The following is a 113,332-nucleotide window of genomic DNA, read 5'->3' as shown; positions in this document are numbered from 1 at the left end:
CGTGAATGAAGCGGCGGCCCTGGGTGTAGACGTCGACGGAACCGGTGTGGCGGTTGGCCCAGCGGTTGCCGATGCCGAATACCAGGTCGGATTCCAGCATGGTGGCGTTGCCGTAACGGTGCGAGGTCTGCAGACCGCACATGCCAGCCATCAGCGGGTGGTCGTCAGGGATGGTGCCCCAGCCCATCAGGGTCGGGATGACCGGAACGCCGGTCAGCTCTGCGAACTCAACCAGCTTGGCGGAAGCGTCGGCGTTGATGACGCCGCCACCGGAGACGATCAGCGGACGGTCGGCGTCGTTCAGCATGGCCAGGGCCTTTTCGGCCTGGACGCGGCTGGCGGACGGCTTCTGTACCGGCAGCGGCTGGTAGGCGTCGATGTCGAATTCGATCTCGGCCATTTGCACGTCGAACGGCAGGTCGATCAGCACGGGGCCCGGACGGCCGCTGCGCATTTCATAGAAAGCCTTCTGGAAGGCATAGGGCACCTGGCCCGGTTCCAGAACGGTAGTGGCCCACTTGGTGACCGGCTTGACGATGCTGGTGATATCCACGGCCTGGAAGTCTTCCTTGTGCAGGCGTGCACGCGGAGCCTGGCCGGTGATGCAGAGGATCGGGATGGAGTCGGCGGAAGCCGAGTACAGGCCGGTGACCATGTCGGTGCCGGCGGGGCCGGAGGTGCCGATGCAGACGCCGATGTTGCCCGGATTGGTGCGGGTGTAACCCTCGGCCATGTGCGAGGCGCCTTCGACGTGACGGGCCAGTACATGGTCAATGCCGCCGATCTTGTTCAGGGCCGCGTACAGCGGGTTGATGGCGGCGCCGGGGATGCCGAACGCGGTGTCGATGCCTTCGCGGCGCATCACCAGGACGGCAGCCTCGATTGCTCTCATTTTGGCCATGTTTTGTGCCTCTTTCTTGTGAAAATTGTATACAAGCTACGTGGCTGGATTCTATTCATCGTCTGACTGAAGGGTCAAGGCCATTTGTGAGGCTAAAGGTCGCAGGGTGTCGACTCTTTTAAAACGCCCGTTTCATGGGGCTCTCCAGCGATAGTCAGAACGCTGACGGCAATACTGTATACAAAAAATAATCTGATTGTATCTATATGTTGATTTTTTTGTGTTCGGTGGGATAGTGAGCTACAGCTTTCGGATGCGTCGCAGGACGGGCTGGAAAATGCCCGCGTGGACCCAGGAGTACGCCAGCCCTGGCCCGGACGACGCCGCACAAGGTTCAACCACTCATGAGGAACGCTTGAAAATGACCACTCTGACCCTGGAAACCGCTGTGAGCATTTCCAACCACGCCCTGGCCGTTGGTCGGGAGCTGCGCACGGCGCCGCTGACCATCGCCGTGCTGGATGCCGGCGGACACCTGATCGCCCTGCAGCGCCAGGACGGCGCCAGCATGCTTCGTCCGCAGATCGCCATCGGCAAAGCCTGGGGCGCGGTGGCACTGGGCAAGGGCTCGCGCCTGATCGCGGCAGATGCGCAACAGCGCCCGGCTTTCATCGGTGCGGTAAACAACCTGGCCGACGGCAACCTGGTACCGGCGCCGGGCGGTGTGCTCATTCGCGATGCGCAGGGTGCGGTGATCGGCGCCATCGGCATCAGCGGCGATACCTCGGATATCGACGAGCAGTGCGCAGTCAGCGCGGTGGAAGCTGCCGGCCTGAAGGCGGACGCCGGCGCGGCCTGACCGTTGATGTGGGCTGCTGCGCAGCCCTCAGCGAGTGAATTCGCCCCCGCAGGGTTTGTGCCAGCCGGCACTGGTCCTGCGGGGGCGAAATTTTTGGGCGTGATATGGCGACTGTGGCTGGAAGGGGTTGCGCTTCTGTAGGGATGAATTCATTCGCCAAGCAGCCCGAAGGGCTGCCAAGGGCGCGGTGACGGAAGCGCTAGGGTGCGAGATTTCAGGCGCTCTGCGCCGAAACCTTTTCTTCCACTTCGCAGCCCTTGATCACCAGGCGGATGATGGTTTCCGCGGCGGCGTCATAGTCGGCGTCGCTGAGGCTGGACTTGCCGGTGACGGTGGAGATCTGCCAGTCGAAGTCAGCGTAGGTCTGGGTGGCGGCCCAGATGCTGAACAGCAGGTGATGGGGGTCGACCCGGGCCATCAGGCCCTGGTCGATCCAGCCCTGGATGCACTCGATGTTGTGCTTGGCCTGCAGGTTGAGGTGCTCGGTCTGTTCCCGGGAGAGGTGTGGGGCGCCGTGCATGATCTCGCTGGCGAACACCTTGGAGGCATGGGGCAGGTCACGGGATATACGGATCTTCGAGCGGATATAGGCGGTGAGCACCTCAAAGGGGTGGCCGGCCTGGTTGAAGGGCGCGGACGCCTGCAACAGGGGCTCGACGATGCTCTCGAGGACCTCGCGGTAGAGGTTCTCTTTCGACTTGAAGTAGTAGTAGACGTTGGGCTTGGGCAGGCCGGCCTTGGCCGCGATGTCGCTCGTCTTGGTGGCGGCGAACCCTTTTTCGGCGAATTCCTCGCTGGCCGCGCGCAGGATGAGGTCTCTGTTGCGCTCGCGAATGCTACTCACATCGGCTCCTTGTCTGGCTCGCCCGGGCGCCAGGAAGGCCGGCCGGCGAGAGGTCGGGCATGTTATCACCCGCTTTGCAGGGCTCTCAAGCGAGCCACTGGATGAATTTCCTGTATACAAAAAGTTTTGATTCTGTTTCCATTCGGCATCCGTCCATGTCATCGGAGTCCTGTCCGGTGCGTGTTGCGGCAGACGTCACCCATGCAAGACAACCACTTGCTCGATCCCTTCGGGCGTCGAATTTCCTACCTGCGCCTCTCGGTCACTGACCGCTGCGACTTCCGTTGCACCTACTGCATGAGCGAAGACATGGTCTTCGCACCCCGGGCGCAGATCCTCAGCCTCGAAGAACTCTACGCAGTCGCTGATGCCTTCATCGGCCTCGGCGTGAAGCGCATCCGCATCACCGGCGGCGAGCCGTTGGTGCGCAAGGGGCTGAGCTCGCTGCTGATGCGCCTGGGCGCCCGTCAGGAACTGGAAGACCTGGCCATCACCAGCAACGGTTCCCAGCTCGGTCACATGGCCGCCGACCTGCGCAAGGCCGGGGTCACCCGCCTGAACATCAGCCTCGATTCCCTGCAGCGCGAGCGTTTCGCCGCCTTCACCCGTCGCGATCGTCTCGACCAGGTGCTGGCCGGCATCGACGCCGCGCGCGCCGCCGGCTTTCGCCGGATCAAGCTGAACACTGTGGTACAGAAGGGCCGCAATGATGACGAAGTACAGGACCTCGTCGCCTTCGCGGTGGAGCGTGGGCTGGATATCAGCTTCATCGAGGAAATGCCCCTCGGCAGCGTCTCCAGCCACGAGCGCAAGGTCACCCTCTGTACCTCGGAAGAGGTGCGCGAGCGAGTGGAGCAGCGCTTCCAGCTATTGCCCAGCAGCTACCGCACCGGCGGGCCGTCGCGCTACTACCAGGTGGTCGGCAGCGAGACCCAGGTCGGCTTCATCTCGCCCCATAGCCGCAACTTCTGCGGCGACTGCAACCGGGTGCGCGTCACCGCCGAAGGCAAGCTGGTGCTCTGCCTCGGCCATGAAGGCGCGCTGGACCTCAAGGCGCTGATCCGTCGTCACCCCGGCGATGGCGAGCGGCTGCGCGTGGCGTTGATCGATGCGCTCAGGCTCAAGCCCGAGCGGCACCATTTCGAAGCGGATTCCCAGGTCCAGGTTGTTCGCTTCATGAGCATGACCGGCGGCTGATCGAGCTCCTTGGATTAGCCCTGGCTGCGTTACGTCATCTCGCCGTAGGAGGCCTGCTGTCTTCGATGACGTGCCTTGCCATGGCGTCCCCAAGGACCCCGATTCCTTTCTGAATATTGAAGACAAGATCGCTTTCGAGGCGAAGGAGAACACGCATGGGCAAGACGCTACTGGTAAAGAACGCCGACCTGTTGGTCACCATGGACGGCCAGCGCCGGGAGATCCGGCAGGGCGGGATGTTCATCGAGGACAACCGCATCGTGCAGGTCGGACCGAGCAGCGAGCTGCCGCAGAGTGCCGACGAAGTGCTGGACATGAAGGGCAAGATCGTCATTCCCGGCCTGGTCAACACCCACCACCACATGTACCAGAGCCTTACCCGCGTCGTGCCGGCGGCCCAGGACGGCGAGCTGTTCAACTGGCTCACCAACCTGTACCCGATCTGGGCGCGCCTGACCCCGGAGATGATCGGCGTTTCCACCCAGACCGCGATGGCGGAACTGATCCTTTCCGGCTGCACCACCTCCAGCGACCACCTCTACATCTACCCCAACGGCTGCAAGCTGGATGACAGCATCCACGCTGCCGGCGAAATCGGCATGCGCTTCCACGCCGCGCGCGGCAGCATGAGCGTCGGCCGCAGCCAGGGCGGCCTGCCGCCGGATTCGGTGGTGGAGAAGGAAGCCGACATCCTCAAGGAATCCCAGCGCCTGATCGAGGATTACCACGACGCCTCCCACGGTTCGATGCTGCGTGTGGTGGTGGCGCCGTGCTCGCCGTTCTCGGTGAGCCGCGACCTGATGCGCGAAGCCGCGGTACTGGCTCGTCAGTACGGGGTTTCCCTGCACACCCACCTGGCCGAGAACGTCAACGACATCGCCTACAGCCGCGAGAAGTTCGGCATGACTCCGGCCGAATACGCCGAAGACCTGGGCTGGGTCGGCCACGACGTCTGGCACGCCCACTGCGTGCAGCTGGACGAACACGGCATCGAACTGTTCGCCCGTACCGGCACCGGCGTTGCCCATTGCCCCTGCTCGAACATGCGCCTGGCATCCGGCATCGCCCCGGTTCGCCGCATGCGCGATGCCGGCGTGCCAGTGGGGCTGGGTGTGGACGGTTCGGCCTCCAACGACGGCGCCAGCATGATCGGCGAGGTGCGCCAGGCGCTGCTGCTGCAGCGTGTGGGCTTCGGTCCGGATGCCATGACCGCCCGCGAGGCCCTGGAAATCGCCACCCTGGGCGGTGCCAAGGTTCTCAATCGCGACGACATCGGCGCCCTGGCACCGGGCATGGTTGCGGACTTCGTGGCCTTCGACCTCAATCACGTCGCCTATGCCGGTGCCCTGCATGACCCGCTGGCGGCGCTGGTGTTCTGCACCCCGACCCACGTTTCCACCAGCGTGATCAACGGCAAGGTGGTGGTGCGTGACGGCCATCTGGTCACCGTGGACCTGCCGCGTGTACTGGAGCGCCACAACCAGCTGGCGCACCAATTGGTGTCTGGCGAGTAGTTCGCCACCGGGAGCGGGGTGATCCCGCTCCTGTCTTTCCCGCCCAAGAAGAACAAGGAGGAGGTCATGAAACCTCGGGTTTTCGGCTGGCTGGCTGCCGGCCTTCTGTCCGCCAATGGTGCCCTGGCGCAGACCTATGTGATCGGTGTGGAGAAGCAGGCCTTCCAGCCGCACTACTGGGTCAGCGACCAGGGGGAATACCAGGGCTTCGCCCGCGATCTGCTGGACCTGTTCGCCCGCGACGCCGGCCTGGATATGCATTACCAGACGTTGCCGGTCAATCAGCTCACCCAGCACTTGCTCAACGGCAGCATCGATTTCAAATACCCGGACAATCCCAACTGGGCGGGTGACCTGAAGGGCGGCAAGGACATCACCTACAGCCTGCCGGTGGTGGAATACGTAGATGGGGTGCTGGTAGCGCCCAAGCGGCAGGGGCAGGGCGTCGACAGCCTGGCCAGGCTGGCAGTGGTGGACGGCTGGACGCCCTGGAGCTACCAGGAGCGCATCGACGCTGGTCAGACCGAGGTGGTGCACAGCGGCGATCTCGGCCAGATGATCAAGCAGGCGATGAAGCAGCAGGCCGACGGCGCTTACTACAACGTGGTGGTCGCCACTTACTACCTCGACAACATCCGTGCCCGCCCCGGTGCGCTGGTGTTCGATCCGAAGCTCCCGCACACCCGCGGCACATTCAATCTCTCCAGCCTCAAGCACCCCGAGTTGATCAAACGCTTCGACCGCTTCCTTGCGGATCACCGCCAGGAGGTGGAAGCGCTCAAGGCGCGCTACCAGGTCGAGGCCAACCTGGACTCCGAATACCTCGGAATGGAGCAGTGGAAGGTCGACTTCCTCAAGCGCCAGAAGGAGAAGGCCAAGCCCTGACTTGCATCGTCTGCGCTCCCGTTCCAGAGCCATTCAGCGGGAATCAGTTGGGACCCCATTCGGCGGTTTGTACACAATCCTGAAATAAATTGTTGTTTGTGATGTTCGCAGCGTGTATATAATCCAGAAAAACCTGACTCAAAGATCAGCTTTTTCTGATGAGTAACTACATGGGGTGTTCATCGCCACCCTGTAAGCCCACGACCGACAAAAACAATAGGCAGGCTTTACCCATGAGTTCATCCGACACCTTCGGGGTTCGCTCCGAACTCCGTCACGGCCGGCAAGGCCGTCAACGGCCGAGGCACCGCCTCATCGCCGTTCACCAGTCCCTATCCACGCGCATGTCCGGTATCGCTACTGCGACGCTGCCCGCAGCAGGTCGGTCGGGAAGTTCCGGCCAGCCGCTGAGCGATACACGTGCCGAAGAACTCGTCTTCCTGGCCTCGGTGAACGAGGTTCAGCAGTACCCCCTGGATGCAGCCGAACAGCGCAATGCTGAAGACAGCCCGTCCGGTATCGCCCGCCACTGCAGCCTCGGCCTCACCGGCTGACGCCTGGCGCGCGCAACTCCCTCCGATCCCGAACCCGCCTGCAGCCTGCCCTGATCAAGGGCGGGTCTCGGGCGGGTGCGGGGCGGAAAAACTGAAACCCACTACCACTACAACAAGGGAAAAACCATGAATGCCAAGTATCTGCCGCACTGCCTCGCCCTCACGACCGGATTGCTCGGAGGCGGCCAGGCCATCGCCGGTGACCTGCTGTTCTGGCAGAACAACAGCCTGACCTACCTCTACGGCCAGGACTTCAAGGTCAATCCGGAGATCCAGCAGACCGTGACCTTCGAGCACGCGGATGGCTGGAAGTACGGCGATAACTTCTTCTTCCTGGACAAGATCTTCTACAACGGCGACAAGGACGCGCAGGTCGGTGACAACACCTACTACGGCGAATTCCAGCCGCGTCTGTCCTTCGGCAAGATCTTCGACCAGAAGATCCAGTTCGGCCCGGTGACCGACGTGCTGTTGGCCATGACCTACGAGTTCGGTGAAGGCGACGTCGAGTCCTACCTGATCGGCCCGGGCTTCGACCTGGCCGTTCCCGGCTTCGACTACTTCCAGGTCAACTTCTACAACCGCCAGACCGACGGTAGCCGTCCGGGCGACGACGTCTGGCAGATCACTCCGGTGTGGAGTTACACCATTCCGGTGGGCAACTCCGACATCCTGATCGATGGCTTCATGGACTGGGTCGTGGACAACGACGAGAACGACCGCGGCACCTACCACGCCAACCTGCACTTCAACCCGCAGGTGAAGTACGACCTGGGCAAGGCCATGGGTTGGGGCGAGAAGCAGCTCTACGTCGGTTTCGAGTACGACTACTGGAAGGACAAGTACGGTATCGACAGCGAGAGCTTCCTGGGCGACGAGATCCTCGATGGCACCGACCAGAACACCGCCAGCCTGCTGGTCAAGGTGCACTTCTGATCCATCGGGAAAAAGGACCGGGGGAAGGCGCACCACGCCTTCCCCCGGTTGAAAGGGGAGGAGAGCCATCCATGGCACCAGCCGATCGCTGCGGTGTGGAAGTGAATTCATTCGCGATGCGGGCTTGCGGATTTCCCGGTGTACCAGACCGGGCGCCGCTGCACGGCCACTCGCGAATCAATTCGCCCTCACGGCGACTGGCCTCCCTCCGGGTCGCAAAGGGGATTGAACGCCTTTCGGCGGGACTCGGTTCAGAAGGTGAATTCCAGGTTCACCGTCGGCGTCGAGGTGCGGCTGCCACGGCCGCCGTCGACGCCGAACTTGTTGTGCCAGTACTCGTAGCCGACGCCCAGCCAGAGGTTCGGCTTGCGCTTGGCGCCGGGCAGCGTGGCGACCATCAAGGAAGTCCGCATCAGGGTTTCCGGCGCGGTGTCCTTGTCGAAGTAGTCCTCGCCCTTTTCCCCCACGTAGTTGACGAAACCCTGGAACTTGGCGTCGCGATCGCCCAGCTGGAAGGGCTTCAGCCAGGTCAGGTTGACCATGTAGGTCGCGTCGAAGGTGTGGTCCGGGTGCTTGGCGCTGGGGATGCCCGAGTGGTTCTTCTCGCGGTAGTACATCAGGCTCAGGTCGAGCACGGCGGCCCCGTTGAACTTGAGGGTCGGGCCGAAAACCACGGCGCGCTTCTTGGCCGAGGCCAGGTTGTTGTTACGGTTGGCGTCGAAGCCCAGGGTGAAGGCGTAGTCCTTGATCAGGCCGGTGCCCAGGGGCTGGTCGAATACCCGCGAGGCGTAAAGCTGGTGCCGGTAGACCGCGTAGACCTCGCTACCGCCGTGATCGGTGCCCTTGCGTGGGTCGCGGCTGTCGGAGAGGAATACGTCCAGGTTGAAGAAGTTGCTGCCGTACCGGTAACCGTCGGCGTGGGTGAAGCTGTAAATCCGCTTGGAGAACTTGTCCGGATTGTTCGGGTTGGTGAACTGTTGGCCGTAACGGAAGCCGACGCTGTTGCTCGTCCACTCGAAGAACCTGCCGTCTTCAGCAGCGAAGCTGGTCGGGGTGGTGGCGACCAGGACGGCGCCAAGCGCCAGGGCGGGATAGCGAAGCATTCAATGACTCCTTCTTGTTGTTGTACTGCCGAAATCGTGGGTGAACGCCTCCTGAACGGCCTTGCGCAGATGCGGGCCGGTACCAGGAAAGTGCTTAAAAGAGCCCACCGGGTAGACGGGCTGTGGAGTTCCAGCCGCGCCTCATGGGCACGGCTGGATGGGAGCACATAGGGTTAGTGGGCGGTGCAGTGCCGGCTGCGTTCCTTCTCGCCCAGGATGTTGAACAGCAGGTTCAGGGTGAGGGCGCTGACAGTGGCCATGGCGATGCCGCTATGGGTGATCGGCTCCATCCAGTGGGGCAGCTGGGCGAAGAGCTCGGGGCGCACCACCGGCGCCATGCCCATTCCCATGCTGACGGCTACCAGCAACTGATTACGACGGTCGCTGATATCCGCTTCGTGAAGGATCTTGATGCCGGTGGCGGCCACCATGCCGAACATCGCCAGACCCGCACCACCGAGCACCGCCGGCGGAATCGACGCGACCAGGAAAGCGGCTTTGGGCAGCAGGCTCAGGCCGATCAGGAAGGCACCTGCGGCGACCGTCACATAGCGGCTGCGTACACCGGTCATCTGCACCAGGCCGATGTTCTGGGCGAAGGACGAATGGGTGAAGGTGTTGAAGAAACCCGCCAGGAAGGAGGCGCCGGCATCGCACATCAAGCCGCGGCGCAGCGCGTTGGGACAGACCTCGCGGCCGGTGATCTTGCCCAGGGCCAGGAACATGCCGGTGGACTCGACGAAGATGATCACCACCACCAGGCACATCGACAGCACCGAGGCCAGCTCGAACTTCGGCATGCCGAAGTGCAGAGGCTCCACCATCTGGAACCAGGGGGTCTCGTCCAGGCCATTGAGGTCGACCATCCCGCAGGCGCCGGCCAGGGCGTAACCCAGGGCCATGCCAATCAGTACCGAGACGTTCACCCAGAAACCCTTGAGGAAGCGGTTCACCAGCAGGATGGTGCCCAGTACCAGGGCGGCGATGGACAGGTATTCCAGGCCACCGAAGTGGCTGGCCTGGTTACCGCCGCCGGCCCAGTTGACCGCAACCGGGAAGAGGGTGAGACCGATGGAGGTGATTACCGTGCCGGTCACCAACGGCGGGAAGAAGCGCACGATGCGCGACATGAAGGGGGCGATCAGCAGGCCGAAGAAACCGGCGGCGATGGTGGCGCCGAAGATGCCCTGGATACCGACGCCGGGCATTCCGGCCATCACCACCATGCTGCCCACGGCGGCGAAGCTCGCGCCCATCATCACCGGCATGCGGATGCCCACCGGACCGATGCCGATGGATTGGACGATGGTGGCGATGCCGGCGACCAGCAGGTCGGCGTTGATCAGGAAGGCGATTTCTTCACGGGACAGACCGGCGGCCTGGCCGACGATCAGGGGTACGGCAACGGCGCCACCGTACATCAGCAGGACATGCTGGAAACCGACAAGCAGCAATTGCATCAGGGGCAGGCGCTGGTCAGCGGGCGAAAGGGCGATTTCTCGCTCTGTCGTTGGGGTCATGCAACACCTCGGGCGCTTTTGTTCTTGTAAGTCGCTTGGCAATGCCGCACCTCGTGGGTGCGGCTTGCCGGGTATTCATGTTGCTGGCCGGGTGGGGGCTCCCGGCGGGGGACTGCGGGTACTGCTGGAAGAAAAAGAAGCCCGCCTGGGGGCAGGCTTCAAAGCAGGCGGTGCTTGGGGCCACCGCCTGCCGTGGTCGTTGGGGGAGCCGATGTTGCAGGTCCCCCTGATGCTCAGTTGGTCTTGGCGCCCTGGGCGATCCAGCGGCCGATCAGGTCACGCTCTTCCTGGGTCATCTGAGTGATGTTGCCCAGCGGCATGATCTGGCTGGCGACTGCCTGGGCCTGGATCTTCGGTGCGAGCATCTGGATCTGCTGCGGGGTGTCGAGCATCACGCCGCCCGGAGCCGAAGTGAACATCGGGCTGGTGGGCTTGGCGGAATGGCAGACAGCGCAGCGCTCCTGGATCACGCTGTGGACCTTGCCGAAGTCAGTGCCGGTGGCGCTGGCCTGCGCCGGGGCGGCGGACTCAGCCGGTGCGGCAGCCTGGGGCTGGCTCTCGCCGGCCGGGGTGGCGGCGCTGCTGGCGGCGGGAGCGGCTTGCTCCTGGTGGGCGGGTTCCACGGCTACGCTCGGTTCGGCGGACTTGTAGTTCGGCGCGGTGACGAACGCCAGGCAGATCATGCCCAGGGCGCCGGCCGGCAGGGTCCAGGCGAACTTGTTGCTGTCGTGACGGGTGTTGAAGTAGTGGCGCACCAGTACCGCGAGTACCGCAATCCCGGCCAGGATCAGCCAGTTGTACTGGCTGCCGTAGGTGCTCGGGAAGTGGTTGCTGATCATGATGAACAGCACCGGCAGGGTGAAGTAGTTGTTGTGGCGCGAACGCAGCAGGCCCTTGGCCGGCAGGACCGGGTCCGGGGTGCGGTTTTCTTCGATGGCTTTAACCAGCGCGCGCTGAGCCGGCATGATGATGCGGAACACGTTGCCGACCATGATGGTGCCGATCAGGGCGCCGACATGGATGTAGGAACCACGACCGCTGAACACATGGGTGAAGCCCCAGGCAGCACCGACGATCAGTACGAACAGCACCAGGCCGAGCAGTGCGGGGGTCTTGCCCAGTGGCGAGTCGCAGAGGAAGTCATAGATGAACCAGCCTGCGACCAGCGAGCCGATGCCGATGGCGACAGCGGCAGCCGGAGCGATGTCCACGCCGGGCGCGATCAGGTACAGGGTCGGGTTCAGGTAGAACACCACGGTCAGCAGGGCGACGCCCGACAACCAGGTGAAATAGGCTTCCCATTTGAACCAGTGCAGGTTGTCCGGCATTTTCGGCGGGGCGAGCTTGTATTTCTCCAGGTGGTAGATACCGCCACCGTGGATGGCCCAGAGGTCACCCGACAGCCCGTCGCGCGGGTTGGCGCGATTGAGGTTGTTCTCCAGCCAGACGAAATAGAAGGATGCGCCGATCCAGGCGATACCGGTGATCATGTGAATCCAGCGAATGCTCAGGTTCAGCCATTCGGTCAGATGTGCTTCCACAGTTGTTACCTCTTTCCCGCCGACCGGCACGCCGATCGTTGGGCTTCTCTTATTAGTGGTGGGGGTCGAGGAGCAGTTGCTCGTCCTCAGTGAAGTAATGCTCGTCGCAGTTGTTGCCAGAACCACTGCGATCAACCACCAGGAAGTCATCCCGCTTTTCGATCGTCAGCACCGGGTGGTGCCAGACGCCGCGATGGTAATTAACGCCCTGCCTGCCATTGGATAGGAAGGCACGGACCAGGCCCGGTACAGGTACATCGCCAATTGGCGCGACCACGACCAGAAAGGAGTTGCCGAGCAGCGGAATGAAAGCCTGGCTGCCCTGCGGATGTCGTTCCAGCATGCGGATGCGCAATGGCATCTCGAGGGATTCGGCGCTGAAGATGCTGATGATCGCCTTGTCGTCGGGCTGGGCGGTCTCGACCGTGGCCAGCTTGTGATAACGGCGGGTGGAGCCGTTGTTGATCATGAAGTACTCGCTGCCGTCGGTTTCGATCACATCTCCGAAGGGGGCGAAGGCTTCTTTGGTCAGGGGCTCGATCTTCAGGGTTCGCATGGCTGTTCTACTTGTTCGTTGCTGGTTCCCATCCCACAAGCGGGGAGGGGGCTGGTGGGGAGAGTGGTATTTCCATCCTCCCCCCTGGCTCTCCGATTCGCTGGAGAGCCGATGGGCGGGCCTTGGCCCGCCCGGTCTCGAATAGGGGCGGTGCGGCTGCGGCTTACATCTGCTGCAGACGGAACAGCGCGATCTTGTTGATCTCGGCCAGCGCCCTGGAGAACTCGGCTTCGGGGGAGTTGTGGATCCGCTCCTCGAAGGCCGCCAGGATCTGGTGCCGGTTGCTGCCTTTCACCGCCATGATGAAAGGAAACCCGAACTTGGCCTTGTAGGCGTCGTTCAGCTCGGTGAAGCGTGCGAACTCTTCAGCCGTGCATTCGTGGATACCGGCACCGGCCTGTTCGCTGGTGCTGGCTTCGGTCAGCTCGCCACGGACGGCTGCCTTGCCGGCCAGGTCCGGGTGAGCGTTGATCAGTGCCAGCTGGGCTTCATGGCTGGCACTGAGCAGCAGGTCGGCCATGCGCTGGTGCAGGCCGTCGATTTCGTCGACGCGGTCGTCCTGGCCCAGGTCGAAGGCCTTCTCGGCAACCCAGGGCGAATGCTCGTAGATGTCGGCGAACGCTTCGACGAAGGCTTCGCGGGACAGGGTGGACGGAGTCAGGGTCTGGAAGCGGCTCATTTGGCTTGCTCTTTGAACGGGTGGGTGGCGTGCCAGTGGCGGGCAATGTCGGCGCGGCGGGCGAACCAGACTTTCTCATGGCCCTTCACGTACTCGATGAAGCGCGCCAGGGAGGCGAGGCGAGCCGGACGACCCAGCAGGCGGCAGTGCATGCCGATGGACAGCATCTTCGGCGCGCCGGCGCTGCCCTCCGCGTAGAGCACGTCGAAGGCGTCCTTGAGGTACTCGAAGAAGTCGTCGCCCTTGTTGAAGCCCTGCACCTGGGTGAAACGCATGTCGTTGGTGTCCAGGGTATAGGGGATGACCAGGTGCGGCTTCTCGGCGGTGCTGGCCGGGTCCCAGTAGGGCAGGTCGTCGTCGTAGGTGTCGGAGTCATAGAGGAAGCCGCCTTCCTCCATCACCAGGCGACGGGTGTTCGGACCGGTACGGCCGGTGTACCAGCCCACCGGGCGCTCGCCGGTCAGTTCGGTGAGGATGCGGATGGCTTCGAGCATGTGCTCGCGCTCCTGGGCCTCGTCCATGTACTGGTAGTCGATCCAGCGGTAGCCGTGGCTGCAGATCTCGTGGCCAGCTTCGACCATGGCGCGGATCACGTCGGGGTGCCGCTGGGCGGCCATGGCGACGGCGAAGATGGTCAGGGGGATGTCGTGCTGCTTGAACAGGTTCAGCAGGCGCCAGACACCTGCGCGGCTGCCGTACTCGTAGAGGGATTCCATGCTCATGTTGCGCACGCCCTGCAGCGGCTGGGCGGCCACCATCTCGGACAGGAAGGCTTCGGATTCCTTGTCGCCGTGGAGCACGTTGCGCTCGCCGCCTTCCTCGTAGTTGAGGACAAAGGACAGGGCGATGCGGGACTCACCCGGCCAGTGCGGGTGGGGAGGATTGTTGCCGTAACCGATCAGGTCGCGTGGGTACTCGGCGCTCACTGCAGTCTTCCTTCTTGTCTGTTGGGCGATCAGCGACAGCCTGGAGAGTGGTGCGCGACCGGGGATGGGGTGATTGTATACAAACTGTCGCTCGTTTTGTAAATCAAATCTTTGTCGAAATCGTTATTCCGCGTTCGGTCGACGGACCTGCCCATCTGGTCAGGTCTGCGCGGCAGAAGGCCCGAGGGCTGGACAATGTGCGCAGATCAGGATGGAGCCAGTTGTCGCAAAGGCTCAGCAGGATAGGATGTTGAGATTGTGTACAATTTTTTGTGTTTATGTCTTACATTCCGTCGGGCACATGTTATTCTGCGCTCCGTACCGGGGCTTCGACCCCACCCACACACCGATATGAACAAGCAGAGGAGGTGTGGCGTTCCTGCCTTGGCCACCCATTGGCCCGGTAGACGCCCAGCGAGCAATGGGACGTTTGACCACGCATGTACTGGATGCCGCCCACGGCTGCCCTGGCCGTGACATCAAGATCGAGCTCTATCGCGTAGAAGGCGCGGGCCTGGAGCTGGTCGCCACCGCCACCACCAACGACGACGGCCGCTGCGATGCGCCCGTGCTGCAAGGTGCCGACTACCAGAGCGGCGTCTACCAGATCCACTTCCACGCCGGCGACTACTACCGCGCCCGTGGCGTGAAGCTCGCCGAACCCGCTTTCCTCGATGTGGTCGTGCTGCGCTTCGGCATCTCCGCCGAGCAGGATCACTACCACGTGCCGCTGCTGATCTCCCCCTACAGCTATTCCACTTATCGCGGCAGCTAGTACCGAATACTCGTTACCCTCGACTCACTGGAGTCTTTTACGGCCCGTCCACACTGCGGGCCTTTTTTTCGCCCGCAGAAAAGTGCCTGTCCGAAAAAAGAAGCCCGGCGCAAGGCCGGGCTGAAACGCATCACGGGGAGATGCGCAAGGGAGTTCGGAAATCGACAACACAAAGTCTGTACGCCAGCCCAAGGGGCTGCGCTGATGCGTGGGTCGATGTCGGGTTAGGGAGGAGTCTAGGCGGCATTCGCAATTTCGCTGGCCGACGGTCGGAAATCGTTTCGGTCTGTCGCTGTCGGGCAACGGGGCGGATCTGCGCCGAAGGGTGGCTCAAGCGCAGGGGCCAGGAGAGGGGCGGGTAGCCTTTGCCATGACCATTGACCCGTGCCCATGTCTTCCGGCTGGACAGGTTCGCACCGATTGTGGGAATGGTCCCCCGCGCCTTACCGGGTCTCCGGTGTGCACGGCTCACCCTGTCGGCTCGATTTCATCCTGCTAGTGAGTGCATCCCAATCGTCGCGGGAAGAGCCAGGACCACAGCTGCAAATGAAAAGGCCCTGGCGCGAAGCGGCAGGGCCCGGTGTAGCGCGACCTGCGATTACAGGAAGATGAACTTGGCCACGAAGATGGCGCAGAGGGCGTACAGGCTCACCGAGACATCCTTGTACTTGCCGGTGAAGGCCTTCATGGCGACGTAGGTCACGAAGCCCAGGGCGATACCGTCGGCGACCGAGAAGGTCAGCGGCATCATGATGACAGTGACGATGGCCGGGATGGTTTCGGTGTGTTCCTTCCAGTCGATGTGGGCCATGCCACCCATCATCAGCATCGCAACGTAGATCAGCGCGCCGGCAGTGGCGTAGGCAGGGATCATGCCGGCCAGCGGGGCGAAGAACATCGCGGCGATGAACAGGATGCCCACGGTCACCGCGGTCAGGCCGGTGCGGCCGCCAGCGGCAACGCCCGCAGCACTTTCCACGTAGCTGGTGACCGGCGGTACGCCGAGCACGCCACCGAACACGCTGGAGGCGCTGTCCGCTTTCATGGCCCTGGACAGGTTCTCGATACGGCCGTCTTCCTGGACCAGGTTGGCGCGCTGGGCTACGCCCATCAGGGTGCCGGCGGTGTCGAACATGTGCACGAAGAGGAAGGCGAGGATCACGCTCACCATGGTCACGTTGAACGCGCCGGTGATGTCCATGGCCATGAAGGTCGGCGCCAGGCTCGGGGGCATGGAGAACACGCCGCCGAATTTGACGATGCCCAGGCCAACACCGATCAGGGTAACGGTGAGGATGCTGATCAGGATGCCACCGAAGATGCGGCGGTATTCCAGTACCGCGATCATCAGGAAGCAGATGGCGGCCAGCAGCGGGCCGGGGGAGGTCAGGTCACCGATGTGCACCAGGGTGGCCGGATGGGCAACCACGATGCCGGCGGTCTTCAGGCCGATCAGCCCGAGGAACAGGCCGACACCCGCGCCCATGGCGAAGCGCAGACTGCTCGGGATGCTGTTGAGCAACCACTCACGGATGCGCGAGAAGGTCAGGATCATGAACAGCACGCCGGAGAGGAACACCGCGCCGAGCGCGATCTGCCAGCTGTAGCCCATGGTGTTGACCACGGTGTAGGTGAAGAAGGCGTTCAGGCCCATGCCCGGGGCGAGGCCCACCGGCCAGTTGGCGTAGAGGCCCATGAGCAGGCAGCCGAAGGCTGCGGCAAGGCAGGTGGCAACGAAGGCCGCGCCATGATCGATCCCGGCATCGGCCATGATGTTGGGGTTGACGAAAATGATGTAGGCCATGGTGATGAAGGTGGTGAGGCCTGCAGCCAGTTCAGTCTTCACGGTGGTGCCGTGCAGGCTGAGCTTGAAGAGACGTTCAAGCAGTCCCTTGGCGGGCGGCGTAGCGACGTACGTTCCTTGTTCTTGTTGTTTGATGCTTTCCACAGCGTGGTACTCCTCATCTCTTTTGTTTTGTTCACCCAGAGCCGGGAGCTGGCTCCGGACTGACTGAGGCGGATGGCGTGAGTGGTGCACTTGCCTGAATACTTGACTGCAGGGTCAGGAAGTCACGGCGCGATTATGCCTTTGTATACAAAAAAAACAAATAATGTTTTCAATGTTCGAAAAAACGAACCAATCAGTAAAAGCTGACTGAAAGGTTAGGTTTTGCTGCGACAATTTGCAGCCTAACGAATTAATCAAACCGTTAAAAAACAATGAGTTATGGAATTTTATCAACAGAGGGGCAGCGTGGGGGACGGGGAGCGAAAGCACGAAATGGCAGTGCGCCAGCCGCGCTTATGACAAAAAAATGTAGGGAAATGCGCAGGTTTGTCGCTTCAACCCTCATTGAAAAAAGGTGTGGCTGGAACCTGCTGGAAAACCTGTGCAACCGGTCAGGAATGGGGTTGGAGCTGCTGCGAAACTGTTCAAGGGGGGATGATTGTGTACAATATCACTCGATTTTTCCCTGATTTCCCTCGCTGACCCACCCGCTCAGCCCGGCGAAAAGGGGCAAAAAGGGCCCTGGATACCGCCGACCCCCTTTACGCGAGCACCCATGAACGAACAGTTGCAGCCACTCAAGAAGCAGCCGCGCACCGCCAAAAGCACCCGCAGCGGCACTCAGGACGACGTCGTCTACGCGCACATTTTCGATGCGATTCTCGAGCAGCGCCTCGCTCCCGGTACCAAGCTGAGCGAAGAGGCCCTGGGTGAGATTTTCGGCGTCAGCCGCACCATCATCCGCCGCGCCCTGTCGCGCCTTGCCCATGAAGGCGTGGTGCTGTTGCGACCCAATCGTGGCGCCGTGGTGGCCAGCCCGAGTGTCGAGGAAGCCCGGCAGATCTTCTATGCGCGCCGGCTGGTGGAACGCGCCATCACGGAACTTGCGGTCGAGCACGCCACCGCCGAGCAGTTGCAGGAACTGCGGCAGATGGTTCTTGAAGAGCAGGCCTGCTTCTCCCGTGGCGACCGTGGCGCTGGAATCCGCCTTTCCGGGGAGTTCCACCTGAAGCTGGCCGAGGCGGCAAAGAACGCCCCGCTGGTGAGCTTCCAGCGCAGCCTGGTGTCGCAGACGTCCCTCATCATTGCCCAATACGAGAGCGGCAGCCGCTCCCACTGTTCTTTCGATGAGCACAATCGCCTGATCGATGCCATCGAGTCCCGCGATGCCGAGCGCGCGGTGATGCTGATGATGCATCACATGGATCACATCGACGACAAGCTGAACCTGGACGAAGGCGGCGCCTCGGACGACCTGCACGCGGTGTTCTCGCACTTGCTGCAGACCAAGAAGAAGCCCGGCCGCGCAACGCCGCGCAGCGCCTGATTCTGACCCAGGTGGAAAGCCCCGCGAACGCGGGGCTTTTTGCTTGAACGGCTTGAGCACGGCCGGAACGCGGGACGGGGCGGGCGGCGTTCCGCGAGCTTGCGATACCCATCAAGTGGTTTCTGCATGGGCATCGCTCCGCTCAACCCATCCTATGGGCAACCTGGTGCCAAGGCGGTACTTACCCGTGGGAGCGAATTCATTGGTGAAAAACAGACAAGCCCCGCCGAAGCGGGGCTTGTTTTTTTGCAAGTTCGATCAGCCGCGCTTGTGAACGCTGCGGCCGGCGGCAAAGGTTTCCTTCACGGTGCGGTCGTCACCGAGGATGGTCAGGGCGAACAGGCGCTCCGGAAGGCTCTTGGCCTGTTGCATGCGGTAGTCCAGCAGTGGGGTGGCCTTGTAGTCGAGGACTACGAAGTCCGCATCCTTGCCGGCCTGGAAGTTGCCGATCTTGTCGTCCAGGTAGAGTGCGCGGGCGCCGCCCAGGGTTGCCAGGTACAGGGATTTGAACGGGTCGAGTTTCTTGCCCTGCAGCTGCATCACCTTGTACGCCTCGTTCAGCGACTGCAGTTGCGAGAAGCTGGTGCCAGCGCCCACGTCGGTGCCCAGGCCCACACGCACGCCGTGTTCTTCCAGCTTCTGCAGGTCGAACAGGCCGCTGCCCAGGAACAGGTTGGAGGTGGGGCAGAAGGCCACGGCCGAACCGGTTTCCGCCAGGCGCTTGCACTCGTCGTCGCACAGGTGCACGCCGTGGGCGAATACCGAGCGCTGGCCGATCAGTTTGTAATGGTCATAGACGTCCAGGTAGCCCTTGCGCTCCGGGAACAGCTCTTTCACCCATTCGATTTCCTTGCGGTTTTCGGACAGGTGGGTGTGCATGTACAGGCCCGGGTATTCGGCATACAGCTTGCCTGCCAGCTCCAGTTGCTCCGGGGTGCTGGTTGGGGCGAAGCGCGGCGTCACCGCATAGTGCAGGCGGCCCTTGCCGTGCCAGCGCTCGATCAGCTCCTTGCTGTCCGCGTAGCCGGATTCGGCGGTGTCGGTCAGGTAGTCCGGTGCGTTGCGGTCCATCAGTACCTTGCCGGCGATCATCCGCAGGTCGAGTGCCTGGGCGGCTTCGAAGAAGGCGTCCACCGACTCCTTGTGCACGGTGCCGAACACCAGGGCGGTGGTGGTGCCGTTGCGCAGCAGTTCCTTGATGAAGATGCCCGCGACGTCGGCGGCGTGGGCCTTGTCGGCGAACTGCTTCTCGGTGGGGAAGGTGTAGGTGTTCAGCCAGTCCAGCAGCTGCTCGCCGTAGGAGGCGATCATGCCGGTCTGCGGGAAGTGGATATGGGTGTCGATGAAACCGGGGGTGATCAGGGCATCGCGATACTCATGCACCTCGACGCCGGCATCCAGGCCCGGCAGCAGGGACTTGGCTTCGCCCAGGGCCTTGATGCGACCGTCCTCCACCACCAGCAGGCCGTCCTCGAAATACTGATAGGACTGCTCGACGCCTACCTGGGCGGGGTCGGCGATGCTGTGCAGGATGGCGGAGCGGTAAGCGGTTACGTGGCTGGTCATGTCAGTCTCGTTCGTTGGCGTTGCGATTCTTGCGTCCCGCGAGGGGAGGGGCCGGAGTGGGGAGCTCCCTGTCACGCGGCTCTCCCCACCCGGCACTTACGCGTCACCTTCCCTTTGGGGAAGGAATAATTCAGGCCTGTTCGCGGCGCGAGGAAGGAATCAGCTTGGCGACGGTCTCGCCCTTCTTCACTTCCTGGCCGAAGTTGGCGTTGTAGGTGGCGACCACTTCACCAGCGATGGAAATGGCGATCTCCACCGGCAGCTTGCCCTTGACCTCCTGGATGCCCATCGGGCAGCGCATGCGTTGCACGGTTTCGCTTGCGAAGCCGCGTTCGCGCAGACGGTGCTCGAACTTGACACGCTTGGTTTTCGAGCCGATCAGGCCGAAGTAGGCGAAATCGTTGCGCTTGAGGATCTCGGCGGTGAGCTCCAGGTCCAGCTGGTGGTTGTGGGTCATGACGATGAAGTAGCTGCCCTTGGGCATATCCGCGATTTCGTCGATCACTTCCTCGTTGACCACCTTGTCCACGCCGGACGGAATCTGCTCGGGGAATTCGTTTTCCCGCGAGTCGATCCAGCGCACCTTGCATGGCAGGCTGGCGAGCAGCGGAACCAGGGCACGACCGACGTGTCCGGCGCCGAACACGGCGATATGCGCCTGAGGCTGGCCCATGGGTTCGAACAGCACTACGGTCGCGCCGCCGCAGCACTGGCCGAGGCTGGCGCCCAGGCTGAAGCGTTCCAGGCGGGTGTCCTGGCTGCGACTTTCGAGCATCTGGCGAGCGATCTCCATCGCCTTGAACTCGAGATGACCGCCACCGATGGTCTCGAAGATGCGCTCGGCGGTGACGACCATCTTCGAACCGGCATTGCGCGGCGTGGAGCCACGCTCTTCGATGATGGTCACCAGCACGCAGGGTTCGCCGCGTTGCTGCAGGTCGGCGAGGGCGCTGATCCAGCTCATTTGCTCAATCTCCAGCTACGCAGTGGCCTGGTGGTGCGCGACAGCCGCCAGTCGTCCTTGGGACGGACCGGGGCCGGCAGCGTTTCCAGCAGCACGGCGTCATTGTCCGGCTGCGTCGTCTTCGTTCTATCGGTGGATGTTGTCATTGTTTTGCACCGTTTTATCCATGTAGGAGCCAGCTTGCTGGCGAATCGCGTGTCGTTGGAGGCAACGCTTTCGCCAGCAAGCGGGCTCCTACGGGTTACGCAGGCTCGGTCTCCGCTTGGGTGGAGGCCGGGGCCGGCTGTTGGAGCTTGCGCATCTGCTCGACGCCCCAGAGCACGCGTTCGGGGGTGGCCGGCGCGTCGATCTGCGGCTGCGCCTTGTAGTCGCCCAGGCTTGCCACAGCATCCTTGATGGCGCACCAGGCGGCGATGCCGAGCATGAAGGGCGGCTCGCCCACGGCCTTGGAGTGGAACACCGTCTGCTCGGGGTTCTTGCGGTTCTCAACCAGTTTCACCCGCAGGTCGATGGGCATGTCGGCGATGGCCGGGATCTTGTAGCTGGCCGGACCGTTGGTCATCAGCTTGCCCTTGGCGTTCCACACCAGTTCCTCGGTGGTCAGCCAGCCCATGCCCTGGACGAAGGCGCCCTCGACCTGGCCGATGTCGATGGCCGGGTTCAGGGATGCGCCCACGTCATGCAGGATGTCGGTGCGCAGCATCTTGTACTCGCCGGTCAGGGTGTCGACCAGCACTTCGCAGCAGGCGATGCCGTAGGCGAAGTAGTAGAAGGGGCGGCCGGCGGCCTTGTCGCGGTCGTAGAAGATCTTCGGCGTGCGATAGAAGCCGGTGCTGGAGAGCGAGATCTGGTTGAAGTAGGCGAGCTGGATCATTTCCTCGAAGGAGAGGAAGTGATCGCGCACGCGTACCTGGTCGTTCTTGAACTGCACGTCCTCGGTGGTCACCTTGAAGTGATTGGCGAGGAACTCCACCAGCCGGCCCTTGATGGTTTCGGCGGCGTTCTGCGCAGCCTTGCCGTTCAGGTCGGTACCGCTGGAGGCGGCGGTCGGCGAAGTGTTGGGCACCTTGTCGGTGTTGGTGGCGGTGATCTGGATGCGCGAAATGTCCACCTGGAAGACTTCGGCCACCACCTGGGCGACCTTGGTGTTCAGGCCCTGGCCCATCTCGGTGCCGCCGTGGTTCAGGTGGATGCTGCCGTCGGTATAGATGTGCACCAGCGCGCCGGCCTGGTTGAGGAAGGTGGCGGTGAAGCTGATGCCGAATTTCACCGGCGTCATCGCCAGGCCCTTCTTCAACACTGGGCTTTTTGCGTTGAACTCGCGGATTTCCTCACGGCGCTTGGCGTATTCGGCGCTTTCCTCCAGTTCCGCGGTCATCTCGGCGAGCATGTTGTGCTCGACGGTCTGGTAGTAGTGGGTGACGTTGCGCTCGTCCTTGCCGTAGTAGTTCAGTTTGCGGACATCCAGCGGGTCCTTGCCCAGGTGGCGCGCGATGGCATCCATGATCTCTTCGATCGCGACCATCCCCTGCGGGCCGCCGAAACCGCGGTAGGCAGTGTTCGAGGCGGTGTTGGTCTTGCAGCGGTGACCATTGATGGTGGCGTTTTCGAGGAAGTAGGCGTTGTCCGAGTGGAACATCGCGCGGTCGACGATGGAGCCGGACAGGTCGGGCGAGTAGCCGCAGTTGCCCGCCAGTTCCAGTTCGATGCCGGTGAGCAGGCCGTTCTCGTCGAAGCCCACGTCGTACTCGACATAGAAGGGGTGGCGCTTGCCGGTGACGGTCATGTCTTCCATGCGCGGCAGGCGCATCTTGGTCGGGCGACGGGTCAGGTGCGCGATCACCGCGCACAGGCAGGCCGGGCCGGCCGCCTGGGTTTCCTTGCCGCCGAAGCCGCCACCCATGCGGCGCATGTCGATGACGATCTTGTTCATCGGCACGCCCAGCACCTCGGCCACCAGCTTCTGCACTTCGGTGGCGTTCTGGGTGGAGGTGTAGACGATCATGCCGCCGTCTTCGGTGGGCATGACGGAGGAGATCTGGGTCTCCAGGTAGAAGTGCTCCTGGCCGCCGATATGCAGGGTGCCCTGGATGCGGTGCTTCGAATTGGCCAGTGCGGTGCTGGAATCACCACGCTTGTGCTGGTGGCTGTCCAGTACGAAGTGCTTCTTGCGCAGCGCTTCCACCACGTCCAGCACGGGCTCCAGGTCCTCGTACTCGACGATGGCGGCCATGGCGGCCTTGCGAGCGGTCTCCAGGCTGTCGGCACCCACGGCCAGGACCACCTGGCCGACGTACTCGACCTTGCCGTCGGCCAGCAGCGGGTCGCCGGCGACCACCGGGCCGATGTCCAGCTGGCCGGGCACGTCCTTGGCGGTAATGGCGATGGCCACGCCCGGGAACTGGTAGCAGGGCGTGGTATCGATGCGGGTGATGCGCGCATGGGCGCGGTCGCTCATGCGGGCATAGACGTGCAGCTGGTTGGGGAACTCCAGGCGGTCGTCGACGTACACGGCTTCGCCGGTCACGTGCTTGGGCGCGCTCTCGTGCTTGACGCTCTTGCCGACGCCGGTGGTGATGTCGGCACGAAACAGTTCCGCCAGTTCTTCCTGGGTTTTGTGATGGTGTTTGTTAGACATACGCGGTCACCCGGGTTTCGACTTCTGGGGATTGCAACTCGAGGAAGAACTTGCGCAGCAGGTTCTGGGCGGTCAGCAGGCGATATTCCTTGCTGGCGCGGAAGTCCGAGAGCGGGGTGAAGTCCCTGGCCAGCGCCTCGCAGGCGCGCTCGACGGTGCCCGGATACCAGGCGGAGCCGATCAGGGCCTGTTCGCAGGCGCTGGCGCGCTTGGGAATGCCGGCCATGCCGCCGAAAGCGACACGGGCCTTGCGCACCTGGCCATTCTCGATCACCAGGTTGAACGCGGCGCAGACGGCGGAGATGTCGTCATCCAGGCGCTTGGATACCTTGTAGGCACGGAAAGTCTGGTTATTGCGCGCGCGCGGTACACGCACCTTCTCGATGAACTCGGACTCCTGGCGGGCAGTGACCTTGTAATCGAGGAAGTATTCGTCCAGCGGCAGGATGCGGGTCTGGTTGCCCTTGCGCAGGACGATCTCGGCGCCGAGCGCGATCAACAGCGGCGGGGCGTCGCCGATGGGAGAGGCGTTGCCGATGTTGCCGCCCAGGGTGCCCTGGTTGCGGATCTGCAGGGAGGCGAAGCGGTGCAGCAGTTCGCCGAAGTCCGGGTATTCCTGGGACAGGGTCTCGTAGCAGTCGGACAACGGAGTGGCGGCGCCGATTTCGATGTAGTCGCCGTTCTGCTCGATGCGCTTCATGGCGTCGATGTGGCCGACATAGATCATCACCGGCAGTTCACGGTGGAACTGGGTGACTTCCAGGGCCAGGTCGGTGCCGCCGGCCAGCAGGCGGGCCTGCGGGTTGGACACGTAGAAGTCGGCCAGGTCGGCGATGGTCAGCGGAACCAGGCAGCGCTTGTCGCCGCTGTTCAGCTCGGCGGTCTCGCGCGGGGCGATGGCTTTCAGTTGGGCAACGGTCTGGGCTTCGGCGATGTCGAACTGGTCCGGCTGCTTCTGGCAGCAGGCCTGCTCGGCGGCGTCGATGATCGGGCGGTAGCCGGTGCAGCGGCACAGGTTGCCGGCCAGGGCTTCCATGGTCTGGGCCTTGTCATAGCCGTTGCTGTTCTTCTGCAGGGCGAACAGCGACATGACGAAGCCGGGGGTGCAGAAGCCGCACTGGGAACCGTGGCAGTCCACCATGGCCTGTTGCACGGAATGCAGCTGGCCCTGGTGCTTGAGGTCTTCGACTGTGATCAGTTGCTTGCCATGCAGCGACGATACGAAGGTCAGGCAGGAGTTGAGGGTGCGGTAGCGGATGCGGTCCCCGTCCAGCTCGCCGACAACCACGGTGCAGGCACCGCAATCGCCGGAGGCACAGCCTTCTTTGGTACCGGGTTTGCCGACATGCTCACGCAGGTAGTTGAGCACCGTGACGTTGGGATCGAGGGCTTGCTCGGTGCGCAGCTCCCGATTGAGTAAAAACTGGATCAAGGACGACCTCCAGGCACTTTATTGTTTTTACGAGGGCTCGTATGGCGGCAAATTTAGTGGGGTCTGACCTGTGGGTCAATAAATATTTGACTCAAAAGTCAGGAAATATTCATGCCTTTCGGTTATTAGCCGCCGCAAGCGCTCTGTCTCAAGGTTCAGGCGGGATTCGCGCCTCCTGTCCTAATTGTAGAAAAGGCAGGGGAGGGTGCCTGTCCTCGAGCGCTTCCATTCGCGTAGCCGCCCGTTGCCTTGTGCTAGAATCCGCCCCCTGCCCGCGTCCTGCGGCAGAGTCGGAAATTTCCCCCTTTTGCTCTTGCGCCCACTGCCTGTACCCGTAGTACTGTCAGCGCCGGAGCTTTGGCGTGGGAAAGCTCCCGCGTAGCGCACAATGTTCCCCAGTTCGAAGGAAAACCATGACGTTCAAGGCACCGGACAGCCTCTCCGAGCAGATTGCCCAGCACCTCGCCGAGCGCATCATTCGCGGCGAGTTGAAAGAGCGTGAGCGCATCCAGGAACAGAAAGTCACCCAGGCCATGAATGTCAGCCGGGGCTCGGTGCGCGAAGCGCTGCTGATCCTCGAACGACGCCATCTGATCACCATCCTGCCGCGTCGCGGCGCCCAGGTGTCCGAGCTGACGCAGCAGCATGTGCGCAGCCTCTACACCCTGGTGATGGAGCTTTACATCCTGCTCGGCTACGCCGTTGCCGAGCACTGGCGCAGCGAGGAAGACCTCCTGCCCTTCCGTGCCATCCAGCAGCGTCTGGCCGAAGCGCGCGAGCGGGAAGACATCCTGGCGTTCGTCGAAGCCAGTTTCGCCATCATGCAGACGGCCTATCCCTTCGCCGACAACCCCTACCTGCAGCAGACCCTGGACAACCTGCAGCCGGCCATCGCCCGTACCTATTACATCGCCCTGGAACGCCGCCGGGGCCAGATGGGCCAGTTCGGCGAAGTATTCGACGACCTGCTGCAGGCGGTGATCGCCCGCGACCAGTCGAGGATCCGCGAAGTGCTGCTGGGCTACGGCAAGCAGAACTGCGACCTGGTGCTCGCGGCGCTGGCCGAGCGTTGAACGGAGCGCATCGATGCGGCTGAAGTGCATCAAGCTGGCCGGCTTCAAGTCCTTCGTGGACCCGACGACCGTCAGCTTCCCCAGCAACATGGCGGCCGTGGTCGGCCCTAATGGTTGCGGCAAGTCGAACATCATCGACGCCGTTCGCTGGGTAATGGGCGAGAGTTCGGCAAAGAACCTCCGCGGCGAGTCGATGACCGACGTCATCTTCAACGGTTCCAATACCCGCAAGCCGGTCGCCCAGGCCAGCATCGAGCTGATCTTCGACAACTCCGATAACACCCTGGTGGGCGAGTACGCCGCGTTCGCCGAGATTTCCATTCGCCGCCGTGTCAGCCGCGACGGCCAGAACACCTATTTCCTCAACGGCACCAAGTGCCGGCGTCGTGACATCACCGACATCTTCCTCGGCACAGGCCTGGGCCCGCGCAGCTACTCGATCATCGAGCAGGGGATGATCTCCAAGCTGATCGAGGCCAAGCCGGAGGACCTGCGCAACTTCATCGAGGAAGCCGCCGGCATCTCCAAGTACAAGGAGCGCCGCCGCGAGACCGAGAGCCGCATCCGCCGCACCCAGGAGAACCTGGCGCGCCTGACCGACCTGCGCGAGGAACTGGAGCGCCAGCTGGAACGCCTGCACCGCCAGGCGCAGTCGGCCGAGAAATACCAGGAATACAAGGCCGAAGAGCGCCAGCTCAAGGCACAGCTCGCCGCCCTGAAGTGGCGCGCGCTGAACGACCAGGTCGGCCAGCGCGAGTCGGTGATCGGCAACCAGGAAGTCAGTTTCGAAGCCCTGGTGGCCGAGCAGCGCAACGCCGACGCCAGCATCGAACGCCTGCGCGACGGGCACCACGAACTGTCCGAGCGCTTCAACCAGGTGCAGGGCCGCTTCTACTCCGTGGGCGGCGATATCGCCCGCGTGGAGCAGAGCATCCAGCACGGCCAGCAGCGCCTGCGCCAGTTGCAGGACGACCTGCGCGAGGCCGAACGCGCCCGCCAGGAAACCGAATCCCACCTGGGCCACGACCGCACCCTGCTCGCCACCCTGAGCGAGGAGCTGGAGATGCTTGGCCCCGAGCAGGAAATGAGCGCCGCCGCCGCCGAAGAGGCCGCAGCCCAGCTGGAGGAAGCGGAAACCGGCATGCACGCCTGGCAGGAGCAGTGGGATGGCTTCAACCAGCGCAGCGCCGAGCCGCGCCGCCAGGCCGAAGTGCAGCAGGCACGCATCCAGCAGCTGGAGCAGAGCCTGGAGCGCCTGCAGGAGCGCCAGCGTCGCCTCAACGACGAGAGCGTCCAGCTGGCAGCGGACCCGGAAGATGCCGCGATCCAGGAAATGCTCGAAGAACTGGCCGTCGGCGACATGCGCCTGGAAGAACTCCAGGCTGCCGAACAGGGCCTGGTGGAGCGTCTGGACCAGTTGCGCGAAGAGCTGCAGCAGGCCAACCAGGCCCAGCAACAGGCTCAGGGCGAACTGCAACGGCTGAACGGCCGTATCGCATCGCTGGAGGCGTTGCAGCAGGCTGCGCTGAACCCCGGCAAGGGCGCCGCCGAATGGCTGCGGGAGCACAAGCTGGCTGATCGCCCCCGCCTGGCTGAGGGCCTGCGCGTGGAGCAGGGCTGGGAGCTGGCGGTGGAAACCGTGCTCGGCGCTGATCTGCAGGCCGTGTTGCTGGACGAATTCAACGGCCTCGACCTGTCCGGTTTCAGCCAGGGCGAACTGCGCCTGGCCAGTGCCGGCAAAGGCGGGGCGCGGGTGCCGGGCAGCCTGCTGGACAAGGTAGAGGCGCCGGTGGACCTGGCGCCCTGGCTGGCCAAGGTCCAGCCCGTGGAAAGCCTGGACCAGGCCCTGGCCCGCCGTGGCAGCCTGGGTGAGGGCGAAAGCCTTATAAGCCGGGATGGCTACTGGGTAGGACGCAATTTCCTGCGGGTGCGTCGCGCCAGCGAGGCGGAGAGCGGTTTGCTGGCCCGTGGCCAGGAACTGGAACGCCTGCATGCCGAGCGCGAAGAGCGCGAAGCCGCCCTGGAACAATTGGAAGAACGCCTGCAACGGCTGCGGGACGACCAGCGTCAGCAGGAAGAATCCCGTGAGCAGCAGCGCCGCCTGTTGCAGGAAGAATCCCGCGCCCTGGGCGAGCTCAAGGCCCGCCTGTCCGCCCAGCAGGCAAAAGTGGAACAGTTGGCCCTGCGCCGTCGCCGCCTGGAGGAAGAACTACGCGAGCTGGACGAGCAGCGCGCCCTGGAGCACGAGCAGTTGGGCGAGGCCCGTTTGACCCTGCAGGACGCCCTGGACGCCATGGCCAGCGATACCGAGCAACGCGAAAAGCTGCTCGCCGAGCGTGACAGCCTGCGCGAGCGCCTCGACCGGATTCGCCAGGAAGCCCGCCAGCACAAGGACCATGCCCACCAGTTGGCGGTGCGGGTCGGCTCCCTGACGGCGCAGCACGATTCCACCCGCCAGGCCCTGGAGCGTCTGACCCTGCAGTTCGAGCGCCTGAACGAGCGCCGCGAGCAGCTCAGCCTGAACCTGGAGGAGGGCGCAGCTCCGCTGGAAGAGTTGCGCCTGAAGCTGGAAGAACTGCTGGAGAAGCGCCTTGGCGTGGAGGAAGAGCTCAAGCAGGCGCGGCTGGCCCTGGAAGACGCCGACCGCGAGCTGCGGGATGCCGAAAAACGCCGGACCCAGGCCGAGCAGCAGGCGCAGCTGCTGCGTGGCCAGCTGGAACAGCAGCGCCTGGAATGGCAGGCCCTGACGGTCCGCCGCAAGACCCTGCAGGACCAGCTTCACGAGGATGGCTACGACCTGCATGGCGTACTTGCCACGCTTCCCTCCGAGGCCAGCGAAAGCGCCTGGGACGAGGAGCTCGAACGCCTTGCCGCGCGCATCCAGCGCCTCGGCCCGATCAACCTTGCGGCCATCGACGAATACCAGCAGCAATCCGAGCGCAAGCGCTACCTGGATGCGCAGAACGACGACCTGGTGGAAGCCCTGGAGACGCTGGAAAACGTCATCCGCAAGATCGACAAGGAAACCCGCAATCGCTTCAAGGAAACCTTCGACCAGATCAACGCCGGTCTCCAGGCGCTGTTCCCGAAGGTCTTCGGCGGCGGCCATGCCTACCTGGAGCTGACCGGCGAAGATTTGCTGGACACCGGCGTGGCCATCATGGCGCGGCCGCCGGGCAAGAAGAACAGCACCATTCACCTGCTGTCCGGTGGCGAGAAGGCGCTGACCGCGCTGGCCCTGGTATTCGCCATCTTCCAGCTCAATCCGGCGCCGTTCTGCATGCTGGACGAGGTGGATGCGCCGCTGGACGACGCAAACGTCGGTCGTTATGCGCGGCTGGTGAAGGAAATGTCCGAGAAAGTGCAGTTCATCTATATCACCCACAACAAGATCGCCATGGAAATGGCCGACCAACTGATGGGGGTGACCATGCACGAGCCTGGCTGCTCGCGTCTGGTGGCGGTGGATGTGGAGGAGGCGATGTCGATGGTCGAGGCCTAGTGGTCGGCCGCTTGTGAACCCTGGAAAGCTCCGGGGATCAAATTCGCGTTGGCTTTGGAGTAAGCCTCTATCAGAGGTTTCTCTGCTGGGCTTGTCGTGCTAGCTTTATGCCCAATTTTGTCGCACGTGGAAAACGCCATTCAGAACATGGAGTTGGGCGCCACGTTTCAGGGGACGGGATGTCCTTTCTTCACCATTGTCTGTTTGTATTTTTTCACTAGGGGACACAGGACTACATGGATATCGGTCTGCGCGAGTGGCTGATTGTCATTGGCATCATCGTAATCGCCGGCATTCTGTTCGATGGCTGGCGCCGCATGAGTGGCGGCAAGGGGAAACTCAAGTTCAAGCTGGATCGCAGCTTCTCCAACGTCCCGGACGACGATGAAGATCCGAATCTGCTTGGTCCGTCACGGGTCAAGGAGCGCTCTCACCAGGAGCCGTCACTGGACGAGGAAGACCTGCCATCGCTCAGCGCTCGCGAAGCCGGCAAACGCCGCGGCGAGCCGCAGCAGGGCGACCTGAACCTCGACGAGCCGGTGCCGACCCTGCTCAACCCGGTCGACGAAGGCAAGAAGAACGGCAAGGTCCATCCGCAGGTGCAGGCCCAGGAAGTTCCGGTCGAGGAAGTTCTGGTCATCAACGTCGTCGCCCGCGATGAAGACGGTTTCAAGGGCCCGGCCCTGCTGCAGAACATCCTGGAAAGCGGCCTGCGCTTCGGCGCCATGGACATCTTCCATCGCCACGAAAGCATGGCCGGCAATGGCGAAGTGCTGTTCTCCATGGCCAACGGCGTCAAGCCCGGCACCTTCGACCTGGACGATATCGACCATTTCAGCACCCGCGCCGTGAGTTTCTTCCTCGGCCTGCCGGGCCCGCGCCATCCGAAGCAGGCCTTCGATGTGATGGTCGCCGCCGCCCGCAAGCTGTCCCAGGAACTCAACGGTGAGCTGAAGGATGATCAGCGCAGTGTGATGACTGCCCAGACCATCGAGCATTACCGCCAGCGCATCGTCGAATTCGAGCGCAAGCACATGACCCAGAAGCGCTGATCCGGCGCCCAGTCAGCGAAAGAGCAGCTCCGGCTGCTCTTTTTGTTTCAAGAGAACGAGCCTGAACCATGACCGATGCCCAAACCGCCGCCGAACGCATTCTCGCGCTGCGCGCCGAGCTGGATGCGCACAACTATCGCTACTACGTGCTGGACGAGCCCGTCGTGCCCGATGCCGAGTACGACCGCCTGTTCCGCGAGCTTCAGGCCCTGGAGGCCGAACACCCCGAGCTGGTGACCCCGGAATCGCCGACCCAGCGGGTCAGCGGTGCGGCCCTGGCGGCGTTCGGCGAAGTGCGCCACGAAGTCCCCATGCTCAGCCTGGGCAACGCCTTTGAAGAGCAGGACCTGCGGGACTTCGATCGCCGTGTGCGCGAGGGGCTGGGCGATCTGCTGCCCGGTGGCGACCTGTTCGGCAATGGTCCGGAAGTGGAATACACCTGCGAACCCAAGCTGGACGGCCTCGCGGTGAGCCTGCTGTACGAGAACGGCGTGCTGGTGAGAGGGGCCACCCGTGGCGATGGGACCACTGGCGAAGACATCAGCAGCAACGTACGCACCATTCGCAACGTGCCGCTGAAGCTGCAGGGCGAAGGCTGGCCGGCCGTGCTGGAAGTGCGCGGCGAGGTGTTCATGTCCAAGGCGGGCTTCGACGCTCTCAACGCCCGCAATCTGGAACTGGGCGCCAAGACCTTCGCCAACCCGCGCAACGCCGCGGCCGGCAGCCTGCGCCAGCTGGATGCGAAGATCACTGCCAGCCGCCCGCTGGAGTTCTGCACCTACGGTTTCGGCCGTGTGGAAGGCGAGCTGCCGGACAACCAATTCGCCATCCTCCAGGCGCTCAAGGGCTGGGGCCTGCCTATCAGCCGGGAACTGAAGCTGGTCAAGGGGGCGCAGGGTTGCCTGGACTACTACCGCGAAATCGGCGAGCGCCGCGATGGCCTCGCCTACGAGATCGATGGTGTGGTCTACAAACTCAACAACCTGGCCTGGCAGCGCGAACTGGGCTTCCGCGCCCGTGAACCGCGCTGGGCCCTAGCCCACAAGTTCCCGGCACGGGAAGAACTCACCGAGCTGCTGGACGTGGAATTCCAGGTGGGCCGGACCGGCGCGGTAACCCCGGTCGCCCGCCTGAAGCCCGTCCAGGTCGCGGGTGTCACGGTATCCAACGCCACCCTGCACAACATGGACGAGGTGGCGCGCCTGGACCTGCGGGTCGGCGACACCGTGGTCATCCGCCGTGCTGGCGACGTGATCCCGCAAGTGATGCAGGTGGTGCTGGAGCGTCGTCCGGCCGATGCGCGTCCGGTGCACATTCCCGAGCAATGCCCGGTCTGCGGTTCGGCCGTGGAGCGCACCCAGCTGATCAAGCGCGGCAAGGGCAAGGAAACCACCACCGAAGGGGCCATCTATCGCTGTGTCGGGCGCCTGGCCTGCGGCGCCCAGTTGAAGCAAGCGATCATCCACTTCGCTTCCCGTCGCGCAATGGATATCGACGGCCTGGGCGACAAGATCGTCGAGCAACTGGTGGACACCGGCCTGGTGGCCTCGCCGGCTGATCTCTTCACCCTCAAGTACGAGCAGGTGGTGGAACTGGAAGGCTTCGCTGACCTGTCTACTCGCAACCTGCTGGGCGCCATCGCGGACAGCCGCAAGCCGGCGCTGGCGCGTTTCATCTACGCCCTGGGCATTCCCGACGTGGGCGAGGAAACCGCCAAGCTCCTGGCGCGCGCCCTGGGCTCGCTGGCGCGCATCCAGCAGGCCCTGCCGGACGTGCTCACCTACCTGCCGGACGTGGGTCTGGAAGTCGCCCACGAGATCCATGCCTTCTTCGCCGATGGGCACAACCAGAAGGTGATCGCCGACCTTCTTTCGCGCGGCGTCGAGTTGCAGGAGGAGAGTGGCCTGAGCCCCGAGTTCGCGGCTTGCGCGACCTTCGCCGGCTTCATCGACAAGCTCAATGTTTCCGGCATTGCCGCCACAGGCGCGAAGAACCTGGCAGAACGGGCCGGCAACCTGGACGGCCTGATCGCCCTCAGCCGCGACTGGCTGGACCTCAGTGCAATGAAGGGGCTGAACGAGAAGGCCAAGCAGGCCCTGCGCGAGTTCTTCGCCGTCGAAGAGAACGTCCTGCGAGCCCGGGCCATCGAAACCCAGCTACGCGAGTTCGGCATGCACTGGGACAGCGAGAAGAAGGCCGTGGAGGGCCTGCCGCTGGCCGGACAGACCTGGGTACTCACCGGTACCCTGGAAGTCATGAGCCGGGAAGTGGCCAAGGAGAAGCTGGAAGCCCTCGGCGCCAAGGTGGCGGGTTCGGTGTCGGCGCGCACGCACTGTGTGGTGGCTGGACCGGGTGCGGGTTCAAAGCTGGCCAAGGCCAACGAGCTGGGAGTGCGGGTACTCGACGAGGAGCAGTTCCTCGCCGAACTGGCACGACTGGGCTGAGGCCTAGGCGCCGATGACCAGCACCGCTTCGTCGGTTTCGACTGTGGATGGAATCGGCGCCGTTTCCGCGCGACAGCCCTGGCGATACTCGCTGGGGCTGCAGCCGACCAGCTGCTTGAAGGCGCGGGCGAAGTAGGACGGGTCCTTGAAGCCGGCCTCGTAGCCGATACTGGTCACCGGCATCTGGCTGTTCTCCAGCAACTGCTTGGCGAAGTCCATACGCTTGCCAAGGATGTATTCCATGAAGCCGACCCCGTTCACCTCCTTGAACAGGCGGCTGAAGCGGAAGGGGGTCATGCCGCACTGCTGGGCCAGTTCCTTCTGGTCCACGCTGTCGCGGAAATGCTGCTCGATGTAGGGCATCACTTTGCTGAGCGCCTTGTGCTTCTGGTGGCCGGTGGTCAGGCGGATGCTGTCAGGCAGCGGCGGGTTGCGCTCCAGCAGCGGCTTGCGGCCCAGGCTGGTGACGGCGCGGCGCACTTCACGGAGCCGTTGCAGGCTCTCCAGGTAGCGACTTTGCTCCGCGGCATCCAGGGGGAGCACCACGAACTCCCAGACCCGTGCGCGCATTGCCCAGATCGCCAGTTCCTCGGAGTGCTGGACGGTGAACATGCTGATGGGGATGGACGGGTAGCTGCGCTTGATATCCAGCAGCAGGTTGAGTCCGCCTACATCGGGGCGGTCGAAATGGATGCAGATCATGTCAATCTGGCGCAGGTTCTCCCTTCCCGGCGCGTTCCGGCCGCTGGCCAGCCGGCATTCGCACTGCCCCCGAAATTGCTCCATGAGCATGCCCGTCGACCTGTCACGAGTCAGGTCGAGCCAGAGCAGTACGGGTTCTACGGCGGAGTTCGACTGCATGTTCTAACCCTGCGCCAAATTATTGTGGTTACCCGAGGTGCAGTATTGTCAGTGTGCCATTACGCCAAAGAACCAATCCCTATAAGTCCTGGAAAACTCCAACAACTCCGTTCTATCCAAAAGTGGGTGCCCCATTTTTCGCGGCTTCCAAGCCGACCCTACCGTTCGTCACCCGACCAGTCACCCCTCTGTAAGCCGCGCCCTTGCTGGGCTTGAGCGATTTGCCGATTGCTCATCGACAGCGCGCAAGAAAGTCCTAGGTATCCGCAAAAAACTCCTAACTCCCCACTTTTGGGGGTGGCTAGGGTGGACTCAGGCGGGGCGAAGAGCGTCGCCGGACCTGCAGATACAACCTGAGTGAGGTGGGCGAAATGACTTTCCAATCGATCAAGGCTTCGGTGACGAAATTCGCGAAGGATGAGGATGGCCTGACCATCGTCGAGTACGCCGTAGCGGGCGGCCTGATTACCGCTGCAGTGGTCACTGCCTTCACCCTGCTGGGTGGCGAGGTGAACACCAGAATCCGGAACATTTGCGCTGCCATCAAAGGCGCGGCCTGCTAAGCGATCCCATTCGACGACTGCAGCAAGGTCCTGGCCATCCTCGATAAACGCCTGGCCCCCTTCAGTACGCTCGGGGTGGGCTAAGGCGAGGCGATCATGGCCACCGGACCTGAGGCCTTAACCTGAGTGAGGTGAGTGAAATGACATTCCTATCGATCAAGACCTCGGTGATGAAGTTTGTGAAGGACGAGGATGGCCTGACCATCGTCGAGTATGCGGTCGCCGGTGGCCTGATCACCGCTGCAGTTGTCACCGCCTTCACGTTGCTGGGGGGGGAGGTGGATACCAAGATCCGGGCGATCTGCCAGGCCATCAAAGGCGGCGCCTGCTAGTACCCTCTTCTTCCTTGGAGCGATGCAGTCATGGCCATAGAGCAGATGCATAACGCTGTCTTACTGCTGGGGCTGCTGGGCTTTGCGGTGGTGAGTGACCTGCGAAGCCACCGCATCCCCAACCTGCTGATTCTCCTCGGTCTCGGCCTGGGCCTGGCCGGCCAGGTGTACTCGACGGGCCTCAGCGGCCTGGGCGACGGGATTCTGGGCATGCTGGTCGGCTTCGCCATTTTTCTGCCCATGTATGCACTGGGTGGCATGGCGGCAGGTGACGTGAAGCTGATGGCCATGACCGGGGCCTTTCTCTCGGCCCATGACGCGACCTGGGCCGCCCTGTACAGCTTGATCGCAGGCGGTTGCTGCGGCGTCCTGCTGGTTCTGGTACGGGGCCAGCTTCCACTGACCCTGTCGCGTTACTTGTTGATGCTCAGGGCCCATGCCTATGTAGCCCCGGTGGCAGGGGAGGTGGCTGGCAAGCCCTTTCCCTTCTCGATCGCGATTCTCCTGGGAACCCTGGCCAGCAGCCTGTGGTTCACCTTGACCGCATAGGCGAGGACGTCTGCCATGTACGCCGTCACCGACAATGGAAGCTACCCCAGCGAGCGTGAGGCGGTGCAGCGTCTGGCGCCCTTGCCACGCAATGTTCGCGAAACCGGTCTGGCGGAGAATTTCCTGGGCGACCTGGTCTGCAAGCACCTGCACGATGCCGGCGTGCTGGACCTGCCGAAGCTGGTGGAACGTCTGGCGCTGACCGGAGCTGTGCTGGAGGAGATCCTCAGTTTCCTGCGCAAGGATGGCCGCATCGAAGTCCTTGGCCAAACCGGTGGCCAGGCCTTGCGCTACGGGCTCACCGAGCGCGGCCGCAGCGCCGCCCGCGATGCCCTGGCACGCAGCGGCTACATTGGTGCCGCGCCCTTCCCGGTCAGCACCTACCGCTCGCTGCTCAAGCTGCAGACCATCCATCACGGTCGCATCACCGCGCGTGAAATGCGCAGCGCATTCCAGGGCGTGGTGCTGGCCGACGCCATGCTCGACCAGCTCGGCGTAGCGATGAACTCCGGCCGCGCCATCATGATCTACGGCCCGGCCGGTACCGGTAAGACCTATATCAGCAGCCGCCTGATTCGGCTGTTCGACGAAGCCATCTGGGTGCCCTACGCCATCGCCATCAACGAGGCGGTGGTGGAAATCTACGACCCCCAGGTGCATCACCTCCTGGAAGACAACGCGCAACCCAACAAGCTGCTGCTGGACGAAGGCATCGACCGCCGGCTGGTCTGCTGCAAACGGCCGATCCTGATCACCGGCGGCGAGCTGAGCATGGAGCAGTTGGACATCCGCTACGACGCTTTCAGCCGGCTGTATCAGGCGCCGCTGCAACTGAAGGCGAGCAACGGCCTGTTCATCATCGACGACATGGGCCGCCAGCGCATGGCTCCGGCCGAGCTGCTGAACCGCTGGATCGTGCCCATGGAAGAGAAACGTGACTTCCTCAATCTGGGCGGTGGGCGCCATTGCGAGCTGCCCTTCGACCTGATCCTGGTGTTCTCCACCAACCTCAATCCGCTGGAGTTGGCCGACGAAGCCTTTCTCCGGCGCATTGGCTACAAGCTGCACTTCAACTACCTGCAGCCCCAGGAGTTCGAGCGCATCTGGCGCCAGGAGACCGAGCGGCTGGGTATTCCCTTCGATCCTGTCCTGCTGCGCTACGTGCTCCAGGGACTCTACGAGCTCCAGGGGATGCCGCTGGTGCCCTGCCACCCGCGGGACCTGTTGGGCATGGCGCTGGACCGCCAGCGTTACCTCGACGGCTCGGGCCCGCTGTCACCGCAGGACCTGGAATGGGCCTGGCACAACTACTTCGTCCAGCTCGATTTCCTTGGCTGAGGAGAAACCGACATGAGCGCACGAACCCTCACTCTGGTTGCCCTGTCCCTGCTGCTGGGGCTGGGTGCCGCCTGGATGGCCAACAACTGGTTGAGCGCCAAGCTCAACGCAAGCCCCGATGACAACCTGCAGGCGGTGGTTGTGGCCACGGTGGAAATCCCCTTTGGGCAGATGATCGAGGCCCAGCAGGTGACCGTGGTGCGCATGCCCAAGGGCACGGTGCCGGACGATGCCTTCAACGCTCCCGAAGCGGTCGTGGGCAAGATCGCCACCTTCCCCATGCTGCGCGGCGACATCCTGCGCAGTGCGCGGGTGGCCGAACACCTGGGCGGCAGTACCCTGGCGTCGCTGATCGAGTCCGACAAGCGCGCGATATCGGTGCGGGTCGATGATGTGGTGGGCGTAGGCGGCTTCCTGCTGCCGGGCAACCGGGTCGACGTACTGGCGACCCGGCAAGTGAATGGCAGCAACGACAGCGAGTCCAAGACCATCCTTCAGGACCTGCGTGTGCTGGCCGTGGACCAGACCGCCAGCACCGACAAGACCCAACCTGTGGTGGTGCGCGCGGTGACCCTGGAAATGACGCCCAAGGAGGCCGAGGTGCTGGTCAAGGCCATGAGCGAAGGGCGCCTGCAGCTTGCCCTGCGCAACCCCCTGGATGATCGCAAGAAGACCGAGGCCGTAGCTGCGACCAAACCTGCGCCGGCGGCACCGGCGGTATCGGTGACACCCCGTCCCGTGGTGCGCCGGATGGAAGGTCCCAGCGGCGTGATCATCATCCGTGGCACTGAAGTGAAAGTGGCGAAGGCGCAGTTCTAGCCGGGCCCAGCAGGCCGGTGCAGTAGCGGCCAGTCAGAGGAGGAGAGGGTTATGCAAGGCATTCGCAAACTAGGGGCCCTGGCAGTGATGCTGCTGGCCTGGACGGTACAGCCGGCTCCCGTGCCTGCGGCGCAGCCTTCGGGGGCGGTGGTAGGGATGTCCGCGCAAAACAAGGGCCACATCCAGGTTCCCATTTACAAGGCGCGCGTCCTGACTACCCGCGTTGCGGTCAAACGCATCTCGGTGGGCAACCCGGAGATCGCCGACATCCTCATGACCACGCCCAACCAGCTCTACCTGCTGGGGCGCTCCCTGGGCAGCACCAACGTGCTGTTGTGGGACAACAGCAATCGCCTGATCGACAGCCTCGAACTGGATGTGGTGCACGATCTCGGCGGTCTCAAGGAAAAGCTGCACCAGCTGATGCCCAACGAGCGCATCGAGGTATTCAGCGCCCAGGGCTCGCTGGTGTTGCGCGGCCAGGTCAGCAACGCCTCGGTGATGGACACGGCGGTGAAGGTAGCCAAGTCCTACTCCGCCCAGACCTCCAGCATCGTGCAGGGGGAAGGCGAGCAGGCGAAGCAGTCCCCGGCCCAGTCGCTGGAGGTGATCAACCTGCTCACCGTCGGCGGAACCCAGCAGGTGATGCTGGAGGTCAAGGTGGCCGAGATGCAACGCAACCTGCTCAAGAGCCTGGACGTCCGCTTCAACGCCTTGAGCCGGAACGGCAACTGGACCACGGGAGGGTTCAACAATGGCCAGCGGCTGGGCTTTGACACCGATGGCCTGGTCAACCCGACTGCCCTGCTGGGCAATGGCAAGGGCTTCTTCGGCCAGTTCCTGTCGGATGACTTCCTCTTCAACGTCGTCCTCGAAGCCGCCAAGGACAATGGGTCCGCCAAGGTGCTGGCCGAGCCCACCCTGACCACGCTGAGCGGGCAGCAGGCCGAGTTCATCTCCGGCGGTGAATTCCCGATCCCGATCACCGAGGACGAGGGCATCACCATCGAGTTCAAGGAGTTCGGCGTCGGGGTGAAATTCCTTCCGGTGGTCCTGGATGAGGGACGCATCAACCTGAACCTCAATGTCTCGGTGAGCGAGATTTCCAACGCCAACTCCCTGGTGCTGGATACCGGCCTGGACAGCGTGCTGGGTGACGGCGTCGCCCAGGTCATCCCTTCGCTGACCAAGCGCAGCGCGCAGTCCACCGTGGAACTCGGCAATGGCCAGACCATCGCCATCGCCGGCCTGATCAGCGAGAACACCCGCGACTTCGTCAGCCGCTTCCCGGGCCTGGGTGATGTTCCGGTACTCGGTCACCTGTTCCGCAGCCAGCAGTTCATCAACGGCGAAACCGAGCTGGTGATCTTGGTCACGCCGCACCTGGCCAAGCCGGTGGATGCCAGGACGGTGCGCCTGCCTACCGAGAAGTTCGTCGAGCCCAGCGACCAGGACTTCTATCTGCTGGGCAAGACCAAAGGGCGCGAGGCCGGCCGGCCGGTGCCCGTCAGCCTCGGCGTCAGCGAAGGCCGTTTCGGCCATGACCTCAAGTAGCCGGAGACCCTGCACATGAAAACGATCATTCCCTTCTGCCTGCTAGCGATCTGCGGTGGTTGCGTCATGGGCTACGAGGAAGGTCGCGTCGGCACCCTCGGCTACAGCGTCTACCAGACCAGCTACCAGCAGATCGCCGACAAGCAGCGCGCTGCCAACCCAGGTACCGGGGTGTCACCCGCCGGCATGGACGGTGCCCTGACCGAACAGGTCATGGACGGCTATCGCGGCACCAAGGGCAATGCCTCGCAGGTCGGCCAGCCCATCCAGATCAACATTGGTAACGAGTGAGGCCGGCAGCCATGAACCCGAGAATCCCCGGAAGACCATGCGCCATGCCCCGGCGCCAACGGGGTTCGGTCATGGCATTGTTGGCGGTCGCAATGCTCGCCCTGGTGGCCATGGCCGCCCTGGCGCTGGACGGCGGCCACCTGCTGGTGAACAAGACCCGGCTGCAGAACGCGGTGGACGCTGCGGCCCTCAGTGGCGCGAAGACGCTCAGCCAGGTCCAGGGTTCAGCGGAGGCGGCGCGGCTGGCGCGGGAAGCGGCCATGGACACCTTCACACGCAACGCCAACGCTACCGGCAATGGCGAACTGGCGGCGGCACTGGCCGCCGATTCGGGCTTCGTCGTGATCACCCAGTCGGCCAGCGTCTACGGTCCCTTTTCGGTTGCCGGACCGGTGGGTAGCAGCCCGCGCTATGTACGTGTGTCGGTGCCGGATTACCCTCTGACGGGAATCCTCTGGGGTGTGTTGAGCCTCTTTGGCGGTGGTGCCGTGGACAAGGCCGTGGCCGCCATCGCCACTGCCGGGCCGAGCCCCACCAGTCCTTGCGACCTCGCTCCTGTGATGGTCTGCGGCGATACCGGAGCCGGCCAGCATGATCCGGCCAACGGCCTCTACTGGGGTTTCCGTCTTGGCGACCTGGAAGTGCTGAAGACGGCCAAGAACGACACCTCGGGGATCGGTCCGGGCAATTTCCAGTTGCTGGATTTCGGCTCGGGGGGTAGCACAGTACGCGAGCAACTGGCGGGCGGCGGGACCCTGTGTCCGGAAATCGGCAACAACGTCGCCACCAAGCCCGGCAATACCGTGGGTCCATCGGTCCAGGGTCTTAATACCCGCTTTGGCGAGTACCAGGGTGGGGGGCTTTCCGAGGCTGACTATCCACCCGACCTGGTGGTGGACTACAACAAGCTCGGCAATGGCAAGGGTGCCCTCGAGCCCAACCTGGACACTGGGGTAGTGAGCTACCTCGGCGGCGGTGGTGGGGTGGTGAGCACTGACGCGCGCGGAAACCTTAGCACCGCAGATGGCACTGCACTGTTCGATTACAACGACTGGAAGAGCCGCACCGCGACCTGCGTCGACAATCCTTCGGCCGCCGGTTGCCGCACCAACGGTGTGTTCGAGCGGCGCATGCTGAAGATCGTTATCGGCAGATGCAGTGGTACGGATGGCGGCACCGCTTCGGTTCCCGTACTGGGTTTCGGCTGCTTCTTCGTGCTGCAGCCCATGGACCAGCAGGGTGGCGCCGCCTGGTTGCTCGGCCAGTTCATTCAGGAGTGCGAGGGCGACGACCTGCCAGGGCCCAATCCATCCACCGAATCCGGGCCGCAGATCATCCAGCTCTACAAGACCTATATCGACGACAGCCGCACACCGAGCAGCGACTCATAGGAGGCGCCATGCGACGTATTCCATGCAAAGGCAGGCGCGGGCAGCGGGGGTTGGCCATGGTGGAGTTTGCCCTGGCCCTGCCGTTGCTGGTGCTGTTGCTGCTGGCCGTGAGCGAGATCGGACGCATGCTGCTGCAGTTCAACAGCCTGCTGCAGGCCAACCGCGACGCGGTGCGCTACGTCGCCGGCAAGGCGTTCGATCGCACGCAGGGGCGGGTCGAGGTCGGCGCCACACTGAGAACCGAAACCCAGAACCTGGCGGTCTACGGCTCGCCCGTGGTGCGTCTGGGCATGCAACCCCTGGTACCCGGATTGAGCACGGCCAATGTGCAGGTTTCCACCGTGGCTGGTACCACGGACCATGTGCAGGTGAGCATCAGCTACACCTTTCAGCCCCTGTTCGGCAGCGGCCTGCCGGCCCTGGTCGGCAGCTCGATGCGGCTGGACTTCCCGTTGGTGGCCACCACCGTGATGAGGGCGCTGTGATGAAAGCCAGACGGATGCGCGGTACCTATACGGTGGAGTTCGCCATCACCGGGCTCGTGCTCTTCGTGGTGCTGTTCGGCATGTTGGAGATGGGGCGGCTGTTCTTCACCATCAACGCCCTGAACGAGACGGTGCGTCGTGGTGCGCGCCTGGCCGCGGTATGCGATATCAGCGACCCGGTGGTCCTGCGTCGGGCCATCTTCAACGCGGCTACCGACAGTGGCGCCAGCAGCCTGATCAACCAGCTCGATACGGCCGACCTGAGCCTGGTGTACCTGGACGAGGGCGGCGCGACAGTCGCCAGTCCCGGCGATACCGCCAGTGCCACCGGTTTCCGCGCCATTCGCTACGTCGAACTGCGCCTGCAGAACTTCACTTTCAACTTCCTGATCCCCGGCTTCGGCGGCAGCTTCACGCTCCCGGTGTTCAGGTCGACCATGCCGCGCGAAAGCCTTGGCCGCCATGCCGAGGTCGGCGTCGCTCCGGGGATCACGCCATGCTGAAAACCAGAGAAACCGTACCCGTCCAGGCCGCTGGAACTTCCGGCCAGCGCTTGCTCATCAGCAGCCGCGACGCCGCGGCGCTGCGCCACCTGCAGGGCTACTGCCAGCGTCTTTCCGGGCTGGTGGTCAGTACCCGGCTGGTCACCAATGGTCATACCGATCCTCTCTACGGCCTGGAGCAGAAACCCGATCTGCTGTTGCTGCGGGTCAGCCACCTGTGGCGTGAGGAGCTGGCGGCGCTGCTGCAGCGCCCCGTTCACGAGCGTCCGCCGTTGCTGATCTGCGGCCCGCTGGAGGAGCGCGAGGGCATTCGTCTGGCGATGCAGGCCGGCGCCCGTGACTTCCTTCCCGAGCCGGTCACCGAAGAAGATTTGCGGGCAGCACTGAGCCGTCTGGTGCAGGAGTCCAGCGCGGGCGCCGCCGGCGGCGGCCAGGTGGTGGCGGTGATCAATGCCAAGGGTGGCTCCGGCGCCACCCTGCTGGCCTGCAACCTGGCGCACCAGCTCAGCAGTCGAGGCGCCGGCACGTTGCTGCTGGACCTGGATCTGCAATTCGGCAGTGCCGCCCACTACCTGGACATACATCCCGGCCACAGCCATCTGGACGTGCTGCAGCAGGTAGAGGAGCTGGATGGCATGGCACTGCGTGGTTTCTCCAGCCATTTCAGCCCGACCTTGCATGTGCTTGGCGGTCGCTCCGATGAACTCTGCCTGACCCAGGACGTGCGTCTGGAGCAACTGGAGACGCTGTTGCGTCTTTCTCGCAGCACCTATGACTGGGTGGTGGTCGACCTGCCACGGCAGATCGACCACCTCACCGGCGTCACCCTCGAACAGGCCGATCGCGTGGTGATCGTAGTGCAGCAGAGCCTCAGCCACCTCAAGGATGCCACCCGCCTGGTACGCATCCTGCGAGACGACCTGGGCGTCCAGGGGAATCGCCTGCAGGTGGTGGTCAACCGCTACAACAAGGCTTCGCCGGTGACCCTCAAGGACATCGCCGAGGCCTTGCGCTGTTCGGATGTACAGAAGCTGCCCAACGACTACGCGGTGGTCAGCGAAAGCCAGAACACCGGGGTACCGTTGGCCCAGCATTCACCACGGGCGCCGGTGACCCTGGCATTGCGGGCGTTGACTGAAGATCTGGTGGGCGCGGAGAGCGCCAGCCAGGGCTTGCTGAAACGCACCTTCGGCCGATTTTTCAGGGGGTAGACCATGCTCAGCGAATTCCGCAATCGGCTGCGCCAACCCGCAGCGAGGAAGTCCGGTGCCGACCAGCCACAAGAGGCGGCGCAGGGCGAGGAGTCGACCAGCCTCATGGCATGGGAGATCTGCGCGCCGGACCAGCCCTACGAGACCCGCACCCACCTGAGCACAGTGGAGGCGGAGTGGCGCGAGCGCACTTACCAGCAGTTGCTCAAGGTCATGGACCTGTCCCTGCTGGATGCCCTGGAGCCGGCCGAAGCTGCGCGGCAGATCCGCGAGATCTGTCTGCGTCTGCTGGATGAGCACCAGGCTCCGGTGAGTTCCGGCTGCCGCCAGCTGATCATCAAACAGATCCAGGACGAGGTTCTCGGTCTGGGGCCGTTGGAGCCGCTGCTGGCCGACCACAGCGTCTCCGACATCCTGGTCAACGGCCATGCCTCGGTATACGTCGAACGCCACGGCAAGTTGCAGCGCACCGATGTGTGCTTTCGCGATGACCAGCACCTGCTGAACATCATCGACCGCATCGTGTCCAGCCTGGGCCGGCGCATCGACGAATCGTCGCCCCTGGTGGATGCGCGCCTCAAGGACGGTTCGCGGGTGAATGCGATCATTCCGCCGCTGGCGATCGATGGCCCCAGCCTGTCGATTCGCCGCTTCGCCGTGGACCTGCTGAGCACCGAGAGCCTGGTCCAGATGGGTACCCTGACCCCGGCGATTGCTCTGGTGCTCAAGGCGATAGTCCGGGGCCGCCTGAACGTGCTGGTCTCCGGTGGTACCGGCACCGGCAAGACCACCATGCTCAACGTGCTCTCCAGCTTCATTCCGCACAACGAGCGCATCGTCACCATCGAGGATTCGGCCGAGCTGCAACTGCAGCAACCCCATGTGGTGCGACTGGAAACCCGGCCGGCGAACATCGAGGGGCGCGGTGAGGTCAACCAGCGCGAACTGGTGCGCAACAGCCTGCGCATGCGCCCGGACCGGATCGTCATCGGTGAAGTCCGTGGTGCCGAGGCGCTGGACATGCTGACGGCGATGAATACCGGCCACGACGGTTCGCTCACCACCATCCATGCCAACACGGCTCGTGACGCCCTTGGTCGAATAGAGAACATGGTGTCCATGACCGGCGCCACCTTCCCGATCAAGGCCCTGCGCCAGCAGATCGCCTCGGCCATCGACGTCGTCATCCAGCTCGAGCGCCAGGAGGATGGCAAGCGCCGGCTGGTCAGCGTGCAGGAGATCAACGGCATGGAGGGCGAGATCATCACCATGACCGAGATCTTCGGCTTCGATCGTCGGGGCCTCGGCGAGCATGGCGAGGTCCTCGGCGACTTCCGGCCCAGCGGCATGGTCCCGCACTTCCGCGATGTGCTGGCCAAGCGTGGCATCGAGCTGCCGCTGAACCTGTTCCGTCCCGACTGGATGGAGGGTTAGGTCATGGACAAGATTCCTGCCGAGTTCATCCTGGCGTTCCTCGGGATGGTCTTCGTCGCGGTCTTTCTTCTCAGCCAGGGCCTTGTGGTGCCGGTGTTCGGCGAGGCCGGCAAGGTTCGTCGACGTATCCGTGCGCGCCTGGATGTGCTCGAGCACGCCAGCAACCTGCCGAACATGCAGACGGTGTTGCGGCAGAAGTACCTCAAGCGCCTATCGCCCCTGGAGGTCAGGCTGGAACAACTGCCGCTGATGGAGCGTCTGGCGCAGACCATCGAGCAGGCTGGCCATGTCTACCTGGCCTACCGGGTGGCGTTGCTGTGTCTGATCCTCGCAACGGTGACCGGCGGTGGCGCCTGGCTGCTGTTCAAGATCTGGTGGGCTGCACTGATCCTGGGCGGCGTTGTGTTCTGCCTACCGCTGATGAAAGTCGCCCGGGACCGCAACGCCCGTTTCGCCGCTTTCGAGGAGGGCCTGCCTGACGCACTGGACGCAATGTGCCGCGCGCTGCGTGCCGGCCACCCTTTCAACGAGACCCTGCGCCTGGTGGCGGAGGAGCACACCGGGCCGGTGGCTGTCGAATTCGGCCTGACGTTCGCCGACATCAACTACGGCAACGATGTGCGCCGGGCCATGCTCGGCTTGCTGGAGCGCATGCCGAGCATGACGGTGATGATGCTGGTGACGTCGGTGCTGATCCAGCGGGAGTCCGGGGGCAACCTGACCGAGGTTCTGGAGCGCTTGAGCCGCCTGATTCGCGGACGCTTCCGCTTCCAGCGCAAGGTCAGGACGCTGTCGGCGGAGGGGCGCGTTTCGGCCTGGGTGTTGGTGTCGGTGCCCTTCGCCCTGTGCGCGGGAATCATGTTTACCACCCCGCAGTACATGCCTGTGCTGATCAACGAGCCGCTGGGGCAGAAGATGGTCATGGCCGCCTTTGCGGCCATGATCCTGGGCATTTTCTGGATCCGCCGGATCATCCGGATCCAGGTCTGATGACACAGCCGAAGGGGAGGCACATTCCATGGACTACCTGCTCGGATTGATCAGTGGTGTGGTGGGCAACCCGGAGCTGGCGCGCCTGGTGTTCCTGGCTGCGGTGGCCTTGAGCTCGGTGCTGGCGGTCGTCACCTTCGGCATGCTGATCATGGGCCTGCAGAGTCCGGTGCAGCGGCGCCTGGCGATGATCAAGCGTGGTCATGAAAGCCTCACCGCGAATCAGCGACCGGTGAGCAACCTGCACCTGTTGCTGGAGCAGGTAGGGCGTCACATGGGCTCGGGTGAGGAGCGCAAGACGTCGGCGACCCGCCAGACCCTCATCCATGCTGGCTACCGTTCCGCATCGGCGGTGCAAGTCTATTGGGCCGTGCGTTTGCTCCTGCCGTTGTTGATGCTTGCCCTGTCCCTGCTGGCGCTGCCCATGCTGCCCAAGCTGTCGATTGCCCTGGTGCTGTTGATCGGTGCTGCCGCCGCGGGCGTGGGCTGGCTGGCGCCGGCGATCTTCGTGGAGCGGCGCAAGGAAGCGCGGATCGGCCGTCTGCGTGCAGCCTTTCCTGACGCCCTGGACCTGATGGTGGTTTGCGTAGAGTCGGGGTTGGCGCTGCCCCAGGCGATAGAGCGGGTGGCTGAAGAGATGGCTGTGAGCCAGTCGGAACTGGCAGAGGAACTCGCCCTGGTGAATGCCGAGGTGCGTGCGGGCATCCCCAGTGCACAGGCCTTGAAACATCTGGCCGACCGTACCGGGCTGGAGGATTTGCGCGGACTGGTGAGCCTGCTTTCACAGAGCATCCGCTTCGGTACCAGCGTGGCGGATACTTTGCGCATCTATGCCGAGGAGTTTCGCGACCGGCGTACCCAGGCAGCCGAGGAGCGGGCCGCCAAGATCGGGACCAAACTGGTGTTCCCGCTAATCTTCTGCCTATGGCCAAGCTTTTTCCTGGTGGCCATCGGCCCCGCAATCATTGGGGTGTTCAAAGCCTTCGGGAAGATGTGACATGAACAGAACCAGTCTGCTGTTGGCCATGATGGCCGTGCTGTCGGGATGCCAGAACATGGGGCCTGAAAAGGCCGGCGGTTTTCAGTCCGTATACCGGGGCGACAATTCCGTCCTCTATCAGGTGCAAAGCCAGATCGACAGTCCCGAGTTGGCCATGCAAATGGCGGCCCGGTCCTATCATGCTGGCGAGACGGACCAGGCGCTTTATCAGTACCTGCGTGCCATCGAACTCGACCCCAAACGCTATGACGCGCTGGTTTGGGTGGGGCGCATCCACCGCGAACGGGGCAATACCCAGCTGGCCGAAATGGCGTTCACCGATGTGCTGGGTAACGATCCGAACAATCTCGACGCGCTGGCCGAGATGGGGCTGCTCAACCTCGGCATACGCCGCCACGGCGAGGCCGAGGCGTTCCTTCTCCAGGCTGTTGGCGAAGATCAGCGCCGGCTGGGAGGTACCCCGAAGGTGGCGCTGGGTGATGTGGCCAGGCTGAAGGTGGACAGCAAGTCCCCCGTGCGGGTCTATAACGGGCTGGGCGTGTTGGCGGACCTCAAGGAGAATTTTTCCATTTCCCAGGCCTACTACCTTCTTGCGATGAAGATCGACCCCCGTGCGCCCCTGGTGCAGAACAGCCTCGGCTATTCCTATTACCTGGCCGGTAACTGGGATCAGGCCGAGCGCACGTACAAACAGGGCATCAGCTTCGATCCCGCCTACCACCCGTTGTGGCGCAACTATGGTCTGCTGCTGGCGCGGATGGGGCGCTATGAGGAAGCGATCTCGGCATTCGAGCAGGTGGAGAAGCCTGCCGAAGCGAGCAACGACGTCGGCTACATCTGTCTGGTGGAAGGCAAGCTGGATGAGGCGGAGCAATTCTTCCGCAGCGCTATCGACCAGTCGCCGGCGCACTACGAAACGGCCTGGGACAATCTCAATCGGGTCCAGCAGATTCGCCGCCTGCGCGGGTTGGGGGGCGCCACGTCGGTGGGGGAACCGGTGGCAGTGATTCCGGGAGCGGAGGTACGCCCGGTCGCATTGCCGTAGACCGGGATGATGGAAAGGGGCAGGCCTTGGGCCTGCCCTTTTTGCATTACTTGTTGACCGCGTCGGTCAGGGCCTTGGCCGGAACGAACTTGACCACCTTCTTCGCGGCGATCTCGATGGTCTTGCCGGTTTGCGGATTACGGCCGGTACGGGCAGGACGGTCGCCGACCTTCAGCTTGCCGATGCCCGGCAGGGTGATCTCATCACTGTTCTCCAGGGAGTCGCTGACGATTTCGCTGAGCTGCTCGAGCACCGCGCGCACGGCGGCCTTGGTGGTGTCGGTGGCTTCTGCGATGTCAGAGATCAGCTGGTCTTTGGTGAGTGCCATGGTGTTGCTCCATTTAATGAATGTCTGGCTTGTGGCCTGGCCGGGTGCGCCGGCCCTGATGAGACACGCCGCGCGTCTGGAAGTGCGACGGAAGTTTTAGCAGCGGGCCGCAACCGGTTGGGGACGCTAGCACAAAAGCTGTGGCGAACCTGAGTAGGGGCCGGGTTTTGCGTCGATTTGACGCAACCTGTCGTCGGTTTCGACGGCCGAGGGCAGGACGTCACCCGGTGACGGAATTCGGCGCCTACAGATGCCGATGGCTGCTGTATCCAAGCAAGGCCTGATTGCCCTTGAGCGACTACGCTTGGCCTTGTGATGCCTAGCGCTAAGGAGAGCCGCCATGCTACGTGCCTTTGCCGATTTGGGTTTTCGCTGGAAGATCGCCTTGCCCATCCTGGTGCTGGCGTTTCTCATGGTGTTGCTGGGTAGCCTCGGCATGCAGGGGATCGCCCAGGTCGGAGACTCCAGCAAGCGACTGACCAACCGCTACCTGCCTGCCATCAGCTTGCTGCTCAATGCCGACCGTGACCTCTACCAGGCCTTCATTGCCGAGCGCAGCCTGCTGGACGAGGCCGCCGGCGAGCACGTCCAGGCGCTCAAGGCGGACCATGCGGAAAACCTGCAACAGGCCTACGACCGCGTACACAAGTACGCCGCCATGGACGCCAGCGCCGAAGCCCAGCAGCTGGTGGCCCAGTTCGACCGTGGCTATGCCCGGTGGAAGGCCACCTCGCAACGGGTGGTCGACCTGTCCGGCCAGGACCCCGCAGCGGCCAGCACCCTCAGTTTCGGCGACAGCGAACGCCAGTTCGGCGAGATGCGCGATGCCATCGACAAGCTCGGCGAACTGGAGGATCTGGCCGCCAACGCCGAAGGGCAGGGCGCCATCGCCCTCGGGGATACACGCGCCTGGCAGCAGGGACTGGCTATCGCGATCGGGCTGGCCCTGTGTCTCATCCTGGTCATCGGCTTCCCTGCACTGGTAACCCGCCCCTTGCGGAACCTGCTGGAACGTATCGAGCAGATCGCCGACGGCGACGGGGATCTGCGCGTGCGCCTGGAGGTGCTGTCGAAGGACGAACTGGGCAAGCTCAGCCATGCCTTCAACCGCTTTCTCGACAAATTGCAGCCGCTGATCCGGGAGGTCAGCCGGGTGACCGGGGAAGTGGCCGACTCGGCGCGCAGCCTGGCGGGACTGGCGGCCGCCAATGATCGCCTGATCAATAGCGAGCACGCCGCCGTGGACCAGGTGAGCACCGCCGCAACGGAAATGAGTGCGGCCGTGCACGAGGTGGCACGCAATGCGCAGAACGCGGCCGACGTGGCGCGCTTTGCCGAAGAACAATCCCGCGAGGGCGCCCAGGTGGTGGGGGCGACCGTCGCTGCCATTCGTCAGTTGGCGATCGAGGTGGAAAGCGCGTCCACCACCATCGGCACCCTGGAACAGGAAACCGCCAACATTGGCGCCGTGCTGGCGGTGATCAAGGGTATCGCCGACCAGACCAACCTACTGGCGCTGAACGCCGCCATCGAAGCCGCACGGGCTGGTGAGCAGGGCAGGGGATTCGCCGTGGTGGCCGATGAGGTGCGCGCCCTGGCGGCGAGGACCCAGGATTCCACCAAGGACATCCAACTGATGATCGAGCGCCTCCAGGCCGGCGTGCAGGAGGCGGTCAAGGCCATGCGCTCGGGAAGCCTGAAGGCACGAGACAGCGTGGAGCGCGCGGCGGGCGTCGACCAGGCGCTCACCGACACTGGCGACTCGGTGCAGCGGATCAACGACATGGCCGCGCAGATCGCCACCGCCTGCGAAGAGCAGAGCAGCGTCACCGAGGAGATCGCCCGCAACATCAGCGACATTCGCGACCTCTCCAACGAGGCCGCGCAGACCTCGGAGCAGAGCAATCAGGCCAGCCAGCACCTTTCCCAACTGTCCAGCGGTCTGGCCCAACTGGTGGGGCGCTTCCGGGTCTGATCCGCAAGTGCTTGTAAGGAAAACGGTTTTACCGGTTGTAAGTTGACGAAGAGCCGGTACAATGGCGCGGCTCGCCAATCTGGCGAGCTGCGTGATGGTGGCCCTGCCGGTCCCCCCGCAACGATCAGCCGTGAACCCGGTCAGGCCCGGAAGGGAGCAGCCGCAGCGGTGAAATCGTGTGCCGGGGTGTGGCTGGTGGGGTCACCTCCAATCTCCAAGTCTTTGACTCTAAAAGACTTCTCCCGCCAGAAATCGAAGAGTGGAACAACGTTGTGGTACACCTGATTGGTGCGCCGCGCAAAGCATCGTATCCATTCGCCCTGCATTCGGTTCGATCCCCCGGCTTTTCTCTCCCGGCGAACAGCTGACTTCGTGCGTTCGTCGCTGCAGCGCCCGCGCCTCTCAATGACCTGGCTGACCTAGAATCATGTATGGCCTGCTCGAGTGAGGGCGGTCGCTATGAGCGTTTCAAGAAGCTTCGTGACGCTGCTTCCGGTTCTGCTTTACTCGGGAGCGACATACGGTCTGGGCTGCAACCACACATTCGACCTTGAAATGAGGACACGCATGTGTGCCTTGGAGCTGGAGGGCGAATGGAGGGCAAGGCTGAAGCCCGATGATTCGTGTGCAAGGCTCGTGGTTGAGGCCAGGAGGTTTGTCTCCCGCTTTGATAGAGGGCAAATACAAGTCAGCGAGAGTTGCCCGGCAGAGACGTTGATGAAAGCCGCGGAGAACGCGACGGAGACCATCTCCAAGGCCCGGCAAAAAGGATGGGCAACACTTGAGGACTATTTGAATTACTAGGGCGGGAATCCTTTGTTCGGTGGCCAATCCTCACCGGTAGCGTGCCAGGATCTCCTCGATTTCCCCTGATTCCTTCATCTGTACCAGTGTGCGCAGGATGCGTTGCGTCGGCAGGGACGGGTCGTTGCGTATCAGGCAGCCCACGGGCTCTTCTTCCAGCGTGCCGACGCTCGCCAGGCGGTCCTGGTCCGGCAGGTTGCGATTGAACCAGCTCAGCGCCAGTTCGTTGCTCACGGCGTACCGGTAGCGACCTGCCAGCAGCTTCTGCAGCACCAGGTCCTGGTTGCGGGCCTCGTCGCGCAGCAGGGAACCACGGTCGAACAGCTGCTGCAGGCGCGGGTAGGTGTAACCCAGGACGGTGCCCACACTCTGTCCGGACATGGCGTCCGGGCTGGAAAGCTGCTCACTCCCACTGCGCGCCACGATCAGGTCTCGCTGATAAAGAAAGGGCACGCTCCAGAGGTATTCGTTGCCGTTGGTGATCCACTTCGGGCTGATGTAGCAGCGCACGTCGATTTCACCCTGTTTCAGGGCCAGCTCCACACGGTTTCGCGGCAGGACATGCACCTGCACCGGCATGTCGAGTCGTTGCGCAAGGCGTTCTATCAGGTCGTGGATGATGCCGCCGACCAGGCGGTTGTCCCTGAACTCGGCCACCGGCATGGCCCAGCTGTCCACCGCGGAAAAGCGCAAGGCGGCGGTCGCGGCATGGCCGAAGGTGCTCCAGCAGAGGAGAAGGGCGAGGACAGATGAGCGCATCGGGCTCCCTCGTCTCAAGTGGGCGGTGCCTCACAATGCCCGTTGTCGAGCGGATTGAACAGGGCGCCGTTCGCATCGGATGCAATTTGCGCATCGCTCCGCTAGCATTAGCTCCTTCTGCTCCCCAGACGCGATGGTTTTCAATGAGTTATCAGGTTCTTGCACGAAAATGGCGTCCGCGCTCGTTCCGCGAAATGGTCGGCCAGACCCATGTGCTGAAAGCCTTGATCAATGCCCTGGACAACCAGCGCCTGCACCACGCCTATCTGTTTACCGGCACCCGGGGCGTGGGCAAGACCACCATCGCGCGTATTCTCGCCAAGTGCCTGAACTGCGAAACCGGCATCAGCTCCACCCCGTGCGGCCAGTGCTCGGTCTGCCGGGAGATCGATGAAGGGCGCTTCGTCGACCTGATCGAAGTGGACGCCGCCAGCCGCACCAAGGTGGAAGACACCCGCGAATTGCTCGACAACGTGCAGTACGCGCCCAGCCGCGGCCGCTACAAGGTCTACCTGATTGACGAAGTGCACATGCTCTCCACGCACTCGTTCAACGCGCTGCTGAAGACCCTCGAAGAGCCGCCGCCCCACGTCAAGTTCCTGCTGGCGACCACCGACCCGCAGAAGCTGCCCGTCACCATCCTTTCGCGCTGCCTGCAGTTCTCCCTGAAGAACATGCCGCCGGAACGCGTGGTGGATCACCTGACCCACGTACTCACCGCCGAGAACGTGCCCTTCGAGGCCGATGCGCTGTGGCTGCTGGGCCGGGCCGCCGACGGTTCGATGCGTGACGCCATGAGCCTCACCGACCAGGCGATTGCCTTCGGCGAGGGCAAAGTGCTGGCCGCCGACGTCCGCGCCATGCTCGGTACCCTCGATCATGGCCAGGTCTACGGCGTACTCCATGCGCTGCTGCAGGGCGATGCCCGTGGACTGCTCGATGCCGTGCGGCAGTTGGCCGAGCAGGGCCCTGATTGGAACGGCGTGCTCTCCGAAATGCTCAACGTGCTGCATCGCGTGGCCATCGCCCAGGTGCTGCCGGATGCCGTCGACAACGGCCAGGGTGACCGCGAGCGTGTACTGGCGCTGGCGCAGGCCCTGCCGGGCGAAGACGTGCAGTTCTACTACCAGATGGGTCTGATCGGCCGTCGTGACCTGCCCCTGGCGCCGGATCCGCGCAGTGGCTTCGAGATGGTGCTGCTGCGCATGCTGGCGTTCCGCCCGGCGGATGCCGATGGCGCGCCCAGGGTCCAGCTAAAGGACCCGGGGATCAGCCAGGCCACGACTGATCCCCGGACGAACCCAGTGGCCGGAGCCGCCCCGTCGGCTCCGGTTGCCGTTGCTGCGCCGCAACCTGCTCCCGTGCAGGCTCCCGCTCCAGCCGTTGCGCCGGCCCCCGAGGTCAGCCAGCCTGTAGCGGCTCCGGCTCCGGCTCCGGCTCCGGCTCCGGTTGTGGGGGCGCCTGCGCCCGCACCGGTGGCAGAGGCTCCGGTCGTCGCTGCGGTCGAAGAAAGCATTCCGACGACGCCCGCTGCCGAGCCCGTGGCTGAACAGCCCGCGCCAGTGGCAGAGGCTCCTGCCGAAGTGGTCGATCTGCCCTGGGAGGAGCCGGTCGCTCCGGTGGTGGCCGAATCCCCTGTGACGGTCGAGGCCGAATCCCGGGCCGAACCTGAAGTGCAACCCGATCCGGAGCCCGTGGCCGAGGCCGCACCGGCTGTGGTCGAGCCTGTTGCGCAGCCCTCAGCGGTTGCCGCCGACGACGAATCCGACGATGAGCCGCCGCCCGGCGACTACGACGACTATTACGAGGCGGATGCCGACAGCATTGCTTACATGGATGACTTCGGCCCCGCGGAAGAACCCGCCGCCTCGGTGCCGGAAGTCCTGCCTGCCGCGCAGCCGGCCACTGGCCTTGCCGCCGAGTGGCTGGACCTGTTCCCGCGCCTTGGGCTGTCGGGGATGACCGGCAACATCGGCGCCAACTGCACCCTGGTGGCAGTGGAAGGCGATGTCTGGCGCCTGCACCTGGATCCGGCTCAGAGCGCCCTGTTCAACGCCAACCAGCAGCGTCGCCTGAACGATGCGCTGAACCAGTACCACGGCCGTAACCTTAAGCTCGAAGTCGAAGTGCGTCGTCCCGAGCAGGAGACTCCCGCCCAGGCCGCCGCACGTAAACGCGCCGCTCGTCAGCGCCAGGCCGAAGAGGCCATTGCCAGCGATCCGCTGGTGCTGAAAATGATCGAAATGTTCGGCGCCCAGGTGCGTGCCGACACCATTGAACCCCTTGACCGCTGAGGACAATCACCATGATGAAGGGTGGCATGGCGGGCCTGATGAAGCAGGCCCAACAGATGCAGGAAAAAATGCAGAAAATGCAGGAAGAGCTGGCCAATGCCGAAGTTACCGGCCAGTCCGGTGCGGGCCTGGTGAGTGTGGTGATGACCGGTCGTCATGACGTCAAGCGTGTTTCCCTGGATGACAGCCTGATGCAGGAGGACAAGGAAATCCTCGAGGACCTGATTGCCGCTGCGGTGAACGATGCCGTGCGCAAGATCGAGCAGAACAACCAGGAAAAGATGGCTGGCATGACTGCTGGTCTCCAACTTCCCCCCGGCTTCAAAATGCCTTTTTGAGTGAGTGATGCCCGGCCAGTACGCGTTGCTGCGTTGCGAGTGGCTCCGGGCACCCTCATTCACAGACGTAAACTCCGGTGCCCGTGGCTGCTTGCGCCATGCACTGCATGCTGTCTGGTCGCCCGCGGCCGATAGTCGTGGAGCGGCACCGGAGTCTCCCCCATCTGCATTCTTCATCCCGAGACGCTCATGAGCTTCAGCCCGCTGATCCGCCAACTGATCGACGCCTTGCGCATCCTGCCCGGTGTGGGCCAGAAGACTGCTCAGCGCATGGCGCTGCAGATGCTCGAGCGTGATCGCAGTGGTGGCCTGCGCCTGGCCCAGGCGCTGACGGCGGCCATGGAGGGCGTGGGGCATTGCAGGCAGTGCCGCACCCTGAGCGAGGAAGAGCTCTGCCCGCAATGCGCTGATCCGCGCCGCGATGATTCGCTGCTCTGCGTGGTGGAAGGCCCGCTGGACGTGTTCGCCGTGGAGCAGACCGGCTATCGCGGTCGTTTCTTCGTCCTCAAGGGGCATCTGTCTCCCCTTGATGGCCTCGGTCCGGAGGCCATCGGTATTCCTGAACTGATGGCGCGTATCGAGGCCGGTCAGTTCGCCGAGGTGATCCTCGCCACCAACCCGACGGTGGAGGGCGAAGCCACTGCCCACTACATCGCCCAATTGCTGGCGTCCCGGACCATCACCGTCTCGCGCATCGCCCATGGCGTGCCGCTGGGTGGTGAGCTGGAACTCGTGGACGGCGGCACCCTGGCCCATGCATTGGCAGGACGGCGCCCCATCGGGCTTTGAGCGAAAGGCGGCAAGGCTGATACGGCCTTGTCGATGGCAAAAGTCTCGCCTTGAAAACCAAGCAAGCGCTCGGTAAGTTCGTTCGATCTTACCGGGGAGTCTTGCCATGTCTGCCTACCAGGAATACTTCGACGAATCCCATCAATTGGTCCGCGATTCGGTGCGTCGCTTCGTCGAGCGGGAAATCCTGCCCTACATCGCCGAATGGGAGGAGGCTGAAGAGTTTCCCCGCGAGCTCTACCTCAAGGCCGGCGCCGCCGGCATTCTCGGTATCGGTTATCCAGAGCAGTTCGGCGGTAGCCATGAGGGTGACCTGTTCGCCAAGGTCGCGGCCAGCGAAGAGCTCATGCGCAGTGGTTCTGGTGGCCTGGTGGCCGGGCTGGGCTCCCTGGACATCGGCCTGCCGCCGGTCATCAAGTGGGGGCGCAATGAGCTGCGCGAGCGTGTCGTGCCGCAGGTGCTGTCCGGCGAGAAAATCATGGCGCTCGCGGTCACCGAGCCGTCTGGCGGCTCGGATGTGGCGAACCTCAGGACCCGGGCTGTGCGTGAAGGCGATTTCTATCGCGTGAGCGGCAGCAAGACCTTCATCACCAGCGGCGTGCGCGCGGACTACTACACGGTGGCGGTGCGCACCGGCGGCGAGGGCTTCGGCGGGGTGAGCCTGTTGCTGGTGGAGAAAGGAACGCCGGGTTTCACCGTGGGGCGCAAGCTGAAGAAAATGGGTTGGTGGGCCTCGGATACCGCCGAGCTGTTCTTCGATGACTGCAGGGTGCCGGTGGAGAACCTGATTGGCATGGAGAACATGGGTTTCGCCTGCATCATGGCCAACTTCCAGAGTGAACGTCTGGCGCTGGCCATCATGGCCAATATGACGGCGCAGCTAGCCTTGGATGAATCGCTGAACTGGGCTCGCGAACGCGAAGCCTTCGGCAAGCCCATCGGCCGTTTCCAGGTGCTGCGCCACCGGCTGGCGGAAATGGCCACCCAACTGGAGGTATCCCGCGAGTTCACTTATCGCCAGGCGGCGAAAATGGCGGCCGGCAAGAGCGTGATCAGGGAAATCTCCATGGCCAAGAACTTCGCCACCGACATCGCCGACCGGCTGACCTACGACGCCGTGCAGATGCTCGGCGGCATGGGCTACATGCGCGAGAGCCTGGTGGAGCGCTTGTACCGTGACAACCGCATCCTCTCCATTGGTGGCGGTACACGGGAGATCATGAATGAGATCATCGCCAAGCAGATGAACCTTTGAATCGGGCCGGAACTTCCGAACGGGAGTTCCGGTTTTCTTTCGTCGATATATATTATGATCGACATTCAATTTGTTCTTGCGATCCAGGAGATGACCCCGATGAGCGATCTGTCCCGCGAAGAGAAACTTCAAGTCTGGCTGGCCGCAGAGGCCGAAATCCGTGCCCGACTGAAGCCCGGCACCATGAGCATCGCGGACGTGGCCATGCTCAGTCCCCTGGAGTTCTTCGATGGCATCGGCAGGGGCGACGTGCCGGCGCCGCCCATCGGCGAGTTGATGGGCTTCGTGCCGATCGAATGGTCGAAGGAACGCTTCGTCTTCCAGGGCGTGCCGCAGATGCAGCACTACAATCCGATCGGGTCAGTGCATGGGGGGTACGCAGCGACGCTGCTGGATTCGTGCATGGGTTGCGCGATCCACGCCAACCTGGAGAAAGGGCAGGGCTATACCACCACCGACCTGCGCATCAGTTACATCCGTGCCCTGACCACCAAGACCGGACCGGTGCGCGCGGAGGGCCGGATCATTCACGTGGGCCGTTCCACCGCTCTCGCCGAAGGGCGGATCTACGACGTGGACGGCAAGCTCTATGCCACAGGTTCCACCACCTGCCTGATCCTGGGTAGCAAGTAGCTGCCGGTCTGCGAGGACCTGTAGAAGCGAATTCATTCGCCAAGCAGGCCAAAGGCCTGCCCCGACAGGCGCGGAAAATCGACGGACAAAAAGAAGGGGGCACGCTTGTGGCGTGCCCCCATTGCCGTCAGTGAATGACAGCCAACCGTCGAAGAGAAGTGGACGAATTCGCCCGGTAAGGCGGTTCGCCTGGAGGTCGGGCCTCCGGTGCTGCGACCGTCGCCCGCCTTGTGGGCGAGCGCCGGGTGGAGCCATGCCACGCCCGGAGGCGCGGCGGGGTCAGCCGATGGTCATCAGGCTGGCGTTGCCGCCGGCGGCGGCGGTGTTGACGCTGATGGCACGCTCGATCAGCAGGCGCTCCAGCGGGATCGCGGTCTCGCCCCTGGACAGGCCCTGTACGCCGATGATCGGCCCCTTGCGGGATGCGACCTGCTGGCACACAGCGCCCAGCTGGTCGGAGTCGCCGTGGTGCAGGACGGCATCGAAGGCGGCGTCGGACTGGCTCCAGTCCGCCACCAGCTGGATGCGTGCCTGGACAGCCTTCGGCAGGGCGCCGCGCAGCTTGCCGGTCAGCTCGCTGGTAGCCCAGAGCGCGCTGCTGCCTACGGCGAGGGTGGCGGCCAGTTGGGTCAGCAGGTCGGCTTCGTCGTCGGCAAGGCAGAGTACGGTTTCGCGCGGCAGCAGCACGTAGGTATTGCGTTCACCGGTCGGGCCGGGGAGCACGCGGCTCAGGCCACTCTGGGACTGCACGGCAAAGCTGTCGCACAGGCTGGCCAGGTGGTCCTTGCCATTCTTGGTCGCCCAGGCCTTGAGGGCTTCCAGCGGCTTGCCCTGGCGTTCCTGCAGGGCGGTGCGCTGCTGGCTGTCCGCAACCATCGAACCGTCCAGGCGCTGGAAGGTACGGGCAACGCCGTCGGCAGGGCGGGTGGCCAGCAGGCGGTACATGTACAGCGGGCCGCCGGCCTTCGGACCGGTGCCGGACAGGCCTTCGCCACCGAAGGGCTGCACGCCGACCACGGCGCCAACCATGTTGCGGTTGACGTAGAGGTTGCCGGCATGGGCCTTGTCCACCACCTTGGCGATGGTTTCGTCGATGCGGGTGTGCACGCCCAGGGTCAGGCCGTAGCCGGTGGCGTTGATCTGGTCGAGCAGCGCGTCCATGTCCTCGCGCTTGTAGCGCAGCAGGTGCAGGACAGGGCCGAAGATCTCGCGTTCCAGGTCCGCCAGGCTGTCCAGTTCGATCAGGGTCGGCATCACGAAGGTGCCGCGCTGCATCACATCACCCTCGGTGCGGGCGATCTGGAACACGCTGCGGCCTTTGCTGCGCATGGCCTGGATGTGCTTGTCGATGTTGGCCTTGGCTTCGGCGTCGATCACCGGGCCGATGTCCACGTTCAGGTGCTCCGGGTTGCCGATACGGCACTCGGTCATGGCGCCCTTGAGCATTTCCACCACGCGGTCAGCCACGTCTTCCTGAACGCAGAGTACGCGCAGGGCGGAGCAACGCTGGCCGGCGCTGTCGAAAGCGGAAGCGATCACGTCGGTCACCACCTGCTCGGCCAGGGCGGAGGAGTCGACGATCATCGCGTTCTGGCCGCCGGTTTCGGCGATCAGCGGGATCGGGCGACCCTGCGCGTCCAGGCGGCCTGCGACGTTGCGGGCAAGGATGCCGGCCACTTCGGTGGAGCCGGTGAACATCACGCCCTTCACGCGCTCATCGCTCACCAGTGCGGCGCCCACGGTGTGGCCGAGGCCCGGCAACAGCTGCACGACGCCTTCCGGAACACCGGCCTGGAGCAGGATGCGGACGGCCTGGGCGGCGATCAGAGGAGTCTGCTCGGCGGGCTTGGCCAGTACGGTGTTGCCGGCCGCGAGGGCTGCGGCCACCTGGCCGGTGAAAATCGCCAGGGGGAAGTTCCACGGGCTGATGCACACCACCGGGCCCAGCGGGCGGTGGGTGTCGTTGGCGAAGTCGTGGCGGGCCTGGGCGGCGTAGTAGCGCAGGAAGTCCACGGCCTCGCGCACTTCGGCGATGGCGTTGTTGAAGGTCTTGCCGGCTTCGCGGACGAGGATGCCCATCAGCGGCTGCATCTCGGCTTCCATCAGGTCGGCGGCGCGATCCAGGGCGGCGGCGCGCTCTACCGGCGGAGTGGATTGCCAGATCGGCGCGGCGGTGATGGAGGCCAGCACGGCGTTGCCGACGTCAGCGGTGGTCGCGTTCTGCACATGGCCGACCACGTCGCGGTGATCCGCCGGGTTCAGCACGGGCTCGCTTGCGCCTTCGCTGGCCGGGCAGCCGAGCATCGGCTGGGCGCGCCAGTCGGCGTGGCCGGAGCTCAGCAGGGCGCTGGACAGCGACGCCAGGCGGTGTTCGTTGGCCATGTCGATGCCGCTGGAGTTGACGCGGGCATCGCCATACAGGGCCTTGGGCTGCGGGATGCGCGGATGCGGCAGGCCGAGGGAGCCTTCGACGCTGGCCATGGCTTCGGCACTGGCGACCGGGTCTTCCACCAGTTCCTTGATGGAGATGCTGTGGTCGGCGATACGGTTGACGAAGCTGGTGTTGGCGCCGTTTTCCAGCAGGCGACGGACCAGGTAGGCCAGCAGGGTTTCATGGGTGCCGACCGGTGCGTAGATACGGCATGGACGGTTCAGCTTGCCGTCGGCGACCTTGCCCACCACTTGCTCGTACAGGGGCTCGCCCATGCCGTGCAGGCACTGGAATTCGTACTGGCCCGGGTAGTAGTTCTGGCCGGCGATCTGGTAGATGGCCGACAGGGTGTGGGCATTGTGGGTGGCGAACTGCGGGTAGATCGCATCCGGTACGCCCAGCAGCTTGCGGGCGCAGGCGATGTAGGAAATGTCGGTGTAGACCTTGCGGCTGTAGACCGGGAAGCCTTCCAGGCCGTCGACCTGGGCGCGCTTGATCTCGCTGTCCCAGTAGGCGCCTTTCACCAGTCGGATCATCAGGCGATGGTTACTGCGGCGGGCGAGGTCGATCACGTAGTCGATCACGTACGGGCAGCGCTTCTGGTAGGCCTGGATGACGAAACCGACACCGTTCCAGCCTTTCAGGGACGGCTCGAAGCAGAGGCGTTCGAGCATGTCGAGGGAGATTTCCAGGCGGTCGGCTTCTTCGGCGTCGATGTTCAGGCCGATGTCGTACTGCTTGGCCAGCAGGGTCAGGGACAGCAGGCGCGGGTACAGCTCGCCCATCATGCGCTCATATTGGGCGCGGCTGTAGCGCGGGTGCAGGGCGGAGAGCTTGATGGAGATGCCCGGACCTTCATAGATGCCACGGCCGTGGGAGGCCTTGCCGATGGCGTGGATCGCCTGCTCGTACGAGGCGTAGTAGCGCTGGGCGTCTTCCTCGGTCAGCGCGGCTTCGCCGAGCATGTCGTAGGAGTAGCGGAAGCCCTTGGCTTCGAAACTGGTGGCGTTGGCCAGGGCTTCGGCGATGGTCTCACCGGTGACGAACTGCTCGCCCATCAGGCGCATGGCCATGTCCACGCCTTTGCGGATCACGGGCTCGCCACTCTTGCCGATGATGCGGTTCAGCGCAGAAGACAGGCCGGCTTCGTTGTGGGTGGATACCAGCTTGCCGGTAATCAGCAGGCCCCAGGAGGCGGCGTTGACGAACATCGACGGGCTCTGGCCCAGGTGCTGTTGCCAATTGCCGGTGCTGATCTTGTCGCGGATCAGGGCGTCACGGGTACCCTTGTCCGGGATGCGCAGCAGGGCTTCGGCCAGGCACATCAGCGCCACGCCTTCCTGGGACGACAGGGAGAACTCCTGCAACAGGCCCTGGACGATGCCGGCGCGGCCGCTGGCGCTCTTCTGGTTGCGCAGCTTCTCGGCGATGCCGTAGGCCAGCTTGTAGGCGGCGTCGGCCATTTCGGCGGGCAGGCGGGCCTGCTCCAGCAGCATCGGAACGGCTTCCTGCTCGGGGCGACGGTAGGCGGCGGTAATGGCCGCGCGCAGTACGGATTGCGGCAGGATGCTTTCGGCGAATTCGAGGAACGGCTGGTGAGCGGACTCGGGCAGGGCTTCGAGGGCGTCGTGGTCACCTTCGGCCAGGCGCTGGGCGATGCCCTGGAGCTCAGGCAGGGTCATGCCGCTTTCCAGTGCTTCGAGGTAGCTGAAGATCGCTTGCTTGATCAGCCAATGCGGGGTGCGCTCGATCCTGCGCGCAGCTTCCTTCAGACGGTCGCGGGTTGCCTCGTCCAGTTTCACGCCAAGGGTGGTGCTCGTAGCCATTTCTTGTCCTCTTATCAGCCGTGTCCGCACGGCAATAGCGGCGCAAAGAGTAGCGATGTCCTACAAGGGGTGCAACCGGGTGCAACCAAAGCTCGTCGGTCTGGCGGCAATCTCCGGATGAAAGGTCGCCTGGATGGCATGGAAGGGTTGCACCTTGCTCGTGCAGGCGCCCCGTTTCATGGGCGCCAGGCAAGATATGGCCGATTGGAAGGGAAGGGGTGCAACCCAGGTGCAGCCGGCTTCTGACCTACCTGGAAAGCATAGGCGGCCCCCGCTAGCTGCCGGGGGAGCCGACGAATGGTGCGGGTGTCAGGCCTTGGCGGCCTTTGCAGCTTCCACCTGGGCCAGCAGGGTCTGGCGGGCGCTGTCGAGGATGCGGTCGGACAGTTCCTCGCTGGCTACGCTGCGCGCCAGGGTCAGGGCGCCTACCAGGGTGGAAAGCATGGTCAGGGCCTGTTCGGAACTGCCGACTTCCTTCTCGACCAGTGCCAGCAGGTTGTTCAGCACGCTGTCCGTGATGGGGCTGGCATTGCCGCGCTGGCCCAGTTCCGCCGCCATGGTGGGCAGCGGGCACCCCTGCTCGGGATGGGCGCGGTGCTGCGCAGAGAGGTAGCGCTCGAAGAAGGTCGTCAGCGGCTGCTCCTTGGCGAAAGCCTTGACCCACTGGGCGTTGGCATCATTCGCCGCAGCCTGGAGGGCCTCTTCCACCAGAGCATCCTTGGATTTGAAGTGTGCATAGAAGCCGCCGTGGGTCAGGCCCAGCGCCTTCATCAGCGGTTGCAGGCCGGTGGCATCGATGCCATCGGCACGGAATCGGCGAGATGCTTCGGCGACGATGCGTTTGTGTGTCTCGGCTTTGTGGTCTTCGGGGTAGCGCATATCGGTCGCCTCGTTCGCAAGATTGATATGGCGATTGTAATTCACATCCCGTGTTGCGTGAGCGGGAAATGACCACGACGCCGAATGGGGTCGTGGTCGTCCGGTCAGGCGCGCTCCAGGAGAGTGGCCACGCCCTGGCCACCGCCGATGCACTGGGTGGCGATCGCATAACGGCCGCCAGTGCGTTTGAGCAGGCTGGCGGCCTTGCCGGTGATGCGCGCGCCGGTGGCACCCAGTGGGTGACCGATGGCCATGGCGCCGCCGTCCAGGTTCACCTTCGCCGGATCGAGATCCAGCTCGCGGATGCAGGCCAGGGCCTGGCTGGCGAAGGCTTCGTTGATCTCGAACAGGTCGATGTCATTGACTTGCAGGCCGGCGCGTTGCAGCAACTTGCGGGTAGCGTAGAGCGGTCCCATGCCCATGATTTCCGGCGGGCAACCGACCACGGCCACGGACTTGATCCGCGCCAGGACGTCCAGGTTCCAGCGCCTGGCGAAGTCCTCGGTGCAAACGAATACTGCGGCGGCGCCATCGGTCAGGGGGGAGGCGGTTCCCGCCGTGACACTGCCGCCGAAGGCCGGCTTCAACTGTGCCAGGGCTTGCGCATTGGTATCGGGCCGGATGCAGCCATCTTCATTCACCTGACCGTCCGGGGTGTCCACGGCGATGATTTCGTTCTGCAGCAGGCCTTGTGTCCGCGCCCCAGTGGCCTTGCGGTGGGACTCCACAGCCATGGCTTCCTGATCGGCGCGGGAAATGTCATAGCGGCCGGCGACTACTTCGGCTGTGTGTCCCATGGCCATGTAGGCCTGCGGATAGCCGTTCACCAGCTTCGGGTTGGGGGAAATATTGAAGCCGCCCATGGGTACGCGGGTCATGGATTCCACGCCACCGCAGATGAAGGCTTCGCCCGCGCCCAGCTGGATCTGGCCGGCGGCGAAGTGGATGGCGCTCATGGAGGAGCCGCAGAAGCGGTTCACCGTGGCGCCGGCCACGGTTTCCGGCAGGCCGGCGAGGAATCCGGTGATGCGCGCCAGGTTCATGCCTTGCTCGGCTTCCGGGTAGGCGCAACCCAGGATCAGGTCCTCGATCTGCAGAGGATCGATATCCAGACGATTCATCAGCCCCTTCACTACCTGGGCGGCAAGGTCATCCGGGCGGAGGTTGATCAGGCCGCCTTTCTTGGCGAAGTGGAAGGGCGAGCGGGCGTAACCGGCGATAACGATTGATTGCATGGCGGGCTCCTGGGCTTAGGGGAGTGGCCTGGATGGTTTGAATGATATGCGTAATTCCATTGGTCGTACATGATGGTCGTCATACAAAATCGCTATAAGGTTTCCGGGTCAGCCTGCAGTCTGGAATCGTTCGGCTTTCTCAGTAATGAAGTTGCGCTGGGGCTATCGGCACAGAGCGGGCTCCGGCGAATGCCGGGGCTCTTCTCAGGCCAGCGCCAGGGCCAGGTCGGCCAATACACAGGTGAGGATTGCACGGAAACCGGTCAGGGCGTTCTGCATTGTTCTTCTCCTGGTGGTTTGTATCGCTCAGGTGTTGCCTCGCGGGGCGCTGCCTCAGCAGCCTAGTCGAGTCGGACGGGTTCTGCTGGGGAGCGGAGCAGCGTGGATGTCGGGGCGAAGTGATTCACCAGAGCGGATCTATCGCCCCCCCGGTGCTCCAGGGGCTGGCCCCTTGAGTCGCCTTGGTTAAGCCGATATCTTGAGTCGCCTAATCATTAGTCTGCTACCAAGCCCTTTCCCCGCAGACGACCCGGATCCCTGATGAGCTCCCAAAGTCCCCTGTCGCAACGCGTGGACCAGCCGCTGAAAGGCATCGTTCTGGTTTGCCTGGCTACGTTCCTGTTCTCCAGCCACGACGCGATCTCCAAGTACCTCTCGGCCTTTTATCCCATCGTGATGGTGGTCTGGGTGCGCTACCTGGTGCACACCCTGCTGATGGCGGGCTTCCTGCTGCCGCGTGAGGGTATGCGGGTACTGCGCACCAGGCGACCGTTGCTGCAGGTGGCGCGGGCGCTTTGCCTGATCGGGGTGAGCCTGCTGTTCACCACAGGCCTGCGGCATATCCCGTTGGCCGAGGCGACCTCGGTGATCTTCCTGGCGCCGCTGCTGGTCACCACGCTTTCGGTGCCGCTGCTGAAGGAGCGGGTGTCCCCTGGACAGTGGGGAGCGGTACTGGTGGGCTTTGCCGGAGTGCTGCTGGTCGTGCGGCCGGGGAGTGCGCTATTCACGCCGGCGATTCTCTATCCCCTGGCGGCTGCAGTCTGCTTCGCCTTCTACCAGTTGCTGACCCGCATCCTGGCCCGGACCGACAGCTCGGCCACCAGCAACTTCATCACCGGCCTGACCAACACACTGATCATGAGCGCCCTGGTGCCGTTCTTCTGGCACTTGCCGGATACCCTCGGCCACAGCCTGCTGATGCTGGCGCTGGGCACCTGCGGCATGGGCGGGCACATGCTGCTGACCCAGGCGTTCCGCCACGCCTCGCCGCCACTGCTGGCACCCTTCGGCTATGGGCAGATCGTCTTCGCCGGTCTGCTCGGGCTGCTGTTGTTCAACCACGCGCCCGACCAGATCGGCCTGCTCGGCATCGCCATCATCGTCGGCAGCGGGCTGTTCATGGCATACGCGCAAAAGCGCTAGGCGCTCTCCACCTGGCGCGAGTCCACGTAGTCCTTCAGCCACCTGAGTACCTGCACCGGTTCCCAGCGGGCCGGGTCGAACAGGGCATAGGCCTGACCCTGATAGCCCACCACGTCCAGTTGGCGGTGATAGCCGGCGCGCTGGAACAGGGCCTCGATCTCGGCCAGGCAGGTATTGAAATGCAGGCGGCCGAAGGGGGTCTTGCCATCGGTCACCAGGCCTTCCAGGCGTAGTTCTTCCACCGCTTCGCGGACCTCTTCCGGAGCCATGCGGCTGACGGTGTACTTCAACTGGCGCACATCCAGCATCTGGGCGTCCTCGGGTGGATTCAGTGCAGCTGCCGGCCGGCGAGCAGGGGCTGCACCTGGCCGCGGGGCGGGAAGGGCAGCGGCAGCTGGTAGGGCAACGGAATGTTCGACGGAACAGGTTGTTCGGGCATCGGCAAGCGGATCGGGGCTGATACAGGCATAGGACTTTTCCTGGATTACTGTATATTTATACAGATAACAGTTGCCGCGGTCCGATGGCAACCAAACCAAAGGAAAAATCTGTTGTCAGTCATTTCCCCCTGACGCAGTTCCCGGGAACACGAATCCTGATGATCCGCTCTATCCTGCTGTTTTGCCTGTTGTTTTCCGCTGCCACGGAAGCCGCCGCTCCCCGCACGTTCAACGAAGCCAAGAAGGTTGCGTGGAAGCTCTACGCCACCCACCCGGTGGAGTTCTATTGTGGCTGCCGCTACCAGGGCAACCGGGTGGATTTGAAGAGCTGTGGTTATGTCCCGAGGAAGGCGCCGCAGCGGGCCAAGCGCATCGAGTGGGAGCACATCGTGCCGGCCTGGGTGATCGGCCATCAGCGCCAGTGCTGGCAGAAAGGGGGGCGCAAGAATTGCGCAGAGAACGACACCACCTATCAGCGCGCCGAGGCGGATCTGCATAACCTGGTGCCGAGCATCGGCGAGGTGAATGGCGACCGCAGCAACTACAGCTTCGCCTGGCTTCCACAGAAGCCCAGCCAGTACGGCGCCTGCCCCATGGTGGTGGACTTCAAGGCGCGCAAGGCGATGCCCCGCCAGCAGATTCGCGGAATGATCGCGCGCACCTACTTCTACATGAGCGATCGTTACGGCCTGAAAATCTCCAGCCAGGACCGCAAACTCTATAACGCGTGGAACCGCCAGTACCCGGTGGAAGCCTGGGAGCGCAATCGCAACCAACGCGTTGCCTGCGTGATGGGCTACGGCAATCCGTTCGTGGGCAAGGTGGATATGGAAGTCTGCCCGCGATAGTGGCAACAGCTTTCGCGAATGCACTCGTTCCCACAAGAGTCGCTCATTCCCCGTCTTGCCCCACTGCCGCACTTTCTTCCTTCGCCTTGGCCATGCTGTGATGGAGGAACGCCTGGGCGATCACGGCGCGTAGCTGCTCGTCGTCCCAGGGCTTGGTGAGGAACTTGTAGATGGCGCCCTGGTTGATGGCATCGGTGACGGATTTGAGGTCGGTGTAGCCGGACAGCACGATGCGGATGGTGTCGGGGTAGAGGTCCTTGACTCGGCTGAGGAACTCCGTGCCGTTCATTTCCGGCATGCGCTGGTCGGAGAGGATGACCTGGATGTCGTGCTTGGCCAGTTGCGCGAAGGCGTCCTGGGCGCGGCTGGCGGTGAGGATCTGGTAGCCGTCGCGGCGCAGCACGCGAGTCAGGGCGCGGAGGATGTTTTCTTCATCGTCGAGCAGGAGCAGGGTCTGGGTGTTGCTGGAGCCGGCGCGGGTATCCAGGTAGGCCGCCGGGCTCTTGTGGTGCTCGTGGAGAAACTGGTCGAGCTGCTCGAAGGGCATCGGCCGGGCGAAGTAGTAGCCCTGGAATTCGTCGCAATGGCTCTTCTTCAGGAAGGCGAACTGGGACTCGCTTTCCACCCCTTCGGCGATCACCCGCAGGCGCAGGTGATGGGCCATGGAGATGATGCCCTGGGTGATCGCGGCGTCGTGGCGGTCGCTGATGATTTCCTGGACGAAGGCGCGGTCGATCTTCACTTTGTCGATGGGCAGGCGCTTCAGGTAGTTGAGGCTGGAGAAGCCGGTGCCGAAGTCGTCGATCGACAAGCGTACGCCCAGGGCCTTCAGCGCCTGCAGGGTGGCGATGGCGCGCTCGGCGTTGTCCAGCAGCACGGTCTCGGTGATCTCCAGTTCCAGCAGCTCGGCGGGTAGCCGGGTTTCTTCGAGAACGCGCCGCACGCTGTCGACGAAGATGTTGCGCTGGAAGTGCACGGCCGAGATGTTCACCGCCACCACGGTGCCGGTCATGCCCCGGTCGAGCAGTTCGCGGCAGGCGCGGCAGGCGGTGGCCAGTACCCATTCGCTCAGCGGGATGATCTGCCCGGTGTCCTCGGCCACCGGCACGAACTGCGCTGGCGAGATGAAGCCGAGCAGCGGATGCTGCCAGCGCAGCAGGGCCTCGAAGCCGGTGACGCGGCCATTGCGGCCGTCGATCTGCGGCTGGTAGTAGAGCATGAAGGCGTTGGCTTCCAGGGCCTTCTGCAGTTCGTTGCGCAGGGTCACGCGCTCGCTGACCTTCTGCTCAAGGTCAGTGGTGTACCACTGGTAGCAATTGCGCCCCTGCTGCTTGGCCTTGTACATCGCCAGGTCCGCCTGCTGGATCAGCTGCATGGGCTGTTGCATGCCTTTTTCGCTCATGGCGATGCCCAGGCTGGCGGTGATGTGCAGCTCGCTGCCGGCGATGGGATAGGGGCGGGCGATGCAGTCGATGACCCGCTCGGCTACCTGCAGCACGTCTTCCTCGCGGGCCAGGTCCGGCAGGATCAGGATGAATTCGTCGCCCCCGAGTCGCGCCACGGTGTCGCCGGGACGCACCTGCTGGGTGAGGCGCCGTGCCACTTCCACGAGGATCTGGTCGCCGATGCCGTGGCCCATGGAGTCGTTGATCGGCTTGAAACCGTCGAGATCGATGAACATCACCGCGAGTTTGCGCTGGTAGCGCTGGCTGATCTGGCAGCCCTGGCGCAGGCGGTCTTCCAGCAGGGAACGGTTGGGCAGGCCGGTGAGCACGTCGTGGCTGGCGTTGTAGGCCAGTTCGGACTCCACTCGTTTCTGCTCGGAGATGTCGTTCTGCACGCCGATGAAGTGGGTGATCTCGCCATGTTCATTGGGCACCGGGGCGATGTAGAGGTCGTTCCAGAAGGGCGTGCCGTCCTTGCGGAAGTTGCGCAGCACCACGTGGACTTCGCGCTTCTCCGACAGCGCATGGCGGATTTCGGCGATGCCCGCCTGCTCCCGGTCGGCACCCTGGAGGAAGCGGCAGTTGCGGCCCATGGCCTCGGCGGCGCTGTAGCCGGTGATGCGCTCGAAGGCCGGGTTGACGTAGACCACCGGCAGCTCGTCGGTGGTGGCGTCGCAGATCATCGCGCCGTTGTAGCTGGCCTCGATGCTGCGCTGGAGGATGCGCAGCTGCTTCTCCGATTCCTTGGCGCGGCTGATGTCGCGGAAGGCGATGACCCAGCCGCCGAGGGTCTGTGCGTGCAGCAGAGGCGCGCAGTCGTAGGCGATATGCAGTTCGCCATCCAGGCTGACTTCGCCGTGGCGGCTGCCGTTGGCCGCGGCGCTGTAGAGGTCCAGCGGCAGGTGCGCCGCCAGGGGTTGGCCGAGCAGGATTTCGACACTCTGGCCGAGCAGTTCGGCGGCGGCCGGGTTGACGAAGTTCAGCCTGCCTTGCCGATCCACCGCCAGCAGGCCTTCGCTGACGCTATCGGTGATGGCGGAGGTGAAGTCCAGTTGTTCCTGCAGGCGCTGCTCGCCGGAGAGCACCTGTTGCACCAGGCGGATGTTTTCCAGCGCGGCCACCGCCATCTGGGCGAACTGCTGGGCGATGGCCAGGTCGTCCTGGTTGAAGTCGCCGTCGAACTTGTCGGACAGCTGGATCAGGCCTAGATGGCGTCCGCCGTGGTCGATCAGCGGCACCGCCAGCCAGCCTTGCAGCGGCAGCTGGCCGGAACCCTCGTCGCCGCTGGCGTCCAGTTCGGCGCGGGTCAGCAGGACCGGCTGATTCCCGGCACAGGCGCGGGCGTAGAGCGCCAGGCCTGCGGCGGGCAACTGCGGCGCCTGCCAGGCCTGGTACTTGGCTGAAAGGGAGAAGGCTTCCAGGCCCTGGCCGTCGGTCAGATTGAGCAGCGACTGGTGCGCCCCCACCAGCAGGCGCAGCTGTTCGCACATGAAGTCCAGCAGCGCGCGGGTATCGAGGATGCCGCCGATACGCACTGCGGTATCGCTGAGGCCGCGCAGCAGCAATGCCTTGCGTTCGGATTGGGTCAGGGTTTCCTGCAACTCGCGGGTCATGCGGTTGCGCCCGCCAATGTCCTTGGCAATGCCGAACACGCCTACGATCTGACCTTCGACGACGATGGGCAGGTGGGTGATGTCCAGTTCCAGCAGCCCGCCGGCGCGGTTGCGGCAGCGGAGTTCGAAGTGTTGCGCCAGACCGTCGAGGGCGGCCCGGAAGTGCTGGAGGCCATGTTCGACATCATCTTCCTGCACCAGGTTGGAGAAGGGCTGACCGAGCAGCTCGGTGGCGCTGTAGTCGATGAGCTCGCAGCCGGCCTGGTTGAGGCTGAGGAAGCGCCCTTCGCGATCCAGGGAGAACACCGTGTCGGGGTTGAAGATGAACAGGGAGCGGTAGCGCTGTTCGCTCTCCTGCAGGCGCAGGCGGTCGTGCTGGCGTTCGATGGCGATGGCCGCCAATTGTCCGGCAGTGCCGATCAGCTGCAGGGACTCGTCATCCGGCGCGCAAGGCTGGCACAGGTAGACGGCGAAAGTACCGAGCACGTCGCCGTGGTGGGAGATCAGCGGGATCGCCCAGCAGGCCAGCAGTCCGTGGCGCAGGGCCTGCTCGCGGTGCTCGTGCCAGAGCGGGTCTTCGCTGATGTTTTCACTGACCACCATCTGCCGACGGAACACGGCGGTGCCACAGGCGCCCGCCAGGGGACCGATGGGCATGCCGTCCAGTGCCTGGTTGAAGGCGTCCGGCAGGCTCGGTGCCGCGCCCAGGCGCAGGCGCTTGTGCTTGCCATCCACCAGCAAGACCGAGCACAGGGCGGTCGGGTCCAGGGTTTCGCTCATCAGGCAGATGGCCTTGAGGATTTCCGGCAGCGGCTGGTCGGTGGAAATCATGCTGAGGATGTCGCGCTGGTCCTCGGCGTAGGCTTCATGGCGCACCAGGCTGGTGATGTCATGGGCTACGGCGAACAGGGTGCGTTCGCTGTCCGACCAGCCGGCGGACCAGAGCAGGTGGACCACGCTGCCGTCCTTGCGCTTGCAGCGGTTGCGCACCGCGTCCCAGGACTCTCCGCGGATGATGGCCTGGACCTCGGTGCGGGTGCGCTCGCGGTCTTCGATCAGCACGAAATCGGTATAGGGGCGGCCAATCATTTCGTCTGGGCGATAGCCGAGCACGCTGTGGCAGGAGGGGCTGACCTGGATGAAACGTTCCTCCGCGTCGACCGAGCAGAGCACGTCCATGGAGTGATCCATGATCCGCTGGTTCTGGGCCTGCAGCCGGGCCTGGTGCTGCAGGCTCTGTTCCAGTTCGAGGTTGCTTTCGCGCAGTCGCTTACTGCGTTCGATGGCCAGGCGCGAGAAACTCTGGCTGACCATTAGCAGGAAGGTGAAGCCGAGCCCGAAGAGCATGAACAGTGGTGGCAGGTAGACGGCGGCATTGTCTCTGCCCGGCAGGGCCTGGTAGGTGCGTATGCGCCAGCGCCCTTCAGGACCGAGTTCGCTGCGTTGCTCCTCCACCGGGAACAGGCTGTGACCATCGATACCGGTGCCGGACTGGTAGATACGCTTCGGGCCTTCGAAGACTTCCAGGGCGAAGCCGTCCAGGTCCCGGCCGATCTGACGGTCCAGGGTGGCGCCGATATCCAGGCTGGCCACCAGCAGCGCGGTGCCTTGCCCGTCGACGCGCAGCGGCGTGGCCACCAGGGTGCTGATGTTGTCGGCGCTGAAGCTTTGCGCCGGGCTCATTTGCGCCTCGCTGCCCCCTCGAACCTGCTGTAGCCAGTCGCGCAGCTCGGCCTGGGACAGGAAACGCTCCAGCCAGCGGTCGGCCTGGCGATTGCGGGCGTACTGGCGGACCGGCTTGAGGTCTGCGTCCAGCACGGCGATCAGATTGAGGTTGGGGAAGTCGCGCAGGTAGCTCTCGACCTCCTGCTGCCAGAGGCTTTCCGGTGGCATGCCGTGCAGGCTCTGCCAGCGTTCGGCCATGCGCTGGACCAATTGCCGGCGCACGGTGACGGTGTTCTCGATGGACGACTGGGCGCGCAGCAGCAGTTGGTGACTGTGGGCGCCGAGGGTGGAGACTTCGTTCAGGCTGAGCAGGTACCAGCCGATGCAGGTGGTCAGTGCGCCCATCACGCCGGTGGCCATGCTGCGCCGATCGAGCAGGCGCCTGTCCTCTTCGGGTAGCGCACAGAGTATCAACACCGCGGTACCAAGCAGGGCGATGAACAGATTGGCGACGTGCCCGGATTCCGGCCGGAAGGCGAAGCGCGGCAGGCCATACTCTGCTCCCAGCAGGGAGAGTTGCGAGAGCAGCGCCAGGCCGAACAAGGACAGGCCGCAGACCTGGCTGAGCCATCGCCCCCCCTGGCGCGTGACCGCCAGGAGCATGGCCAGGCCAAACAGGCAGGCGACTATGGCCAGCTCGCTCCGAATCCGAAAGTAGCCGCTGACCAGCGAGCGCCCCTGGTCACTGCCGCCGGCCAGCACGTTGTGCCCGAGGCTGTAACCAGCCAGGGCGATCAGCGCCAGGCCCGCCAGCAGCGAGATACGGTGCAGGCTGCGGGTGGCACCCAGCAGTGCGATGCCGGCGAACAGGGTGATCAGGGCACTGTCGGGCAGCAGCACCAGTTCATGGCGTGCCGGGCTGGCATTGGCCAGGAAGGCGCCCAGGCTGATGAGGCCCAACGCTATGAGGGCGAAGGCCAGGCAATGCAGGTAGGCCTGGTAGCCGAGGTCGCGGTTGTGCTTGGCCATGGTGTCATGCCGTTCCGATGACTGGGGCTGTCCTGGCTGACGGAGATCAGTCATCCAGGTCATAGCCCTCCAGCAGCACGGCGCCGTCGGCGTCGCGGCGCACGCGGGTCAGCCCTGGATGCTCGGTCTCCAGGCGCAGCAGTTCGCGGCGCTGGCGGTCGAGGGTGTTCTGCTGACCGTGTACCTGTTCCAGCAGGCGGCGGTTCTCCTCGCGCAACTGGTAGAGATCGACGGCGGCCTGCAGGGCGCTTTCGATTTCGTAGTTCTCCCAGGGTTTGGAAAGGAAGCGATAGACCTCGGCGCGGTTGATCGCCTGCATCAGCGTGGTGCGGTCACCGTGGGCGCTGAGCAGCATGCGCAGGGCTTCGGGCTGGCGCTGGCGGGCGAACTGCAGGTAGGTCAGGCCGTCCAGTTGCGGCATGTTGAGGTCGCAGACGATGACGGCGTACCGGTGCTCGGCCAGTGCCGACAGCGCGGTCTCGGGGTTGTCGAAGGGGTGCAGGACCCAGCCCTGTGGCCGCAGGAGGCGTTGCAGGGCGCTGAGGATGTGGGGCTCGTCGTCCACCAGCTGGATCTTGATCATCGGGGCTGCTCCTGGGCCGGGATCGCGTCAGCCTCGGGCTGGCGGACGTGAAGGGTGTAGCGCGCGCCTTCGCTGGCCTCGAAGGCGATGAGCTTGTCGATCAGGGTGCGGCTGAGCTGCTTGCCGGCGTTGAGCAGGAGCATGCCGCTGTCGGCCTGGAGGTTGCGGGCCAGGACCATGCCGGGTTCCAGGCGGCGGGTGTCCACCGCGAGGATGCTGGGGTCGGTTTCGAGCAGGTCCGGCGCGCAACGGGTGCAAAGGTCGATGAATTGCCTGCACAGCTCCGGGTCATACAGGCGCCCGGCGTAGCGGGCAAGAAATTGCAGGGCTTCCTGGCGCGGCAGCGGACGTTGCAACACCTGGCCGCATTGCAACTCGACGAAGTCCACCGCCAGCTTGAGCAGGCGCGCGCCAAAGGGAATGGCGTCGCCGTGAAGCTGGTCGGGGAAGCCGGTGCCATTCCAGCGTTCCTGGTGATGGCGGATTATCCGCCCGGCGTCGTGGAGCGGTTCCAGTGCCATCAGCAGGCTTTCCCCTTGCAGCGGATAGCGGCAGTAGCGTTCGCGTTCCTCGCGGTGCAGCAGGTCGCTGGGGCGGTTGAGCAGGTGGTCGTCCCAGGTCAGCTTGCCAAGGTTGTAGAGAGCGGCTGCCATGGCCAGGTCGCGGCTTTCCGTCTCGGCCAACTGGTGCTCGCCGGCAAAGGCGCGTACCAGGGCGATGACCTGGGCGTTGCCTTGCTTGCCTCCCGGCAGACGCTGGGTAAGCAGGGAAGAAAAGACTTCGGTTGCGGTCACGTAGCTGTGCCGCAACTCGTCGTAGGCCAGGTCGAGCATGTCGGCCGTCTGTTGCAGCTCGGCGGTGCGGTCGCGGACCCGCTGCTCCAGGCTGGCGTTGAGTTCCTGCAGGCGGCGGTTCTGTTCCAGGGTGAGGCGTTCCAGGCGCTGGTGCTCGCGCTCGGCATGCTGGTGGGCCAGGGCCTGGCGCAGGGTGAAGCGCAGCTCGTCGTCATTCCAGGGTTTGCCCAGGTAGCGGTAGATCTGCCCCTGGTTGATGGCGCGGATGCTGGTGTCCAGGTCAGTGGCGCCGGTGAGCATCAGGCGCAGCGTGCCCGGCCAGCGCTGCTGCACTTCGGCCAGCAGGGCGGGACCGTCGAGGCCGGGCATGCGGGCGTCGGAAACCACCAGGTCAACGTCATTCGCGGCCAGCACGGCGAGAGCCTCGTTGCCGCCGGTGGCGGTGAGCAGTTCGTAGGGTTCGCCACGGAGAACGCGGCGCAGGGCGCTGAGGATGTGCTCTTCGTCGTCCACCAGCAGCAGGGTGGGGCGGCGCTGGGCTTCGCTCATGCTTGCACCCCGCCGGCCTGGGGTTGGTGGTGCGGCAGCCAGACGCGGAAGCGGGTGCCATGGCCCGGATGGCTGACGACCTCGATGCGCCCGTTGTGCTTCTGCACGATGTTGTAGGAGAGCGCGAGGCCAAGCCCCGTGCCTTTGCCTACCGGCTTGGTGGTGAAAAAGGGTTCGTAGATGCGGTTGAGGATGCTCGGGTCGATGCCCTTGCCGTTGTCTTCCACCTCCAGCCATACCCAGTCGCCCTGATGGCCGCTGCGCAGGGTGATGCGGCCGAAGCTCTCGATGGCATGGGCGGCATTGATCAGCAGGTTCATCACCACCTGGTTGATCTGTGAGGGGATGCATTCCACCAGCGGCAGGTCGCCGTACTCGCGCACCACTTCGGCCTTGTACTTGAGCTCGTTGTTGACCAGGTTGAGGGTGCTGTCGAAGCCCTTGTGCAGGTCGGCGGCGCGGAATTCCTCTTCCTCGATGTGGGAGAAGTCCTTGAGGGCGGTGATGATCTTCTTGACCCGCTCGATGCCGTCTTCGGATTCGTGGATCAGGGCTTCGACGTCATTGCGGATGTAGTCGTACTCCAGGCTTCGCTTGAGCTGCTGCAGTTCTTCCAGGCTGCCGACGCCGTCCACTGCGTCGACGATGCGCAGCAGGTCGTTGACGTAGCCGCTGAGGGTCTTGAGGTTGGAGAAGACGTATCCGATGGGGTTGTTGATCTCGTGGGCGACGCCGGCGGCGAGTTGGCCGATGGCGGCGAGCTTCTCCGATTGCAGCAGCTGGGCGTTGGCCTTCTCCAGCTTGTGGATCAGTTGTTCCTGCTCCAGTTGCTTGCTGCCCAGGGCGTTGAGGGCGGCGGCCAGTTGCTCGTTGGAGCGGGCGAACTCGGTGGTGTCGTAGAGCAGCAGGCCGAAGCAGCGTTCACCCCGGCAGTCGAACGGAAAGAGCAGGGTGCTCTGCAGCCGCAGCGGCGTCACCTGGCCTTCCGGGCTGTAGGGTAACTGGATCAGGTAGGGGTCTTCGCGCCAGTGGGTGTACGCGTGCAGGCCCTGATCTCGGGCCCTGGTCACCATCTGGGCGAGTCGGGGGGTATCCGCTTCCGGGAATACGCAGGTCAGGAGCTGTCCCACGGCAGGGCCAAGGGCCTTGCCGCTGCGCTGGCTGACGAATTCGTTCCAGTGAAGGATGCGCAGATCCGGGTCGAGGACGATGACGCCCACCTCGATCTGTTCAACCAGGGCTCCGGCAAGATCCAAAGGGCTGCTTTCCATGATGTCGCCCGCTTTTTTTGCTGTGAAACGATTGGCAGGGTTGAATTCCGGCTCGTGTCCTACTTTGTTGTACGAAGTGTATGACAGATTTCAGGCGTCTGAATCCTGTCGAGAGTCGTGTGGGACGGCGCCGAAAATTCCCTTCAACAGGAAGGCAAGGGTAGACCATGGGGCTGGAGCCAAGGGCTGACGCACGGGTGCGCTACGAGTTCGGCTTTCCGGATGGCCGCCTTTGGATTCACGAGGTGGACCTGGCCGGGACCGGTGGCCGTGTGGAGAGCGGACCGGAATGGGCGCGTCTGGGCTTCCAGCAGTGCAGCCATTGCCCGCTGAATGCTGCGGAGGTGCGTGATTGCCCCTTTGCATTGGCGCTGGCGCGGCCGGTGGCGGTCCTGGCGCGCTCGCCCTCTTATGAGGAAGTGCGAATGGCGGTGTTCTGGCGGGGACGGGAAATCCGCCAGCAGACCACGTTGCAGAGGGCCCTGGGTTCGCTGCTGGGACTGCTCGGGGCGACCAGCGGTTGCCCCCATACCCGGATGCTGCGGGCGATGGCCTGGTTCCACTGGCCGTTCAGCACCTCGGCTGAAACCCTGTATCGCTCGTTGGGCACTTACCTGCTGGGCCAGCATCTGCGCCGCCAGCGTGGGCTGGAGCCCGACTGGGACATGGACGGGCTACGTGAGCTTTACCGCAATCTGCGCCTGGTCAACCTGGGAATGGCCGGCCGTCTGCGCGCCGCCGCTGAGGAGGATTCCAGTCTCAATGGTCTGATCCTGCTGGACCTGCTCGCAGCCGACACCCTTTATTCGCTGGACAGCTACGAGGGCGAGCTGGATGGGTTCTTCGCGGAGTATTTCGAGGAGGAGTGAAGCGTTTGTTGGCGATCCCTGTGGGAGCGAATTCGTTCGCGAATGAATTCGCTCCCACAGGGCGGGTTGTGCGGCTTAGCCGTTGAAGCCCAGGCGTTCCTTCCAGCGCTTTTCCAGTGCCTTGGTCTCGTGGTCGAAGGGGTGGAAGCCGGGGCGGTAGTAGTCCAGGTACGGCTTGATCATCTTCGGGAAGTAGCCGTTGCGTGGGCCAAGCAGCGTCTTTAGGCCACGGGCCCAGCTGCGCCAGTTGAAGAGCTGGCCGTCCTTGCGCATCAGGTGGACCTGGAAGGTCATGATCACGCCGAAGAAGAGGAAGGTGGTGAGCAGCATGGTGCCGGTGCGGATGAAGTAGCCCCCGCCGATGGCGTTGTAGGCGTCGTAGCAGACCGCTTTGTGCTCGTTTTCTTCGATGGCGTGCCACATCCACAGTTTGTACATCTTCGGGTCGTCCATCTGGGTGTTGATGTCTTCCCGACGCAGCAGTTGCTCGGCCATGGTGGCGGTGAAGTGTTCCAGGGCGCAGGTGGCCGCCAGGCGCTGCTTCCGGGTGGTGAAGCGGGTGACCCATTCCAGCAGCACCTTGATGCGCAGTTCCAGGCGCTCCAGGTCGATGCCGTGTTCGGCGGCGTAGTCGTTGTAAGTCGCGTGTTCCTTGGAGTGCATGGCTTCCTGGCCGATGAAGGCGCTGATGTCCTTCTGCAGTTGCGGATCGCTGACCTGGTCGCGCACGGCGCGCACGCTGTCGACGAAGAACTTCTCGCCGTATGGGAAGAGTGAGGAGAGGTTGTTCATGAAGTGAGTCATGAAGGGGTCGCCGCTCCACCAGTACTTCTGAGTCGATGCGAAGCTGAAGTCCATGCGGCGAACGGGGAAGTTGGCCTTGGGCAGGGGAGCGCTGGCGCTGGCTGTCATGCGGGAATCCTCTCGGGCTCTGCGAGCCGTCCAATTGTTGTTATCGGTGGGCACGACGACCGTGCCATCAGTCGATGTAACTATTGAGGATCACAGGAGCAGGCGCGAGGGCCTGGGCGCCAACTTTCGGCGGGTGATTGCGGCGGTGGTTGGGGAGAGGGGTAACGCCGGCCGGAAGGGATGTAACCCGGGCAGGGTGGCCGTGCTTCGGTTGGGGCGGGTCCGCCGGTGCGGACCCGCGCGCCGGTCAACGCTCGTCGAGGGCGAAGGCGGTGAGGGCGAAGGTGGGGATGCCGGCGTCGGCCAGGCGCTCGGAACCGCCCAGCTCGGGCAGGTCGATGATGGCGGCGGCTTCGTACACGCTGGCGCCCATGCGGCGGACCAGGCGGGCAGCGGCCAGCAGGGTGCCGCCGGTGGCGATCAGGTCATCGAAGATCAGCACCTTGTCGCCGTCGCACAAACTGTCGCTGTGCACTTCGAGGAAGGCTTCGCCGTACTCGGTCTGGTAGGGCTCGGAAAGTACGTCCGCCGGCAGCTTGCCCTGCTTGCGGAACAGCACCAGGGGCTTGTTGAGTTCGTAGGCGATGATCGAGCCGATCAGGAATCCACGGGCGTCCATGGCGCCGATGTGGCTGAAGTCGGCCTCGACGTACCGCTGGATGAAACTATCGGCCACCAGGCGCAGGGCACGGGGCGACTGGAACAGCGGGGTGATGTCGCGGAATACCACGCCGGGCTTGGGGAAGTCCGGGACCGGGCGGATCAGTGTCTTGATGGAGAAGTCGTCGAAGATCATCACTGGTGCCTGAGAAAGAGGGCGGGGTGGAACGGGCGAGCCCACCAGGACGGCGAGCTCGCGAGGATCAGCTTTCGATGCTCCCGCCAGCCATGGCGCAGAGTTCGATGGGGTCGAGGATATGCACTTCCTTGCCTTCGGCGGCGATCAGGTTGGCCTGCTGGAAGCGGGTGAACACGCGGGAAACGGTTTCCACTGCCAGGCCGAGGTAGTTGCCGATTTCGTTGCGCGACATCGCCAGGCGGAACTGGTTGGCGGAGAAACCACGGGCGCGGAAGCGCGCCGAGAGGTTGACCAGGAAGGTGGCGATACGCTCGTCCGCGGTCTTCTTGGACAGGAGCAGCATCATCTGCTGATCGTCGCGGATCTCGCGGCTCATTACGCGCATCAGTTGGCGGCGCAGCTGCGGCAGCTGGACCGAAAGCTCATCGAGGCGCTCGAAGGGGATTTCGCACACCGAAGTGGTTTCCAGTGCCTGGGCGGAAACCGGGTAAATCTCGGTATCCATGCCGGAAAGGCCCACCAACTCGCTGGGCAGGTGAAAGCCGGTGATCTGTTCTTCGCCGGTGTCGGTGACGGTGAAGGTCTTGAGGGCACCGGAGCGCACGGCGAAGACGGAGCCGAAGGCATCACCCTGACGGAACAGGAGTTCGCCTTTCTTCAGCGGGCGGCCGCGTTTGACGATTTCGTCCAACGCGTCCATGTCCTCCATGTTCAGTGACAGGGGCAGGCAAAGGGCGGCCAGGCTGCAGTCCTTGCAGTGGGCCTGGGGTACGTTGCGCACCTTGATGATTTCGGACATGGGCAATTCCTTGCTAGACATACACACAATGCCCGTAAGGGTAACGCAGGGTGTATGCAACGGCCAGAAAAAGCCGACCTGACTTGTTGCTCAAGTTTCGCCGGCACAGGCCGATATTGGGAGCGAAATTCAAGCATGGAGCAGCCTATGTTGCGCTTGGACACCAACAGCATGATTTCCAATGTGGCGGAGGCGGTGCGGCGACAGGTCGCACGCAGGGAAGGTGAGCCGATGGACGCCGATGCTGTGCGCCAGGGCATACGCGTCAGCCTGTCGGACCTGGGTAAACCCGGCGGACCTCAAAAGAACGACGACATCGAGAAGAGCAGCCTGCCGGACGGCATCAAGGAACTGCTGAAGATGATCCGCGAGCTCAAGGCGCAGATCGCGGAGCGTCGGGCGGAGCTCGAAGCCATCGCGAGCGACCGGAGCCTCGACGACGACACCCGCGCCCAGCGCATGGAGGGCCTGCGCAATCAGCTCGCGACGCTGCAGAGCGCCCTGAGCAGCGCCAATCTCAACCTGGCCAAGCTGGTTCGCGAATCCGACCTCAGCGACGAGCAGGCAGTGGAGCTTGGCCAGTTGCTCGCCGCCTGAGGCGGGTCAGATGACGCGGGAGAACCGCTGCTGGTTCTGCCCCGCGAGGTAGATGTCGAACAGCATGCACAGCGAGCGAACCAGCAGGCGGCCGGCGGGCAGCACGTCTATCCGGCCGTCACTGAGATCGATCAGGCGATCCTGGTGCATTTGCTGGAGTTGGGGCCATATTTCGTCGAAATAGCCCCTGAATTCGATGTTGAAGCGGGATTCGATGCTGCTGAAATCCAGTTCGAATTCGCAGATCAATTGCTGGATGACCGCGCGGCGGATGCGGTCATCCTCGTCGCAGATCAGCCCCCGGCTGGTGGCCAGCAGGTTCTGCTCCAGAGCGCTCTGGTAGTCATTGAGCTGCACGGTGTTCTGGCAGTAGAGGTCGCCGATCTGGCTGATGGCGGATACCCCGAGACCGATCAGGTCGCAATGGCCGTGGGTGGTGTAGCCCTGGAAATTGCGTTGCAGACGGCCGTCTTCCTGGGCGATGGCCAGTTCGTCGTCCGGCAGGGCGAAGTGGTCCATGCCGATGTAACGGTAACCGGCGGCACTCAGCTGTTCGATGCTGCGCTGGAGCATTTCCAGCTTCTGCCCGGGGCTGGGCAGGTCCTCGCTGCGAATCCTCCGCTGCGGCAGGAAGCGTTCCGGCAGGTGTGCATAGTTGAACACCGAGAGCCGGTCCGGTTGCAGGGCGATCACCTCGTCAACGGTGCGGGCGAAGCTGTCCGGGGTTTGCTTGGGCAGGCCGTAGATCAGGTCGAGGTTCAATGAACGGTATTGCAGGGTGCGTGCGGCTTCGACGATGGCGCGGGTCTCTTCGAGGCTCTGCATGCGGTTGACGGCGCGCTGCACGGCCGGGTCGAGGTCCTGCACGCCAAGACTGACACGGTTGAAACCCAGCTCGCGAAGCAGGCCCATGGTGGACCAGTCGGCTTCCCGCGGGTCGATTTCGATACCGTAGTCGCCGGAGTCGTCGTCCAGCAGGTTGAAGTGCTTGCGCAGGTGCGTCATCAGTCGGCGCAGTTCGTCGTGGCTGAGGAAGGTCGGAGTGCCGCCGCCGAAGTGCAACTGTTCGACTTTCTGCTGCGGGTCGAGGTGGCAGGCGATCAGCTCGACTTCCCGCTCCAGGCGCTCCAGGTAGGGCAGGGCACGGCCACGGTCCTTGGTGATGACTTTGTTGCAGGCACAGTAGTAGCAGATGTTCGCGCAGAACGGCACGTGCACGTAGAGAGACAGCGGGCGACGGGCTTTGCGGCTTTCCCGCAGTGCGTGAAGCAGGTCGAAGGAAGCGACCTTGTGGTTGAACTGCACGGCGGTGGGATAGGAGGTATAGCGGGGGCCTGGGGTGTCGTAGCGGCGGATCAGGCCGGCGTCCCAGCGAATGTTGTCGAGCATGCGGGGTTCCCCGGTTTGGCTGTCAGTGCCGTGGAGTCTAGGGGGCCCCCGTCAGGGTGATCTTGATTTGTATCAAGACCATTCAATGGCTGTGCTGGTGCTCGCTGCTGGCGGAGCTGCCGTGTCCCATCAACCAGGCCTGGTGCGGGCCGGGCAGGGTCCAGAGGCCAAAGAGGATTACCAGCAGGCCGCCGGTGACTCGCACGCCGCGTTTGCGCAGCAGGGCGGTCAGGCGTTCGGCTGCCAGGCCGGTGGCGATCAGAACCGGCAGTGTGCCGATACCGAATGCGAGCATCAGCAGGGCGCTGTCTGTCGCCGACCCCTGGCTGGCGGACCAGAGCAGGGTGCTGTAGACCAGGCCGCAAGGCAGCCAGCCCCAGAGTCCGCCCAGCAGTAACGCACGGGGCAGGGTGGACACCGGCAGCAGCTTGCGCGCCACGGGCTGGAGGTGGCGCCAGAGGCCACGGCCAAGGGCTTCGATGCGGGTCAGGCCGCTCCACCAGCCAGCCAGGTAGAGGCCCATGCAGATCAGCAGCAGGGCAGCCACTACCCGCAGGGCCATGGCGGCCGGACTGCTGGCGATGGCCCAGCCGGCGAGGCCGATGAGCAGGCCAGCGATGGCATAGCTGAGGATGCGGCCGAGGTTGTAGGCCAGCAGCAGGCGCAGGCGGCGGGCCCGCTGTTCAGGGGGGATGGCCAGGGTGAGGGCGCCCATCAGGCCGCCACACATGCCCAGGCAGTGGCCGCCGCCAAGCAGGCCGAGGATGAGCGCGGAGAGCAGCAGGGGAGCGAGTTCAGCCACGGGGCTTGTCCTGCTCGTCCACCTTGTCTCTGCCCTCGGCTTCGGCAATGCCGGCCTGGTGCTTGGGGTCTTCGTCATCGAAGAGGATGCTGTGGGCCGGGCCGTCCAGGTCGTCGTACTGGCCGCTGTCCACGGCCCAGAAGAACAGCCAGATGGCGAAACCGACCAGGCCGATGGCGACCGGGATCAGTACGTAAAGCGCTGGCATCAGGGGCTCCGATTGATAAGCGTGGGTCAGGTGCGGGCCAGGCGCAGGGCGTTGACCACCACCAGCAGCGAGCTGACCGACATGCCGAAGGCAGCCCAGAGCGGAGTGATCCAACCCAGGGCGGCGAATGGCAGCACCAGACCATTGTACAGGGTCGCCCAGGCCAGATTCTCGATGATGATGCGCCGGGTCCGGCGGGCCAGGGAGAACGCCTGCACCAGGCTGTCCAGTCGATTGGACAACAGAACAGCGTCGGCGCTGGTCTTGGCCAGATCGGTGGCGCTGCCCATGGCGACACTGATGTCGGCGCCGGCCAGGACTGGCACGTCGTTGACCCCGTCCCCCAGCATCAGGACCTTCTGGCCCTCCTGGTGGAGCTGGCGGAGCACCACCAGCTTGGCGTCCGGGGTGAGGCCGCCGCGGGCGTCGTCGATGCCAAGCTGGCGGGCGATGCTGGCGACCATCGGGGAGCTGTCGCCGGAGAGCAGCAGAAGCTTCCAGCCCCGCTCGCGGCAGGCGTCGAGCAGGGCTGGGGCGTCTTCACGCAGGCGGTCATCGAGGACGAACCAGGCCAGCGGTCCCTGGTCATCGCCGAGCAGCAGCCATTGGCCCTGGTCGCCGGGAATGGCCGGCGCCGGCTGGCCACTCAGATCGGCAACGAATCCCGGCTGGCCAATGCGCAGCAGACGCTCGCCTACCCGGCCTTCCAGCCCACGACCTGGCACGTTTTCCACCTGATCGGCAGCTTGCGGGGCGCGGCCGAAGGCGCGGGCGATGGGGTGCTCGGAGCGATTCTCGAGAGCAGCCGCCAGCGCCAGGCAGGTGTCGCGGTCCAGGGTCCGCAACGGGTGGATAGCGCTCAATGTCAGGCGGCCTTCGGTGAGGGTGCCGGTCTTGTCGAAGATGACCGTATCGATCTGGTTCAGCCCCTCCAGCACATGGCCGCGGGTGAGTAGCAGGCCGAGTTTGTGCAGGCTGCCAGTTGCAGTAGTGAGGGCTGTAGGTGTTGCCAGGGCCAGGGCACAGGGACAGGTTGCGACCAGGAGGGAAAGCACGACCCAGAAGGCGCGGTCCGAGTCGATCTGCCACCAGACGATGCCGACGATGGCGGCTGCGCCGAGCACGATCAGCAGGAACCATTGGGCCACTTTGTCTGCCATTTCGGCCAGACGCGGCTTGTCGGCCTGTGCACGCTCCAGCAGGCGGACGATGGCGGAAAGGCGGGTATCGTCGCCAAGGGCCTTAACTTCAATGGTCAGCGGGCCTTCGACGTTGAGGGTGCCGGCGGTGACGGCATCGCCTTCGCCGCGGGCGTGGGGCAGGTACTCACCGGTGAGCAGCGACTCGTCGATGCTGGACTGGCCGGAAAGGATCGTCCCGTCTGCCGGCAGCAACGAGCCTGGTGGTACCAGTACGTGATCGCCGACTTTCAACTCACTGAGCAGTATGCGTTCGCTATGCCCTTTGGTGTCCAGGCGGAGGCAGGACGCCGGCAACAGATTGACCAGTTGCGCAGTGGCGGCGGCGGTGCGTTCGCGGGCGCGACGCTCCAGGTAGCGGCCCGCCAGGAGGAACAGGGCGAACATGCCCACGGCATCGAAGTACAGTTCACCTATGCCAGTGACCGTGGACCAGATTCCGGCGACGTAGGCACCACCGATGGCCAGGGAGACGGAAACGTCCATGGTCAGGTGGCGGGTGCGCAGGTCGCGCAGGGCACCCCGGAAGAACTGCCCGCAGCAGTAGAAGACGATGGGCGTAGTTAGGAACAGGCTGACCCAGCGCAGGATGGTATCCAGCTCGGGAGACAGGTCGATGTTGAACTCCGGCCAGGTGGCCATGGCGGCCATCATGACCTGCATCCAGAGCAGGCCGGCGACGCCGAGCTGGCGCATGGCGCGGCGGTTCTCGTTGGCCAGGCGCTCGGCGGCTTCATCTGCCTTGTAGGGGTGGCCGGCGTAACCGATCTTGCGCAGCTCCTTGAGCAACTGGCTCAACGGAATCTGGCTGTCGGACCAGCGCACTTGCAGGCGATGGTTGGATAGGTTGAGGCTGGCTTCGGCAACACTCGGCAGGGTCTTCAGGTGTTTCTCGATCAGCCAGCCGCAGGCGGCGCAGCTGATGCCTTCGATCAGCAAGCAGGTTTCGCTCAGTTCGCCCCGATGCTGGACAAAGGGCTGCTGGACTTCGGCGCGGTCGTAAAGCGCCAGTTCGTCGGGCAGTTCGCGGGGCAGGACATCGGGGTTGGGGGCTGTGTCGCTGCGGTGGCGGTAGTAGTTCTCCAGGCCGCCGTCGACGATGGCTTCGGCCACCGCCTGGCACCCCGGACAGCACATGGCCCGCGTCTCACCCAGCACGCGGGCCTCGAAGCGACTGCCGGCGGGAACCGGCAGGCCACAGTGGTAGCAGGAAAGCGGTGCGGTCATCGGGCGCTTATTCGCCGAGACGGATGACACTGCCCTGATTCAGGGTTTCTTCCTCGAACAGGCGCCAGTCCTGGCCCTGTTCCTGGCCGATCAGCTCGACGAACCGACGGCCGCTGACCGGATCCTGCAGGTGGCCACGGTAACGACCGTCGGCCTGGGGCTGGAGGACGACGCGACGGTCCTTCTCCGGCTGGGTGGGGGAGAGCAGGCTCAGCACCAGTTGCTGCGGGCGGCTTTCACCCACCAGTTCCAAGTCTACTTCGCCATTTGCTTCATTCACCTGCAAGCTGGCCTGCATGCCGAGCTGCTTAGCGAGATTCTCGCGCTCAAGCGAGGTGTTGATGCCCTTGCCGACTTCGTAATAGTTGTCTGCCACCAGGCTTGGCGGGTTCCTGCTGGCAATCACCAGCATGGTGGTGCCCAGCACCACGGAGGTGCCGAGGATGCCGAGGATGAACCAGGGCCAGGGTTGCTTGTACCAGCGGCTGGGGGTTTCGGACTGCATGGGTCTTCCGTTTGCTAGCGGACGCTGGGGCCGATGAAGCGGCTGTCGGCGTCGGTCTTGATACTCGGGTCATCCGCGCTGTGGACGCGGAAGAGGATCTTGTTGGTGCTGGACGGAAGCTGGTCGGGCTCGATAGACAGTTCCACCGGTACCGAGAGCACTTCGCCAGCGTCGGCGCGTACTTCGCGCTTGCCTTCGTAGACCAGGCCGTCGAGGCCTTCGGCGTCGATGACGAAGGTCTGGTCCGCCTGGGACTTGTTCATGATCTTCAGGGTGTAGACGTTCTCGATCCGGCCCTGCTCGTTTTCACGGAACAGCACGCGGTCCTTGATCACGTCCAGTTCCACCAGGGAACGGATGGCCACGGCATAAGCGAAGAGGCCGATCATGGCGACGAGGGCGATAGCGTAACCGATCAGGCGCGGGCGCATCAGGTGAGTCGTCTGACCGTTGAGGTTGTGCTCGGTGGTGTAGCTGATCAGGCCTTTCGGGTAGTTCATCTTCTCCATGATGCTGTCGCAGGCGTCGATGCAGGCGGCGCAACCGATGCATTCGATCTGCAGGCCGTCACGGATGTCGATGCCGGTGGGGCAGACCTGGACGCACATGGTGCAGTCGATGCAGTCGCCGAGGCCCTGGGCCTTGTAGTCGATGCCTTTCTTGCGCGGACCACGGGATTCGCCGCGGCGCGGGTCGTAGGAGACGATCAGGGTGTCCTTGTCGAACATCACGCTCTGGAAGCGGGCGTAGGGGCACATGTAGATGCACACCTGCTCGCGCAGCCAGCCGGCGTTGCCGTAGGTCGCCAGGGTGAAGAACCCGACCCAGAAGTAGGCCCAGCCACTGGCGTTGCCGGTGAAGAATTCGATGACCAGTTCGCGGATGGGGGTGAAGTAGCCGACGAAGGTCATGCCGGTAGCGAAGCCGATCAGCAGCCAGAGGCTGTGCTTGGCGGACTTGCGCAGGAGTTTTTGGCCGCTCATGGGGGCTTTGTCGAGTTTCATGCGCTGGTTGCGGTCACCCTCGGTGACCTTTTCGCACCACATGAAGATCCACGTCCAAACGCTCTGCGGGCAGGTGTAGCCGCACCAGACACGTCCAGCGAATACGGTAATGAAGAACAGGCCGAAGGCGCAGATGATCAGCAGCCAGGAGAGGAGGACGAAATCCTGCGGCCAGAAGGTGGCGCCGAAGATGTAGAACTTGCGCTCGGGGAGGTTCCACCAGACAGCCTGGCGATCATTCCAGTTGAGCCAGACGGTGCCGAAATAGAGCAGGAAGAGGAAGGCGCCGCCGGTCATCCGCAGGTTGCGGAAGATTCCGGTGAAGGCTCGGGTGTAGATCTTTTCGCGGCTGGCGTACAGGTCGGTGGATTCACCGCCCTTGGCAGGGGAAGGGGTGACGTTCTTGACGGGAATCTGTTCGCTCATCGTTCTCATACCACGGCGGTTTCAGGTGCTCTGACCAGTGCATCGCCGGTCCGAGTCTCTCTAGTCCGCTATATATGGTACGCCTGATAGCGGCCTGCCATGTGCGACAGTGCGTCGCGCATGGCAGGCGAGGGTATTACTTGGCTTCAGCTTCTGCAGCAGGTTTCTGCGACAGGCTGTAAACATAGGCAGCCAGCAGGTGCACCTTGTCGTTGCCGAGGACTTGCTCCTGGGCAGGCATGGTGCCTTGGCGACCGTAGCGGATGGTCTGTTGCAGCTGGGCGTAGCTGCTGCCGTAGATGAAGGAGTTCGGGTGGGTCAGGTTCGGTGCGCCCATGGCCGGGGTGCCCTTGGCCTCCGCACCGTGGCAAGCCACGCAGTTGGCAGCGAAGATGGCCTTGCCAGCTTCCGGATCGGCCTTCACGTCCTTCGGCAGCTCGCGACCGTGCAGGGTCACGCGCAGGAAGGCGGCAACGTCGCGTACGCCCTGGTCGCCGATGACTTCGCCCCAGGCCGGCATCACGCCGTGACGGCCACCCAGGATGGTGGTCTTGATGGTGGCGGCTTCGCCACCCCAGCGCCAGTCGTGGTCGGTCAGGTTCGGGAAACCGTAGGCGCCCTTGGCGTCGGAGCCGTGGCACACGGAGCAGTAGGACGCGAACATGCGGCCGCCCATTTTCAGGGCTTTCGGGTCCTGGGCCACTTCTTCGATCGGCATGGCAGCGTACTTGGCGAAGATCGGACCGTATTCCTTATCGGCCTTGTCCATCTCCTTTTCCCACTGGTGCACGCCGGTCCAGCCGCTCTGGCCGTTAGCGAACGGCTTGCCTTCGGTCACTTCGCCGTAGCCGGGGAAAATGCCCTTCCAGTTGCCCATGCCCGGGTACATGACCAGGTAACCGACGGCGAAGATCAGGGTGCCGACGAACAGCATGAACCACCACTTGGGCAGCGGATTGTCATATTCCTCGATGCCGTCGAAAGCATGGCCGACGGTTTCTTCGGTGCTTTCCTGACGCTGGCCCTTGCGGGTGGCGAAGATCAGCCAGGTCAGCGCCACCAGCGTAGCGCTGGTGAGCAGGGTTACGTACCAACTCCAGAACGAAGTCATTCTTTGTTACTCCTAGAAGCTTGCTCGTCGCGCTCGGAGGATTTGGGCGGCTCATCCGCGAAGGGCAGGTTGGCCGCTTCGTCGAAGCTGCTTTTGCGCTTGCTGCTATAGGCCCAGAGCACGACGCCGATGAAAGCGACGAAAACGATGAAGGTGCCTATGCCGCGGAGAGTCCCGATGTCCATCTTGCGTTACCGTTTGTTCTTGATAGCGGTGCCCAGACCTTGCAGGTATGCCACGACGGCATCCATCTCGGTCTTGCCTTTGACTGCTGCCTTGGCGCCGGCGATGTCTTCGTCGGTGTAGGGCACGCCCAGCTTGCGCAGAGCTTCCATCTTGTCGCCGGTGTGCTTGCCGTCGAGCTTGTTCTCAACCAGCCACGGATAAGCCGGCATCTTCGACTCCGGCACTACGTTGCGCGGGTTGTACAGGTGCGCACGGTGCCAGTCGTCGGAGTAGCGGCCGCCAACGCGGGCCAGGTCCGGGCCGGTACGCTTGGAGCCCCACAGGAAGGGGTGGTCCCAGACGCTTTCGCCGGCGACGGAGTAGTGGCCGTAACGCTCGGTTTCGGCACGGAACGGACGGACCATCTGCGAGTGGCAGCCGACGCAGCCTTCGCGGATGTAGATGTCACGGCCTTCGAGTTCCAGCGCGGTGCGCGGCTTCATGCCTTCGACCGGAGTGTTAGTCACGTCCTGGAAGAACAGCGGCACGATCTGCACCAGGCCACCGATGCTCACGGCGATCACCATGAACAGGGCCAGCAGGCCGATGTTCTTCTCGACTAATTCGTGTTGCTTCATTAGTGAGCTCCTTGCGGGATCTGCGCAGCGGCGTCGTATTCAGCCGGCTTGGCAGCACGTACGGTGCGGTAGGTGTTGTAGGCCATCAGCAGCATGCCGGTCACGAAGAAGGCGCCGCCGATCATGCGCACCAGGTAGCCCGGGTGGCTGGCTTCCAGGGCTTCCACGAAGGAGTAGGTGAGGGTGCCGTCTTCGTTGACTGCGCGCCACATCAGGCCCTGGGTGATGCCGTTGACCCACATGGAGGCGATGTACAGCACGGTACCGATGGTGGCCAGCCAGAAGTGTGCGTTGATCAGGCCGACACTGTGCATCTGCTCGCGAGCGAACACCTTCGGAATCAGGTGGTACAGGGAACCGATGGAGATCATCGCTACCCAGCCGAGAGCGCCGGCGTGTACGTGGCCGATGGTCCAGTCGGTGTAGTGGGACAGCGCGTTGACGGTCTTGATGGCCATCATCGGGCCTTCGAAGGTGGACATGCCGTAGAAGGCCAGTGACACCACCAGGAAGCGCAGGATGGGGTCGGAACGCAGCTTATGCCAGGCGCCGGACAGGCTCATCATGCCGTTGATCATGCCACCCCAGCTCGGAGCCAGCAGAATCAGGGACATGGCCATGCCGAGGGACTGGGCCCAGTCGGGCAGGGCGGTGTAGTGCAGGTGGTGCGGACCGGCCCAGATGTAAAGGGTGATCAGCGCCCAGAAGTGCACGATGGACAGGCGATAGGAGTAGATCGGACGCTCGGCCTGCTTCGGAACGAAGTAGTACATCATCCCCAGGAAACCGGTGGTCAGGAAGAAGCCCACGGCATTGTGGCCGTACCACCACTGGATCATGGCGTCGGTTGCGCCGGCGTACATGGAGTACGACTTGAAGGCGTAAACCGGCATTTCCATGCTGTTGACGATGTGCAGCATGGCGGTTACCAGGATGAAGGCGCCAAAGAACCAGTTGCCCACATAGATGTGCTTGGTCTTGCGCTTCATGATGGTGCCGAAGAAGACGACAGCGTAGGTGATCCAGACGATACCCAGGAGGATGTCGATCGGCCACTCGAGCTCAGCGTATTCCTTGGAGGAGGTGTAACCCAGCGGCAGGGTGATGACTGCCAGCACGATTACGGCTTGCCAACCCCAGAAGGTGAAGGCGGCCAGACTGTCGGATACCAGGCGAGCCTGGCAGGTGCGCTGCACCACGTAGTAGGAGGTGGCGAACAGTGCGCATCCGCCGAAGGCGAAGATCACCGCGTTGGTATGCAGGGGGCGCAGGCGGCCGAACGAGGTCCAAGGCAGGTTCAGGTTGAGTTCCGGCCACACGAGTTGTGCGGCGATGAACACGCCTAGACCCATCCCTATGACCCCCCAGATCACCGTCATAATGGCGAACTGGCGGACCACCTTATAGTTATAAGCAGTCTGACTGATTGCTGTGCTCATGCTAGGGGTTCCACGGTTAATGGAGTTTTTTGGGGACAAAAAATCGGCGGCAAGTATGGAGAAAGAGGGTAGCCAATGCAACGACACAAGCCGACACAATCCAGGCTGGGAGGCCCACTGGACAAGGATTTGCGGCTGTGCTGGCGGCTCTCTTCGGTGTGCCGTCGAAGCCTGATGTGTCGCGTGACTGGAAGGATCGCCTTGGAGTTGTGACAAGTGGCGACTGGAAAGCAGCTTAGCCCATGTCAAAGCGAGGAGGGTGCAACTGGTCGGAGAGGTGCGACACTGAGTCGCACTATATAAGAGGAGGGGTGGACACTTCCCTGTGTCCTAGGCACCCGGCTCAGGGTGCCATTTTGCGCGGCTTGCAGTTCGGCTCGAGAGCCTGGCTGCCAGGTTGGAGCTGCGCTTCCCTGCGCCGCTCCGACTTTGTGGTTATTTGATGGCCAGCTCCTGATCCTTGCGGGAGAGGTTGTAGATGTACGCAGCCAGGACATGGACCTTGTCCTGACCCAGGTATTCCTGCTGGGCTGGCATTTGGCCGTTGCGGCCGTGGCGGATGGTCTGTTGCAGCTGGGCAAGGCTGGAGCCGTAGATCCAACCTGCTGGATGGGTCAGGTCCGGTGCACCCATGATGGCCGTGCCCTTGCCTTCGGTACCGTGGCAGGCAACGCAGGTAGTGGCGAACAGCGACTTGCCAGCTTCCACATCCGCCTTGGCGTCTTCCGGCAGCTTCAGGCCGGCCAGATCCTGGCGCACGTAGGCGGCGACGTTCTTCACACCTTCATCACCCAGTACTTCACCCCAGGCAGGCATGGCGGCCATCCGGCCGTGAAGGATGGTGGTCTTGATAGTTTCCGGCTCTCCGCCCCAGCGCCAGTTGCTGTCGGTGAGGTTGGGGAAGCCCAAGGCACCTTTGGCGTCCGAGCCATGGCAGATGGAGCAGTAAGTGGCGAACAGGCGGCCACCCATTTTCATGGCCTGCGGATCCTTGGCCACCTCTTCGATGGACATGGCAGAGTAGCGGGCGAAGATCGGGCCGTATTGTTGCTCTGCCTTGCTGACTTCGCGCTGCCACTGGGATTCTTGGGTCCAGCCGTCGGCATAGCCGGGGAAGAGGCCTTTCCAATTGCCGAGGCCAGGATAGAGCACCAGATAACCCGCAGCGAAGATCAGGGTGCCGATGAACAGCCAGAACCACCATTTGGGCAGCGGGTTGTCATATTCCTCGATGCCGTCGAAGGCGTGGCCCATGGTCTGGTCGGTAGTGCCTTTCGACTCGCCACTGCGGGTGGCGAAGATCAGCCAGGTTAGTGCCAGCAGGGTGAAGATGGTGAGCAGGGATATGTACCAGCTCCAGAATGTGGTCATGCGCGGTTGCTCCTAGATTTGTTCCGGTCGTCATCGGCGAAGGGCAGATTTGCCGCTTCGTCGAAGTCCGCCTTGCGCTTGCCGCTGTAGGCCCAGCAGATCACTCCGAGGGTGGCGATCAGCACCAGCAGGGTGCCGAGGCCACGCAGGGTTCCGATGTCCATGGCCCTACCTCTTGTTCTTCAGACTGGTGCCCAGCACCTGCAGGTAGGCGACCACGGCATCCATCTCGGTCTTGCCTTTCACTGCTGCTTGGGCGCCGGCGATGTCTTCGTCGGTGTAGGGCACGCCGAGGGTCTGCATGGCGCGGATCTTTGCGGCGGTGTCCTTGCCGTCCAGGGTGTTTTCCACCAGCCAGGGGTAGGCGGGCATCTTCGACTCGGGTACTACGTTGCGCGGGTTGTACAGGTGCGCACGGTGCCAGTCGTCGGAGTAGCGGCCGCCAACGCGGGCCAGGTCCGGGCCGGTACGCTTGGAGCCCCACAGGAAGGGGTGGTCCCAGACGCTTTCGCCGGCGACGGAGTAGTGGCCGTAACGCTCGGTTTCGGCACGGAACGGACGAATCATCTGCGAGTGGCAGCCGACGCAGCCTTCGCGGATATAGATGTCGCGACCTTCCAGTTGCAGGGCGGTATAGGGCTTCATGCCTTCGACCGGAGTGTTAGTCACGTCCTGGAAGAACAGCGGCACGATCTGCACCAGGCCACCGATGCTGACGGCAAGGATCATGAACAACGCCAGGAGACCGACGTTCTTCTCGAGTTTCTCGTGCTGTTTCATCAGTGGGCTCCTTGCGGGATCTGCGCGGCGGCGTCGTATTCAGCAGGCTTGGAAGCCTTGGCGGTGCGCCAGGTGTTCCAGGCCATCAGCAGCATGCCGCTGAAGAAGATGGCGCCGCCGATGACGCGCACCACGAAGCCGGGATGGCTGGCTTCCAGGGCTTCCACGAAGGAGTAGGTGAGGGTGCCGTCTTCGTTGACTGCGCGCCACATCAGGCCCTGGGTGATGCCGTTGACCCACATGGAGGCGATGTACAGCACCGTGCCGATGGTGGCCAGCCAGAAGTGGGCGTTGATCAGGCCGACGCTGTGCATCTGCTCGCGCCCGAACACCTTCGGGATCAGGTGGTACAGGGAGCCGATGGACACCATGGCGACCCAGCCGAGGGCGCCGGCGTGTACGTGGCCGATGGTCCAGTCGGTGTAGTGGGAGAGGGCGTTGACGGTCTTGATGGCCATCATCGGGCCTTCGAAGGTGGACATGCCGTAGAAGGCCAGGGACACCACCAGGAAGCGCAGGATGGGGTCGGAACGCAACTTGTGCCAGGCTCCGGAGAGGGTCATCATGCCGTTGATCATGCCGCCCCAGCTCGGAGCCAGCAGCACCAGGGACATCACCATGCCGAGGGACTGGGCCCAGTCGGGCAGGGCGGTGTAGTGCAGGTGGTGCGGGCCGGCCCAGATGTACACCGCGATCAGTGCCCAGAAGTGCACGATGGACAGGCGATAGGAGTACACCGGGCGCTCGGCCTGCTTCGGAACGAAGTAGTACATCATTCCCAGGAAGCCCGCGGTGAGGAAGAAGCCCACGGCGTTGTGGCCGTACCACCACTGGATCATGGCATCGGTGGCACCGGAATAGAGGGAGTAGGACTTGGTCAGGGTGACCGGGATCTCCAGGTTGTTCACCAGGTGCAGGATCGCCACGGTCAGGATGAAACCGCCGAAGAACCAGTTGCCCACGTAGATGTGCTTGGTCTTGCGCTTGACCACTGTCCCGAAGAAGACGATGGCGTAGCTGACCCAGACAATGGTGATCAGGATGTCGATCGGCCACTCCAGCTCGGCGTATTCTTTCGAGCTGGTCCAGCCCATCGGAAGGCTGATGGCAGCCAGCACGATGACCAGTTGCCAGCCCCAGAAGGTGAAGGCTGCGAGCTTGTCGGAAATCAGGCGGGTCTGGCAGGTGCGCTGCACTGCGTAGTAACTGGTGGCGAACAGTGCGCATCCGCCGAAGGCGAAGATCACCGCGTTAGTGTGCAGCGGGCGAAGTCGGCCGAAGCTCGTCCAGGGAAGGTTGAAGTTGAGTTCCGGCCAGGCCAGTTGTGCGGCAATGAGAACGCCGAGCCCCATCCCGACGATTCCCCACACCACCGTCATGATGGCGAACTGGCGGACCACCTTGTAGTTATAGGCGGTACTGCTTGCTGTGCTCATGTTATGGGCTTCCGTCCACGGTTTTTGGATTGCGCGGCAAGCATGGTGAAAGCCCATTTGGCGGCTATTGATCTGGATCAACCGCCTACTATCGATGGAGAAGTCTGAATGCTCCTGTGGAACAGGCCTGTAGGCCCGGTTTCGTACACCCTCATCCTCGCCCATGGCGCGGGTGCGCCGATGGATAGCCCGTTCATGCACGACATCGCGCAAAGGCTTGCCGCGCGTGGCATTGCGGTGGTTCGCTTCGAATTCCCTTACATGGCCGCCCTGCGGGGGGATGGGCGTCGCCGTCCACCGAATCCCCAGGCCCAGTTGCTGGGCTGCTGGCGGGAGGTGCATGCCCTGGTGCGACAGCAGGTCACAGGGCCTTTGGCCATCGGCGGCAAGTCCATGGGCGGGCGCATGGCCAGCCTGCTGGCCGATGAGCTGGGCGCTGATGCGCTGGTCTGCCTGGGATACCCGTTCCACGCCGTGGGCAAGGCGGACAAACCCCGGGTCGCTCACCTGGCGGACCTGAAGACACCGACCCTGATCGTCCAGGGCGAGCGCGATCCCATGGGGGACCGCCTCACTGTGGCGGGCTACAGCCTGTCGGATGCCATTCGCGTGCAATGGCTGGTGGCGGGGGATCACGACCTGAAGCCGCTAAAGGCCTCGGGCTTCAGTCACGAACAGCACCTGGAAGCCGCCGCAGGATCGGTGGAGGCGTTCCTGGCCGCTCCGGGCGGTACCCCGAAATGAAAGAGGGCGCCTTTTGGCGCCCTCTCCGTGTCCTCAGCGGTTGAACCTGTCCACCAGGGAGTATTGCCCCTGGGCGGTGTGGGTGAGCTCTTCGCTGAGCAGCGCCGTGCGCTGGGCCTCGCCGGACGTCTGGTCAGCCAGGTGGGCGATGCTGCTGATGCTCTGGTTTATCTGCTCGGCGACCGCGCTCTGCTCTTCGGTGGCAGCGGCGATCTGGTCGGCCATGTCGGCGATGTTCGCGACCGCCTCGCTGATGCCCACCAGCGCCTGGTCGGCCTGGCGTACGCGCTCGACGCCTTCGTCCGCCTGGCGACGACCATGCTCCATGGTGTGCACGGCTTCCTCGGCGGTCTTTTGCAGTTGGGCGATCAACTGATGGATCTGCCCGGTGGATTCGGCCGTGCGCTGGGCGAGCTGGCGCACCTCGTCGGCGACCACGGCGAAGCCGCGACCCATTTCACCGGCACGGGCGGCCTCGATGGCGGCATTGAGCGCCAGCAGATTGGTCTGGTCGGCGATGCCTTTGATGACGTCCACCACGCCACCAATCTCGTTGCTGTCCTGGGCCAGACGCGTGACGGTTTCGCCGGTCTCACCCACGGACTGCGAAAGGCGCTGGATGGCTTCGCGGGTTTCGGCGGCGATGTTGCGGCCCTGGCTGGTCAGGCGGTTGGCTTCCTGGGTGGCATCGGCGGTGCGCTGCACATTGTTGGCCACTTCCTGGGTGGTGGCAGCCATCTGGTTAACCGCGGCGGCCACCTGCTCGGTTTCCACGCGCTGGCGCTCCAGGCCGTCGGAGCTGTTATGGGCCAGCACATCGGCCTGGCGTGCCTGCTGGGTAAGGTGCTCAGCGGTGTCCTGGAGGCGGGTCAGGCAGGTCTTCAATCGCGCTTCCTGGCTGAGCATGGCCATTTCCAGACGCGCCTGCACACCACGGCTGTCGGTGTACATCTGTGCGATCAGCGGGTCGGAGGTGGTCTGCTCGGCCAGTCGCAGCAGGCGCTTGATGCCGCGGTTCTGCCAAGCCAGGCCGATCAGTCCGAGCGGCACGGAAAGCAGGGCGGCAAGGAGGAAGCCCCAGTGGGAGTTCAGCCAGGCGCCGATGAGGAAACCGATCTGGCTGATGAGAATGAACGGCAGCCAGTCCTGCAACACCGGCAGCCACTTGTCGCGGCTGGGGATGGCGGCCTTGCCGGCATTGATGCGCTGGTAGAGGGCCTCGGCGCGGCGGATCTGCTCGGCGGTCGGCTTGACGCGCACCGACTCGTAGCCGGTGACCTGGCTGCCTTCGAAGATGGGCGTGACGTAGGCATTCACCCAGTAGTGGTCGCCGTTCTTGCAGCGGTTCTTCACTACGCCCATCCACGGACGTCCCTTCTTCAGGGTCGACCACATGTGGGCGAACACCGCGGGTGGCACGTCGGGGTGGCGGACCAGATTGTGTGGCGAACGAACCAGCTCGTCGCGGCTGTAGCCGCTGATGTCGATGAAGGCTTCGTTGGTGTAGGTGATGACGCCTTTGCTGTCCGTGGTAGAAATCAGGCGTTGCTCGGCGGGGAAGCTACGCTCCCGCTGGGTGACAGGTTGGTTGTTTCTCATTGGTATCCATCCGCAAGGCTTACAGCATCTATCGGCATCCAGGCGCCAAGGTTAAGCCTTTTTTTGGGGCGCCAGTGTACTCGGATTTCAGCCTTGTCTGATCGATGGTCTGCAGTGGAGTGGTTCGATTACCGCCCCGGTCCCGTGCGCGAGGGGGGCGACGGCCTGCAAGGCCCGAAGCTTCAAGGCGTTTCGGGACATTGCAGGCACGACGTGTGCCTGGCGCGTTTCAGCCAGCCAGCAGCTGCCGCAGTACGTAGTGGAGGATGCCGCCGGCCTTGAAGTACTCGACCTCGTTCAGGGTGTCGATTCGGCACAGCAGCTCGGCCTTGTCTTTCGAGCCATCCTCTCGGGTGATTTCCAGGCTCAGGGCCATCTGCGGACGCAGGCTGGCATCATCCAGGCCGAGGATGCCCAGGGTTTCCCGTCCGCTCAGGTTGAGGCTCTTGCGGTCCTGGCCGTCCTTGAACTGCAGCGGCAGTACGCCCATGCCGACCAGATTGGAGCGGTGGATGCGCTCGAAACTTTCGGCGATCACCGCCTTGACCCCCAGCAGGTTGGTGCCCTTGGCCGCCCAGTCGCGGGACGAGCCCGTGCCGTATTCCTTGCCCGCGATCACTACCAGCGGGGTGCCCTCGGCCTGGTAGCGCATGGCGGCATCGTAGATGGCCAGCTTCTCGCCGCTGGGCACATGCAGCGTATTGCCGCCTTCCTCGCCGCCGAGCATTTCGTTGCGGATGCGGATGTTGGCGAAGGTGCCGCGCATCATCACTTGATGGTTGCCCCGCCGCGAGCCATAGGAGTTGAAGTCCGCCGGGGCCACGCCGTGTTCGCGCAGGTAGCGCCCGGCCGGGCTGTCGGCCTTGATGTTGCCGGCAGGGGAGATGTGGTCGGTGGTCACAGAATCGCCCAGCAGGGCCAGGATACGTGCCTGGCGCACGTCCTCGACCTTGGGCGGTGCGCCGGTGATGTCGGCGAAGAAGGGGGGATGCTGGATGTAGGTGGAGTCCGCCTGCCACTCGTAGGTGTCGGATTCGGGGACCTTGATCGCGCGCCATTTCTCGTCGCCGGCGAAGACTTCGGCGTATTCCTTGCGGAACATGGCGGTGTCCACCTTCTGGATGGCCGCTGCGATTTCCTGCTGGCTCGGCCAGATGTCCTTGAGATAGACCGGCTGGCCATCCTTGCCCTGGCCCAGGGGCTGGCTACCGAGCTCCAGGCGCACGCTGCCGGCCAGGGCGTAAGCCACCACCAGGGGCGGGGACGCTAGCCAGTTGGCCTTGACCAGCGGGTGTACCCGGCCTTCGAAGTTGCGGTTGCCGGAGAGCACTGAGGCCACCGTCAGGTCCGCTTGCTGGATGGCTTTCTCGATGGGCTCGAGCAGGGGGCCGGAATTACCGATGCAGGTGGTGCAGCCGTAGCCCACCAGGTTGAAGCCGAGCTGGTCCAGATAGGGCGTCAGACCCGCCGCACGGAAGTACTCGGTCACCACCTTGGAGCCGGGAGCGAGGGAGGACTTCACCCAGGGTTTGCGGGTCAGGCCCTTCTCCACCGCCTTCTTCGCCAGCAGGCCGGCGGCCATCATCACGCTGGGGTTCGAGGTGTTTGTGCAGGAGGTGATCGCGGCGATGACCACTGCTCCGTCATCGAGAGAGAAACTTTCGCCATCGTCCAGCTTCACAGCGGCACTGCTGGCGCCGGTCGCGCCAGCGGATTTGAGCTGCAGGCTCAGCAGGTCGTCGAAGGCCTTGGGCACCTGGGGCAGCGGCACGCGGTCCTGTGGGCGGCGGGGGCCGGCCAGGCTGGCTTCGACGCTGCCGAGGTCCAAGGATAGGGTGTCGGTGAATACCGGCTCATGGCCAGGTTCGCGCCACAGGCCCTGGGCCTTGCTATAGGCCTCCACCAGTTGCACGGTTTCGTCGGGGCGGCCGGAAAGGCGCAGGTAGCCCAGGGTGATGTCGTCCACCGGGAAGAAGCCGCAGGTAGCGCCGTATTCCGGTGCCATGTTGGCGATGGTGGCGCGGTCGGCCAGCGGCAGGTCGGCCAGGCCGTCACCGTAGAATTCGACGAATTTCCCCACCACGCCTTTCTTGCGCAGCATCTGGGTGACGGTCAGCACCAGGTCGGTGGCGGTAATGCCTTCGCGCAATTTCCCGGTGAGCTTGAAGCCGATGACCTCGGGAATCAGCATCGATACCGGCTGGCCGAGCATGGCGGCCTCCGCTTCGATACCGCCCACGCCCCAGCCGAGTACGCCAAGGCCGTTGATCATGGTGGTGTGGGAGTCGGTGCCCACCAGGGTATCGGGGAAGGCGTAGGTCAGGCCGTCTTCCTCACGGGTCCAGACGGTGCGCCCCAGGTACTCCAGGTTGACCTGGTGACAGATACCGGTGCCCGGTGGTACCACGCTGAAGTTGTCGAACGCCCGCTGGCCCCAGCGCAGGAAGGCGTAGCGCTCGCCATTGCGTTGCATCTCGATTTCGACGTTCTGTTCGAAGGCGGATTGGGAGGCGAAGCGATCCACCATCACCGAGTGGTCGATCACCAGGTCCACCGGCGACAGCGGGTTGATCCGTTGCGGGTCGCCGCCGGCCGCCGCGACGGCAGCGCGCATGGCGGCCAGGTCGACCACTGCCGGCACACCGGTGAAGTCCTGCATCAGCACACGGGCGGGCCGGTACTGGATTTCGCGATCCGACCCGCGTGGGCCGAGCCAGTCAGCCAAGGCCTTGAGGTCGGCGGCGCTGACGGTTTCGTCGTCCTCCCAGCGCAGCAGGTTTTCCAGCAGCACTTTCATCGACATGGGCAGTTTGTCGATGTTGCCGAGCCGCTTGGCGGCTTCGGGCAGACTGAAGTAGTGGTAGGTCTTGCCGGCGACTTCGAGGCTGCGTCGGCAGTTCAGGCTATCCAGGGAAGGCATCGGGATTTCTCCTTGAGGCCCACACGGCATGGGCCGGCTGCTCGTACGGAAACTGAAAAGCTAGCTCTGGATGGAAGGTCTCGCCATTTCAACCGACCGGCAGGGTGGCGCCGGGTTCCCCTTTTCAAGGCGTCCGGCTGTAGGAAATTCCCTTCCTGGCTGTGTGAAAACGGGCGTCGCGCAACTATAGTGCGCGCCCAGGAGGAGCCCACCCGATGAACACCATGCTGTTGCACTGCCGCCCCGGATTCGAGGGGGAGGTCTGTGCCGAGATTTCCGAGCTCGCCGCCCACCTCGATGTGGCCGGCTACGCCAAGGCCAAACCGAACAGTGCCTGTGCCGAGTTCATTTGCACTGAGCCCGGCGGCGCCGAGCGGATGATGCGCAAGCTGCGTTTCAACCAGTTGATCTTCCCGCGCCAGTGGGCTCGTGGCGAGTACGTGGAATTGCCGGAAACCGACCGCATTGGCGTGCTGCTGGAGGCGCTGGCCGACTATCCGGTGTGCGGCAGCCTCTGGCTGGAGGTGCTGGACACCAATGAAGGCAAGGAACTCTCCACTTTCTGCCGCAAGTTCGAAAAACCCCTGCGCGCCGCCTTGACCAAGGCCGGCAAGCTCAAGGACGACCCCAGGCTGCCGCGCCTGCTGCTGACCTTCCGCAGTGGCCGAGAGGCGTTCGTCGGTCTGGCTGAGTCGAACAACTCGGCGCTTTGGCCCATGGGTATCCCGCGCTTGAAGTTTCCCCGCGAGGCACCTAGCCGTTCCACCCTCAAACTGGAGGAGGCCTGGCACCACTTCATTCCGCGGGCGGACTGGGACAAGCGCCTGGCACCGGGGATGACCGCCGTGGACCTGGGCGCCGCGCCGGGCGGCTGGACCTGGCAACTGGTGCAGCGGGAGATCAAGGTCACCGCCGTCGACAACGGCCCGATGGCCGAGAGCCTGATGTACTCCGGCTTCGTCGAGCACCAGCGCGCCGACGGTTTCACCTTCAAGCCGCGCCGGCCGGTGAACTGGATGGTCTGCGACATCGTCGAGAAGCCCGCGCGTACAGCCGCGCTGATCGAAACCTGGCTGGGCGAGGGCTGGTGCCAGGAAGCGGTGGTCAACCTCAAGTTGCCGATGAAGCAGCGCCATGCCGAGGTGCAGAAGCTGCTGGCGCGTATCGACACAGGGCTGAAGGCCAGGGGGCTGAAGGTCTCCATCGCCTGCAAGCAGCTCTATCACGACCGTGAGGAAGTGACTTGCCACCTGCGCAGGTTGTAAGCAGCTAGCCGTGAGATAGGGTGTGCCGTGTGTGCACCGCTCTTGGTGCGCATAGCACACCCTGGGATCAGGCAGATGCCGAATCCCGGTGCTTTGTGTGAGACTCCGGCCCCGCATCACAGCGACATCCGTTCCACCCAGTAGCTCTGCTTGTGCCCCCGCGCCTGGTACTCCGCCATCAGGCGCTCGGCTTCGTCGCGGGTCAGCCGATCCCGCAGGACGAACACGTTTCCGTTGTCATCCAAGCGCTTGACGCACCAGTAGTGCTCAGGGGAATCCGACATCGCGTGCCCTCTGGAAAACCCCATGCTGCGCCGTATTTCACTGGCTGGCGAGCGGTGCTTCGAGCGGCAGCAGCGACGGCAGGCTGACCTGGCCCTTGAGTGTCGTCGAACGTGGATTCCAGGAGCTGTTGAACAGGTACTGGCCACTGAATCCGCTGACCTGCAGGCCCAGCTCGTCTCCGGGCTGGAGCAGGGCGCTGGCGGCGGCCAGGTCCACCTGGCGGGCATTCAGCGGCGTGCTCTGCTCACTGAGCACCTCGATGCCGCCATTGGCGCGGCGTACGGCCAGCGAGGCGAACAGCAGTGGCGCACTCTGATCACGATCCAACTCAAGGCGCGTGCTGCCGACCAGGCCGCTGGCAGCTTCGACCTTGCGCAAGGGGATGAAGCTGGACGGGCTCAGCCAGCCGCTCGTAAGCGGGCGGACGCGGGTTTCCGGCAGGGGCTGGGGCGCATCGTCCTGGGGCGGCTGCTGCAACGCCAAGCCGTGGTCCAGATCGAGGCTGAGACAGAGGTCAGGCACACTGTCGGCGGCGCCGGGCCGGCCGCGCAGCTTGTCTTCATACCAGGCGACCACCGCCTGGTAGAGGTTGATGGCGCGGTCGCCACAATGCAGTACCGGCTCGTTGTTGAAGGGTGGCAGGCCGCTCCAGCGTTGCAGCGGCGGCGGCAGGATGTGCCCACCCTGCATGCCCAGCAGACGGACGTCGGCATCGCCCTGATCGAGGCAATCGCGGATGGCCATGCCCTGGTCGAGGGGGAAGAGGGTATCGCGCAGGCCCTGGATCAGCAGCGCGTCCGCATGGGGCCGTTGCCCGCGCTGGCAGTAGCTGGCGAGGCTGTGGGCCTTGAGTTCGGTCTGTACTTGCGGCGTCATCTTGCCGCCCGCGCTTTTCAGGTAGGACGCCTGGGTGAACTTGCCCAGGTCATAGCCAGTGGCGAGCCCCAGGCCCAGCAACACGCCGGTCCAGCCCACTTTCATGCGCCCGCCCGGTGCCAACGCCTCGGACAGGTCGTACCAGGTGGCAATGGGCACGATGGCATCGATGCGCGGGTCTTCGGCGGAGGCCAGCAACTGAACGGCGCCGCCGTAGCTCTCGCCGAGCATGCCGACGCGCGGATCGCCAGTGCCGTCCATGGTCAGGCGCGGCAGGTGTTCGCCGGCCCAATCGATCACCGCCAGGGCGTCCTGTACTTCATAGCGCGGGTCCATCATTTCGATATCACCTTCGCTGCCGCCCCAGCCGCGCTGGTCGTAGCTGATGACCCAGAAGCCGGCACGCCAGGCCTTGAGCGCGGCACGCCCGGACATCATCTGCTGGCCGTAGAAGCCGTCCGGGCCGGTCACCCGCCAACCGCCCCAGCCGTGGGTGTGGACCACCAATGGCGCCTGTTCGCCGGGCCTTAGCGCCGGCTGGAAGACGGTGGCGGAAAGCCGGGTGCCGTCTCGCGCTGTGATCACCGTTTCGAAGTGGGTGGCGGGCAGTTCCTGGTTGGCGAGAGCGCTGTAGTCAGGCAACTGTTCGCGGGCGGCGCAGCCACCGAGCAGGAGGAGGGCGAGGACCAGGTTGGCGAGTCGCATTGGGGGGTCGCTGACAGGGATGATCCGTGCAGCATGCCCGAGTGCGGCGGTCGATCGTGCCCATCCAAGGTTGTGCGCCGCTGTGGCCGGACGTCGCAGCGAGGGCGACAAGGCTGTGCGTCTACCAGGCTTTGCGCCACAATAGCCGGCAGTTTTCGGAGTGCCCCATGTCCCAACAGCCTGATGCCATCCTCGACGCCACCGGCCTGAATTGCCCAGAGCCGGTGATGATGCTCCACAACAAGGTGCGCGACCTGCCGGCCGGCGGTCTCCTAAAGGTCATCGCCACCGATCCCTCCACGCGCCGCGACATCCCCAAGTTCTGCGTCTTCCTGGGCCACGAACTGCTGGACCAGTCGGAGGAGGCGGGCACCTACTTCTACTGGATTCGCAAGAAGGCCGACTGATGTCCTTCTACTTCGCCTATGGCTCGAACATGAACCCGGCGCGCATGCGCAGCCGTGGCCTGGTATTCAGCGAGGCGATGGCGGGGCGGCTGGAGGGTTACGCGCTGTGCTTCGACAAGCGTGCCCACGACCGCCCCGGCCGCTCCTACGCCAACATCCGCTACCAGCGGGACGGCGTGGTGGAAGGTGTGCTCTATCGCCTGGCCCATGAAGACGAGATCTGGAAGATGGACCCCTTCGAGGGCACACCCATCCTCTATAGCCGGGAGCGCATGCCGGTGATGACCGCGCAGGGCGTGCAGCCGGCCTGGGTCTATGTCGCCAACCCGGCCATGCGCGAGGAAGGGCTGTGGCCCACCCGTAGCTACCTGGAGCACCTGTTGGCCGGTCGTGAGTTCCTTTCTCGAGCCTATTGGGACTCCCTGGTAGCGGTGCCCGCCCACGCAGATGAATGAAGCACAGACTTCGCCAATGAAAAGGGTCGCATCCAGCGGCCCTTTTCCGTTACATCCTGATTCTTGCCCGCGAGCTGCGCGCCAGGCGCACGCTGAGCAGCACCGCGGCACAGGTCAGGCCCACCACCAGGCCCTGCCAGAGCCCCTTGGGGCCGCTCGGTTCGCCCAGCCAGTTGGAGAGGCCCAGCGCGTAGCCCACCGGCAAGCCGATGCCCCAGTAGGCGAAGAGGGTGATGATCATGGTCGCGCGGGTGTCCTGGTAGCCACGCAATGCGCCTGCGGCGGCGACCTGGATGGCGTCGGAGAACTGGAACAGCGCGGAATAGACAATCAGCATGGCCGCTACGGCGATCACCGCAGGATCCGGCGAGTACATCTTCGCGATCAGTTCACGGCACACCAGCATCAGACTCGCGGACAGGCAGGCATAGGCCAGCGCCACGCCTATGCCGACGCCGGCCGCGAAGCGCGCTGCACGGGGTTCGCCACGCCCGAGGGCCTGGCCGACGCGCACGGTGACGGCCATCGCCAGTGCGTAGGGGATCATGAACACCAGCGCGCTGAAGTTCAGGGCGATCTGGTGACCGGCGACCACCGTGGCACCAAGGCCGCCGATCAGCAGGGCGATCACGGCGAAGATGCTCGACTCGGCGAATACGGCGATGCCAATGGGCCCGCCCACCGAGAGCAGGCGCTTGATCACCGGCAGTTGCGGCTTGTCGAAGCGTTCGAACAACCGGCTCGGCTGGTAGACCGGAGCGCGGGACACCCAGCTCAGCATGCCCAGCAGCATGAACCACATCACCGTACCGCTCGCCCAGCCGCAGCCGACGCCGCCCATGGCGGGCATGCCCAGGTGGCCGTAGATCAGGATGTAGTTCAGCGGAATGTTCAGCAGAAGGCCGCAGATGCCCAGCACCATGCTCGGCCGGGTGCGGCCCAGGCCATCGCTGAAGCAACGCAGCACATAGTAGAGAGCCACGGCGGGGAAGCCGAAAGCGATGCCCTGCAGGTAGCCCATGGCCGGGGCGATGAGCTCGGGGTCGACGCCCATCAGTTGCAATACCGGCCGTGCATTGAGCAGTACCAGCGCGCCGGTCAGGCCCACGACCAGGGCAAGCCACAGGGCTTGGCGCACCAGCGGACCGGTCTCCTCCTGCCGGTTTCCGCCGAAGCGCTCGGCCACCTTGGCGGTGGTGGCCAGCAGGGTTCCGGTCATCAGCAGGAATACCGGAATCCAGATGGAGTTGCCGAGCGCGACGGCGGCCAGGTCGCGCGGGCTCACGCGGCCGGCCATCACGGCGTCGACGAATCCCATGGCGGTGTTGGAGAGCTGGGCGATCATGATGGGCGTTGCCAGCCTGAGCAGCGCGCGCAGCTCCGCGCTGGCGCGGCTGAAACGGGATTGAGCGTGGGACACTGAAAGTTCCATATCGATAAGTCATCCTCCGGGCGTACCGGTGGTGTCCATGCAAAAGTGGCTGAAAGGAATTCGGGGCGTTGCCTGGTCGCGACGGGCTCGCGACGGTGCACAGTCCCCGCCTTTGCAGAAGAGGCTGCCGGCGGAACGGGACGTGGAGGCTGAGGGATGGCTAGTCTACGCCCTGACGCAATGGTCAGAAAAGAGGTCGGCAGGCCAGTGATGCGGGCGCCCGACGGGGGGATTGCGTAGAATGGCGGTCTCTCTGCTGGAGCCTGCCATGCGAATAGTTGCCGACGAAAACATTCCCCTGGTCGATGCCTTCTTCGGCGGCCTGGGCGACATCCGCCGCCTGCCGGGCCGCGCCATCGACGCTGCCGCCGTGGCCGACGCCGACCTGCTGCTGGTGCGCTCGGTGACCCGTGTCGATAGCACCCTCCTGGCTGGTACGCCGGTGCGCTTCGTCGGCACCTGCACCATCGGCACCGACCACCTCGATCTCGAATACTTCGCGCGGGCCGGCATCGGCTGGTCCAGTGCGCCCGGCTGCAACGCGCGCGGCGTGGTGGATTATGTGCTGGGCAGCCTGCTGGTGCTGGCCGAGGACGAGGGCGTGGACCTTGCCTCGCGCACCTTCGGTGTAGTGGGCGCCGGCCAGGTGGGTGGACGCCTGGTGGACGTGCTGAGGGGGCTCGGCTGGCGGGTGCTGGTCTGCGATCCGCCGCGCCAGGCGGTCGAGGGGGGCGATTTCGTCGACCTGGAAACCATCATCCGCGAGTGCGACGCCATCAGCCTGCACACACCACTGGACGCCGGTGGTGAGCATCCGACCTATCACCTGCTGGACACCGGTCGCCTGGAACGTCTGCGGCCGGGCGCCTGGCTGCTCAATGCGAGCCGTGGCGCGGTGGTGGACAACCAGGCCCTGCGCGCGGTGCTGGAGCGTCGCTCAGACCTGCGTGCGGTGCTGGATGTGTGGGAGGGCGAACCCCAGGCGGACGTGGCGCTGGCTCAGCTGTGCCGCATCGCCACGCCGCACATCGCTGGCTACAGCCTGGACGGCAAGCTGCGTGGTACCGCGCAGGTCTATCAGGCCTGGTGCCGCTTCAGCGGGCAGGCGGAAAGCGTGCGATTGGATGAGTTGCTGCCCGCGCCCTGGCTGGATGAGCTGACCCTGGATGCCGGCACCGACCCGAACTGGGCCCTGGCGACGCTGTGCCGCGCGGTGTATGACCCGCGCCGCGACGATGCGGATTTCCGCCGTAGCCTGGCGGGGGATGAAGGCCAGCGTCGCGCTGCCTTCGATGTCCTGCGCAAGCACTATCCGGTGCGGCGGGAAATCGACGGTCTGCGGGTGCGTTTGAAGGGGGATGCGCCCAGCCTGGCGGGAGTCGTCCGGGCGCTGGGGGCCGAACTGGTGTAGGAAACGGCCCGGGATTGCCCCGGGCCTTGGCATATCAGGCCTGTCTCAGCTCGGATTCCAGTTGCTTGTGCAGCTCCTGGCAGGCGCGCTGGATCATGGTCTCGGTAATCGGAATCTCACGGCCCTGGGCATCGATGATCGCGCCGCCAACCGGGCGGCGTTGCTGCAGCGGAATTACGCGGCGATCGGAAGTGCTGTCGTGCAAGCTCATGGCCTGTCTCCTCTTCAGGTGGTGCGCGCAGTCTAGGAAGGGTAGATGAACACGCAGTGACAGCCGGCGTCGGCAGTACGCCGGAAAAACGAAAGACCAGGAAACACTAGCAGCGAATGTGCCAACCGCTAGCGTCCTGGTCCTGACGGATGGACCCCCTGCGCGGGGCGAGAGTTCAGTTCGAGGTAAGCATGTCCTTGTTCCATATGGGCCTGATCATCAACCCGCTGGCCGGCCTGGGTGGCCCCGCTGCGCTCAAGGGCAGTGACGGTGTCGCCGCACAAGCTCTTGCCAGAGGCGCCGAGCCCCGGGCCGCGGCGCGCACCCGGCAGGCGCTGGAATGCCTGTTGCCGCTCGTCGGGCGCATCCAGTTCCTGACTTTCCCCGGCCCCATGGGCGCCGACCTGCTAACGGAGATGGGCTTTGCCCACCGGGTGCTGGGGCACCTCGACGGTCCGCTGACGTGCGCCGATGACACCCGTCATGCCGTCGAGGCCCTGCAGGACGCCGGTGTCGCCCTGATTCTCTTCTCCGGTGGCGATGGCACTGCGCGGGATGTCAGTTCCGCCGTGCGCGAAGGGCAGCCGGTACTGGGAATTCCCGCCGGGGTGAAGATCCACTCCGGGGTTTATGCCATCAGTCCGCGCGCCGCCGGCGAGCTGGCGCGACGTCTGGTGGACGGTGGGCTGGTGCGCCTGGCCAGTGGCGAGGTTCGTGACCTGGACGAAACCGCCTTGCGCGACGGCAAGGTAGCGGCGCGCTGGTACGGCGAGCTGACGGTCCCCGTGGAAGGCCACTTCATGCAGCACGTCAAACAAGGCGGCATGGAGTCGGAAGAGCTGGTGCTGGTGGATCTGGCTGACTGGTTGAACGACAGCTGGGAAGAGAGCGTGCGTTATGTGTTCGGCCCCGGCTCCACGCTCCATGGGCTGGCGGCCAACCTGGGGCTGGAAACCACGCTGCTCGGGGTCGATGTGATCGAGAACGGCGCAGTGATCGCCCGTGACGTGACCGAGTCCCAGCTCTTCGAACTGGTGGACGGCCACCCGGCGCGATTACTGGTCACCACCATCGGCGGCCAAGGCCACATCATTGGCCGCGGCAACCAGCAGATCAGCCCGCGGGTGTTGCGTGCCATTGGGCTGGACCACATTCGGGTAGTGGCCACCAAACGCAAGCTGGGCACCCTGGAAGGCCGGCCACTGCTGGTGGACAGTGGTGACCCGGTCCTGGATGACGCCTTCCCCGACGCGGTGCGGGTCTGGGCCGGCTACAAGGAAGAACTGCTCTATCCCCTGGGCTGGGGCGACCTGGGCTGAGGCTGTTCACCCGCTTGCGGGGAGATCGGCTACCATCGACGACAATTTCCCGAGGTTGCAGGAGCATCGCGATGGATGCCGAGCAATACCCGCCCTGTGTCCGGCCCGGAGAGTGCGTCGTTCTCTTCGATGGGGTGTGCAAGCTCTGCAATGGCTGGGCGAAGTTCCTGATCCGCCACGACCGGGCACGGACCATCAAGCTCGCCTCGGTGCAGTCGGTGGAAGGGCAGGCGATCCTGCGCTGGTTTGGCTTGCCTACCGACAGCTTCGCGACCCTGCTCTATGTCGAGGGGGCCGAGCTGTCCGTCCGCTCCGAGGCAATCGCACGAATCCTGCGTCAGTTGCCGGCCCCCTGGCCGCTGCTGGCGATCTTCCGTTTCCTGCCGCTGGGGTTGCGCGACTGGTGCTATGACCGTGTCGCGTTGAATCGCTACCGACTCTTCGGCCGATATGACGCCTGCCTGCTGCCGTCCCCCGACCATGAGGGGCGCTTCCTGAATGCCGATCGCTGAGCGGCGTCGATTCGCCTTGCTGGCCCGCTGGGGGTTGGCGTTGCTGTTTCTCTACCACGGCCTTGTGCCCAAGCTGCTCTGGCTGAGCGCAGACGAGAAGCTGATGATCGCGGCCCACGGGTTGGCCCACGTCGAGTTGGTGGCGACCCTCGCCGGGCTGGCGGAGATCATCATGGCGCTGATCCTGCTCGCGGTTCGTCAGTCGCGCTGGCCGCTCGTTGTGTCCGCAGTGCTGCTGGCGGGGTTGTTGCTGGACGTAGCGCTGTTCACGCCGGGTCTGCTGATCCAGGCCTTCAATCCCCTGTCCACCAACCTGGTGGCGCTGTGCCTCTGCCTGGTGGGGTGGTGGGCGGAAGCTCCGGCGCGAGGTGGACAATCCGCTGGCATAGCTGACTGAGTCCTTCGATGGCATTTCTCCTTTCTTCACGGCAGCGCAATGCGCTGCGCATGGCTGCGCGCTTCGTCGCGCCCTATCGCTGGCGGGTGATGGGTGCCCTGCTGGCGCTGCTGTTCACCGCCGCCATTACCCTGTCGATGGGGCAGGGCATCCGCTTGCTGGTGGACCAGGGGCTGGCTACCCAGTCCGAGGCGTCGCTGCGGCACTCGATCATGCTGTTCTTCGGTCTGGTGCTGGCCCTGGCGCTGGGAACCTTCACGCGCTTCTACCTGGTCTCGTGGATTGGCGAGCGCTTCGTGGCGGATATCCGCAAGCGCGTGTTTGACCATCTGATCCAGCTGCATCCGGGTTTCTACGAAAGCAATCGTGCGTCGGAAATCCAGTCCAGGCTCACCGCCGACACCACCTTATTGCAGTCGGTGATCGGTTCGTCGCTGTCCATGGCATTGCGCAACGGCATCATGCTGGTGGGCGGCATCGGCCTGCTATTCGTCACCAACCCGAAACTGACCGGCATCGTCCTGCTGGCGCTGCCGCTGGTGCTGGCGCCCATCCTCCTCTTCGGCCGGCGGGTGCGGCGTCTCTCGCGGCAAAGCCAGGACCGTATCGCCGACGTCGGCAGCTACGTTGGGGAAACCCTGGGGCAGATCAAGACGGTGCAGGCCTACAACCACCAGGCGCAGGACCGCCAGCGCTTCGCCCGTACGGTGGAGGGGGCCTTCGACACCGCACGCCGGCGTATCACCCAGCGTGCCTGGCTGATCACCCTGGTGATCCTGCTGGTGCTGGGCGCGGTGGGCGTGATGCTCTGGGTCGGCGGCACGGATGTGATCGCCGGGCGCATATCTCCCGGCGACCTGGCGGCCTTCGTCTTCTACAGCCTGATCGTGGGCGCGGCGTTCGGCGCCATCAGCGAGGTGATTGGCGAGCTGCAGAGCGCCGCCGGTGCCGCGGAGCGAATTGCCGAGTTGCTGCAGGCGCGAAACGACATTCATGCCCCGGCGCAGGGGCAGGTGTCGCTGCCTGAGCGGGTCAGCGGTCGCATCGAGCTGGACGCAGTGCGCTTCGCCTATCCCGGACGGCCGGAAGTGAATGCGCTGGACGGAGTCAGCCTGGACGTTCGCCCCGGCGAGACACTGGCGCTGGTGGGGCCTTCCGGTGCCGGCAAGTCGACGGTCTTCGAGCTGTTGCTGCGCTTTTTCGATCCCCAGGGCGGAAGCATCCGGGTGGAGGGCGTGGAACTGAAACAGTTGGAACCGGCCGACCTGCGCCGCTGCTTTGCGCTGGTTTCGCAAAATCCTGCGCTGTTCTACGGCAGTGTCGAGGACAACATCCGATACGGTCGTCCCGGAGCCAGTGACACCGAGGTCGAAGCGGCCGCCCGCGCCGCCCATGCCCACGAGTTCATCACCCGCCTGCCACAGGGGTACCAGACCCATCTGGGAGAGGGTGGCATCGGTCTCTCCGGCGGCCAGCGACAGCGCCTGGCCATCGCGCGTGCATTGCTGGTGGACGCGCCCATCCTGCTGCTGGACGAAGCGACCAGCGCTCTGGATGCGGAAAGCGAGCACCTGATCCAGCAGGCCCTGCCGGCACTGATGAGCGGACGCACAACGCTGGTGATCGCCCACCGCCTGGCCACGGTGCAGAACGCCGACCGCATCGCGGTGATGGAGCGGGGCAGGGTGGTGGCAATCGGTCGCCACGCGCAGCTGGTGGCCAGCAGTCCACTCTATGCGCGGCTGGCGGAACTGCAGTTCGCGACCCAGGTGGGAGACGAAGTGGAGTAGGGAGCGTCGAAATTGCGGGCAAGAAAAAAGGGGATGCCAATGGCATCCCCTTTCTCATTCAGGACTGGCTTCAGACGACCGGTTTGGTCTCGTCCTTGGCTTCGTCCTTCTCTTCTTCCTCAGCCTTGGTCTCGGCTTCGGCCGGCGCTTGGGCTTCGGTCGCTTCGGCTGCTACTTGCTCAGACTGTTCGGCTGGAGCTTCCACAGCTTGTTCAACGGCTTCCTCGACCTTCTGCTCGGCAGCGACCACTTCCTCTTCCACACCCGCTACGGCGTGGGCGGCAGCGGATACCGGCTCGGCGGCAACTACGGCATCAACGGCTTGGGCGGCGGACGCTTCGGCTTCCTTGGCCAGACGCTCGGCTTCGCGCTGACGACGACGTACTTCACGCGGGTCGTTGGCGGCGCGGCCGCTGCTGGACGGCGCTTGAGCAGCTTCCTGGGGCTGAGGTACGGCAACCGGAGCTTCTTCCGCGGGAGCTGCGACAGGCGCTTCTGCCACGACTTCGGCGGGTGCTGCTTCCACGGCCTGGGGAGCTTCCACCACGGTCGGGGCCTGCTCTACTACCGGCACCTGTTCGTCAACCGGGGCGGCTTCAACGGCCTCGGCAACCACGGCTTCTGCGGCAGGTGCTTCAACGACAGCTTCGGCATCCGGGGTTTCCACCTGGGTCGGAGCTTCAGTGCTGGCTTGGGCAACCACTTCAGCGGCAACAACAGTGGCAGCGGCTACGGAAGCGGCCTGGACGGCGTCGGCAGGAGCGGCCTGTTCGGCACCTTCCTCATCCGCGCCCAGCTCTTCACCATTGGCTTCGCGCTGACGCTCGCGACGGTTGCTGCGACGGCGCTGGCCACGGGAGCGACGACGGGGACGCTCGCCATCGGCACCTTCCTGATCGTCGTCCTGCAGCAGTTCTTCGTTGTTCAGCAGTTCTTCGTCGACCACTTCCGCCTGGGCCACTTCGGCGCGCGGCTGGCGCTCCTCTCGGGGCTGACGGTCTTCACGCGGCTGACGTTCTTCGCGGGCCGGACGCTCGGCTCGCTCACCACGCTCACGACGACCTTCCTGACCTTCGCGCGCTTCGCGGGCTTCACGCGGCTGACGCTCTTCACGCGGCTGGCGTTCCTCGCGGGGTTGACGCTCCTCACGGGGCTGGCGCTCTTCGCGCGGCTCGCGTGCCAGGCGTTCCTCGCGGGGCTGACGCTCTTCACGCGGCTGGCGCTCTTCGCGGGCTGGACGTTCAGTGCGTTCGCCGCGTTCGCGACGAGCTTCCTGGCCTTCACGGGCTTCGCGCGGCTGGCGCTCTTCGCGCGGCTTGCGATCTTCCTCGCGACGGCCTTCACGACCTTCACGGGCTTCACGGCCGTCACGACGGCGGTTCTGCTGACGGCCGTTGCGACGCTCGTCACCGCGCGGCTGGCGCTCGGCCGCAGGCTTCTCGGCTTCGACCTTGGGCTCTTCCTTGCCGGCGAACAGACCCACCAGGGACTTCACCAGGCCTTTGAACAGGCTCGGCTCCGGAGCCGGTGCCGGCGGTGCCAGCGGGGCCGCTGGAGTCGGGGCCGGGGCCGGACGCTCGGGGGATACGGTCTTCACCGCGGCTTCCTGGCGTACCAGGGTGCGGGTGGAGCTGACCGGCTGAGCTTCTTCAACCTCGGCGGGGGTCATTTCGTAGCTGGACTGGTTGCTCTGCACTTCCGGGCTGTCGTCGCGCAGGCGCTGGACTTCGAAATGCGGGGTTTCCAGGTGGTCGTTCGGCAGGATGACGATGCGCGACCGGGTGCGCAGCTCGATCTTGGTGATGCTGTTGCGCTTCTCGTTGAGCAGGAAGGCGGCAACCGGGATCGGCACCTGGGCACGTACTTCGGCGGTGCGGTCCTTGAGGGCTTCTTCCTCGATCAGACGCAGGATGGCCAGCGACAGGGATTCGACATCACGGATGATGCCCTGGCCGTCGCAACGGGGGCAGACGATGCCGCTGGTCTCACCCAGGGACGGGCGCAGGCGCTGACGGGACATTTCCAGCAGGCCGAAGCGGGAGATACGGCCGATCTGCACGCGGGCGCGGTCGGCTTCCAGGGCTTCGCGGACTTTCTCTTCCACGGCGCGCTGGTTCTTGGCCGGGGTCATGTCGATGAAGTCGATGACGATCAGGCCGCCGATGTCACGCAGGCGCAACTGGCGGGCGATTTCCTCGGCCGCTTCCAGGTTGGTCTGCAGGGCGGTTTCTTCGATGTCGCCGCCCTTGGTCGCACGCGCCGAGTTGATGTCGATGGACACCAGGGCTTCGGTCGGGTCGATGACGATGGAGCCGCCGGACGGCAGCTTCACTTCGCGCTGGAAGGCGGTTTCGATCTGGCTTTCGATCTGGAAGCGATTGAACAGCGGGACGCTGTCCTGGTAGAGCTTGATCTTGCTCTGGTACTGCGGCATCACCTGGCGAATGAAGCTCAGGGCTTCTTCGTGGGCTTCGACGCTGTCGACCAGTACTTCGCCGATGTCTTGGCGCAGGTAGTCGCGGATGGCGCGGATGATGACGTTGCTTTCCTGGTAGATCAGGAACGGGGCGCCACGCTCACCGGAGGCTTCCTTGATGGCGCTCCAGAGTTGCAGCAGGTAGTCCAGGTCCCACTGCAGCTCTTCGCTGGAGCGGCCGAGACCGGCGGTGCGGACGATCAGGCCCATGTCGGCCGGGGCGTTGAGGCCGTTCAGCGCTTCGCGGAGTTCGTTCCGCTCTTCGCCTTCAATGCGGCGGGAGATGCCGCCGGCGCGGGGATTGTTGGGCATCAGCACCAGGTAGCGACCGGCGAGGCTGATGAAGGTGGTCAGGGCTGCGCCCTTGTTGCCGCGCTCTTCTTTCTCGACCTGGACGATGACTTCCTGGCCTTCGCTGAGCACTTCCTTGATGTTGATGCGGCCTTCAGGGGACTTCTTGAAGTATTCGCGGGAGATTTCTTTCAGGGGCAGGAAGCCGTGGCGCTCAGCGCCGAAGTCGACGAAGGCGGCCTCAAGGCTGGGCTCGATGCGAGTGATTCGGCCTTTGTAGATGTTGGCTTTCTTCTGCTCGCGGGCACCCGATTCGATATCCAGGTCATACAGGCGTTGGCCGTCGACCAGAGCAACACGCAACTCTTCGGGCTGAGTCGCGTTAATCAGCATTCTTTTCATGTGGTACCAATAGGTTTCCGGGCTACCGGAAACGGCGATTGGCGCACACGACTCTCGCGGTCGGTGTCAGGTGCGTGTCAGGGATGGAGAGCCACCCCAGTGTCCAGCGAGCTCCAGCCAAAGGGGCCGGAATCGCGACTACGTCTCCTGCTTGCTGTGTCGTGACAGAAGCACTTGTTCAGGAGGAGGAATCAACGGTCGGTAGCGGACGAAATGAAGCGTCTTGAAACTACGCAGTCCGACGGTTATGCATCTCCACCCTACACTTATCCCTTGAAAATCGGGTGCCGCTCGCTGAATCCGTAGCGGGTTGCATTTACCGCAATCTCCCGTTGGAAGGGGTGATTACGCGTCATGGCTCAAGGCTTTGATTTCGGAAAATTCGCGGCCATTGCGGCGAATTTTCTGTCGGACGGCCTTACGTCCTGAAAGGGTTGCAGCGGTTGGGGTGGCAGATATGGCGAACACCCCGAAACCAGGCCGCTTTTGGCGGCGTTCGCGACTATAGCAGTAATCATTAAGTGCTTCAAATCCATAAAAAATTGTTATGATGCGCAGATGAATACTCCCGCCTCTCCAACCTCCAGCGTCCAGCTGCTTGAGGTTGCGCCGGAATATGCCGGTCAACGAATCGATAATTTCCTACGCACCCAGCTGAAAGGTGCGCCCAAGACATTGATTTATCGCATCCTTCGCAAGGGCGAAGTTCGCGTGAACAAGGGGCGCATCAAGCCTGAATACAAGCTTCAGGCCGGCGATGTGGTGCGGGTTCCGCCGCTGCGCCTGTCCGAGCCGGATGAGCCGGCTCCGGTTGCCCAGGGGATGCTCGAGCGGCTGGAGGCTGCGATCGTTTACGAGGACAAGGCGCTGATCGTGCTGAACAAGCCAGCCGGCATCGCGGTTCACGGTGGTAGCGGGCTCAGTTTCGGTGTGATCGAGGCCTTCCGTCAGTTGCGTCCCGAAGCCAAGGATCTGGAGCTGGTGCATCGCCTGGATCGCGATACCTCCGGTCTGCTGATGATCGCCAAGAAGCGCAGCATGCTGCGTCATCTTCACGAGGCGCTGCGTGGCGATGGTGTCGACAAGCGTTACCTCGCGCTGGTGCGTGGTAGTTGGCCGACCTCGAAGAAGAAGGTCAGTGCGCCGTTGTTGAAGAACAACCTGCGCTCCGGCGAGCGGATGGTCGAGGTGAATCCCGAGGGCAAGGAGGCGCTGACCGAGTTCCGCGTCGTGCGTCGTTTTGGCGAGTTCGCCACGCTGGTGGAAGCCAGTCCGATCACCGGGCGTACCCATCAGATTCGTGTGCACGCCAAGCACGCCGGTCACTCCATTGCCGGCGACCCCAAGTACGGAGATGAGGATTTCACCCGCGAAATTCGCGACCTGGGTGGCAAGCGCCTGTTCCTGCACGCGCATTCGCTGGCGATCAGTCTTCCCGATGGCGGCGAGCTGAAGCTGGAGGCTCCGGTTGATGAGATGTGGCTGAAAACCCTGGAGCGTCTCGGTGCCTGATTATCAGCTGCTTATCTTTGATTGGGACGGCACGCTGGTTGACTCCATTGCCCGTATCGTCGAATCCATGCGTGTGGCAGCTGAGGTGTCCGGGCTGCCGTGGCGCGATGATGCCGCAATCAAGGGCATCATCGGGCTCGGCTTGCCCGAAGCGATTGCCACGCTTTATCCGGAGCTTGAGGATTCGCGTTGCATCGATGCGTTCCGCAGGCGTTACGGTGAGCACTACGGTGCCCTGGAGTCCCAACCTTCGCCTCTTTTCGAAGGGGTGGCAGAGGCGCTGGAGGCGTTTCGCGAGGAGGGCTATCGTCTGGCGGTGGCCACCGGCAAGAGTCGTCGC

The 113,332-nt window shown here is 64.1% G+C and carries 99 protein-coding genes and 1 other RNA gene (2 of these 100 running past the window's edge); 49 read left to right on the top strand and 51 right to left on the bottom strand.

The features are described from left to right. Window positions 1–901 carry the 5' portion of a glyoxylate carboligase gene (gcl, locus tag FXN65_RS19120; protein ID WP_151135335.1) on the bottom strand. 875 nt of this gene lie to the left of the window's left edge, so 901 of the gene's 1,776 nt are visible here — the first part of the coding sequence; the start codon lies at window positions 899–901; its stop codon lies off the left edge, out of view. 361 nt (window positions 902–1,262) lie between these two features. Between gcl and FXN65_RS19115 the strand changes: the two genes are divergently transcribed. Beyond that, the gene (locus FXN65_RS19115; RefSeq protein ID WP_151135333.1) at window positions 1,263–1,700 is read left to right on the top strand and encodes a GlcG/HbpS family heme-binding protein; all 438 of its coding nucleotides are present in this window, start codon (window positions 1,263–1,265) and stop codon (window positions 1,698–1,700) included. Window positions 1,701–1,914: 214 nt separating this feature from the next. On the opposite strand, the gene FXN65_RS19110 is transcribed toward FXN65_RS19115, so the two are convergent. After that, window positions 1,915–2,544 (bottom strand): TetR/AcrR family transcriptional regulator, encoded by a 630-nt coding sequence (locus FXN65_RS19110; protein WP_151135331.1) that lies wholly within the window; start codon window positions 2,542–2,544, stop codon window positions 1,915–1,917. 201 nt (window positions 2,545–2,745) lie between these two features. On the opposite strand from FXN65_RS19110, the gene moaA reads away from it, so the two are divergent. The 5 genes from moaA (at window position 2,746) to FXN65_RS19085 (ending at window position 7,630) form a co-directional block, all read left to right on the top strand. Then, window positions 2,746–3,741 (top strand): GTP 3',8-cyclase MoaA, encoded by a 996-nt coding sequence (gene moaA / locus FXN65_RS19105; RefSeq protein ID WP_151135329.1) that lies wholly within the window; start codon window positions 2,746–2,748, stop codon window positions 3,739–3,741. Window positions 3,742–3,896: 155 nt separating this feature from the next. Next, the gene (locus tag FXN65_RS19100) at window positions 3,897–5,255 is read left to right on the top strand and encodes an 8-oxoguanine deaminase (protein WP_151135327.1); all 1,359 of its coding nucleotides are present in this window, start codon (window positions 3,897–3,899) and stop codon (window positions 5,253–5,255) included. Between the two features lie 66 nt (window positions 5,256–5,321). Beyond that, window positions 5,322–6,140 carry a substrate-binding periplasmic protein gene (locus tag FXN65_RS19095; protein ID WP_151135325.1) on the top strand — a complete coding sequence of 273 codons (819 nt, stop codon included), beginning with the start codon at window positions 5,322–5,324 and terminating at the stop codon, window positions 6,138–6,140. Window positions 6,141–6,373: 233 nt separating this feature from the next. After that, window positions 6,374–6,694: a hypothetical protein gene (locus FXN65_RS19090; protein WP_151135323.1), complete on the top strand. Its 321-nt coding sequence runs from the start codon at window positions 6,374–6,376 to the stop codon at window positions 6,692–6,694. Between the two features lie 126 nt (window positions 6,695–6,820). Next, a complete protein-coding gene (locus FXN65_RS19085; RefSeq protein WP_151135321.1) occupies window positions 6,821–7,630 on the top strand; it encodes an outer membrane protein OmpK in 810 nt (269 codons plus the stop codon). A gap of 251 nt (window positions 7,631–7,881) precedes the next feature. Here FXN65_RS19085 and FXN65_RS19080 read toward each other — a convergent pair whose 3' ends face one another. The 6 genes from FXN65_RS19080 to puuE all read right to left on the bottom strand — a co-directional run bounded on the left by FXN65_RS19080 (window position 7,882) and on the right by puuE (window position 13,955). After that, window positions 7,882–8,733: a nucleoside-binding protein gene (locus FXN65_RS19080; protein WP_151135319.1), complete on the bottom strand. Its 852-nt coding sequence runs from the start codon at window positions 8,731–8,733 to the stop codon at window positions 7,882–7,884. A 173-nt stretch (window positions 8,734–8,906) separates the two neighbouring features. Further along, complete coding sequence (locus FXN65_RS19075; RefSeq protein WP_151135316.1) at window positions 8,907–10,253, bottom strand: nucleobase:cation symporter-2 family protein; 1,347 nt, start codon at window positions 10,251–10,253, stop codon at window positions 8,907–8,909. A 233-nt stretch (window positions 10,254–10,486) separates the two neighbouring features. Continuing rightward, the gene (locus FXN65_RS19070; RefSeq protein WP_151135314.1) at window positions 10,487–11,794 is read right to left on the bottom strand and encodes a urate hydroxylase PuuD; all 1,308 of its coding nucleotides are present in this window, start codon (window positions 11,792–11,794) and stop codon (window positions 10,487–10,489) included. Between the two features lie 52 nt (window positions 11,795–11,846). Beyond that, a complete protein-coding gene (locus FXN65_RS19065) occupies window positions 11,847–12,350 on the bottom strand; it encodes an ureidoglycolate lyase (RefSeq protein WP_151135312.1) in 504 nt (167 codons plus the stop codon). 163 nt (window positions 12,351–12,513) lie between these two features. Next, on the bottom strand, window positions 12,514–13,029 hold the full coding sequence (gene uraD / locus FXN65_RS19060; RefSeq protein WP_151135310.1) for a 2-oxo-4-hydroxy-4-carboxy-5-ureidoimidazoline decarboxylase: 516 nt from the start codon (window positions 13,027–13,029) through the stop codon (window positions 12,514–12,516). Beyond that, a complete protein-coding gene (gene puuE, locus FXN65_RS19055) occupies window positions 13,026–13,955 on the bottom strand; it encodes an allantoinase PuuE (protein WP_151135308.1) in 930 nt (309 codons plus the stop codon). Before puuE ends, uraD begins: the two co-directional genes overlap by 4 nt. Window positions 13,956–14,376: 421 nt before the next feature. Between puuE and uraH the strand changes: the two genes are divergently transcribed. Next, window positions 14,377–14,730: a hydroxyisourate hydrolase gene (gene uraH / locus FXN65_RS19050; protein ID WP_151135306.1), complete on the top strand. Its 354-nt coding sequence runs from the start codon at window positions 14,377–14,379 to the stop codon at window positions 14,728–14,730. Between the two features lie 598 nt (window positions 14,731–15,328). Here uraH and FXN65_RS19045 read toward each other — a convergent pair. Then, a complete protein-coding gene (locus FXN65_RS19045) occupies window positions 15,329–16,678 on the bottom strand; it encodes an NCS2 family permease (protein WP_151135304.1) in 1,350 nt (449 codons plus the stop codon). A 616-nt stretch (window positions 16,679–17,294) separates the two neighbouring features. Here FXN65_RS19045 and FXN65_RS19040 point away from each other — a divergent pair. Then, a complete protein-coding gene (locus FXN65_RS19040; protein ID WP_151135302.1) occupies window positions 17,295–18,065 on the top strand; it encodes a GntR family transcriptional regulator in 771 nt (256 codons plus the stop codon). 258 nt (window positions 18,066–18,323) lie between these two features. Here FXN65_RS19040 and guaD read toward each other — a convergent pair whose 3' ends face one another. The 5 genes from guaD to xdhA all read right to left on the bottom strand — a co-directional run bounded on the left by guaD (window position 18,324) and on the right by xdhA (window position 24,665). Further along, on the bottom strand, window positions 18,324–19,631 hold the full coding sequence (guaD, locus tag FXN65_RS19035; RefSeq protein ID WP_151135299.1) for a guanine deaminase: 1,308 nt from the start codon (window positions 19,629–19,631) through the stop codon (window positions 18,324–18,326). A gap of 130 nt (window positions 19,632–19,761) precedes the next feature. Then, window positions 19,762–20,595, bottom strand: coding sequence for a xanthine dehydrogenase accessory protein XdhC (xdhC, locus tag FXN65_RS19030; protein ID WP_151135297.1), 834 nt, complete (start codon window positions 20,593–20,595; stop codon window positions 19,762–19,764). Beyond that, the gene (locus FXN65_RS28000; RefSeq protein ID WP_178119364.1) at window positions 20,592–20,741 is read right to left on the bottom strand and encodes a hypothetical protein; all 150 of its coding nucleotides are present in this window, start codon (window positions 20,739–20,741) and stop codon (window positions 20,592–20,594) included. Before FXN65_RS28000 ends, xdhC begins: the two co-directional genes overlap by 4 nt. Window positions 20,742–20,836: 95 nt before the next feature. Next, on the bottom strand, window positions 20,837–23,233 hold the full coding sequence (gene xdhB / locus FXN65_RS19025; RefSeq protein WP_151135295.1) for a xanthine dehydrogenase molybdopterin binding subunit: 2,397 nt from the start codon (window positions 23,231–23,233) through the stop codon (window positions 20,837–20,839). Then, a complete protein-coding gene (xdhA, locus tag FXN65_RS19020) occupies window positions 23,226–24,665 on the bottom strand; it encodes a xanthine dehydrogenase small subunit (protein WP_151135293.1) in 1,440 nt (479 codons plus the stop codon). Before xdhA ends, xdhB begins: the two co-directional genes overlap by 8 nt. 413 nt (window positions 24,666–25,078) lie before the next feature. On the opposite strand from xdhA, the gene FXN65_RS19015 reads away from it, so the two are divergent. The 4 genes from FXN65_RS19015 (at window position 25,079) to ligA (ending at window position 32,736) form a co-directional block, all read left to right on the top strand. Beyond that, window positions 25,079–25,738, top strand: a complete 660-nt coding sequence (locus FXN65_RS19015; RefSeq protein ID WP_151135291.1) for a GntR family transcriptional regulator — start codon at window positions 25,079–25,081, stop codon at window positions 25,736–25,738. A gap of 13 nt (window positions 25,739–25,751) precedes the next feature. Further along, window positions 25,752–29,240 (top strand): chromosome segregation protein SMC, encoded by a 3,489-nt coding sequence (gene smc / locus FXN65_RS19010; RefSeq protein WP_151135289.1) that lies wholly within the window; start codon window positions 25,752–25,754, stop codon window positions 29,238–29,240. 236 nt (window positions 29,241–29,476) lie between these two features. Next, the gene (gene zipA / locus FXN65_RS19005) at window positions 29,477–30,292 is read left to right on the top strand and encodes a cell division protein ZipA (protein WP_151135287.1); all 816 of its coding nucleotides are present in this window, start codon (window positions 29,477–29,479) and stop codon (window positions 30,290–30,292) included. A gap of 68 nt (window positions 30,293–30,360) precedes the next feature. Beyond that, entirely contained in the window at window positions 30,361–32,736 is a 2,376-nt protein-coding gene (ligA, locus tag FXN65_RS19000; RefSeq protein WP_151135285.1) for an NAD-dependent DNA ligase LigA, read from the top strand. A 3-nt stretch (window positions 32,737–32,739) separates the two neighbouring features. On the opposite strand, the gene FXN65_RS18995 is transcribed toward ligA, so the two are convergent. Continuing rightward, complete coding sequence (locus FXN65_RS18995; protein ID WP_151135283.1) at window positions 32,740–33,597, bottom strand: helix-turn-helix transcriptional regulator; 858 nt, start codon at window positions 33,595–33,597, stop codon at window positions 32,740–32,742. Window positions 33,598–33,968: 371 nt separating this feature from the next. Here FXN65_RS18995 and FXN65_RS18990 point away from each other — a divergent pair, with 371 nt between their 5' ends. The 15 genes from FXN65_RS18990 to FXN65_RS18920 all read left to right on the top strand — a co-directional run bounded on the left by FXN65_RS18990 (window position 33,969) and on the right by FXN65_RS18920 (window position 47,102). Then, on the top strand, window positions 33,969–34,160 hold the full coding sequence (locus FXN65_RS18990) for a Flp family type IVb pilin (RefSeq protein ID WP_151135281.1): 192 nt from the start codon (window positions 33,969–33,971) through the stop codon (window positions 34,158–34,160). A gap of 140 nt (window positions 34,161–34,300) precedes the next feature. After that, a complete protein-coding gene (locus FXN65_RS18985) occupies window positions 34,301–34,492 on the top strand; it encodes a Flp family type IVb pilin (protein ID WP_151135280.1) in 192 nt (63 codons plus the stop codon). 30 nt (window positions 34,493–34,522) lie between these two features. Then, window positions 34,523–35,041, top strand: a complete 519-nt coding sequence (locus tag FXN65_RS18980; RefSeq protein WP_151135278.1) for an A24 family peptidase — start codon at window positions 34,523–34,525, stop codon at window positions 35,039–35,041. A gap of 15 nt (window positions 35,042–35,056) precedes the next feature. Continuing rightward, window positions 35,057–36,379 carry an AAA family ATPase gene (locus FXN65_RS18975; RefSeq protein ID WP_151135276.1) on the top strand — a complete coding sequence of 441 codons (1,323 nt, stop codon included), beginning with the start codon at window positions 35,057–35,059 and terminating at the stop codon, window positions 36,377–36,379. A 12-nt stretch (window positions 36,380–36,391) separates the two neighbouring features. After that, window positions 36,392–37,198 (top strand): Flp pilus assembly protein CpaB, encoded by an 807-nt coding sequence (gene cpaB, locus FXN65_RS18970; RefSeq protein WP_151135274.1) that lies wholly within the window; start codon window positions 36,392–36,394, stop codon window positions 37,196–37,198. A gap of 51 nt (window positions 37,199–37,249) precedes the next feature. Continuing rightward, a complete protein-coding gene (locus FXN65_RS18965) occupies window positions 37,250–38,752 on the top strand; it encodes a type II and III secretion system protein family protein (RefSeq protein WP_151135272.1) in 1,503 nt (500 codons plus the stop codon). A gap of 15 nt (window positions 38,753–38,767) precedes the next feature. Next, window positions 38,768–39,043 (top strand): hypothetical protein, encoded by a 276-nt coding sequence (locus FXN65_RS18960; protein WP_151135270.1) that lies wholly within the window; start codon window positions 38,768–38,770, stop codon window positions 39,041–39,043. A gap of 71 nt (window positions 39,044–39,114) precedes the next feature. After that, complete coding sequence (locus FXN65_RS18955) at window positions 39,115–40,434, top strand: Tad domain-containing protein (RefSeq protein ID WP_244620684.1); 1,320 nt, start codon at window positions 39,115–39,117, stop codon at window positions 40,432–40,434. Between the two features lie 8 nt (window positions 40,435–40,442). Continuing rightward, a complete protein-coding gene (locus FXN65_RS18950) occupies window positions 40,443–40,919 on the top strand; it encodes a TadE/TadG family type IV pilus assembly protein (RefSeq protein WP_226282311.1) in 477 nt (158 codons plus the stop codon). Further along, the gene (locus tag FXN65_RS18945; protein ID WP_151135266.1) at window positions 40,919–41,422 is read left to right on the top strand and encodes a TadE/TadG family type IV pilus assembly protein; all 504 of its coding nucleotides are present in this window, start codon (window positions 40,919–40,921) and stop codon (window positions 41,420–41,422) included. Before FXN65_RS18950 ends, FXN65_RS18945 begins: the two co-directional genes overlap by 1 nt. Next, window positions 41,416–42,633, top strand: coding sequence for an AAA family ATPase (locus FXN65_RS18940; RefSeq protein WP_151135264.1), 1,218 nt, complete (start codon window positions 41,416–41,418; stop codon window positions 42,631–42,633). Before FXN65_RS18945 ends, FXN65_RS18940 begins: the two co-directional genes overlap by 7 nt. Window positions 42,634–42,636: 3 nt before the next feature. Then, the gene (locus FXN65_RS18935) at window positions 42,637–44,067 is read left to right on the top strand and encodes a CpaF family protein (protein WP_151135262.1); all 1,431 of its coding nucleotides are present in this window, start codon (window positions 42,637–42,639) and stop codon (window positions 44,065–44,067) included. Between the two features lie 3 nt (window positions 44,068–44,070). Then, window positions 44,071–45,057 (top strand): type II secretion system F family protein, encoded by a 987-nt coding sequence (locus tag FXN65_RS18930; RefSeq protein ID WP_151135260.1) that lies wholly within the window; start codon window positions 44,071–44,073, stop codon window positions 45,055–45,057. A gap of 28 nt (window positions 45,058–45,085) precedes the next feature. Continuing rightward, window positions 45,086–46,054 (top strand): type II secretion system F family protein, encoded by a 969-nt coding sequence (locus tag FXN65_RS18925; protein WP_151135258.1) that lies wholly within the window; start codon window positions 45,086–45,088, stop codon window positions 46,052–46,054. Window positions 46,055–46,082: 28 nt separating this feature from the next. Next, window positions 46,083–47,102: a tetratricopeptide repeat protein gene (locus tag FXN65_RS18920; protein WP_244620683.1), complete on the top strand. Its 1,020-nt coding sequence runs from the start codon at window positions 46,083–46,085 to the stop codon at window positions 47,100–47,102. A gap of 46 nt (window positions 47,103–47,148) precedes the next feature. Here the strand turns inward: FXN65_RS18920 and FXN65_RS18915 are convergent, their stop codons facing one another. Then, window positions 47,149–47,430, bottom strand: coding sequence for an HU family DNA-binding protein (locus tag FXN65_RS18915; RefSeq protein ID WP_151135254.1), 282 nt, complete (start codon window positions 47,428–47,430; stop codon window positions 47,149–47,151). A gap of 340 nt (window positions 47,431–47,770) precedes the next feature. On the opposite strand from FXN65_RS18915, the gene FXN65_RS18910 reads away from it, so the two are divergent. Together FXN65_RS18910 and ffs are read left to right on the top strand one after the other, a co-directional pair. Continuing rightward, on the top strand, window positions 47,771–49,405 hold the full coding sequence (locus FXN65_RS18910) for a methyl-accepting chemotaxis protein (RefSeq protein ID WP_151135252.1): 1,635 nt from the start codon (window positions 47,771–47,773) through the stop codon (window positions 49,403–49,405). Window positions 49,406–49,509: 104 nt separating this feature from the next. After that, an RNA gene (gene ffs / locus FXN65_RS18905) (signal recognition particle sRNA small type) lies at window positions 49,510–49,606 on the top strand. A gap of 633 nt (window positions 49,607–50,239) precedes the next feature. On the opposite strand, the gene FXN65_RS18900 is transcribed toward ffs, so the two are convergent. After that, on the bottom strand, window positions 50,240–50,968 hold the full coding sequence (locus FXN65_RS18900) for a substrate-binding periplasmic protein (RefSeq protein ID WP_151135250.1): 729 nt from the start codon (window positions 50,966–50,968) through the stop codon (window positions 50,240–50,242). A 143-nt stretch (window positions 50,969–51,111) separates the two neighbouring features. Here FXN65_RS18900 and dnaX point away from each other — a divergent pair, with 143 nt between their 5' ends. From dnaX to FXN65_RS18875, 5 genes are all read left to right on the top strand, one after another. Further along, window positions 51,112–53,262 carry a DNA polymerase III subunit gamma/tau gene (dnaX, locus tag FXN65_RS18895; RefSeq protein WP_151135248.1) on the top strand — a complete coding sequence of 717 codons (2,151 nt, stop codon included), beginning with the start codon at window positions 51,112–51,114 and terminating at the stop codon, window positions 53,260–53,262. A gap of 11 nt (window positions 53,263–53,273) precedes the next feature. Further along, window positions 53,274–53,600 (top strand): YbaB/EbfC family nucleoid-associated protein, encoded by a 327-nt coding sequence (locus FXN65_RS18890; RefSeq protein ID WP_151135246.1) that lies wholly within the window; start codon window positions 53,274–53,276, stop codon window positions 53,598–53,600. Between the two features lie 189 nt (window positions 53,601–53,789). Beyond that, window positions 53,790–54,389: a recombination mediator RecR gene (recR, locus tag FXN65_RS18885; protein ID WP_151135244.1), complete on the top strand. Its 600-nt coding sequence runs from the start codon at window positions 53,790–53,792 to the stop codon at window positions 54,387–54,389. A gap of 106 nt (window positions 54,390–54,495) precedes the next feature. Further along, window positions 54,496–55,644 (top strand): acyl-CoA dehydrogenase family protein, encoded by a 1,149-nt coding sequence (locus tag FXN65_RS18880; protein ID WP_151135242.1) that lies wholly within the window; start codon window positions 54,496–54,498, stop codon window positions 55,642–55,644. A 99-nt stretch (window positions 55,645–55,743) separates the two neighbouring features. Further along, window positions 55,744–56,277 carry a PaaI family thioesterase gene (locus tag FXN65_RS18875; RefSeq protein ID WP_151135240.1) on the top strand — a complete coding sequence of 178 codons (534 nt, stop codon included), beginning with the start codon at window positions 55,744–55,746 and terminating at the stop codon, window positions 56,275–56,277. 279 nt (window positions 56,278–56,556) lie between these two features. On the opposite strand, the gene putA is transcribed toward FXN65_RS18875, so the two are convergent. The 3 genes from putA to FXN65_RS18860 all read right to left on the bottom strand — a co-directional run bounded on the left by putA (window position 56,557) and on the right by FXN65_RS18860 (window position 62,648). Next, window positions 56,557–60,534 carry a trifunctional transcriptional regulator/proline dehydrogenase/L-glutamate gamma-semialdehyde dehydrogenase gene (gene putA / locus FXN65_RS18870; RefSeq protein ID WP_151135238.1) on the bottom strand — a complete coding sequence of 1,326 codons (3,978 nt, stop codon included), beginning with the start codon at window positions 60,532–60,534 and terminating at the stop codon, window positions 56,557–56,559. A 309-nt stretch (window positions 60,535–60,843) separates the two neighbouring features. After that, the gene (locus tag FXN65_RS18865) at window positions 60,844–61,413 is read right to left on the bottom strand and encodes a TetR/AcrR family transcriptional regulator (RefSeq protein ID WP_151135236.1); all 570 of its coding nucleotides are present in this window, start codon (window positions 61,411–61,413) and stop codon (window positions 60,844–60,846) included. Window positions 61,414–61,517: 104 nt separating this feature from the next. Then, entirely contained in the window at window positions 61,518–62,648 is a 1,131-nt protein-coding gene (locus tag FXN65_RS18860; RefSeq protein ID WP_151135234.1) for a thiolase family protein, read from the bottom strand. Between the two features lie 540 nt (window positions 62,649–63,188). On the opposite strand from FXN65_RS18860, the gene FXN65_RS18855 reads away from it, so the two are divergent. Next, the gene (locus FXN65_RS18855; protein ID WP_151135232.1) at window positions 63,189–64,070 is read left to right on the top strand and encodes a DMT family transporter; all 882 of its coding nucleotides are present in this window, start codon (window positions 63,189–63,191) and stop codon (window positions 64,068–64,070) included. Here FXN65_RS18855 and FXN65_RS18850 read toward each other — a convergent pair. Then, window positions 64,067–64,378 (bottom strand): transcriptional regulator, encoded by a 312-nt coding sequence (locus FXN65_RS18850; protein WP_151135230.1) that lies wholly within the window; start codon window positions 64,376–64,378, stop codon window positions 64,067–64,069. The genes FXN65_RS18855 and FXN65_RS18850 overlap by 4 nt on opposite strands. 20 nt (window positions 64,379–64,398) lie before the next feature. Continuing rightward, a complete protein-coding gene (locus tag FXN65_RS27995; protein ID WP_178119363.1) occupies window positions 64,399–64,539 on the bottom strand; it encodes a hypothetical protein in 141 nt (46 codons plus the stop codon). 129 nt (window positions 64,540–64,668) lie between these two features. Between FXN65_RS27995 and FXN65_RS18845 the strand changes: the two genes are divergently transcribed. Beyond that, window positions 64,669–65,358, top strand: a complete 690-nt coding sequence (locus FXN65_RS18845; RefSeq protein WP_151135228.1) for an endonuclease — start codon at window positions 64,669–64,671, stop codon at window positions 65,356–65,358. A gap of 43 nt (window positions 65,359–65,401) precedes the next feature. Here the strand turns inward: FXN65_RS18845 and FXN65_RS28450 are convergent, their stop codons facing one another. The 4 genes from FXN65_RS28450 to FXN65_RS18825 are packed head-to-tail and all read right to left on the bottom strand — an operon-like array spanning window position 65,402 to window position 74,307. After that, window positions 65,402–71,110 carry an EAL domain-containing protein gene (locus FXN65_RS28450; RefSeq protein ID WP_151135226.1) on the bottom strand — a complete coding sequence of 1,903 codons (5,709 nt, stop codon included), beginning with the start codon at window positions 71,108–71,110 and terminating at the stop codon, window positions 65,402–65,404. 46 nt (window positions 71,111–71,156) lie between these two features. Beyond that, complete coding sequence (locus tag FXN65_RS18835) at window positions 71,157–71,693, bottom strand: response regulator (protein ID WP_151135223.1); 537 nt, start codon at window positions 71,691–71,693, stop codon at window positions 71,157–71,159. Continuing rightward, window positions 71,690–73,036 carry an HD domain-containing phosphohydrolase gene (locus FXN65_RS18830; protein WP_151135221.1) on the bottom strand — a complete coding sequence of 449 codons (1,347 nt, stop codon included), beginning with the start codon at window positions 73,034–73,036 and terminating at the stop codon, window positions 71,690–71,692. The genes FXN65_RS18835 and FXN65_RS18830 overlap by 4 nt, the downstream gene beginning before the upstream one ends. Further along, window positions 73,033–74,307, bottom strand: coding sequence for an ATP-binding protein (locus FXN65_RS18825; protein WP_151135219.1), 1,275 nt, complete (start codon window positions 74,305–74,307; stop codon window positions 73,033–73,035). The genes FXN65_RS18830 and FXN65_RS18825 overlap by 4 nt, the downstream gene beginning before the upstream one ends. 167 nt (window positions 74,308–74,474) lie before the next feature. On the opposite strand from FXN65_RS18825, the gene FXN65_RS18820 reads away from it, so the two are divergent. Next, on the top strand, window positions 74,475–75,176 hold the full coding sequence (locus FXN65_RS18820) for a DUF6901 family protein (protein ID WP_244620682.1): 702 nt from the start codon (window positions 74,475–74,477) through the stop codon (window positions 75,174–75,176). Between the two features lie 75 nt (window positions 75,177–75,251). Here FXN65_RS18820 and FXN65_RS18815 read toward each other — a convergent pair whose 3' ends face one another. The 3 genes from FXN65_RS18815 to fnr all read right to left on the bottom strand — a co-directional run bounded on the left by FXN65_RS18815 (window position 75,252) and on the right by fnr (window position 77,686). Further along, the gene (locus FXN65_RS18815; protein ID WP_151135217.1) at window positions 75,252–76,088 is read right to left on the bottom strand and encodes a metal-dependent hydrolase; all 837 of its coding nucleotides are present in this window, start codon (window positions 76,086–76,088) and stop codon (window positions 75,252–75,254) included. Window positions 76,089–76,335: 247 nt separating this feature from the next. Continuing rightward, complete coding sequence (locus FXN65_RS18810) at window positions 76,336–76,884, bottom strand: adenine phosphoribosyltransferase (RefSeq protein ID WP_151135215.1); 549 nt, start codon at window positions 76,882–76,884, stop codon at window positions 76,336–76,338. 67 nt (window positions 76,885–76,951) lie between these two features. Then, the gene (gene fnr / locus FXN65_RS18805) at window positions 76,952–77,686 is read right to left on the bottom strand and encodes a fumarate/nitrate reduction transcriptional regulator Fnr (RefSeq protein WP_151135213.1); all 735 of its coding nucleotides are present in this window, start codon (window positions 77,684–77,686) and stop codon (window positions 76,952–76,954) included. 147 nt (window positions 77,687–77,833) lie between these two features. Here fnr and FXN65_RS18800 point away from each other — a divergent pair, with 147 nt between their 5' ends. Then, window positions 77,834–78,283, top strand: a complete 450-nt coding sequence (locus FXN65_RS18800; protein WP_178119362.1) for a hypothetical protein — start codon at window positions 77,834–77,836, stop codon at window positions 78,281–78,283. 6 nt (window positions 78,284–78,289) lie between these two features. On the opposite strand, the gene hemN is transcribed toward FXN65_RS18800, so the two are convergent. The 14 genes from hemN to ccoN (FXN65_RS18730) form a co-directional block, all read right to left on the bottom strand. After that, on the bottom strand, window positions 78,290–79,672 hold the full coding sequence (gene hemN / locus FXN65_RS18795; RefSeq protein ID WP_151135211.1) for an oxygen-independent coproporphyrinogen III oxidase: 1,383 nt from the start codon (window positions 79,670–79,672) through the stop codon (window positions 78,290–78,292). An 82-nt stretch (window positions 79,673–79,754) separates the two neighbouring features. After that, complete coding sequence (locus FXN65_RS18790; RefSeq protein ID WP_178119361.1) at window positions 79,755–80,474, bottom strand: sulfite exporter TauE/SafE family protein; 720 nt, start codon at window positions 80,472–80,474, stop codon at window positions 79,755–79,757. Beyond that, a complete protein-coding gene (gene ccoS / locus FXN65_RS18785) occupies window positions 80,467–80,682 on the bottom strand; it encodes a cbb3-type cytochrome oxidase assembly protein CcoS (RefSeq protein ID WP_151135207.1) in 216 nt (71 codons plus the stop codon). The genes FXN65_RS18790 and ccoS overlap by 8 nt, the downstream gene beginning before the upstream one ends. Before the next feature lie 26 nt (window positions 80,683–80,708). Then, a complete protein-coding gene (locus tag FXN65_RS18780) occupies window positions 80,709–83,108 on the bottom strand; it encodes a heavy metal translocating P-type ATPase (protein ID WP_151135205.1) in 2,400 nt (799 codons plus the stop codon). A 7-nt stretch (window positions 83,109–83,115) separates the two neighbouring features. Beyond that, a complete protein-coding gene (locus tag FXN65_RS18775) occupies window positions 83,116–83,613 on the bottom strand; it encodes a FixH family protein (protein ID WP_151135203.1) in 498 nt (165 codons plus the stop codon). A gap of 14 nt (window positions 83,614–83,627) precedes the next feature. Beyond that, the gene (gene ccoG / locus FXN65_RS18770) at window positions 83,628–85,043 is read right to left on the bottom strand and encodes a cytochrome c oxidase accessory protein CcoG (protein ID WP_151135201.1); all 1,416 of its coding nucleotides are present in this window, start codon (window positions 85,041–85,043) and stop codon (window positions 83,628–83,630) included. Window positions 85,044–85,179: 136 nt separating this feature from the next. After that, window positions 85,180–86,154 (bottom strand): cytochrome-c oxidase, cbb3-type subunit III, encoded by a 975-nt coding sequence (ccoP, locus tag FXN65_RS18765; RefSeq protein ID WP_151135199.1) that lies wholly within the window; start codon window positions 86,152–86,154, stop codon window positions 85,180–85,182. Then, window positions 86,151–86,339 (bottom strand): cbb3-type cytochrome oxidase subunit 3, encoded by a 189-nt coding sequence (locus FXN65_RS18760; RefSeq protein ID WP_151135197.1) that lies wholly within the window; start codon window positions 86,337–86,339, stop codon window positions 86,151–86,153. Before FXN65_RS18760 ends, ccoP (FXN65_RS18765) begins: the two co-directional genes overlap by 4 nt. Window positions 86,340–86,345: 6 nt before the next feature. Further along, window positions 86,346–86,957 carry a cytochrome-c oxidase, cbb3-type subunit II gene (gene ccoO / locus FXN65_RS18755; RefSeq protein WP_151135195.1) on the bottom strand — a complete coding sequence of 204 codons (612 nt, stop codon included), beginning with the start codon at window positions 86,955–86,957 and terminating at the stop codon, window positions 86,346–86,348. After that, on the bottom strand, window positions 86,957–88,396 hold the full coding sequence (ccoN, locus tag FXN65_RS18750) for a cytochrome-c oxidase, cbb3-type subunit I (protein WP_151135193.1): 1,440 nt from the start codon (window positions 88,394–88,396) through the stop codon (window positions 86,957–86,959). Before ccoN (FXN65_RS18750) ends, ccoO (FXN65_RS18755) begins: the two co-directional genes overlap by 1 nt. A gap of 435 nt (window positions 88,397–88,831) precedes the next feature. Then, window positions 88,832–89,767 (bottom strand): cytochrome-c oxidase, cbb3-type subunit III, encoded by a 936-nt coding sequence (gene ccoP / locus FXN65_RS18745; protein ID WP_151135191.1) that lies wholly within the window; start codon window positions 89,765–89,767, stop codon window positions 88,832–88,834. Next, window positions 89,764–89,931, bottom strand: coding sequence for a cbb3-type cytochrome oxidase subunit 3 (locus tag FXN65_RS18740; protein WP_151135190.1), 168 nt, complete (start codon window positions 89,929–89,931; stop codon window positions 89,764–89,766). The genes ccoP (FXN65_RS18745) and FXN65_RS18740 overlap by 4 nt, the downstream gene beginning before the upstream one ends. Before the next feature lie 4 nt (window positions 89,932–89,935). Next, window positions 89,936–90,547, bottom strand: coding sequence for a cytochrome-c oxidase, cbb3-type subunit II (gene ccoO, locus FXN65_RS18735; protein ID WP_151135188.1), 612 nt, complete (start codon window positions 90,545–90,547; stop codon window positions 89,936–89,938). Beyond that, window positions 90,547–91,983, bottom strand: a complete 1,437-nt coding sequence (gene ccoN, locus FXN65_RS18730) for a cytochrome-c oxidase, cbb3-type subunit I (protein WP_151135186.1) — start codon at window positions 91,981–91,983, stop codon at window positions 90,547–90,549. The genes ccoO (FXN65_RS18735) and ccoN (FXN65_RS18730) overlap by 1 nt, the downstream gene beginning before the upstream one ends. 108 nt (window positions 91,984–92,091) lie before the next feature. On the opposite strand from ccoN (FXN65_RS18730), the gene FXN65_RS18725 reads away from it, so the two are divergent. Next, window positions 92,092–92,727, top strand: coding sequence for an alpha/beta family hydrolase (locus tag FXN65_RS18725; RefSeq protein WP_151135184.1), 636 nt, complete (start codon window positions 92,092–92,094; stop codon window positions 92,725–92,727). A 33-nt stretch (window positions 92,728–92,760) separates the two neighbouring features. Here FXN65_RS18725 and FXN65_RS18720 read toward each other — a convergent pair whose 3' ends face one another. After that, entirely contained in the window at window positions 92,761–94,326 is a 1,566-nt protein-coding gene (locus tag FXN65_RS18720) for a methyl-accepting chemotaxis protein (RefSeq protein ID WP_151135182.1), read from the bottom strand. 229 nt (window positions 94,327–94,555) lie between these two features. Next, entirely contained in the window at window positions 94,556–97,246 is a 2,691-nt protein-coding gene (acnA, locus tag FXN65_RS18715) for an aconitate hydratase AcnA (RefSeq protein ID WP_151135180.1), read from the bottom strand. 215 nt (window positions 97,247–97,461) lie between these two features. Here acnA and rlmM point away from each other — a divergent pair, with 215 nt between their 5' ends. Beyond that, entirely contained in the window at window positions 97,462–98,511 is a 1,050-nt protein-coding gene (gene rlmM, locus FXN65_RS18710; RefSeq protein ID WP_151135178.1) for a 23S rRNA (cytidine(2498)-2'-O)-methyltransferase RlmM, read from the top strand. Window positions 98,512–98,627: 116 nt separating this feature from the next. On the opposite strand, the gene FXN65_RS27990 is transcribed toward rlmM, so the two are convergent. Both FXN65_RS27990 and FXN65_RS18705 read right to left on the bottom strand, forming a co-directional pair. Continuing rightward, window positions 98,628–98,795, bottom strand: coding sequence for a hypothetical protein (locus tag FXN65_RS27990; protein WP_178119360.1), 168 nt, complete (start codon window positions 98,793–98,795; stop codon window positions 98,628–98,630). Between the two features lie 37 nt (window positions 98,796–98,832). Next, window positions 98,833–100,377 (bottom strand): alpha/beta hydrolase, encoded by a 1,545-nt coding sequence (locus FXN65_RS18705; RefSeq protein WP_151135176.1) that lies wholly within the window; start codon window positions 100,375–100,377, stop codon window positions 98,833–98,835. Window positions 100,378–100,544: 167 nt separating this feature from the next. Here FXN65_RS18705 and tusA point away from each other — a divergent pair, with 167 nt between their 5' ends. Together tusA and FXN65_RS18695 are read left to right on the top strand one after the other, a co-directional pair. Beyond that, window positions 100,545–100,784 (top strand): sulfurtransferase TusA, encoded by a 240-nt coding sequence (gene tusA / locus FXN65_RS18700; RefSeq protein WP_028630883.1) that lies wholly within the window; start codon window positions 100,545–100,547, stop codon window positions 100,782–100,784. Further along, window positions 100,784–101,239, top strand: coding sequence for a gamma-glutamylcyclotransferase family protein (locus tag FXN65_RS18695; RefSeq protein WP_151135174.1), 456 nt, complete (start codon window positions 100,784–100,786; stop codon window positions 101,237–101,239). Before tusA ends, FXN65_RS18695 begins: the two co-directional genes overlap by 1 nt. 49 nt (window positions 101,240–101,288) lie before the next feature. Here the strand turns inward: FXN65_RS18695 and FXN65_RS18690 are convergent, their stop codons facing one another. Beyond that, window positions 101,289–102,671 (bottom strand): MATE family efflux transporter, encoded by a 1,383-nt coding sequence (locus tag FXN65_RS18690; protein WP_151135172.1) that lies wholly within the window; start codon window positions 102,669–102,671, stop codon window positions 101,289–101,291. Window positions 102,672–102,939: 268 nt separating this feature from the next. On the opposite strand from FXN65_RS18690, the gene pdxB reads away from it, so the two are divergent. After that, on the top strand, window positions 102,940–104,082 hold the full coding sequence (pdxB, locus tag FXN65_RS18685; RefSeq protein ID WP_151135169.1) for a 4-phosphoerythronate dehydrogenase PdxB: 1,143 nt from the start codon (window positions 102,940–102,942) through the stop codon (window positions 104,080–104,082). Between the two features lie 34 nt (window positions 104,083–104,116). Here the strand turns inward: pdxB and FXN65_RS27985 are convergent, their stop codons facing one another. Continuing rightward, complete coding sequence (locus tag FXN65_RS27985; RefSeq protein WP_178119359.1) at window positions 104,117–104,293, bottom strand: PA1571 family protein; 177 nt, start codon at window positions 104,291–104,293, stop codon at window positions 104,117–104,119. A 191-nt stretch (window positions 104,294–104,484) separates the two neighbouring features. On the opposite strand from FXN65_RS27985, the gene FXN65_RS18680 reads away from it, so the two are divergent. From FXN65_RS18680 to FXN65_RS18665, 4 genes are all read left to right on the top strand, one after another. Further along, window positions 104,485–105,612 (top strand): ATP-NAD kinase family protein, encoded by a 1,128-nt coding sequence (locus tag FXN65_RS18680; RefSeq protein WP_151135167.1) that lies wholly within the window; start codon window positions 104,485–104,487, stop codon window positions 105,610–105,612. 71 nt (window positions 105,613–105,683) lie between these two features. After that, a complete protein-coding gene (locus FXN65_RS18675) occupies window positions 105,684–106,124 on the top strand; it encodes a thiol-disulfide oxidoreductase DCC family protein (RefSeq protein ID WP_151135165.1) in 441 nt (146 codons plus the stop codon). Then, a complete protein-coding gene (locus tag FXN65_RS18670; RefSeq protein WP_178119358.1) occupies window positions 106,111–106,521 on the top strand; it encodes a DoxX-like family protein in 411 nt (136 codons plus the stop codon). The genes FXN65_RS18675 and FXN65_RS18670 overlap by 14 nt, the downstream gene beginning before the upstream one ends. 8 nt (window positions 106,522–106,529) lie before the next feature. Further along, window positions 106,530–108,311, top strand: a complete 1,782-nt coding sequence (locus FXN65_RS18665) for an ABC transporter transmembrane domain-containing protein (RefSeq protein ID WP_151135163.1) — start codon at window positions 106,530–106,532, stop codon at window positions 108,309–108,311. 70 nt (window positions 108,312–108,381) lie between these two features. On the opposite strand, the gene rne is transcribed toward FXN65_RS18665, so the two are convergent. Then, on the bottom strand, window positions 108,382–111,480 hold the full coding sequence (gene rne / locus FXN65_RS18660) for a ribonuclease E (protein WP_151135161.1): 3,099 nt from the start codon (window positions 111,478–111,480) through the stop codon (window positions 108,382–108,384). 345 nt (window positions 111,481–111,825) lie between these two features. Next, window positions 111,826–112,107 (bottom strand): hypothetical protein, encoded by a 282-nt coding sequence (locus tag FXN65_RS27980; RefSeq protein WP_178119252.1) that lies wholly within the window; start codon window positions 112,105–112,107, stop codon window positions 111,826–111,828. On the opposite strand from FXN65_RS27980, the gene rluC reads away from it, so the two are divergent. Together rluC and FXN65_RS18650 are read left to right on the top strand one after the other, a co-directional pair. Next, window positions 112,039–112,992 (top strand): 23S rRNA pseudouridine(955/2504/2580) synthase RluC, encoded by a 954-nt coding sequence (rluC, locus tag FXN65_RS18655; protein WP_151138872.1) that lies wholly within the window; start codon window positions 112,039–112,041, stop codon window positions 112,990–112,992. The genes FXN65_RS27980 and rluC overlap by 69 nt on opposite strands. After that, window positions 112,985–113,332, top strand: partial view of an HAD-IA family hydrolase gene (locus FXN65_RS18650; protein ID WP_151135159.1) — the 5' portion only. It continues 345 nt past the right edge of the window; the window shows 348 of its 693 coding nt (coding positions 1–348); it begins with the start codon at window positions 112,985–112,987; the stop codon falls past the right edge of the window. Before rluC ends, FXN65_RS18650 begins: the two co-directional genes overlap by 8 nt.

The sequence above is a fragment of the Pseudomonas lalkuanensis genome, from assembly GCF_008807375.1.
GTDB lineage: Bacteria > Pseudomonadota > Gammaproteobacteria > Pseudomonadales > Pseudomonadaceae > Metapseudomonas > Metapseudomonas lalkuanensis.
The sequence above is the reverse complement of the archived record's forward strand: the minus strand, read 5'-3'. Positions and strand labels throughout refer to the sequence as shown.

Excerpts from the sequence above, each read along its gene's own strand:
- FXN65_RS18925 (WP_151135258.1), top strand. The coding sequence starts at position 45,086 with ATGGACTACCTGCTCGGATTGATCAGTGGTGTGGTGGGCAACCCGGAG.
- pdxB (WP_151135169.1), top strand. The coding sequence starts at position 102,940 with ATGCGAATAGTTGCCGACGAAAACATTCCCCTGGTCGATGCCTTCTTC.
- ccoP (WP_151135191.1), bottom strand. The coding sequence starts at position 89,767 with ATGACCACATTCTGGAGCTGGTACATATCCCTGCTCACCATCTTCACC.
- FXN65_RS19090 (WP_151135323.1), top strand. The coding sequence starts at position 6,374 with ATGAGTTCATCCGACACCTTCGGGGTTCGCTCCGAACTCCGTCACGGC.
- FXN65_RS18830 (WP_151135221.1), bottom strand. The coding sequence starts at position 73,036 with ATGAGCGAAGCCCAGCGCCGCCCCACCCTGCTGCTGGTGGACGACGAA.
- ccoN (WP_151135193.1), bottom strand. The coding sequence starts at position 88,396 with ATGAGCACAGCAATCAGTCAGACTGCTTATAACTATAAGGTGGTCCGC.
- FXN65_RS18850 (WP_151135230.1), bottom strand. The coding sequence starts at position 64,378 with ATGCTGGATGTGCGCCAGTTGAAGTACACCGTCAGCCGCATGGCTCCG.
- recR (WP_151135244.1), top strand. The coding sequence starts at position 53,790 with ATGAGCTTCAGCCCGCTGATCCGCCAACTGATCGACGCCTTGCGCATC.
- acnA (WP_151135180.1), bottom strand. The coding sequence starts at position 97,246 with ATGCCTTCCCTGGATAGCCTGAACTGCCGACGCAGCCTCGAAGTCGCC.
- FXN65_RS18705 (WP_151135176.1), bottom strand. The coding sequence starts at position 100,377 with ATGCGACTCGCCAACCTGGTCCTCGCCCTCCTCCTGCTCGGTGGCTGC.
- cpaB (WP_151135274.1), top strand. The coding sequence starts at position 36,392 with ATGAGCGCACGAACCCTCACTCTGGTTGCCCTGTCCCTGCTGCTGGGG.
- zipA (WP_151135287.1), top strand. The coding sequence starts at position 29,477 with ATGGATATCGGTCTGCGCGAGTGGCTGATTGTCATTGGCATCATCGTA.
- ccoN (WP_151135186.1), bottom strand. The coding sequence starts at position 91,983 with ATGAGCACAGCAAGCAGTACCGCCTATAACTACAAGGTGGTCCGCCAG.
- ccoP (WP_151135199.1), bottom strand. The coding sequence starts at position 86,154 with ATGACTTCGTTCTGGAGTTGGTACGTAACCCTGCTCACCAGCGCTACG.
- FXN65_RS18760 (WP_151135197.1), bottom strand. The coding sequence starts at position 86,339 with ATGGACATCGGGACTCTCCGCGGCATAGGCACCTTCATCGTTTTCGTC.
- FXN65_RS18670 (WP_178119358.1), top strand. The coding sequence starts at position 106,111 with ATGCCGATCGCTGAGCGGCGTCGATTCGCCTTGCTGGCCCGCTGGGGG.
- FXN65_RS18910 (WP_151135252.1), top strand. The coding sequence starts at position 47,771 with ATGCTACGTGCCTTTGCCGATTTGGGTTTTCGCTGGAAGATCGCCTTG.
- FXN65_RS18955 (WP_244620684.1), top strand. The coding sequence starts at position 39,115 with ATGGCATTGTTGGCGGTCGCAATGCTCGCCCTGGTGGCCATGGCCGCC.
- FXN65_RS18920 (WP_244620683.1), top strand. The coding sequence starts at position 46,083 with ATGATGGCCGTGCTGTCGGGATGCCAGAACATGGGGCCTGAAAAGGCC.
- fnr (WP_151135213.1), bottom strand. The coding sequence starts at position 77,686 with ATGTCCGAAATCATCAAGGTGCGCAACGTACCCCAGGCCCACTGCAAG.
- FXN65_RS19080 (WP_151135319.1), bottom strand. The coding sequence starts at position 8,733 with ATGCTTCGCTATCCCGCCCTGGCGCTTGGCGCCGTCCTGGTCGCCACC.
- FXN65_RS18975 (WP_151135276.1), top strand. The coding sequence starts at position 35,057 with ATGTACGCCGTCACCGACAATGGAAGCTACCCCAGCGAGCGTGAGGCG.
- FXN65_RS18845 (WP_151135228.1), top strand. The coding sequence starts at position 64,669 with ATGATCCGCTCTATCCTGCTGTTTTGCCTGTTGTTTTCCGCTGCCACG.
- FXN65_RS27985 (WP_178119359.1), bottom strand. The coding sequence starts at position 104,293 with ATGAGCTTGCACGACAGCACTTCCGATCGCCGCGTAATTCCGCTGCAG.
- FXN65_RS18915 (WP_151135254.1), bottom strand. The coding sequence starts at position 47,430 with ATGGCACTCACCAAAGACCAGCTGATCTCTGACATCGCAGAAGCCACC.
- FXN65_RS18965 (WP_151135272.1), top strand. The coding sequence starts at position 37,250 with ATGCAAGGCATTCGCAAACTAGGGGCCCTGGCAGTGATGCTGCTGGCC.
- rne (WP_151135161.1), bottom strand. The coding sequence starts at position 111,480 with ATGAAAAGAATGCTGATTAACGCGACTCAGCCCGAAGAGTTGCGTGTT.
- hemN (WP_151135211.1), bottom strand. The coding sequence starts at position 79,672 with ATGCTCGACAACATTCGCTGGGACGCCGGCCTGATCCGCCGCTACGAC.
- rluC (WP_151138872.1), top strand. The coding sequence starts at position 112,039 with ATGAATACTCCCGCCTCTCCAACCTCCAGCGTCCAGCTGCTTGAGGTT.
- guaD (WP_151135299.1), bottom strand. The coding sequence starts at position 19,631 with ATGACCAGCCACGTAACCGCTTACCGCTCCGCCATCCTGCACAGCATC.
- FXN65_RS27995 (WP_178119363.1), bottom strand. The coding sequence starts at position 64,539 with ATGCCTGTATCAGCCCCGATCCGCTTGCCGATGCCCGAACAACCTGTT.
- FXN65_RS18855 (WP_151135232.1), top strand. The coding sequence starts at position 63,189 with ATGAGCTCCCAAAGTCCCCTGTCGCAACGCGTGGACCAGCCGCTGAAA.
- FXN65_RS18880 (WP_151135242.1), top strand. The coding sequence starts at position 54,496 with ATGTCTGCCTACCAGGAATACTTCGACGAATCCCATCAATTGGTCCGC.
- FXN65_RS27990 (WP_178119360.1), bottom strand. The coding sequence starts at position 98,795 with ATGTCGGATTCCCCTGAGCACTACTGGTGCGTCAAGCGCTTGGATGAC.
- FXN65_RS18780 (WP_151135205.1), bottom strand. The coding sequence starts at position 83,108 with ATGACCGCACCGCTTTCCTGCTACCACTGTGGCCTGCCGGTTCCCGCC.
- FXN65_RS18815 (WP_151135217.1), bottom strand. The coding sequence starts at position 76,088 with ATGACAGCCAGCGCCAGCGCTCCCCTGCCCAAGGCCAACTTCCCCGTT.
- uraD (WP_151135310.1), bottom strand. The coding sequence starts at position 13,029 with ATGAGCCGCTTCCAGACCCTGACTCCGTCCACCCTGTCCCGCGAAGCC.
- FXN65_RS18665 (WP_151135163.1), top strand. The coding sequence starts at position 106,530 with ATGGCATTTCTCCTTTCTTCACGGCAGCGCAATGCGCTGCGCATGGCT.
- FXN65_RS18875 (WP_151135240.1), top strand. The coding sequence starts at position 55,744 with ATGAGCGATCTGTCCCGCGAAGAGAAACTTCAAGTCTGGCTGGCCGCA.
- uraH (WP_151135306.1), top strand. The coding sequence starts at position 14,377 with ATGGGACGTTTGACCACGCATGTACTGGATGCCGCCCACGGCTGCCCT.
- FXN65_RS18980 (WP_151135278.1), top strand. The coding sequence starts at position 34,523 with ATGGCCATAGAGCAGATGCATAACGCTGTCTTACTGCTGGGGCTGCTG.
- FXN65_RS19065 (WP_151135312.1), bottom strand. The coding sequence starts at position 12,350 with ATGCGAACCCTGAAGATCGAGCCCCTGACCAAAGAAGCCTTCGCCCCC.
- FXN65_RS18960 (WP_151135270.1), top strand. The coding sequence starts at position 38,768 with ATGAAAACGATCATTCCCTTCTGCCTGCTAGCGATCTGCGGTGGTTGC.
- FXN65_RS19115 (WP_151135333.1), top strand. The coding sequence starts at position 1,263 with ATGACCACTCTGACCCTGGAAACCGCTGTGAGCATTTCCAACCACGCC.
- FXN65_RS18945 (WP_151135266.1), top strand. The coding sequence starts at position 40,919 with ATGAAAGCCAGACGGATGCGCGGTACCTATACGGTGGAGTTCGCCATC.
- FXN65_RS18690 (WP_151135172.1), bottom strand. The coding sequence starts at position 102,671 with ATGGAACTTTCAGTGTCCCACGCTCAATCCCGTTTCAGCCGCGCCAGC.
- FXN65_RS18890 (WP_151135246.1), top strand. The coding sequence starts at position 53,274 with ATGATGAAGGGTGGCATGGCGGGCCTGATGAAGCAGGCCCAACAGATG.
- FXN65_RS28450 (WP_151135226.1), bottom strand. The coding sequence starts at position 71,110 with ATGGCCAAGCACAACCGCGACCTCGGCTACCAGGCCTACCTGCATTGC.
- FXN65_RS19015 (WP_151135291.1), top strand. The coding sequence starts at position 25,079 with ATGACGTTCAAGGCACCGGACAGCCTCTCCGAGCAGATTGCCCAGCAC.
- ccoS (WP_151135207.1), bottom strand. The coding sequence starts at position 80,682 with ATGCCAGCGCTTTACGTACTGATCCCGGTCGCCATCGGCCTGGTCGGT.
- FXN65_RS18740 (WP_151135190.1), bottom strand. The coding sequence starts at position 89,931 with ATGGACATCGGAACCCTGCGTGGCCTCGGCACCCTGCTGGTGCTGATC.
- FXN65_RS18675 (WP_151135165.1), top strand. The coding sequence starts at position 105,684 with ATGGATGCCGAGCAATACCCGCCCTGTGTCCGGCCCGGAGAGTGCGTC.
- FXN65_RS18775 (WP_151135203.1), bottom strand. The coding sequence starts at position 83,613 with ATGCAGTCCGAAACCCCCAGCCGCTGGTACAAGCAACCCTGGCCCTGG.
- FXN65_RS18995 (WP_151135283.1), bottom strand. The coding sequence starts at position 33,597 with ATGCAGTCGAACTCCGCCGTAGAACCCGTACTGCTCTGGCTCGACCTG.
- FXN65_RS18865 (WP_151135236.1), bottom strand. The coding sequence starts at position 61,413 with ATGCGCTACCCCGAAGACCACAAAGCCGAGACACACAAACGCATCGTC.
- FXN65_RS18985 (WP_151135280.1), top strand. The coding sequence starts at position 34,301 with ATGACATTCCTATCGATCAAGACCTCGGTGATGAAGTTTGTGAAGGAC.
- ligA (WP_151135285.1), top strand. The coding sequence starts at position 30,361 with ATGACCGATGCCCAAACCGCCGCCGAACGCATTCTCGCGCTGCGCGCC.
- FXN65_RS18930 (WP_151135260.1), top strand. The coding sequence starts at position 44,071 with ATGGACAAGATTCCTGCCGAGTTCATCCTGGCGTTCCTCGGGATGGTC.
- smc (WP_151135289.1), top strand. The coding sequence starts at position 25,752 with ATGCGGCTGAAGTGCATCAAGCTGGCCGGCTTCAAGTCCTTCGTGGAC.
- FXN65_RS18695 (WP_151135174.1), top strand. The coding sequence starts at position 100,784 with ATGTCCTTCTACTTCGCCTATGGCTCGAACATGAACCCGGCGCGCATG.
- FXN65_RS19085 (WP_151135321.1), top strand. The coding sequence starts at position 6,821 with ATGAATGCCAAGTATCTGCCGCACTGCCTCGCCCTCACGACCGGATTG.
- FXN65_RS18940 (WP_151135264.1), top strand. The coding sequence starts at position 41,416 with ATGCTGAAAACCAGAGAAACCGTACCCGTCCAGGCCGCTGGAACTTCC.
- FXN65_RS18800 (WP_178119362.1), top strand. The coding sequence starts at position 77,834 with ATGTTGCGCTTGGACACCAACAGCATGATTTCCAATGTGGCGGAGGCG.
- ccoO (WP_151135195.1), bottom strand. The coding sequence starts at position 86,957 with ATGAAGCAACACGAATTAGTCGAGAAGAACATCGGCCTGCTGGCCCTG.
- FXN65_RS28000 (WP_178119364.1), bottom strand. The coding sequence starts at position 20,741 with ATGACAACATCCACCGATAGAACGAAGACGACGCAGCCGGACAATGAC.
- FXN65_RS18900 (WP_151135250.1), bottom strand. The coding sequence starts at position 50,968 with ATGCGCTCATCTGTCCTCGCCCTTCTCCTCTGCTGGAGCACCTTCGGC.
- xdhC (WP_151135297.1), bottom strand. The coding sequence starts at position 20,595 with ATGAGCTGGATCAGCGCCCTCGCCGACCTGCAGCAACGCGGCGAACCC.
- dnaX (WP_151135248.1), top strand. The coding sequence starts at position 51,112 with ATGAGTTATCAGGTTCTTGCACGAAAATGGCGTCCGCGCTCGTTCCGC.
- FXN65_RS19095 (WP_151135325.1), top strand. The coding sequence starts at position 5,322 with ATGAAACCTCGGGTTTTCGGCTGGCTGGCTGCCGGCCTTCTGTCCGCC.
- FXN65_RS19075 (WP_151135316.1), bottom strand. The coding sequence starts at position 10,253 with ATGACCCCAACGACAGAGCGAGAAATCGCCCTTTCGCCCGCTGACCAG.
- moaA (WP_151135329.1), top strand. The coding sequence starts at position 2,746 with ATGCAAGACAACCACTTGCTCGATCCCTTCGGGCGTCGAATTTCCTAC.
- tusA (WP_028630883.1), top strand. The coding sequence starts at position 100,545 with ATGTCCCAACAGCCTGATGCCATCCTCGACGCCACCGGCCTGAATTGC.
- FXN65_RS18835 (WP_151135223.1), bottom strand. The coding sequence starts at position 71,693 with ATGATCAAGATCCAGCTGGTGGACGACGAGCCCCACATCCTCAGCGCC.
- FXN65_RS18810 (WP_151135215.1), bottom strand. The coding sequence starts at position 76,884 with ATGATCTTCGACGACTTCTCCATCAAGACACTGATCCGCCCGGTCCCG.
- FXN65_RS19100 (WP_151135327.1), top strand. The coding sequence starts at position 3,897 with ATGGGCAAGACGCTACTGGTAAAGAACGCCGACCTGTTGGTCACCATG.
- FXN65_RS18725 (WP_151135184.1), top strand. The coding sequence starts at position 92,092 with ATGCTCCTGTGGAACAGGCCTGTAGGCCCGGTTTCGTACACCCTCATC.
- ccoG (WP_151135201.1), bottom strand. The coding sequence starts at position 85,043 with ATGAGCGAACAGATTCCCGTCAAGAACGTCACCCCTTCCCCTGCCAAG.
- FXN65_RS18935 (WP_151135262.1), top strand. The coding sequence starts at position 42,637 with ATGCTCAGCGAATTCCGCAATCGGCTGCGCCAACCCGCAGCGAGGAAG.
- rlmM (WP_151135178.1), top strand. The coding sequence starts at position 97,462 with ATGAACACCATGCTGTTGCACTGCCGCCCCGGATTCGAGGGGGAGGTC.
- FXN65_RS18860 (WP_151135234.1), bottom strand. The coding sequence starts at position 62,648 with ATGCAATCAATCGTTATCGCCGGTTACGCCCGCTCGCCCTTCCACTTC.
- FXN65_RS18680 (WP_151135167.1), top strand. The coding sequence starts at position 104,485 with ATGTCCTTGTTCCATATGGGCCTGATCATCAACCCGCTGGCCGGCCTG.
- FXN65_RS19040 (WP_151135302.1), top strand. The coding sequence starts at position 17,295 with ATGAACGAACAGTTGCAGCCACTCAAGAAGCAGCCGCGCACCGCCAAA.
- FXN65_RS18990 (WP_151135281.1), top strand. The coding sequence starts at position 33,969 with ATGACTTTCCAATCGATCAAGGCTTCGGTGACGAAATTCGCGAAGGAT.
- FXN65_RS18950 (WP_226282311.1), top strand. The coding sequence starts at position 40,443 with ATGCGACGTATTCCATGCAAAGGCAGGCGCGGGCAGCGGGGGTTGGCC.
- FXN65_RS18820 (WP_244620682.1), top strand. The coding sequence starts at position 74,475 with ATGGGGCTGGAGCCAAGGGCTGACGCACGGGTGCGCTACGAGTTCGGC.
- ccoO (WP_151135188.1), bottom strand. The coding sequence starts at position 90,547 with ATGAAACAGCACGAGAAACTCGAGAAGAACGTCGGTCTCCTGGCGTTG.
- FXN65_RS18720 (WP_151135182.1), bottom strand. The coding sequence starts at position 94,326 with ATGAGAAACAACCAACCTGTCACCCAGCGGGAGCGTAGCTTCCCCGCC.
- putA (WP_151135238.1), bottom strand. The coding sequence starts at position 60,534 with ATGGCTACGAGCACCACCCTTGGCGTGAAACTGGACGAGGCAACCCGC.
- xdhB (WP_151135295.1), bottom strand. The coding sequence starts at position 23,233 with ATGTCTAACAAACACCATCACAAAACCCAGGAAGAACTGGCGGAACTG.
- FXN65_RS18825 (WP_151135219.1), bottom strand. The coding sequence starts at position 74,307 with ATGGAAAGCAGCCCTTTGGATCTTGCCGGAGCCCTGGTTGAACAGATC.